Source organism: Paenibacillus sp. 05T425 (assembly GCF_056396205.1).
The window spans coordinates 230,687-346,029 of sequence record NZ_JBFTLA010000003.1; the positions used below are offsets into that span (position 1 = coordinate 230,687).

96 protein-coding genes, 1 tRNA gene and 1 pseudogene (2 of these 98 running past the window's edge) are annotated in these 115,343 nt (G+C 51.4%); 79 read left to right on the forward strand and 19 right to left on the reverse strand.

Features of this window, described 5'->3' with window-relative positions; translation table 11 throughout:
- Nucleotides 1–349, reverse strand: the 5' portion of a protein-coding gene (locus AC1DF0_RS07770; RefSeq protein ID WP_337098446.1) for a tellurite resistance TerB family protein. 98 nt of this gene lie to the left of the window's left edge; only the first 349 of its 447 coding nucleotides appear in the window; it begins with the start codon at nucleotides 347–349; the stop codon falls past the left edge of the window.
- A gap of 169 nt (nucleotides 350–518) precedes the next feature.
- Here AC1DF0_RS07770 and AC1DF0_RS07775 point away from each other — a divergent pair, with 169 nt between their 5' ends.
- The 6 genes from AC1DF0_RS07775 to AC1DF0_RS07800 all read left to right on the forward strand — a co-directional run bounded on the left by AC1DF0_RS07775 (nucleotide 519) and on the right by AC1DF0_RS07800 (nucleotide 5,036).
- A complete protein-coding gene (locus AC1DF0_RS07775) occupies nucleotides 519–935 on the forward strand; it encodes a BlaI/MecI/CopY family transcriptional regulator (protein ID WP_442049890.1) in 417 nt (138 codons plus the stop codon).
- Nucleotides 932–1,804: a M56 family metallopeptidase gene (locus AC1DF0_RS07780; RefSeq protein WP_442049889.1), complete on the forward strand. Its 873-nt coding sequence runs from the start codon at nucleotides 932–934 to the stop codon at nucleotides 1,802–1,804. The genes AC1DF0_RS07775 and AC1DF0_RS07780 overlap by 4 nt, the downstream gene beginning before the upstream one ends.
- A 50-nt stretch (nucleotides 1,805–1,854) precedes the next feature.
- Nucleotides 1,855–2,571 (forward strand): DUF3105 domain-containing protein, encoded by a 717-nt coding sequence (locus tag AC1DF0_RS07785; RefSeq protein WP_477573576.1) that lies wholly within the window; start codon nucleotides 1,855–1,857, stop codon nucleotides 2,569–2,571.
- Nucleotides 2,572–2,738: 167 nt separating this feature from the next.
- On the forward strand, nucleotides 2,739–3,353 hold the full coding sequence (locus AC1DF0_RS07790; protein WP_442049887.1) for a TetR/AcrR family transcriptional regulator: 615 nt from the start codon (nucleotides 2,739–2,741) through the stop codon (nucleotides 3,351–3,353).
- A gap of 112 nt (nucleotides 3,354–3,465) precedes the next feature.
- On the forward strand, nucleotides 3,466–4,650 hold the full coding sequence (locus AC1DF0_RS07795) for a YhgE/Pip domain-containing protein (RefSeq protein WP_442049886.1): 1,185 nt from the start codon (nucleotides 3,466–3,468) through the stop codon (nucleotides 4,648–4,650).
- Nucleotides 4,651–4,778: 128 nt separating this feature from the next.
- On the forward strand, nucleotides 4,779–5,036 hold the full coding sequence (locus AC1DF0_RS07800; protein ID WP_442049885.1) for a hypothetical protein: 258 nt from the start codon (nucleotides 4,779–4,781) through the stop codon (nucleotides 5,034–5,036).
- Nucleotides 5,037–5,705: 669 nt separating this feature from the next.
- Here AC1DF0_RS07800 and AC1DF0_RS07805 read toward each other — a convergent pair.
- Both AC1DF0_RS07805 and AC1DF0_RS07810 read right to left on the reverse strand, forming a co-directional pair.
- Nucleotides 5,706–7,625: an eCIS core domain-containing protein gene (locus AC1DF0_RS07805; RefSeq protein WP_442049884.1), complete on the reverse strand. Its 1,920-nt coding sequence runs from the start codon at nucleotides 7,623–7,625 to the stop codon at nucleotides 5,706–5,708.
- Nucleotides 7,626–8,017: 392 nt separating this feature from the next.
- Nucleotides 8,018–8,920 (reverse strand): AraC family transcriptional regulator, encoded by a 903-nt coding sequence (locus AC1DF0_RS07810; protein WP_442049883.1) that lies wholly within the window; start codon nucleotides 8,918–8,920, stop codon nucleotides 8,018–8,020.
- Between the two features lie 161 nt (nucleotides 8,921–9,081).
- Here AC1DF0_RS07810 and AC1DF0_RS07815 point away from each other — a divergent pair, with 161 nt between their 5' ends.
- Entirely contained in the window at nucleotides 9,082–10,158 is a 1,077-nt protein-coding gene (locus AC1DF0_RS07815; protein ID WP_477573577.1) for a Gfo/Idh/MocA family protein, read from the forward strand.
- A 31-nt stretch (nucleotides 10,159–10,189) separates the two neighbouring features.
- Nucleotides 10,190–11,026 carry a sugar phosphate isomerase/epimerase family protein gene (locus AC1DF0_RS07820; RefSeq protein ID WP_477573578.1) on the forward strand — a complete coding sequence of 279 codons (837 nt, stop codon included), beginning with the start codon at nucleotides 10,190–10,192 and terminating at the stop codon, nucleotides 11,024–11,026.
- 235 nt (nucleotides 11,027–11,261) lie between these two features.
- Here AC1DF0_RS07820 and pdxR read toward each other — a convergent pair whose 3' ends face one another.
- A complete protein-coding gene (gene pdxR / locus AC1DF0_RS07825) occupies nucleotides 11,262–12,707 on the reverse strand; it encodes a MocR-like pyridoxine biosynthesis transcription factor PdxR (protein ID WP_477573579.1) in 1,446 nt (481 codons plus the stop codon).
- A 143-nt stretch (nucleotides 12,708–12,850) separates the two neighbouring features.
- Between pdxR and purM the strand changes: the two genes are divergently transcribed.
- From purM to AC1DF0_RS07870, 9 genes are all read left to right on the forward strand, one after another.
- Nucleotides 12,851–13,909, forward strand: a complete 1,059-nt coding sequence (gene purM, locus AC1DF0_RS07830) for a phosphoribosylformylglycinamidine cyclo-ligase (protein ID WP_477573580.1) — start codon at nucleotides 12,851–12,853, stop codon at nucleotides 13,907–13,909.
- Nucleotides 13,910–14,151: 242 nt separating this feature from the next.
- Nucleotides 14,152–16,533, forward strand: coding sequence for a glycoside hydrolase family 95 protein (locus tag AC1DF0_RS07835; protein WP_477573581.1), 2,382 nt, complete (start codon nucleotides 14,152–14,154; stop codon nucleotides 16,531–16,533).
- Nucleotides 16,534–16,575: 42 nt separating this feature from the next.
- Complete coding sequence (locus tag AC1DF0_RS07840; RefSeq protein ID WP_477573582.1) at nucleotides 16,576–19,419, forward strand: glycoside hydrolase family 3 C-terminal domain-containing protein; 2,844 nt, start codon at nucleotides 16,576–16,578, stop codon at nucleotides 19,417–19,419.
- A gap of 250 nt (nucleotides 19,420–19,669) precedes the next feature.
- Nucleotides 19,670–21,466 carry a sensor histidine kinase gene (locus AC1DF0_RS07845; RefSeq protein ID WP_477573583.1) on the forward strand — a complete coding sequence of 599 codons (1,797 nt, stop codon included), beginning with the start codon at nucleotides 19,670–19,672 and terminating at the stop codon, nucleotides 21,464–21,466.
- Nucleotides 21,459–22,991, forward strand: coding sequence for a response regulator transcription factor (locus AC1DF0_RS07850; RefSeq protein ID WP_477573584.1), 1,533 nt, complete (start codon nucleotides 21,459–21,461; stop codon nucleotides 22,989–22,991). The genes AC1DF0_RS07845 and AC1DF0_RS07850 overlap by 8 nt, the downstream gene beginning before the upstream one ends.
- A gap of 243 nt (nucleotides 22,992–23,234) precedes the next feature.
- On the forward strand, nucleotides 23,235–24,194 hold the full coding sequence (locus AC1DF0_RS07855) for an ABC transporter permease (protein ID WP_477573585.1): 960 nt from the start codon (nucleotides 23,235–23,237) through the stop codon (nucleotides 24,192–24,194).
- A gap of 12 nt (nucleotides 24,195–24,206) precedes the next feature.
- Nucleotides 24,207–25,097 (forward strand): carbohydrate ABC transporter permease, encoded by an 891-nt coding sequence (locus AC1DF0_RS07860; protein WP_442049236.1) that lies wholly within the window; start codon nucleotides 24,207–24,209, stop codon nucleotides 25,095–25,097.
- A 70-nt stretch (nucleotides 25,098–25,167) separates the two neighbouring features.
- Entirely contained in the window at nucleotides 25,168–26,874 is a 1,707-nt protein-coding gene (locus tag AC1DF0_RS07865; protein ID WP_477573586.1) for an ABC transporter substrate-binding protein, read from the forward strand.
- Nucleotides 26,875–26,951: 77 nt separating this feature from the next.
- On the forward strand, nucleotides 26,952–28,976 hold the full coding sequence (locus AC1DF0_RS07870) for a beta-galactosidase (RefSeq protein ID WP_477573587.1): 2,025 nt from the start codon (nucleotides 26,952–26,954) through the stop codon (nucleotides 28,974–28,976).
- A gap of 534 nt (nucleotides 28,977–29,510) precedes the next feature.
- On the opposite strand, the gene AC1DF0_RS07875 is transcribed toward AC1DF0_RS07870, so the two are convergent.
- Entirely contained in the window at nucleotides 29,511–30,485 is a 975-nt protein-coding gene (locus tag AC1DF0_RS07875) for an IS1595 family transposase (RefSeq protein ID WP_477573588.1), read from the reverse strand.
- A gap of 340 nt (nucleotides 30,486–30,825) precedes the next feature.
- Here AC1DF0_RS07875 and spoVAC point away from each other — a divergent pair, with 340 nt between their 5' ends.
- The 16 genes from spoVAC to AC1DF0_RS07955 all read left to right on the forward strand — a co-directional run bounded on the left by spoVAC (nucleotide 30,826) and on the right by AC1DF0_RS07955 (nucleotide 44,653).
- A complete protein-coding gene (gene spoVAC / locus AC1DF0_RS07880; protein WP_475820253.1) occupies nucleotides 30,826–31,317 on the forward strand; it encodes a stage V sporulation protein AC in 492 nt (163 codons plus the stop codon).
- A gap of 1 nt (nucleotide 31,318) precedes the next feature.
- Nucleotides 31,319–32,332 (forward strand): stage V sporulation protein AD, encoded by a 1,014-nt coding sequence (gene spoVAD, locus AC1DF0_RS07885; protein WP_442049231.1) that lies wholly within the window; start codon nucleotides 31,319–31,321, stop codon nucleotides 32,330–32,332.
- Between the two features lie 5 nt (nucleotides 32,333–32,337).
- Nucleotides 32,338–32,688 (forward strand): stage V sporulation protein AE, encoded by a 351-nt coding sequence (gene spoVAE / locus AC1DF0_RS07890; protein WP_442049230.1) that lies wholly within the window; start codon nucleotides 32,338–32,340, stop codon nucleotides 32,686–32,688.
- Nucleotides 32,689–32,836: 148 nt separating this feature from the next.
- Nucleotides 32,837–33,793, forward strand: coding sequence for an AAA family ATPase (locus tag AC1DF0_RS07895; RefSeq protein ID WP_477573589.1), 957 nt, complete (start codon nucleotides 32,837–32,839; stop codon nucleotides 33,791–33,793).
- Between the two features lie 43 nt (nucleotides 33,794–33,836).
- Nucleotides 33,837–35,045 (forward strand): DUF58 domain-containing protein, encoded by a 1,209-nt coding sequence (locus AC1DF0_RS07900; RefSeq protein ID WP_442049228.1) that lies wholly within the window; start codon nucleotides 33,837–33,839, stop codon nucleotides 35,043–35,045.
- Nucleotides 35,042–37,282: a DUF4129 domain-containing transglutaminase family protein gene (locus AC1DF0_RS07905; protein ID WP_477573590.1), complete on the forward strand. Its 2,241-nt coding sequence runs from the start codon at nucleotides 35,042–35,044 to the stop codon at nucleotides 37,280–37,282. Before AC1DF0_RS07900 ends, AC1DF0_RS07905 begins: the two co-directional genes overlap by 4 nt.
- A 110-nt stretch (nucleotides 37,283–37,392) precedes the next feature.
- Nucleotides 37,393–37,917 carry a YqeG family HAD IIIA-type phosphatase gene (locus tag AC1DF0_RS07910; protein WP_477573591.1) on the forward strand — a complete coding sequence of 175 codons (525 nt, stop codon included), beginning with the start codon at nucleotides 37,393–37,395 and terminating at the stop codon, nucleotides 37,915–37,917.
- Nucleotides 37,893–39,041, forward strand: coding sequence for a ribosome biogenesis GTPase YqeH (gene yqeH / locus AC1DF0_RS07915; protein ID WP_475820258.1), 1,149 nt, complete (start codon nucleotides 37,893–37,895; stop codon nucleotides 39,039–39,041). Before AC1DF0_RS07910 ends, yqeH begins: the two co-directional genes overlap by 25 nt.
- 27 nt (nucleotides 39,042–39,068) lie before the next feature.
- Nucleotides 39,069–39,944, forward strand: a complete 876-nt coding sequence (locus tag AC1DF0_RS07920; protein WP_477573592.1) for a shikimate dehydrogenase — start codon at nucleotides 39,069–39,071, stop codon at nucleotides 39,942–39,944.
- 49 nt (nucleotides 39,945–39,993) lie between these two features.
- Nucleotides 39,994–40,299 carry a ribosome assembly RNA-binding protein YhbY gene (gene yhbY, locus AC1DF0_RS07925; protein WP_442049223.1) on the forward strand — a complete coding sequence of 102 codons (306 nt, stop codon included), beginning with the start codon at nucleotides 39,994–39,996 and terminating at the stop codon, nucleotides 40,297–40,299.
- A gap of 48 nt (nucleotides 40,300–40,347) precedes the next feature.
- A complete protein-coding gene (gene nadD / locus AC1DF0_RS07930) occupies nucleotides 40,348–40,938 on the forward strand; it encodes a nicotinate-nucleotide adenylyltransferase (RefSeq protein WP_477573593.1) in 591 nt (196 codons plus the stop codon).
- Entirely contained in the window at nucleotides 40,928–41,491 is a 564-nt protein-coding gene (yqeK, locus tag AC1DF0_RS07935; protein WP_477573594.1) for a bis(5'-nucleosyl)-tetraphosphatase (symmetrical) YqeK, read from the forward strand. The genes nadD and yqeK overlap by 11 nt, the downstream gene beginning before the upstream one ends.
- 13 nt (nucleotides 41,492–41,504) lie before the next feature.
- Nucleotides 41,505–41,852, forward strand: a complete 348-nt coding sequence (rsfS, locus tag AC1DF0_RS07940) for a ribosome silencing factor (RefSeq protein WP_337098481.1) — start codon at nucleotides 41,505–41,507, stop codon at nucleotides 41,850–41,852.
- On the forward strand, nucleotides 41,849–42,775 hold the full coding sequence (locus AC1DF0_RS07945; protein ID WP_337098482.1) for a CvfB family protein: 927 nt from the start codon (nucleotides 41,849–41,851) through the stop codon (nucleotides 42,773–42,775). Before rsfS ends, AC1DF0_RS07945 begins: the two co-directional genes overlap by 4 nt.
- A 44-nt stretch (nucleotides 42,776–42,819) precedes the next feature.
- A complete protein-coding gene (locus AC1DF0_RS07950) occupies nucleotides 42,820–43,545 on the forward strand; it encodes a class I SAM-dependent DNA methyltransferase (RefSeq protein WP_477573721.1) in 726 nt (241 codons plus the stop codon).
- A gap of 88 nt (nucleotides 43,546–43,633) precedes the next feature.
- A complete protein-coding gene (locus AC1DF0_RS07955) occupies nucleotides 43,634–44,653 on the forward strand; it encodes an NADH:flavin oxidoreductase/NADH oxidase (RefSeq protein ID WP_442049219.1) in 1,020 nt (339 codons plus the stop codon).
- 190 nt (nucleotides 44,654–44,843) lie between these two features.
- Here AC1DF0_RS07955 and AC1DF0_RS07960 read toward each other — a convergent pair whose 3' ends face one another.
- Nucleotides 44,844–45,065, reverse strand: a complete 222-nt coding sequence (locus AC1DF0_RS07960) for a hypothetical protein (RefSeq protein ID WP_475820265.1) — start codon at nucleotides 45,063–45,065, stop codon at nucleotides 44,844–44,846.
- A 277-nt stretch (nucleotides 45,066–45,342) separates the two neighbouring features.
- Here AC1DF0_RS07960 and nrdI point away from each other — a divergent pair, with 277 nt between their 5' ends.
- The 7 genes from nrdI to AC1DF0_RS07995 all read left to right on the forward strand — a co-directional run bounded on the left by nrdI (nucleotide 45,343) and on the right by AC1DF0_RS07995 (nucleotide 50,808).
- The gene (nrdI, locus tag AC1DF0_RS07965) at nucleotides 45,343–45,702 is read left to right on the forward strand and encodes a class Ib ribonucleoside-diphosphate reductase assembly flavoprotein NrdI (RefSeq protein ID WP_442049217.1); all 360 of its coding nucleotides are present in this window, start codon (nucleotides 45,343–45,345) and stop codon (nucleotides 45,700–45,702) included.
- Nucleotides 45,689–47,773: a class 1b ribonucleoside-diphosphate reductase subunit alpha gene (nrdE, locus tag AC1DF0_RS07970; RefSeq protein ID WP_477573595.1), complete on the forward strand. Its 2,085-nt coding sequence runs from the start codon at nucleotides 45,689–45,691 to the stop codon at nucleotides 47,771–47,773. Before nrdI ends, nrdE begins: the two co-directional genes overlap by 14 nt.
- A 45-nt stretch (nucleotides 47,774–47,818) precedes the next feature.
- Complete coding sequence (gene nrdF, locus AC1DF0_RS07975; protein ID WP_442049216.1) at nucleotides 47,819–48,775, forward strand: class 1b ribonucleoside-diphosphate reductase subunit beta; 957 nt, start codon at nucleotides 47,819–47,821, stop codon at nucleotides 48,773–48,775.
- Between the two features lie 114 nt (nucleotides 48,776–48,889).
- Nucleotides 48,890–49,099 carry a DUF6954 family protein gene (locus AC1DF0_RS07980; protein WP_442049215.1) on the forward strand — a complete coding sequence of 70 codons (210 nt, stop codon included), beginning with the start codon at nucleotides 48,890–48,892 and terminating at the stop codon, nucleotides 49,097–49,099.
- A gap of 96 nt (nucleotides 49,100–49,195) precedes the next feature.
- The gene (locus tag AC1DF0_RS07985) at nucleotides 49,196–49,648 is read left to right on the forward strand and encodes a GyrI-like domain-containing protein (RefSeq protein ID WP_442049214.1); all 453 of its coding nucleotides are present in this window, start codon (nucleotides 49,196–49,198) and stop codon (nucleotides 49,646–49,648) included.
- An 82-nt stretch (nucleotides 49,649–49,730) separates the two neighbouring features.
- Nucleotides 49,731–50,546 (forward strand): PhzF family phenazine biosynthesis protein, encoded by an 816-nt coding sequence (locus AC1DF0_RS07990; protein WP_477573596.1) that lies wholly within the window; start codon nucleotides 49,731–49,733, stop codon nucleotides 50,544–50,546.
- Nucleotides 50,547–50,550: 4 nt separating this feature from the next.
- Nucleotides 50,551–50,808 carry a DUF2164 domain-containing protein gene (locus AC1DF0_RS07995; RefSeq protein ID WP_442049212.1) on the forward strand — a complete coding sequence of 86 codons (258 nt, stop codon included), beginning with the start codon at nucleotides 50,551–50,553 and terminating at the stop codon, nucleotides 50,806–50,808.
- 15 nt (nucleotides 50,809–50,823) lie between these two features.
- Here the strand turns inward: AC1DF0_RS07995 and AC1DF0_RS08000 are convergent, their stop codons facing one another.
- On the reverse strand, nucleotides 50,824–52,821 hold the full coding sequence (locus tag AC1DF0_RS08000; RefSeq protein ID WP_477573597.1) for a beta-galactosidase: 1,998 nt from the start codon (nucleotides 52,819–52,821) through the stop codon (nucleotides 50,824–50,826).
- Nucleotides 52,822–53,076: 255 nt separating this feature from the next.
- Here AC1DF0_RS08000 and AC1DF0_RS08005 point away from each other — a divergent pair, with 255 nt between their 5' ends.
- The 7 genes from AC1DF0_RS08005 (at nucleotide 53,077) to AC1DF0_RS08035 (ending at nucleotide 63,423) form a co-directional block, all read left to right on the forward strand.
- Nucleotides 53,077–54,030: an ABC transporter permease gene (locus tag AC1DF0_RS08005; RefSeq protein WP_477573598.1), complete on the forward strand. Its 954-nt coding sequence runs from the start codon at nucleotides 53,077–53,079 to the stop codon at nucleotides 54,028–54,030.
- Nucleotides 54,031–54,062: 32 nt separating this feature from the next.
- On the forward strand, nucleotides 54,063–54,947 hold the full coding sequence (locus AC1DF0_RS08010) for a carbohydrate ABC transporter permease (RefSeq protein ID WP_477573599.1): 885 nt from the start codon (nucleotides 54,063–54,065) through the stop codon (nucleotides 54,945–54,947).
- An 85-nt stretch (nucleotides 54,948–55,032) separates the two neighbouring features.
- Nucleotides 55,033–56,631, forward strand: coding sequence for an extracellular solute-binding protein (locus AC1DF0_RS08015; RefSeq protein WP_477573600.1), 1,599 nt, complete (start codon nucleotides 55,033–55,035; stop codon nucleotides 56,629–56,631).
- A gap of 298 nt (nucleotides 56,632–56,929) precedes the next feature.
- Nucleotides 56,930–59,185 (forward strand): helix-turn-helix domain-containing protein, encoded by a 2,256-nt coding sequence (locus AC1DF0_RS08020; RefSeq protein WP_477573601.1) that lies wholly within the window; start codon nucleotides 56,930–56,932, stop codon nucleotides 59,183–59,185.
- 154 nt (nucleotides 59,186–59,339) lie between these two features.
- Nucleotides 59,340–61,928, forward strand: coding sequence for an exo-rhamnogalacturonan lyase family protein (locus tag AC1DF0_RS08025; RefSeq protein WP_477573602.1), 2,589 nt, complete (start codon nucleotides 59,340–59,342; stop codon nucleotides 61,926–61,928).
- Nucleotides 61,925–62,599 (forward strand): DUF1961 family protein, encoded by a 675-nt coding sequence (locus tag AC1DF0_RS08030; protein WP_477573603.1) that lies wholly within the window; start codon nucleotides 61,925–61,927, stop codon nucleotides 62,597–62,599. Before AC1DF0_RS08025 ends, AC1DF0_RS08030 begins: the two co-directional genes overlap by 4 nt.
- 23 nt (nucleotides 62,600–62,622) lie before the next feature.
- On the forward strand, nucleotides 62,623–63,423 hold the full coding sequence (locus tag AC1DF0_RS08035) for a polysaccharide deacetylase family protein (protein ID WP_477573604.1): 801 nt from the start codon (nucleotides 62,623–62,625) through the stop codon (nucleotides 63,421–63,423).
- A gap of 88 nt (nucleotides 63,424–63,511) precedes the next feature.
- Here AC1DF0_RS08035 and AC1DF0_RS08040 read toward each other — a convergent pair whose 3' ends face one another.
- Nucleotides 63,512–64,684, reverse strand: a complete 1,173-nt coding sequence (locus AC1DF0_RS08040; protein ID WP_477573605.1) for a GGDEF domain-containing protein — start codon at nucleotides 64,682–64,684, stop codon at nucleotides 63,512–63,514.
- Nucleotides 64,685–64,834: 150 nt separating this feature from the next.
- Here AC1DF0_RS08040 and AC1DF0_RS08045 point away from each other — a divergent pair, with 150 nt between their 5' ends.
- The 3 genes from AC1DF0_RS08045 to AC1DF0_RS08055 are packed head-to-tail and all read left to right on the forward strand — an operon-like array spanning nucleotide 64,835 to nucleotide 70,635.
- A complete protein-coding gene (locus tag AC1DF0_RS08045) occupies nucleotides 64,835–65,962 on the forward strand; it encodes a glycosyltransferase (protein WP_475820280.1) in 1,128 nt (375 codons plus the stop codon).
- Nucleotides 65,963–66,004: 42 nt separating this feature from the next.
- Nucleotides 66,005–67,291: a metallophosphoesterase family protein gene (locus AC1DF0_RS08050; protein ID WP_477573606.1), complete on the forward strand. Its 1,287-nt coding sequence runs from the start codon at nucleotides 66,005–66,007 to the stop codon at nucleotides 67,289–67,291.
- A 53-nt stretch (nucleotides 67,292–67,344) separates the two neighbouring features.
- Nucleotides 67,345–70,635: an AAA family ATPase gene (locus AC1DF0_RS08055; RefSeq protein WP_477573607.1), complete on the forward strand. Its 3,291-nt coding sequence runs from the start codon at nucleotides 67,345–67,347 to the stop codon at nucleotides 70,633–70,635.
- A gap of 22 nt (nucleotides 70,636–70,657) precedes the next feature.
- On the opposite strand, the gene AC1DF0_RS08060 is transcribed toward AC1DF0_RS08055, so the two are convergent.
- On the reverse strand, nucleotides 70,658–71,695 hold the full coding sequence (locus tag AC1DF0_RS08060) for a YkvI family membrane protein (protein ID WP_442049199.1): 1,038 nt from the start codon (nucleotides 71,693–71,695) through the stop codon (nucleotides 70,658–70,660).
- Between the two features lie 97 nt (nucleotides 71,696–71,792).
- On the opposite strand from AC1DF0_RS08060, the gene AC1DF0_RS08065 reads away from it, so the two are divergent.
- On the forward strand, nucleotides 71,793–73,082 hold the full coding sequence (locus AC1DF0_RS08065; RefSeq protein WP_477573608.1) for an ArsB/NhaD family transporter: 1,290 nt from the start codon (nucleotides 71,793–71,795) through the stop codon (nucleotides 73,080–73,082).
- Here the strand turns inward: AC1DF0_RS08065 and AC1DF0_RS08070 are convergent.
- Nucleotides 73,079–73,798: a hypothetical protein gene (locus tag AC1DF0_RS08070; protein ID WP_477573609.1), complete on the reverse strand. Its 720-nt coding sequence runs from the start codon at nucleotides 73,796–73,798 to the stop codon at nucleotides 73,079–73,081. The genes AC1DF0_RS08065 and AC1DF0_RS08070 overlap by 4 nt on opposite strands.
- 201 nt (nucleotides 73,799–73,999) lie before the next feature.
- Here AC1DF0_RS08070 and AC1DF0_RS08075 point away from each other — a divergent pair, with 201 nt between their 5' ends.
- The 7 genes and pseudogenes from AC1DF0_RS08075 to AC1DF0_RS08105 all read left to right on the forward strand — a co-directional run bounded on the left by AC1DF0_RS08075 (nucleotide 74,000) and on the right by AC1DF0_RS08105 (nucleotide 78,636).
- On the forward strand, nucleotides 74,000–74,569 hold the full coding sequence (locus tag AC1DF0_RS08075; protein ID WP_442049196.1) for a xanthine phosphoribosyltransferase: 570 nt from the start codon (nucleotides 74,000–74,002) through the stop codon (nucleotides 74,567–74,569).
- Between the two features lie 83 nt (nucleotides 74,570–74,652).
- A complete protein-coding gene (locus AC1DF0_RS08080) occupies nucleotides 74,653–74,973 on the forward strand; it encodes a hypothetical protein (RefSeq protein WP_337098500.1) in 321 nt (106 codons plus the stop codon).
- Between the two features lie 132 nt (nucleotides 74,974–75,105).
- A complete protein-coding gene (locus AC1DF0_RS08085) occupies nucleotides 75,106–75,327 on the forward strand; it encodes a hypothetical protein (protein WP_442049242.1) in 222 nt (73 codons plus the stop codon).
- 82 nt (nucleotides 75,328–75,409) lie between these two features.
- Nucleotides 75,410–75,559, forward strand: a pseudogene (locus tag AC1DF0_RS08090) (TFIIB-type zinc ribbon-containing protein); the annotation flags it as partial.
- A 670-nt stretch (nucleotides 75,560–76,229) separates the two neighbouring features.
- Entirely contained in the window at nucleotides 76,230–76,901 is a 672-nt protein-coding gene (locus AC1DF0_RS08095; protein WP_477573610.1) for a TetR/AcrR family transcriptional regulator, read from the forward strand.
- Nucleotides 76,902–76,963: 62 nt separating this feature from the next.
- Entirely contained in the window at nucleotides 76,964–77,890 is a 927-nt protein-coding gene (locus AC1DF0_RS08100) for an ABC transporter ATP-binding protein (protein ID WP_442049194.1), read from the forward strand.
- Nucleotides 77,887–78,636 (forward strand): ABC transporter permease, encoded by a 750-nt coding sequence (locus AC1DF0_RS08105; RefSeq protein WP_442049193.1) that lies wholly within the window; start codon nucleotides 77,887–77,889, stop codon nucleotides 78,634–78,636. Before AC1DF0_RS08100 ends, AC1DF0_RS08105 begins: the two co-directional genes overlap by 4 nt.
- 76 nt (nucleotides 78,637–78,712) lie before the next feature.
- Here AC1DF0_RS08105 and AC1DF0_RS08110 read toward each other — a convergent pair whose 3' ends face one another.
- Genes AC1DF0_RS08110 through AC1DF0_RS08120 form a run of 3 tightly spaced genes read right to left on the reverse strand, consistent with a single transcriptional unit; the run spans nucleotide 78,713 to nucleotide 83,876 of the window.
- Nucleotides 78,713–79,525: a creatininase family protein gene (locus tag AC1DF0_RS08110; RefSeq protein ID WP_442049192.1), complete on the reverse strand. Its 813-nt coding sequence runs from the start codon at nucleotides 79,523–79,525 to the stop codon at nucleotides 78,713–78,715.
- A gap of 18 nt (nucleotides 79,526–79,543) precedes the next feature.
- Nucleotides 79,544–82,276 (reverse strand): glycoside hydrolase family 10-like protein, encoded by a 2,733-nt coding sequence (locus tag AC1DF0_RS08115; protein WP_477573611.1) that lies wholly within the window; start codon nucleotides 82,274–82,276, stop codon nucleotides 79,544–79,546.
- Between the two features lie 16 nt (nucleotides 82,277–82,292).
- Nucleotides 82,293–83,876, reverse strand: a complete 1,584-nt coding sequence (locus AC1DF0_RS08120; RefSeq protein ID WP_477573612.1) for an FAD-dependent oxidoreductase — start codon at nucleotides 83,874–83,876, stop codon at nucleotides 82,293–82,295.
- Nucleotides 83,877–84,011: 135 nt separating this feature from the next.
- Between AC1DF0_RS08120 and AC1DF0_RS08125 the strand changes: the two genes are divergently transcribed.
- Complete coding sequence (locus AC1DF0_RS08125; RefSeq protein WP_477573613.1) at nucleotides 84,012–85,067, forward strand: phosphotransferase; 1,056 nt, start codon at nucleotides 84,012–84,014, stop codon at nucleotides 85,065–85,067.
- On the forward strand, nucleotides 85,067–85,933 hold the full coding sequence (locus AC1DF0_RS08130; RefSeq protein ID WP_442049241.1) for a MurR/RpiR family transcriptional regulator: 867 nt from the start codon (nucleotides 85,067–85,069) through the stop codon (nucleotides 85,931–85,933). The genes AC1DF0_RS08125 and AC1DF0_RS08130 overlap by 1 nt, the downstream gene beginning before the upstream one ends.
- 57 nt (nucleotides 85,934–85,990) lie before the next feature.
- Here the strand turns inward: AC1DF0_RS08130 and tlp are convergent, their stop codons facing one another.
- A complete protein-coding gene (gene tlp / locus AC1DF0_RS08135; protein WP_442049188.1) occupies nucleotides 85,991–86,206 on the reverse strand; it encodes a small acid-soluble spore protein Tlp in 216 nt (71 codons plus the stop codon).
- Between the two features lie 266 nt (nucleotides 86,207–86,472).
- On the opposite strand from tlp, the gene AC1DF0_RS08140 reads away from it, so the two are divergent.
- The 11 genes from AC1DF0_RS08140 (at nucleotide 86,473) to AC1DF0_RS08190 (ending at nucleotide 102,094) form a co-directional block, all read left to right on the forward strand.
- Nucleotides 86,473–87,870, forward strand: coding sequence for an ABC transporter substrate-binding protein (locus AC1DF0_RS08140; RefSeq protein ID WP_477573614.1), 1,398 nt, complete (start codon nucleotides 86,473–86,475; stop codon nucleotides 87,868–87,870).
- A 107-nt stretch (nucleotides 87,871–87,977) separates the two neighbouring features.
- The gene (locus AC1DF0_RS08145) at nucleotides 87,978–90,872 is read left to right on the forward strand and encodes an extracellular solute-binding protein (RefSeq protein WP_477573615.1); all 2,895 of its coding nucleotides are present in this window, start codon (nucleotides 87,978–87,980) and stop codon (nucleotides 90,870–90,872) included.
- Between the two features lie 14 nt (nucleotides 90,873–90,886).
- A complete protein-coding gene (locus AC1DF0_RS08150; protein WP_475820296.1) occupies nucleotides 90,887–91,840 on the forward strand; it encodes a carbohydrate ABC transporter permease in 954 nt (317 codons plus the stop codon).
- A gap of 4 nt (nucleotides 91,841–91,844) precedes the next feature.
- On the forward strand, nucleotides 91,845–92,714 hold the full coding sequence (locus AC1DF0_RS08155; protein WP_477573616.1) for a carbohydrate ABC transporter permease: 870 nt from the start codon (nucleotides 91,845–91,847) through the stop codon (nucleotides 92,712–92,714).
- 21 nt (nucleotides 92,715–92,735) lie between these two features.
- Nucleotides 92,736–94,799: a YIP1 family protein gene (locus tag AC1DF0_RS08160; RefSeq protein ID WP_477573617.1), complete on the forward strand. Its 2,064-nt coding sequence runs from the start codon at nucleotides 92,736–92,738 to the stop codon at nucleotides 94,797–94,799.
- Nucleotides 94,800–94,803: 4 nt separating this feature from the next.
- Nucleotides 94,804–97,383 carry a DUF5696 domain-containing protein gene (locus AC1DF0_RS08165; protein ID WP_477573618.1) on the forward strand — a complete coding sequence of 860 codons (2,580 nt, stop codon included), beginning with the start codon at nucleotides 94,804–94,806 and terminating at the stop codon, nucleotides 97,381–97,383.
- A complete protein-coding gene (locus AC1DF0_RS08170) occupies nucleotides 97,376–98,278 on the forward strand; it encodes an ABC transporter permease subunit (protein ID WP_475820300.1) in 903 nt (300 codons plus the stop codon). The genes AC1DF0_RS08165 and AC1DF0_RS08170 overlap by 8 nt, the downstream gene beginning before the upstream one ends.
- A 15-nt stretch (nucleotides 98,279–98,293) precedes the next feature.
- Nucleotides 98,294–99,295, forward strand: a complete 1,002-nt coding sequence (locus tag AC1DF0_RS08175) for a carbohydrate ABC transporter permease (protein WP_477573619.1) — start codon at nucleotides 98,294–98,296, stop codon at nucleotides 99,293–99,295.
- Nucleotides 99,296–99,335: 40 nt separating this feature from the next.
- Complete coding sequence (locus AC1DF0_RS08180) at nucleotides 99,336–100,292, forward strand: ROK family protein (RefSeq protein WP_477573620.1); 957 nt, start codon at nucleotides 99,336–99,338, stop codon at nucleotides 100,290–100,292.
- Complete coding sequence (locus tag AC1DF0_RS08185) at nucleotides 100,247–101,008, forward strand: N-acetylmannosamine-6-phosphate 2-epimerase (protein WP_442049179.1); 762 nt, start codon at nucleotides 100,247–100,249, stop codon at nucleotides 101,006–101,008. Before AC1DF0_RS08180 ends, AC1DF0_RS08185 begins: the two co-directional genes overlap by 46 nt.
- A gap of 21 nt (nucleotides 101,009–101,029) precedes the next feature.
- The gene (locus AC1DF0_RS08190) at nucleotides 101,030–102,094 is read left to right on the forward strand and encodes a Gfo/Idh/MocA family protein (protein ID WP_477573621.1); all 1,065 of its coding nucleotides are present in this window, start codon (nucleotides 101,030–101,032) and stop codon (nucleotides 102,092–102,094) included.
- A gap of 249 nt (nucleotides 102,095–102,343) precedes the next feature.
- Here the strand turns inward: AC1DF0_RS08190 and AC1DF0_RS08195 are convergent, their stop codons facing one another.
- Entirely contained in the window at nucleotides 102,344–103,882 is a 1,539-nt protein-coding gene (locus AC1DF0_RS08195) for a DUF4127 family protein (RefSeq protein ID WP_442049177.1), read from the reverse strand.
- 163 nt (nucleotides 103,883–104,045) lie between these two features.
- Between AC1DF0_RS08195 and AC1DF0_RS08200 the strand changes: the two genes are divergently transcribed.
- The 5 genes from AC1DF0_RS08200 to AC1DF0_RS08220 are packed head-to-tail and all read left to right on the forward strand — an operon-like array spanning nucleotide 104,046 to nucleotide 109,550.
- Nucleotides 104,046–105,419, forward strand: a complete 1,374-nt coding sequence (locus AC1DF0_RS08200; RefSeq protein ID WP_477573622.1) for an N-acyl-D-glucosamine 2-epimerase — start codon at nucleotides 104,046–104,048, stop codon at nucleotides 105,417–105,419.
- A gap of 34 nt (nucleotides 105,420–105,453) precedes the next feature.
- Nucleotides 105,454–106,428: a Gfo/Idh/MocA family protein gene (locus AC1DF0_RS08205; protein ID WP_477573623.1), complete on the forward strand. Its 975-nt coding sequence runs from the start codon at nucleotides 105,454–105,456 to the stop codon at nucleotides 106,426–106,428.
- Nucleotides 106,429–106,433: 5 nt separating this feature from the next.
- Complete coding sequence (locus AC1DF0_RS08210) at nucleotides 106,434–107,276, forward strand: sugar phosphate isomerase/epimerase family protein (protein WP_477573624.1); 843 nt, start codon at nucleotides 106,434–106,436, stop codon at nucleotides 107,274–107,276.
- 22 nt (nucleotides 107,277–107,298) lie between these two features.
- Complete coding sequence (locus tag AC1DF0_RS08215; protein ID WP_442049173.1) at nucleotides 107,299–108,111, forward strand: MBL fold metallo-hydrolase; 813 nt, start codon at nucleotides 107,299–107,301, stop codon at nucleotides 108,109–108,111.
- Nucleotides 108,112–108,155: 44 nt separating this feature from the next.
- Entirely contained in the window at nucleotides 108,156–109,550 is a 1,395-nt protein-coding gene (locus AC1DF0_RS08220) for an ADP-ribosylglycohydrolase family protein (RefSeq protein ID WP_442049239.1), read from the forward strand.
- 47 nt (nucleotides 109,551–109,597) lie between these two features.
- Here AC1DF0_RS08220 and AC1DF0_RS08225 read toward each other — a convergent pair.
- Nucleotides 109,598–109,684, reverse strand: a tRNA-Leu gene (locus tag AC1DF0_RS08225).
- 95 nt (nucleotides 109,685–109,779) lie between these two features.
- On the opposite strand from AC1DF0_RS08225, the gene AC1DF0_RS08230 reads away from it, so the two are divergent.
- Together AC1DF0_RS08230 and AC1DF0_RS08235 are read left to right on the forward strand one after the other, a co-directional pair.
- Nucleotides 109,780–110,355, forward strand: a complete 576-nt coding sequence (locus AC1DF0_RS08230) for a xanthine phosphoribosyltransferase (RefSeq protein WP_442049172.1) — start codon at nucleotides 109,780–109,782, stop codon at nucleotides 110,353–110,355.
- Between the two features lie 59 nt (nucleotides 110,356–110,414).
- Entirely contained in the window at nucleotides 110,415–110,846 is a 432-nt protein-coding gene (locus AC1DF0_RS08235; protein ID WP_442049171.1) for an Rrf2 family transcriptional regulator, read from the forward strand.
- 62 nt (nucleotides 110,847–110,908) lie between these two features.
- Here the strand turns inward: AC1DF0_RS08235 and AC1DF0_RS08240 are convergent, their stop codons facing one another.
- The 3 genes from AC1DF0_RS08240 to AC1DF0_RS08250 all read right to left on the reverse strand — a co-directional run bounded on the left by AC1DF0_RS08240 (nucleotide 110,909) and on the right by AC1DF0_RS08250 (nucleotide 114,439).
- Complete coding sequence (locus AC1DF0_RS08240) at nucleotides 110,909–111,742, reverse strand: sugar ABC transporter permease (protein WP_442049170.1); 834 nt, start codon at nucleotides 111,740–111,742, stop codon at nucleotides 110,909–110,911.
- The gene (locus AC1DF0_RS08245; protein ID WP_442049169.1) at nucleotides 111,739–113,046 is read right to left on the reverse strand and encodes a carbohydrate ABC transporter permease; all 1,308 of its coding nucleotides are present in this window, start codon (nucleotides 113,044–113,046) and stop codon (nucleotides 111,739–111,741) included. Before AC1DF0_RS08245 ends, AC1DF0_RS08240 begins: the two co-directional genes overlap by 4 nt.
- 88 nt (nucleotides 113,047–113,134) lie before the next feature.
- The gene (locus AC1DF0_RS08250) at nucleotides 113,135–114,439 is read right to left on the reverse strand and encodes a sugar ABC transporter substrate-binding protein (RefSeq protein WP_477573625.1); all 1,305 of its coding nucleotides are present in this window, start codon (nucleotides 114,437–114,439) and stop codon (nucleotides 113,135–113,137) included.
- Nucleotides 114,440–114,996: 557 nt separating this feature from the next.
- Between AC1DF0_RS08250 and AC1DF0_RS08255 the strand changes: the two genes are divergently transcribed.
- A protein-coding gene (locus tag AC1DF0_RS08255) for a catalase (RefSeq protein WP_477573626.1) crosses the window boundary here: on the forward strand, nucleotides 114,997–115,343 show its 5' end (the start). Its footprint extends 1,744 nt past the window's final position; 347 of the gene's 2,091 nt are visible here — the first part of the coding sequence; its start codon is at nucleotides 114,997–114,999; the stop codon falls past the right edge of the window.

Consider the following 115,343-nt stretch of genomic DNA (forward strand, 5'->3'; position numbering starts at 1 on the left):
TCGCGCTGCATACGCCAACGATGACGCGTGCGACATCAGGCTTGCTGCGGAATTTCGCAATCGCCTTAAGCGCTTCTTGTTTGCCGATCATGCCGTCAAATTCGATATTGCTGGCGAAATGGTTGAAACGGTTAATGACATCGCTCATATCGAATACTTTTAATTCTTCGCTGCGGCTTATGTAGCCGGTCATTTTTTGTTTCTCGGCGGAATCAATAGAGCCGTCAGCTCCAGCTACAATCGCGCATCCTGCCACGACTGCGTCCAGAAATTCTTTATTTTTAAACTTTTTAACTTGATCGGTCAGCCCTTGCTTGCTGCTCTGCAGCCAAGATTTAAATGTGCTCATAGTGGGAAGCCTCCTTAGATTTGTTAATTACTATTGTAGTAGTATTGGAGGACGTTTTGCAAATATGGCGATATTTTGTCGGATTATTAGAGGTGAGATGTTATTAAAAGGAAGCAGCTTGAACTGGCGCAGGTCGTTGCACTATAATGTGTAGTGGAGGGGGAGCGGAATGAAAATCAATCATTTTAAATATGATGAAATCGGTTTGAACCGGTTTTTTGGCTCCTTGGAAGCGAAAGTGATGGAGCTGCTGTGGGATGCGGAGGAGCTGTGCATCAAAGACGTTCAGCACAAGCTTGCACAAGACAAGCCCGTTAACTTCAATACGGTTATGACCGTGATGAATCGGTTAGTCGAGAAGGGCATACTGCAGAGGAGACTGCAAGGAAGGCTTTCCTTGTATCGTCCGACCCAGTCGAAGGAGATTTTCATCGAAGAGCAATCAAGGAAGCTGACCGAGAACTTGATTGACGAGTTCGGAGGCGTCGTCATTAACCACATGCTCGATGCGATTAAAGACGTTGACGAGTCGTTGATTCAGCAGCTGGAGGCCAAGTTAAGACAGCTTAAGAAGGACAGCCAATGACAAGTTGGAAAACGAAGTCGAATATCGTCCTGTCGTTAAGCGTACTTATCGCTCTGGTCGTGCTTGGACAGATCGGCATGTATGCGGCTCATCTTATGTTCGGAATGAATGTGCATCTGAATATTTTCAAGTTGTGTCTTAGCTTATTCAAGCAGCAATCGTGGTATTATAACCTGATTACTTACGCAATGAATGCGTTCATTATCCATATGCTGCTCATAGCACTCATTCGAATAATCCAGCAATACGTACGCTTAACACGCTTCAAAGCAGCAATGATTTCGCTTCACATGCACCAGTATACGGAGGAATTGAAGCATAGATTTCATGTTTCGTCGCGTGCATCAATGATCGTCATCGACCGAGCGGAGCCGCTTGCGTTCACAATGGGATTTCGTAAGCCGATGATCGTCTTATCGAGTGGACTTGTAGGACTGCTGGACGAGCAGGAGCTCGAGGCCGTCATTGCGCATGAGGCGTTCCATCGTCACAACTATGACGCATTGAAGCTATTTGTGCTCCAGCTTATCGCGCAGTCGCTTTGGTTCATTCCGTTAACGCGATGGTCGCATGCGAATTACAAAATCATGTGCGAGCTGCAAGCGGACGAGCATGCCATCAAGGCAACGGGTTCGGAGCTTGGGCTTGGAGGCGCGTTGTTGAAAATGGTGCAAAGCAGCGGCATCATCCGCAGCGCTTCGACTAGTCCCGTTCTCGCCTCGTTCTCTGATGAAGCTATCAACTATAGGCTGCGCCAGCTTATTGAACCGCAGCGAGCGATTCCGGTTAAGCTGGAGACGCCTGCAATCGTCATTTCCGTTTATGCGCTGCTGCTTCTTATGGCGCTGACCGTATTAGCAATGACATAATTATCGAAAGAAAGGTCGTGTTGTAACCGATTATGGAAACTCATATTAATATGCACAATCAAGGCTCGGAATCGGCAATTTGGTTATATGCTGCAGGACTTATCCTTATCATTGCCATCATAAGTTATATTTTGGCCGCCCGCAAAAATAAATTAAATGTCAACCGAATGAAGAAGGAAGAGCGGAATTTGTTGAAGCAGACCGTGAAGAAGTGGCGTCTATCAGGCCATTTGCTCATTGTCGTCGCGCTTATTCTCGTGTTTGTACATTACTTGCCAAAGTGGATGCAGACATATGATGTCGCAGAGTTGAATTACGATATGAAGATAGAGGTAAAAACCGACGAATATTTCGGTGCGGATCATACCGACAGCAAAGTCGATTACGAGATGAGCATCCCGACTTCGGGACCGCATAGCCCGCATGACATTAAATTCGGCTTCTATAGCGAACGGCCGGACTTCGAGCTGCTTGTTCACAATCTGGAGCATGGCGACATTATTATCCATTACCGTCCATCCGCTACTCACGATCAAGTAAACCTGCTGCAATATTTAGCGAAGTTCCGTGAGGCAGGGGCTGGCGTACTAGCCGTTCCTAACGATGAGCTGCCAGAAGGCACAGAGCTTGTCGTGACGGCATGGACGAAGACGATGGTGCTGGACGGCTTCAACGAACGGGCAGTCGCCCAGTTTATTTATGACAATATAAATCGTGGTCCTGAGCAGATTCCAGCTAATATCCGCCGAGGCGGAGGAACAATGTAAGCAGGAATCAGGTTCCGGGCAAAGCAATCTTGATTAAATTCAGACGTCCGCCAATGTGGCGGGCGTCTGTTGTCATAAATAAAGGATGGATTACGAGTTGACATTATAACTGGTTTGACGTAATATTTCGTTAAACGAACGTTGAATGAAAGGAGGACGTGATCAGCATGGCTCGTAACACACGCAAGGAACAGGCAGCCGAAACAAGAGAGAAGCTGCTTGAGACAGCTAAAGCGCTGTTCGCCGAGAAAGGCTATCACGGCACTCCCGTACGTGCAATTAATCGGAAGTTAAACATGGGGGATGGTATTCTTTATCATTATTTTCCTGGGGGCAAACGTGAAATATTATCGGTGCTGCTTCAAGAAAGCTTCGAACGGAGATTCACGGAAATATCGTTAGTCAATAAACATATCGAGCAATTACCGCTCCGTGAAGCACTTGTCGCGTTGATCAGACGTATGTACGAGCTGTTCATGGAAGATATGGATTCGGCTCGGATATTGATTCGCGAGAGCGATGTGCTCGAGAAGGAAGAGCGAGAGAAGCTAAGCGGATTTATACAAGTACAGAAGCAATTTTTCAGAGAGTTCCTGCAAGCGCGGCATGAGAAGGGCGAGATTCGAGAGCTTAATTACGATCTTGCTTCGAGGCAAGTTGTCGGCGCCGGCATGCAGCTTATCCTTAGCGAAATTATCGGTATCGAATTCGTGCAGGAGCAGGACAAAGGAAAGTATATTAAAGAGATGATCGATTTTACCGTCACCTTATGGGAGCAATAGAATCCTTGAACCGCCTAGCAACAACCGGCGTTCAAGGATTTATTTGGGCCATTTAATTGAACGTACGTTCAATCAATGAAAAGTTTTGAGATAAGAGAGGGAGAGGCTTACCATGAATTTATTCAAAAACAAACTGACATTATTACTGCCGATTATCGTTATTGCTGTATTATTTATATTTAGCCTGACGTCTATTCCTTCCATTAATCCGGCACCGAAGCAATTGCCGATCGCGATTGTGAACGAGGATGAAGGAGTCGACATCCCGAATCAAGGCAATGTGAACATGGGCGAGCTTATTATTCAGAATGCGCAAGCCGCGGCTAGCGCTACAGATGAAGAGGCGCCGATCAAGTGGGTAGCCGTTGGTAGTGACGAAGAGGTTCAAGCAGGCCTTAACGATCAGCAATATTACGCAGCGCTCGTTATTCCTGCCGACTTCAGCCGCAATCAAGCTTCACTGCGCTCACCTGACCCGACGCAAGCTCATATTAGCATATACGTCAATCAAGGGATGAGCACGATGGCTTCAACAATGGCAAGCCAAGCGCTGAATCAGATGGTAGACGGCGTTAATGCGAAGCTGCAAAGCGAGCTGATAGCGTTCTTCGATGAGCAGGGAGGAACGGTGTCAACGAAACAAGCAGCAGCGCTGGCAGCGCCGATTGTCAAAGACGTAACGAATGTGAACGTGACAGGTACGCATAGTGCGGGCGGCAACGCGCCTTTCGCATTGTTCCAGCCGCTATGGATGGCAAGTATTGTAGGCAGCATTATTTTCTTGTTCGTAAAACAAAGCTTGAAGCTCACATCCCCTATAGCGAAGCTAAAGGTAAATGCTATGCAAGTCATCTGCGGCATTGTACTCGCCTTAATAGCAGGCTATAGCTTCACATGGTTCGCTGACAGCTGGGGTCTTAACATTCCGCAGTTCAATGAAACGGCCATATTCCTTGCGATCAGCTACATTGCTTTCTTCCTAATGATTTCTGCCGTATTTTCGTTGATCGGCATCAAAGGGATGGCAATCTTCGTGATCTTTTTATTCTTCGGGGGACCGCTGCTTAATATGCCGGCTGAGTTCCTGCCTTCGTTCTATCAGGATTATGTGCTGACATGGCTTCCGATGCGTTTCATGATCGACGGATTGCGCGAAATCTTCTTCTTCGGCCAAGGCTTGTCGATGAACCATGCGACCACTGTGCTGGTATGGCTTGGCGCCGTGAGCATGCTTGTCCTGCTTGCATCGGCTTTCATTCCATCCCGTCAGCGGGGAACGGTTAGCGAATTGAAATAAATGACTTTTATTGGCAGAAAACCAACCAAACAAGTTGTTTTTCGACGTCGTTCTTCGACAGTGTTTTTGGCAGAGGATCGTTATACTGATTAATGTAAGCTTCATGACATTCATCGGAGGGCTGATCGTTGAAAAATTCTTCTTTAAAACAGCGTGTCGTATGGTTCATTAATGCCGAGACGGAGAAAGTTCTAAGTAATTTAAGGAATGGCGCAGTCAACAGGGACCACGCGCTAGGCTGTCTCCACACCTTGTATCAAGCCGCCTCGACCACGAGGGATGCCGATATGATGGGTAATCTGTGCCGGCTGATTCATCGGATTCGCGAGACCGATCAAAGGCTAGGCGTCTATCATTTTGCTGAAAGAAAAAGCGAGCCTATATAAGTAATAAAGGCTAAAAACTAGAGAAGGGCATTCCGATGAAACGATCGGTTGCCCTTTTTCTTCGTTTTCTAAAATATAAGAATTTTATAAGTTTCAGGCTTATAAACGGACTTATATTTCATCCGCGAAACGTTAGCTAACGCCGCCAAAGGACGGCACAGAACCGAGCTGCGTATAGACGCAGCTAACGGTTCGTGCGTAGCGATAGCCGTTTACGCTTGACCCGAATGGATTATCGTTTGGAACGTTTTTGTTTTTTTCTCGATTTCGTTCTGGAAATAGTAGATGTTCCGTTACTGCTATCTTCCCCACTTTGGGAGAGCCCTTCATCGTGGTAACAATATTCATAGATATGTTTTTCACACGGCACGCAGTGGTGACGGGTAACGACATTCACTTGATGAACGACTTCCACGATTTGTGGGTGAAATACGTCGTTTACAACCGTGACAGGAGGATCGAATACGCGAACAGTAGGGCAAAATGGTTTGCAACACATTATTCTGTCAGCTCCTTTCCTAGTAGTCTAATATAAGATATGCTCATCCCATTGGAATGGCTTGTGCGATAGCCTTACGAGACAAATGAGGATCATAGACAGCTGGTTGGTAGAGTAGAATGTACCCGTAAAAAAAGAAAACAAGCAGGACTGCCGCGCAGTCCTGCTTGTTATGTCTTGGAGAGCTTCCAATTGAAGGTGTTCAAATAGTTTGTTTTCTCTTCCAGCTGGTCGTCCGATGTCTGCTTGTTCCAGTCGCCGGCGTCGAGCAGCTTGCCATCGCTTTTCAGCTTCTTCAGATGCGCCTTCAGCAAGCTTAGCCGCGTAAGCAATGCCTTCACCTCGGCGGCAGACAGTAGATCAGCGACAATGAAGATGAGATCGTCGTCTTGAAGCGCGATGATGCGCTCCGCCAAGTCTTTGTCGACGAAACGACTCAGGCCCGGATATTCCTGTGAGCCCTTATGCACCTCAGTCCGCTCACCGAACGACATATCATTATCGATGCCGGTAATGCCAAGAACGTTGCCGCTATCGTCTGTCTGGACGAAAAAGTTGCCCGTATGGCGATCGACCTGCATACACAGCGCATCCATAAGCTGTAAGCGAGAGAGACTCCGCTGCAGCACCGGGTCGGCGAAGTCGATAGTCGTCGTCTCGAACTTGCCCGCTTGCTGCCCTTTGGCTTTCTCCATGAAAGACCCGGATTTGACTGTGCCGCCGCTCTCGTGTAGCGCGAATTCAGCGTGTGCGATGACCCCTGCTCCCAGCCATTTGTCTAGCCTTGAGGCCGCTACGTTACGCGCTGCCATATGAGCATCATTCGTATTGATCTTGGCCATCGTGCCCGCTACCCAATGCTCTGTATCCGCAGCGCGCTTCTCGTCTTCGGAAGCGCCCTGCAGCTCGCTTCCTTCCACGATCCTCTGCTTGTCGCCCTTAAATACGCCTTCGCGATCACCGAGATTGACGAAGTCAACGGAGTTGAGCGCTCCGCTGCCGCTCTCGCCGGTTTTGTTAATATCTTTAATTGTCGTCGGGTCCATGCCGCGCAGGCTGGTCATGACAATGAACCATTTTGGCGGGAGATCGGGAGGGGAGTCGACAAAGTTCTGCGCCTTCAAAAGCATAAGCGCTCGTTCTCGCTTCAATCGCTCAACGAATTGAGCCATCGCATCCTGCTTGCCGCCCTCCTCCTTGGTTTCTATATATTGAAGCGCGGATTGCTCGATGCTGCCGTACAGCGACTTGAGTACGACCATCTGTTTCTTGATCGCGTCGGCTGTTCGTCCAACATCCGTCCCGTCCACATAGTTATTGAACTTGTCGAGGAGGGAGAGGAATGACTTCACCCGCGTACTGTTCTTAATGAAAAGAAAGTTCGACTTAGGATTTAATTCCTTCTCCATTTGCCTGCGGGTAGGCAGCCGCTGAATAGGCGCCTTTGCATGCGAGCCTCCTCCTGAAGAAGCGGAGGCTGCGGCAGTCGGATCGGCAGAGCGCTGGACCGGGCTGCTGGCCGCGGCAGTGCGCCTGCCCATACTCTCTGCTTCGCGTTCGAGCTTCGGGTCGTCGTTGACGGGCATGCCGCCGATCTCCGTCGTCGGCTTCACTTTGCCAGCGCGCTGCTGTACGACATGGGTCATTTCGTGGCCGATCAGCTCTTGTCCTTGCGAGGATTCGGGATTATATTGACCCGGCGCGAAGTGGATATCGTTTCCTTGTGTATATGCAAGCGCGCCGACCTTCGAAGCTTCGGATGAATTCGCGTGAATGTTCACGCTGGATGCGTCGACATTGAATGCGGCTTGTATTTTGTCATACATAGGCAACGGAAGCTTGCCGCCCCCTAAACCGCCAGAGGCTGCACCGCCTTCGGCTGGGCCTCCGTCAGCTTTCCGCTGAGCGGCTTGTCCGCGCTGCAATTGCAATGCAGCCTGATTGCCGCCTGCTTGCTGTAATTGCAGCTGCTGCTGCTGTGAGGAGGACATGGAAGCTTGACTCGCCGCGCTCCCGGCTGATGCCGTCGTATCGCTGGATTTGGAAGCAGTATGCTTGCTCGCCGCCTTCTGTTGATGCTCGAATGACATATGCGTACCTCTCTTCGAATCAGTATTCAGCTTAAGCGATTCATGACGAATGATGTCGGTCTATTGATTACGTCTATTGTAATACAATTACTGGTAAGTGAGAACATGCAAATAGCCCCGGTTGCGGAAATAAAGAAATAGCACGGACAATCTCCGCATTTGTCACGGTCTGCATAGTATGGCATAGGAAAGAGGCATAGCCTATTATGACGCAGAAGGGAAGCGGAGCTGTGAGTAGGCGACAGTTGATGATTATTTCTTTTATCGTTTACGGCTGTCTCGTTGTGGCAGGGGTTGTAAGCGCCGTTATTCATTATACCAATTGAACGGGAAAAGCCGAGCCAGCTTAACAAGCGGGCCCGGCTTTCGTTCGATAATGATCATTACGAGATCTAATGAGCATCGGTTATTACAGTAGCTGCCGTGCTTGCGCTGAACCTTTTCAATTTGCGATAATCCTTCGGCACGACGCCTTTTTTCTCATGGAAAATACGCGAGAACGTCTTGTACGAGCCATAGCCGACCTCGAACGCGATCTCCGACACGCTCATCTCCGTCGATACAAGCAGGCTGCAAGCATGGCGAAGCCGCAAATCGTGCAGGAAGTGTACGAATGTCTGGCCTGTCGTCTCCTTAATAACCTCGCTAATGCGGGATATGCTCATTGAGAACTTGGCAGATAGGTCGGTTAGCGACAGATCCTCTTGGTAATGCAGATGGATATAGTGAATGATCGGCCATACCGAGTAACTCTTCTTACTGGCGGGCTGGGCATCCATATGCTGCGGAGCTGCAATACGCCGCTCGCGATCGAAGTGGATCAATATTTCCTTAAGCTTTAATTGAAGCAACGTTAATCTCCAAGGCTTTGCGCTCTTATATTCGGCGTACATTTCTTCTACGAGGGCGCGCATCTTCTCGCTTGCTTGCCCTTCTAGCTGGACGAAGGACGGAAGCGCGGATTGTTCGATGAAATCATTGAGCGATTCATCACGCCCTGGTCCCATCAGCAAGTCCATGCTGAAATTGCAATTATAAAGGACAAGCGTGCTGTCCTGCTCCGTGAATATTTCATGCACTTGATAAGGAAGCACGAAGGTGAACGTGCCGGGCTTCATAACATGAGTGACATCATTGATGGCTTCTGCGCCTGCGCCGTCGATCACATAGGAGAATTCCAAGAAATCATGCCGATGAGGGCGGAAGCCGCTATCCAAGCGATTCAAATTAATATGAAGCGGTGAAGAGGTGTCCATATTTGGAAACGATTTCAAGTAATCGGGAAAATAGGTCATCTTCTATAGCTACCTCCGAAAAACTGAGACTTTTATCGAAGAAAGAGCGCGCTTTCTTTATCTTTTTATTTTACCATAAAGTACGTAGGGTGAATGGATTTAAGTTAGCTGAAATGCAGCACAAATAACAATGACTGAAACTTTCGGGAGGACTAATTATTATGGCAAGCAACAATAAAATTAGAATTGGCATCATTGGCGCAGGCAATATCGGTCGTGTGCATGCGACGGAATTTACTAAACTAGCAGACCAGTGTGAGATTACAGCGATCACAGATGCTTACTTGCCGCTCGCGCAAGAGCGTGCGAAGGAATTCGGCATAGCGAACGTAGCTGCTTCCCCGGAGGAGCTTATCGCCCGCTCGGACGTGGACGCGGTTATTGTAGGCGTTCCGAATCAATTCCATGCTCCGCTTGCGCTTCAAGCGCTGGAAGCAGGCAAACATGTTCTGCTTGAGAAGCCGATGGGAATCAATAGCGACGCTGCCCGTCAAATATTGAAAGCAAGCCAGGCGTCTGATAAAGTCGTAATGGTCGGACACCAAATGCGCTGGGAATCGGTTCCGATGCAGATTAAGGAGCAGGTTGAGCGAGGCGAGTTAGGCAAGATCTATACGGCCAAAACAGGCTGGTTCCGTCGCAAGGGCATTCCGGGATGGGGCACTTGGTTCACGAAAATGGACGAGGCCGGCGGCGGCCCGTTGATCGATATCGGCGTACACATGCTCGACCTTGCCTTGTATCTAATGGGCAATCCAAAACCGGTATCGGTATACGGCGCAACGTATGCGGAGTTTGGTCCTAAGCGCAAGGGCATCGGTACATGGGGCAAGCCGAACTGGGATGGCAGCTACGACGTGGAAGACTTGGCAACGGCGCTTATCAAAATGGAAGACGGCAGCACGCTGTCGCTCGAAGTAAGCTGGGCGGTTCATATGGATACCGACAATACTCCGTTCATTCACTTGATGGGCTCCGAGGGCGGCGCAAGCTACCGCGGCGGGAAGGGCAAGCTGCTGACCGAGAAATTCGATCGTCCGATCGAAACCGAGCTGTCCAGAGCTGACAATGACGAAGGCGAGAGACAACGTCTAAGCCGTCACTTCCTCGAATGCATTCGCGAGGGCAAACAGCCGATCACTTCGGCGCTTACCGGCTTTACGAACAACCTGATTCTAGATGCGATTTACGAATCGTCCCGTACGGGCAACGAAGTAAAGCTGAACTGGGATATTTAATAACTTACTTAATGAGGGGAGAAGTGACAACATGTTAAGAGGATTGTCAGGCGCAGGTCTAGGCAAGCTGGACAGCGACGAGCAGCTCATTGAGCTTGCGGCGAAATACGGCTTCCAAGCCGTCGACATCGACGCTCGCGGCCTTATTGAGCGCCATGGATTGGAACAAGCTCGCGAATTGCTCGCATCGAACGGAGTCGTGATCGGCTCGATCGGACTTCCTGTGGAATGGCGCGGGACAGAAGAGGCATTTCGCGAGGGCTTGAAGGGTCTGGCTGCCACGGCTGCGGCTGCGGCATCGCTTGGCTGCACGAGCTGCTGCACATATATTTTGCCGTCTACGGATTTGCCTGCTGCGCACTTCATGGCGCTGGCAACTCGCCGCTTGCGCACTTGCGCGCAAGTGCTTGGCGCTTACGGCATCCGCCTCGGCCTGGAGTTCGTAGGCCCGCACCACTTGCGTACGCGCTGGGCGAATCCGTTCATTTGGACGTTGCAAGAAACGCTTGATTGGATCGATGCAATTGGTGAGAGCAACGTCGGCTTGCTGTTCGACGCTTACCACTGGTACACGAATGAGCTCGGCACAGCGGACATTGAGGCACTTCGTCCGGAGCAGATCGTTCATGTTCATATCAACGACGCGCCTAACGTACCGGTCGCGGAAGCGCTCGATAATGGCAGGGTATACCCTGGCGAAGGCGTTATCGACTTGGCCGGATTCCTTAGCTCGCTTCACAAAATCGGCTACAAAGGCGCGGTTGTGCAGGAAATATTGAGCGCAGAAGCGCCGCAAGGCACGGCGGAAAGCCTCGTCGAGCGCTCTAAAGCCGGCTTCGACAAAGTGTACGCAGCAGCTGGTTTATAATATTTAGTTAGTCCGTCGCTGCATATTATACAACAGAATTAGGTTTTCATGGTCAAAGCCGAAGCTATATTCAGTATTCTGTTGTATTTTCTGCAACGGCAATCAATGAAGAGCCGTTTAAAAGCCTTATCTGTTGCAAAGAGTGCAACGAAGCGAGTTTATGACAAGCATTAAGCGACCCAAATGAAAACGGGATGGAGCAGAATAAACCCTGCTCTATCCCGTTTTCATTTATTCAGCTTTCAAGCCAAACTTCGGCGAGCTTCTCCACGCCAAGCGTAATCTGCTCGGCAGTTAATCCGCCGTACCCGAGCACAAATTGTGAAGCTGTGGTTGTTTCTGAGGCAGCAGTGAAAACATTGCGTCCCGCAACATGATAGTAAGAGACCGGGTAGACCCTGATTCCTTGGCTCTCTGCAAGCTGGACAAGCTGTTCGGTGCTGTAGGTGCTATGGAACGCAAGAATGAGATGAAGGCCGGAAGCCGAACCAAGCACATTCGCATGATTGCCGAAGGCGGCATGTATGGCGCGAATGAGCTGATCCCTTTTATCCCGATACAATTTCCTCATTCTGCGTACATGTCTGCCAAGATGGCCTTGTTCCATGAACAGCTCCATCGTTTTCTGAGTCAGCCTCGACGCGGTTTGATCGTAATGGACATATTCGCTATCGAAGTGTTCCAGAAGCGTCTGCGGCAAGATGAGGTAGCTAAGCCGAATGGCGGGCGCAAGCGCCTTGGAGAACGTCCCCAAGTAGATAACGCGTCCATTATTGTCCATGCCCTGCAAGGCGGGCAGCGGGCTTCCTTCGTACAAAAATTCGTTGTCGTAATCGTCTTCGATAATATACCCGTCCGTGTGGATTGCCCAATTCAGCAGTTGAATTCTTTTCGCGGCTGGCAGCACCATTCCGTATGGGAACTGATGTGAAGGCGTTACGTAGATGCTTTTTAAAGGAATGGAATCCGAAGATGTTGCCTCGCTGCAGGAAAGGCCGTCTCTATCCAGCGGTAAGTGAACGGGGTTCAGCAGCTGCTTGAACATATAATAGATTCCGGGATGCATAGCGGCTTCCACGCCAATCGCACCTTCCTTGTTACGGAGCAGCGAGCTCAATATATACACGGATTGCTGTGTGCCTGAAGTGATGATGACTTGCCGAGGCTCGCAGACTACACCTCTGTTCTGACGCAAATATTCACTGATGAGGGAGCGAAGCTTGGGCTCTCCTTTGTTGTCTCCATAGTTGAACAAGTTAAGATCGGTTGAGCGTAAAATGTTCAGCGTCATCTTTTTCCATAAAGGAAGCGGGAAATGCTCCGTACTCATCTTGTCATGGCTGAAATCGATGTCAACGGCTGGCGTTGCAAGCCGAACAGGAGGAGTAATCGGAAGCGAGCGTGTAAACTTGCCGTTTTCGGCAGTAGTAAGCTGCTCAATGACGGCTGAGTAATAGCCGCTTTTTGCTTTGTTGACAATATAACCTTCAGCGACGAGGTGAGCATATGCGGTTTCTACGGGATTGCGGCTAATTCCCAAATGCTGTGCAAGCGCTCGTATCGAAGGGAGTCTCGAGTTCGGCGACAAAGAGCCTGTTAGAATGTTTTCTTTATAAAAACGGTAAATCCTAACATAGATCGGTTCCGAAGACGTATCGCTCCACTGCGGCGGTATGAGCATGGTCGGTTAGATTCCTTTCGTCCGGCATTGATCGAGATTGTAATCTGTCATCCATTTTATTATTTTTCTGTACATTTGGAAATGACAATTAATCTTTATAATGAGTTTCATGGACAGTATGAATACAGACTGGAGTGGACGTTATGAAGAAAAAGTTTACGTACAAGGACGCAGGTGTCAACATTGATCAAGCAGATGTCGCAAAAACGGAGATGGCTGATATCATGTCGCTTTCGCAAGAGGATCGCCGAGTAATAAATAAACCAGGTGCATTCGCATCGTTATTCGAAGCTGACTTTAAGGGAATTCAACATCCCATCCTCGTATTAAAGGCGGAAGAGCCGGGGTCGAAGCAGCAATTGGCGTTCAAGTATGGCAAAGTAGCGGGCATATGCTTCGATCTGATCAATCATCTAGTGAATGACATTGTTGTGATGGGGGCAAAACCGGAGGCGGTTCTGGATACGATATTATGCGGGAAGATCGAGAAGGACACTGTTGTCGAGCTGGTCAAACATTTAGCGCAAGCATGCCGTGAGCAGGATTGTACCTTAATCGGGGGAGAAACCTCGGAGCAGCCGGGCGTATTGCCCGAAGGTCAATATATGCTGAACGCTTCCGTGCTAGGCGTTGTCGATCGTGACAAAGTGATTGACGGCAGCCGCATTCAAATCGGAGATTCGGTGCTCGCGATCACCTCGAACGGCGTGCATACGAACGGCTATTCACTTATCCGCAAGCTGATCGACGATAAGCCGGATGTTCTTGACCTGACCATCGAAGGCTCAAGTTTCCTGGATGTGATTATGGAGCCGCACAAATGCTATTACCAGCCCCTCAAAGGATTGATATCTAGAAGCGTGAACGATGTAGAAATTCATGGTATGGCGCATATTACCGGCGGAGGGATCGCGGGAAATCTGAACAGAATACTCCCTGGGGGGACCAGCGCGCGAATCGACCTGAGCCGAATCGAGGTATTGCCCGTATTCAGAACGATTCAAGCGGAAGGTCAAGTGCCTATGGAGGATATGCTGCGGACGTTCAATATGGGCGTAGGTCTCACTTTGGTCGCTGATTCGGCATCGATACCTCATATAAAGGCTCATCTAAAGTCATTTGATTGCCATTCCTATGAGATAGGGGAAATCGTGAGCGGCTCGGAGCAGGTACAATTTATTAATCAAATAAAATTAGGATAAGTAGAAGAGCAGGGAGAGCATGAGCACTCCTTGCTCTTTCTTTGCCGCTTCGAAAAGTTTATTATCAAACAAAAATCGGACTGTAAATGTCATCCTGCAATGCTATGATGTGGACAGGGTCAACGCTAATTTTTATATGATTTTTCATGAGATCTTACGGGTGTTGCAGCAGATACATTGTAGCTATGATGAATAATAACCTTCTTTCACAGTTGATGAAAGCGGTAACAGGAGCGAAGCACATGGACAAACAAACAAATAACGAGCAACCGTGGTCGTTATGGTATAAGCAACCGGCCTCATGTTGGGAAGAGGCGCTTCCGGTCGGCAACGGCCGAATCGGCGGCATGGTGTTCGGAGATATCAATCAAGAGCGCATTCAATTGAACGAAGATACGTTATGGTCGGGGTTTCCCCGCGATACGAACAACTACGAGGCGCTTCGCTATTTGAAGCGTGTGCGAGAGCTGCTAGCAGACCATAAATATGTGGAAGCGGAGCAGCTCGTCCAGTCGAAGATGCAAGGGCGCAATACGGAATCATACCAGCCGCTGGGCGATCTGTGGCTGAAGCAAACGTTTGACGGCGGCGGTGAGCAAGAGGCCGCCGAATATATAAGGTCGCTTGATCTCGACCAAGCGATTCAGTCAGTTCGCTTCCGCATTGGCGATACGTTCTATCGCCGCGAGCTGTTCGTCAGCGCCGTCGATCAGGTGCTGTGCGTCAAGTATGAGGCGGAGGGTGAGGGCGGCTTAACGATCGAGGCATCGCTCACATCCCCGCAGCCGAATGAGCTAGGCAGCGAGAAGGACCGCTCGCTGACGCTTGACGGTCGTTGTCCGACGCATGTAGCGGACAACTACTGGGGCGATCATCCAAGAGCGGTGCAATACGAAAGCGACCGAGGCGTTATTTTTCAAGCGCGTCTTGCCGTCCTGCAGGGTGAGAGCGCGATATCGACTGATCAGCACAATCAGCATTGCATGAAGGTGTCGCATGCGAGTTCAATCACGCTGATCTTCTCAGCTTCAACGAGCTTCAAGCGGTTCGACAAGCAGCCGGAGGGCTCAGTGGACGAGCTGAGTGAAGAGAATGATCGAATCTTGGCGGCAGCAACTGCACTCGGTTACGAGAAACTTCGCGAGCGGCATATCGCGGAGCATCAGAAGATGTTCCGCCGCGTACAGCTTCATCTTGGCGAGACGGAGTATGGACAGCTGCCGACGGACGAGCGTCTTGCCGCTTATAAGCGAGGCGAGAGGGATCCAGGGCTGGAGGCACTTTATTTCCAATATGGCCGCTACTTGCTGATGGCAAGCTCAAGGCCGGGAACACAGCCTGCGAACTTGCAGGGGATATGGAATCATCGCATTCAACCGCCGTGGAACAGCGATTACACGACGAACATTAATACACAAATGAACTATTGGCCAGCCGAGCTAGCGAATTTAAGCGAATGCCATGAGCCGTTGCTGACGATGATCGAGGAGCTAAGCGAAAGCGGCTCGCGGACAGCGGCCATTCATTATGGCGCAGAGGGCTGGGTTGCGCACCACAACGTCGATCTATGGCGTGCTTCTACTCCGACCGAGGGTCATCCGAGCTGGGCGTTCTGGCCGTTGGGCGGCGTATGGCTGACGCAGCATTTGTGGGAGCATTATTTGTATAATCCAGAGCTGGCGTTTCTGCGTGACAAAGCGTACCCGATCATGCGCGGAGCGGCATTGTTCTGCCTCGATTGGCTGATTGAGACGGAAGACGGATACGTGATGACCTCGCCATCGACCTCGCCGGAGAACAAGTTCCTGACGGCCGAGGGCGAAGCATGCAGCGTAGCGGTTTCCTCCGCTATGGACATTACGCTGATCCGCGAGCTGTTCGAGCATATGCTTCAAGCGGCCAAGCTGCTTCGTACAGATGAGCAATTGAGTGTAAGAATTGAATCGGCTCTAGGCATGCTGCCGCCGCTTCAGATTGGTGCTAGCGGCATGTTGCAAGAATGGCATCATGCTCTCGAAGAGCAAGAGCCTGGTCATCGTCATGTTTCACATCTTTACGGGATTTATCCAGGGACGGCTATTAACCGCGAGCATACACCGGAGCTGTTAGAAGCAGGCAAACTGTCGCTGGCGAGCCGTATTTCGAATGGCGGCGGGCATACGGGCTGGAGCTGTGCTTGGCTTATTAATTTGTACGCACGCCTGGGCGAGCCGGAGCAAGCCTATCGGTTCATTCATACGCTGCTAGCCCGGTCAACGCATCCGAATCTGTTCGACGATCACCCGCCGTTCCAAATCGATGGCAACTTCGGCGGAACAGCGGGGATAGCTGAGCTGCTGCTCCAAAGTCACTTGGACAACATCGAGCTATTGCCTGCCTTGCCAGAGGCTTGGCCGACTGGTTATATTCGAGGATTGAAGGCAAGAGGCGGCTTCGAGATCGACCTTAACTGGGCAGACGGCAAGCTGATTGATGCGCTTGTTCGCTCAACGCATGGTCAGAATTGCGTGTTGTCTTATGGAGATATGGCTCTTGTCGTTCGCTCAGCGGACGGAGCAGTACTGGATACGAGCAAGCCTTTCCCTACTGTGGCAGGAGAGTCGTATACCGTTACATTGAAATAAAGAAACATCTAGTCACACGAAATAGACGAGGAGAGTGTCTTAATGACGAATCAAACACGTTACCCCTATGAGAATTCGGCTTTGCCCGCGCATGAGCGCGCGGTAGATCTTGTATCCCGCTTTACGCTGGAAGAGAAGGTCGAGTCCATGGTGCAATATCAGCCGGCGATTGAACGGCTTGGCGTGAAAGCGTACAAGCACGGCACGGAGGCCGCTCATGGCATGGCATGGTTAGGCGAAGCGACGACGTTCCCGCAGCCAATCGGACTCGGCTGCACATGGAATCCGGATATTATGAAGGAGATTGGTTCTGCTATAGGGGACGAAGCGCGCGTCTTTTATCAGCGCAATCCGGCAATTAACGGTCTCACGCTGTGGGCGCCGACTGTCGATATGGAGCGTGATCCGCGTTGGGGACGCACAGAGGAAGCATACGGTGAAGACCCGAAGCTGACGGGCGAGCTTACCGCTGGTCTTGTACAGGGCATTCAAGGCGATCATCCGAAATACTTCAAGGCCGTTGCGACGCTGAAGCATTTTATCGGCAACAATAATGAAATCAATCGCGGAAGCTGCTCGGCGAGCATCGACCCGCGCAATATGAAGGAATATTATCAAGCCGCATTCAAGCCTGCATTCGTTAAGGGCGGCGCTCATTCGATGATGACCTCCTACAATTCCGTCAACGGTACGCCGACGATTCTTCATGACGATGTAAACAAGGTCGTGAAGGAAGAGTGGGGCATGAACGGCTTTATCGTGAGCGACGCCGGCGATTTGCTGGGTATCGTGAACGATCACCACTATTATGACAACTACAAGGAAGCGGTCGCACACTCGATCAAAGCCGGCATCGACAGTATTACCGACGACAAGGACAAGTCGTGTGCAGCTATCCGCGAGGCGCTTGCAGATGGGTTGTTAGCGGAGAGTGATCTCGATAAGGCTCTCGTCAATACGTTTCGCGTTCGTTTCATGCTTGGCGAGTTCGATACAGAGGAAGAAGTACCGTATGCGAATACGCCAGAGTCGAAGCTATGCGCGCCAGAGCATGCCGAGCTGTCGCTGCGAGCGGCACGCGAGTCGATCGTATTGCTTAAGAACGAGAACAACGCGCTTCCGCTGAGCAAGGATAAACTTAGCAGTGTAGCCGTTATTGGACCGCTTGCGGATGTTGTGTACCGTGACTGGTATTCCGGCTCGCTCCCTTACAAAGTTACTCCGCTGCAAGGGATTGCAAGCAAGCTGGAAGGGAAGAGCGTCTCCTACAACAGCGGCAATGACCGTATCGTATTGCAATCGGCAGCAAGCGGTGAAGAGCTGCGAATTGCGGCGGACAACGAGAATCGTCTGCAAGGCGCAGGCAAGGGCAGCGCTGGTGATATCTTTGAACTGACCGATTGGGGCTGGGGCAGCTATACGCTGCAGAGCACCGAGAATGGCAAGCTGCTTACGAGCGCCGATGATACGAACATTGCAGCTAACGCGGACGAAGCGTTTGGCTGGTTCGTGAAGGAAGTATTCAAGCTGGATTCGCAAGAGCAAGAAAACGGGAAGTTCGCTCTCCGTACTTGGAATGGCAAAGCCGTCGTTGCTTCGGAAGACGGAACGGGCTCGCTCGTTGTATCTGAAAAGGACAGTGAAGGCGTGACCGGTCAAGCCGGATTGTTCACTAAAAAAATCGTAAGCGACGGCATTGCGGAAGCTGTCGCAGCTGCCAAAGCATCAGAAACGGCTATCGTCTTCGTCGGCAACAATCCGTTGATTAACGGTAAAGAAGAGATTGATCGACCGGGCCTTGAGCTTGCCGCATCGCAGAACGAGCTGATTAGCGCTGTGCATGCCGTGAACCCGAATACGATCGTTGTCGTTATCGGCAGTTATCCATTCGCGCTGAACGAAGTAAACAGCAGCATTCCGGCAGTCGTATACTTGTCCCATGCGGGGCAAGAGCTCGGCAACGCGGTTGCTGATGTGCTGTTCGGCGACTACTCGCCGGCAGGACGTCTGAACATGACTTGGTATAAGTCGGAGGAGCAGTTGACTGACTTAATGGACTACGACATTCGCAAAGGGAAGCGGACATACTTGTACTTTGACGGCGAGCCGCTCTACCCATTCGGTCATGGACTTAGCTACGCTCAATTCTCGTACAGCGGCTTAGAGGTTGCCGATCGCACGAAAGGGCTGGACGGCGAAGTTCAAGTACAGCTTACCGTAATGAATGAATCTTCAGTCCAAGCGGATGAAGTCGTTCAGCTGTATGTTCGCGTCCAAGGCTCGAGAGTGGAACGTCCGCTTAAGAAGCTTGTTGGTTTCACTCGAATTGCGCTGCAGCCGGGCGAATCGAAGCATGTCCAGCTAGCCGTACCGGCTGAAGAGCTAGCGGTTTGGGATGTCACGCGCGACGTATTCTGCCTGGAAACAGCTGAATATACGTTTGTAGCAGGCGGCTCGTCTTCCGACGTTAAGGCAACCACAACCGTTACCATTGCTGGCGAGAGCATTCCAGCCCGCAACGTGTCGCTAGCGACACGCGCGGACAACTATGACGAGTATGCAGGCGTGTACTTGGATGAGAGCAAGGAAGGCGGCTCTTGCGTTCGTCTATCCGGCGATGCAGGTTGGATCGCTTTCAATGACATCGATTGGAGCAATGGTGCAGCGGTAATCGAGGCAAGAGCATCAGGCGGTCAAGCAGGCGGTTCCATTACCGTTCGATCTGGCAGAGAGAACGGCGCCGTTGCGGCTATCCTCGAGGTACCAGCTGGTGAAGAGCAAGCTTGGATTACGGTTTCAGCGGAGCTTAGCGGAGTTGATGCATCGAACGACTTGTATCTGGAGCTAAGCGGCAGCTTAAAGCTGAGCAACTTTCGTATTTACTAAAACAGGAAATTAACCTAATCCTATTGTCAAAGAGATCCTATGGAGTGAACAGCGATACGGCTGCCAGCTCCGGCAGGTCTCTTTTTTTGCGTACATCTCTAATTTACATCTGATAAAATAACTAATAATGAAGGTATGCTCTGAGCAAACATTGTTATATTATATAGGATGCTTCATTTAATAAGCGATGTAACTTCTTGAAATGTGCAATTAAGTAAACGCTTTCCTTGCCGAGGAGGCAGTCCGAACGATGTTCAGCATGAAATCTTTAACAAAGAAAATGAATAATGTCCGCATCAAAAATAAACTCATCTTTTCCTTCGTCCTCGTTGTATTTGTGCCGGTGCTAATCGTTGGCGTGTGTCTTACCGTTGCGTTCAGGCAGAATGTGCTTGATCAGGCGACCCAGCAAATAACGAATAATGTGGAGCGTATTAAGAAGCAGACAACGGATGTTATTGGAATGCCGATTGAAATTTCTGATAAGCTGCTCGTTGACAGCCGTTTGACGAATGTCGTTAATACGCATTACGATTCTACCTTCGAGGTCGTGAAGGCGTTCTGGGATTACCGCGACTTCCGCGATTACATTAAGCTGTACAGCGAGGTTTACAATATTCGTTTCTATACGACCAATATGACGATACTAGACAATTGGGAGTTCTTGAAGGTAGATGACACGATTAAGGCGATGCCGTGGTACAATGCTGCGCTTGCGCAAGAAAACATCATTTGGGCGTATATTAAGGATGAGACAAAAAACAACAATAAATATTTAAGCCTTATTCGTAAAATATCATTCCCGACGTACCGCACGAGCGGCGTGCTCGTCATCGATGTCAATCAACAGGAATTAAATGGAATGATCAGTCAAGAACCGTTCGATACGATGATATTCGATGACAACGGATATATTATTGCTGCCAAAAACACCGATTGGGTCGGACTGAAAATATCCGATCTCGACTTCGCCAGCGAATTAACGGACAAGCCGGAGGGAACGTACGAGTTCAAGTTCGAAGGCAAGCCGTCCAAAGTCGTAATCGAGAATTTGATGCCGCCATCCAGCAGCAACGGACTTAAGATCGTATCGGTATTTACAATAGACAGCATTGTTAGCGGCGCTAACCGAATAAGCTTGCTCGGGTTTGGCGTTATTCTGATCAGTCTTGTTATCGCCTTCATCTTAATTTATTTCTTCTCTGCTATTCTTGCGAAGCGGATGCTTGCGCTGAACAAGGATTTGAACAAGGTGGCGCTTGGCGACTTCAATGTAATCTCCGACGTGAGCGGCAATGACGAGATTGGACTGTTATCAAGACAGTTTAATAACATGGTAGTCAGCATTAGGGGACTCATGGACGAGGTTACCGAATCGCATCAGCAGCAGGCGCAACTGCAATTAAGGCAGAAGGAAATTAAGCTGAAGATGATGGCCAGTCAGATCAATCCTCATTTCTTGTTTAATGCGCTCGAATCCATTCGGATGAAGGCCCATATTAAAGGCGAGAAGGAGATCTCGTACATTGTGCGGATGCTTGGCAAGATGATTAGGCGCAACCTCGAGATCGGAACGAAAAAGATCGCCCTAAAGGCCGAGATTGAGATCGTTCACAGCTATTTGGAAATTCAGAAGTTCAGGTATGGGGACGAACGCCTAACCTTCGTTCTAAATATTGCGCCTCAAAGCGAAGGGATCGAGATTCCTCCGCTCATTATTCAACCGCTTATTGAGAATGCGGTCGTACATGGACTTGAGGATCGAGCAGAAGGGGGCTTCATTTCCTTAATAACGAGCGTTGACGGCAACAAGCTGCGTGTGGAGGTTGCCGATAACGGCGTTGGGATAAGCGAGGAGAGAATGCGCCAAATTAACGAGTCCCTTCATGATATGGAGGAAGAAGATGAATACCGCATTGGACTTCGCAACGTTCATCAACGGCTGATTATGATTTATGGAGAGGCACACGGTCTTCAAATACAGAGCAGTGCTGAGGGTACGCGCATTGCGTTCGAAATACCACTGGGGGGTCATCATTTTGCATAAAGTCATGATCGTAGACGATGAACCGATGATTCGTGAAGGGCTTAAATCAATTATCGAATGGGACAAGTTTGGTTTCACCGTCGTAGGCGAAGCGTCGAACGGGCGTGATGCTTTAACTAAATATCGGGAACTGCAGCCCGATCTTATTCTCATTGATATTCGTATGCCTGGAATGGACGGACTGCAAGTCATTCAAGAAGTGAGGCAAGACGATACGACTACGAACTTCATTATATTGAGCGGTTATGCTGACTTTGACTATGCTAAGCAAGCGATCGGCTTTGGCGTTGACGGCTATATTTTGAAGCCGGTTGACGAGGATGAGCTCGAGACCTATGTAAAGCGAATCGCCGACAGCTTGAAGCGAAGAGGCGAGCAGCAGGCAAGCAGCGAACAGACGATGCTGCTGCGTCGGGATGAATTGCTCCAGAAGCTGGCTGGCAGCCAAAGTTTTGAGGAGACGACATTCGATGATGAAGCACAGGCTCTGCTAGGTACTCCGGCGAAATATTATCAACTTATGCTAATTGAGGTATATAGCCGAGAGCATTCTTTAACGAGAGGCGATACGTTTAAGAAAAAGCTGGCTGAGCTTATCGAGCAGAAAGAGATTGGTTTCGTATTCAGCGCTGAGCCATACATCGGCGTGTTGCTGAAAGATTATTTGTTGCAGAGCGGGTCGCGGGAGCAGATGAATGGCTGGTTGGCTGAGCTATGCGGACCGAATGCCAGGTTTGCGGCAGCGGTCAGCGAGCCTGTACGCGATTGGCGGGAGCTGCAGGACTGGGCCCCCTTTGTCAGCGGCTTGCTGAAGCGAAGGTTTATGCTGAAGGGCGGACAGATTCATACCGCATCGCAGACGCGAGAGGATCATCCAATAGAAAGCGATTTGACTCCAATTATGGAGTCGTTCGCTCAACGTTTCTTTTATATGATCGATATCGGCAGTGCCGAAGGAGTTGAGAAGGCGCTTCGTGAAGCGGAGGCACAGCTAGGAGAAGCTGGCGACATCACTGAACAGCAACTTAAGTCAACCTGGGCGGGTATCGTATCGATGGTCTTGAACAAAGTGTCAACAGCTAATCCGACGTTGCCGATTCAAGAGTATTTGCCGATGATTACCGCACTCTACCTGGAGCATCATTATAATGAGATGCTGGATAAGCTGAATGCCAAGCTTGTTGAGCTAGCTCAGAAGATAGGTAGCTCAGACGCATCTTCGGTGATGAAGCAAATTACCGATTTTATTGATCGTCATTATTATGAGAATCTTAAGCTGGAGACACTAGCCGATCTATTCAATTACAATAGCGGATACTTGGGGAAAATGTTCAAAAGCCATACCGGTCAGCATTTCAATACCTACTTGGACGAAGTCCGTATCCAGCACGCTATTGAGCTGCTGCAGGAGGGGATGAAGGTCCATCAAGTATCCGAGAGAGTTGGATACGCTAACGTTGACTACTTCCACAGTAAATTCAAGAAGTACAAAGGCGTATCTCCTTCTACGTATAAGAAAATATAAGACGGGCTTGCCGATCGTTCACACTCCGAACGAAAGAGGCAGCTCGTTTTTTTTGTTGTGCCTATTGTCCAAATGAAAGCGCTTGAAAGAGCGTATTTTTATATGATTTTCGCACGGATTTGTCGGGTGCAATGTAGTCCGGCCTGTCGGGTATCATTAGGACATAAGAGAGAGGGCAAGCTATAGAAGATAAAAACCAACGCTTGCCAAGCCGACTGTGTTCGTTAAATAGGAGGAGCATTCATGAAATCGCTAACAGCAAAAGACGTTCCGCAGAAAGGGACGAAGAAGTCTTCTTCCGTTTGGAAGAGAGCCCTTCAGCAGCGCTACTTGTATTTGATGTCGCTGCCATTCGTCATTTGGGTCATCGTATTCAGCTACGTACCGGTATGGGGCTGGATAACGGCATTCCAAAACTACAAGCCAAAAAACTCGTTCTTGGATCAAAAATGGGTAGGCTTAGACAACTTTATTGAATTGTTCGGGGATGAACGGTTTTATCTCGTCCTTAGAAATACGCTGGCAATGAGCTCGATGGGACTTATCGTCGGATTTACGATTCCTGTCATATTCGCTCTTTTACTTAACGAAATGAAAGGGCAGTTTTTCAAGCGCTCGATTCAAACGATTTCATATTTGCCCCATTTCGTATCATGGGTCGTTGTAGCCGGTCTCGTAACGAAGATGCTGTCAACGGACGGCGGCGCAATCAATCAACTGCTGATGTCGCTACATCTTATTGATGAGCCGATTCAATTCATGGCTAAAGGCGAATGGTTCTGGGGTATCGTAACCTTGTCGGATCTGTGGAAGGAGCTAGGCTGGAACTCGATCATCTTCTTAGCCGCAATGGCCGGTATTGATCCGGAACTGTACGAAGCTTCGACGGTGGACGGCGCAGGACGCTTCCGCAAAATGTGGCATATTACGCTGCCTGGCATTCGTACGACTTTCATGGTTCTATTCATTCTTTCGATCGGTCACTTGATCGGTATTGGCTTCGAGAAGCAGATGCTGTTAGGCAATCCTCTCGTTACGGATTATTCAGAAGTACTCGATTTGTATGCGCTCAAGTACGGGATACAGATGAGCCGCTATTCGTATGGTACGGCAATCGGCATATTCAACTCCGTCGTCAGCATTCTGCTCGTATTAATTGCGAACGGTATATACAAGCGAGTCACCAAAGAATCAATCATATAGGAGGAGCGGCATATGCAAGGGACTGTACAGAGAAGCAGCGACAAAATATTCGATATATTCATTTACGTAGTAATGGCGATCGTTGGGATCGTAACGTTATATCCTTTCCTTAACGTACTCGCAATCTCGTTCAACGATTCGGTTGATACCGTACGCGGCGGTATAACGATATTCCCGCGGGAGTTTACTTGGAAAAACTACGAGACGATTTTCGGCTTTGAGGGTCTTATCACCGGGTTCAGAAACTCGGTGATCCGGACGGTAGTCGGTACGCTCCTCGGCGTTATCGCCGCTTCCATGCTGGCGTACACGTTAAGCCGGCCCGACTTCCAGGGAAGAAGATGGATGTCCTTCTTGTTCGCCATGACGATGTATTTCTCGGGCGGACTAATTCCAGGCTTCTTGCTTATCAAAAACTTAGGTTTGATCGGTTCGTTCTACGTGTACATCATTCCGGCTCTTCTAAGCGTGTGGAACGTATTCGTAGTTCGTTCCTTCATAGACGGATTGCCTTACGCGCTGCAAGAGTCGGCTAAGATCGACGGCGCGAACGACTGGATCATCTTCTGGCGGATCATTCTTCCGCTTTGCCAGCCGGTACTTGCCACAATCGCGTTATTCATCGCCGTAGGACATTGGAATGCATGGTTTGATACGTATCTGTACAACGCCCGCGTTCCTGGAAATACGACGTTGCAATATGAATTAATGAAAGTACTTCAGTCGACGCAATCGGGCAACAATTATCGCGACCCGAACGCACAGCAAGCGATCGCATCCGTATCTCCGGAATCGATCAAGATGGCGATTACGATCGTCGTTACCGTACCTATTTTGCTCGTCTATCCGTTCCTCCAAAAATATTTCGTCAAAGGAATGACATTAGGCGCAGTGAAAAGCTAACATTGGTAATAGCAGGTTCCCTGTTATATACACAACAATCTTTATACAAGAAAAGGGAGGCTTTAAGGCAATGAAAAGAAAGACACAGTACGCTCTAACGTTGCTTTTGGCGCTTGTGTTCGTTTTCGTAACGGCATGCGGCTCCAACAACACTGGCAACAACAATGGCGAGAATGCCGGCAACGGCACGAATGCGCCGGCAGAATCCGAAAACCTTGAACCGATGACAATCCGTTTCGCTTCCGGTGACGTTAATGCGAACTGGGATGATAATCAAAGCGACATCGGCAAATTTCTGGTAGAAAAAACGGGCGTTTCGATTAAAGCTGAGTTTCCTGTAGGCGGCTCTGACGCTGATATGTTCGCTCTAATGGTAGCAAGCGACGATTATCCAGATCTTGTAATGCCAAAAGGCAATATCGGCAAGCTTGTTGACGCAGGCGCAATGGTCGATCTTCGTCCATTGATCGAAGAGTATGCTCCTAACATCAAAAAGATTTACGGCGAATACCTGGGCCGTCTTGTATGGAGTGCGGATGACGATGCCATTTATACTCTTCCTCTAGATCTTGTTGGCCACACGTATTTCGATGCGGGCGGCGGTTTCCAATTGCAGCACCAAGTGCTTGAAGCTGCTGGATATCCTGAGATCAAGACGGTTCAGGATTACGAGAACGCGATCAAAGCGTACCTCGAGAAAAATCCAAAAACTGAAGACGGCCAACCGCGTATCGGTATGTCCCTGAACGGCGGAGAATGGCAAATTCTGATTTCCGTTACAAACCCTGCGTTCTACGCTACTGGCGCACCGGATGACGGCGAATTCTATGTCAACCAAGATACGCATGAAGCAATCATGCACTACCAACGTCCTGAAGAAAGAGAATATTTCCGTTGGTTGAACCACATGAACGATGTAGGCTTGCTTGACAAAGAAAGCTTCGTTCAGAAATACGATCAATACAAAGCAAAAATCGCTTCCGGCCGCGTTATCGGCTTGATCGACCAAAACTGGGATTACGCAGATGCTGAGAACGCTTTGAAAGCTGAAGGCAAATTCGGTGCGACTTATGCACGTTTCCCAGTAACGCTTAACGATCAATATCAAGACCATTCCTTCCAAGGAACAGGCTACCTGTCCGGTTACGGTGTAGGTATTACGACTAGCGCGCAAGATCCAGTTCGTTTGATCAAATACCTTGACTACCTTGCTTCCGACGAAGGCCAAGTGCTTGTGAACTGGGGTATTGAAGGCAAGCACTACAACGTTGTTGATGGCAAACGCGTTATTCCTGAAGACGTACAAGCTATGAAAACGAACGATAACAACAATTTCAAGAAAACGACTGGTATCGGCAACTACTTCTTGTCCGCTCGCTATGGTGACGGCGTGCTGGATCCCACAGGCAACTACTATACAACGACGTTCCCTGAACAAATCCAGACTGCTTACACTGAAGCAGACAAAAAGACGCTTGCGGCTTACGGCGTAAAAGTGTACAAAGATTTCTGGCCGGCTGACGACGCGTTCCCTGAGCGCAAATACGGCGCTGCTTGGACATTGCCGTTCGAGACTGGCTCCAAAGCGAACGTTATCTTCCAGAAGACACAAGATATTATGAAGAAACGTATCCCTGAAGCAATTCTTGCGAAGCCAGCCGACTTCGACAAAGTATACGATGCATTCTTGAAAGATCTTGAAGATGCAGGCGCAGCTGAGTTGAATGCTGAGTTCACGAAAATGGTTAAAGACCGCGTTGAGCTTTGGTCCAAATAAGCATAAAATAATAAGAAAACGGAGAGCTCATGCAGATGAGCTCTTTCCGTTGTTTAATCGAGGGAGAGAGACAAACGATGATCAACAATAAACTTTCGAAAATTTGGTATGGCGGCGATTATAACCCAGAGCAATGGCCGGACGAAGTGATGGAAGACGATATCCGCATGCTGAAGCTTGCGGACATCGACGTAGCAACGGTTAACGTATTCTCTTGGGCGCGTATTCAGCCGAACGAGGATACATACAACTTTGAGTGGCTTGACCGCATTATGGACAGGCTCTACAAGGACAATATTTATATTACGCTGGCAACGAGCACAGGCGCGCATCCGGCATGGATGGCTAAGAAATACCCGGATGTGACTCGCGTTGATTACGATGGACGCAAGCGCAAATTCGGCGGACGCCATAACTCCTGTCCGAGCAGCCCGACTTATCGTAAGTATTCCGCACTCCTAGCAGAGAAAATTGCTGAGCGTTATAAAGATCACCCCGGACTTGTCGTTTGGCATATTTCTAACGAATACGGCGGCTATTGCTATTGCGACAATTGCGCAGAGCAATTCCGTGTATGGCTTCAGAAGCGGTACGGCAGTATCGAACAGCTGAATTCGGCTTGGTACACGGGCTTCTGGGGTCATACGTTCTATGATTGGGACGAAATCGTTCCTCCGAACGCGCTTAGCGAGGAGTGGAACGGCAACCGGACCAACTTCCAAAGCATTTCGCTCGACTACCGCCGTTTCCAATCGGACAGCCTGCTGGATTGCTACCTTCTTGAGCATGATGCCATCCGCAAGCATTCAAGCAATGTGCAGATTACTACGAACTTAATGGGCACTTACCCTGAGCTCGATTATTTCAAGTGGGCTAAGCATATGGACGTTGTCTCGTGGGATAACTATCCTTCCATTGATACGCCGGTCAGCTTCACCGCTATGACGCACTCGCTTATGCGCGGTCTGAAGAGCGGACAACCGTTCATGCTGATGGAGCAGACGCCAAGCCAGCAGAACTGGCAAGCATATAACTCGTTGAAGCGCCCTGGGGTCATGCGGCTATGGAGCTATCAAGCGGTAGCGCATGGCGCGGACACCGTGATGTTCTTCCAGCTTCGCCGCTCAATAGGCGCATGCGAGAAGTATCATGGCGCGGTCATCGAGCATGTTGGGCATGAGCATACGCGCGTATTCCGTGAATGCGCCGAGCTTGGACATGAGCTGCAGCAGCTTGGAGATACGCTTCTTGATTCACGTAACGACGCTAAAGCGGCGATCGTCTTTGATTGGGAGAACCGCTGGGCTGTCGAGCTGTCGAGCGGACCAAGCGTTGCGCTGAAATACGTGGACGAAGTGCATAAGTACTACGATGCGTTATTTGAATTGAACATTCAGGCCGATATGATCAGCGTAGAAGAAAACATGGATAAATACGATCTCGTTATCGCGCCGGTTATGTACATGGTTAAGCCAGGCTTTGCCGAGAAGGTTGAACAATTCGTTGCCCGTGGAGGTACGTTCATTACGACCTTCTTCAGCGGCATCGTGAACGAGAACGATCTCGTAACGATCGGCGGTTACCCAGGCAAGCTGCGTAACGTACTCGGTATCTGGGCAGAGGAGATCGACTCGCTGCTGCCAGGCCAGACGAATCAAATCGTTGTAACCAATGCGAGAGGCGAGCTGAGCGGCACCTATTCATGCAGTATTCTATGCGACCTTATCCATTCCGAAGGAGCAGAAGTCATCGCGGAATACGGCTCCGACTTCTACAAAGGCATGCCGGCATTGACGGTCAACAAATTCGGTGAAGGCGAGGCATGGTATGTCGCCTCCAGCCCGGATAAAGCTATGCTGCAATCGCTGCTTTCCACCATCTGCAAGGAGAAGGGCATCGAGCCTCTGCTAGCAGCGCCAAGCGGCGTGGAAGTGACTCGCCGTATCAAAGACGGCAAATCGTTTACCTTCGTGCTGAACCATAATTCCGAAGCTTCGGTTGTACAGCTTCAAGATGAGCCGCGCAAGGATTTGCTATCTGGCGAGCTTGTTAGTGGTGAATACAGCGTTGCTGCCAAAGGCGTTCTAATTATTGAGCAATAACACCGAATAATATCGATAACGACGAACCAGACAAGCTCCGTCCTCCAAGCAGCCGGCATATAGTAAGGGGAGAAGCCCACTGCGAGGGGGACGGCAAGATGTCAAGGAAACGGCGTACACCACTATCGTTATCCCTTATTGTACTCGTGCTGTACGTATTGCTCGTTATCCTATTAATCACTTCATGGCTATAAATAAAGGCTAAAATGTTCAGGAATCTCCCATTATTACTATTTAAAGCCGAGCCTACCTCCTATGGAGTTTGAGGCCCGGCTTTTTTATTCTAGTCCAGCAGCCTTCCTCCATTGGCCTCCATGGTTTTTCCTCTTTTACTTTATCTTTTACTTTATCTTTTACTTTTATCTTTTATTTTAGCTTTACACTTTTTAGTTCTCTCTTAGTTGTCTTAAGTTCTCTTTTGCTCCACTCTCCCATTAGCTCAGGAAGAAAACCAAATCAACAGACAGTCAGTCAGTCGACAGATTAATTACAGCAGCCCAGTGTATTCTTCAAATTTGGTCATGTAATAGAAGACTAGATCACTTGATCGATTGCACTGGCTGGATTGAACATGGAGAACCAGTCGATGCGCTGTCTCTCTAGATATCGTTTGTTAACTGCCGATAGCTCGGAATCCGTCCAGTTTGGCTTGTCAGTGTCAGCGCCTTTCTTGGAAAGGCAGAGGCTAAGCAAATGTACGAGTGGGGCACATGATTGGTCGTAAGAAATATTGCGGCGATAACAATACTCGTCCAAATAGGATTGAGCGTATTTCAGGGAAAGTCCGTGAAAATGGTCATTCATCCATTTGAAAGCTGATTGAGCTAGTTGGGGCAGCGTTGCTGTGGAATTAGGAACATTTACATACCAGCGATTAATGGTGAGTTGTTCAAGTTCGGGATGGACATGATCTTTTATGAAAGCATCTTCCATTGAAGAAGAAAGCCTGTTGCGCGCAATGCCTTTTTCTTTTGCCAGTTTTATTTTGAAATAGGAAGAAGATTGGTTCGGTAATGTCCCGCTTGCTGCGATTGCTGCATGCTCCTTATTCTCGCCCACATATGTAGGATGCAATTGCTTCATATATACTTCTAACTTTGCCTCGACAAAACCGTTAAGGAGCGTACGCTCATCATACTCCGATATGGCAGCACGGACTTTGTTAAGCATGGACCAAGCCGTCTTATATGTCACTTGAATCAATTGCGCAAGCTGGACAGCATGAATTCCCTCCTTGCTTGTGGATACAAGGTAGAGAACCAAAAGCCACTTGCGAAGCGCTGTGCGGCTTTTGTTGAACACTGTGTTAGCTGTCAGGGTAGTCTGGTGTTTGCACTTTCTGCATTCAAATAAAGGCTGGTTCCGTGTCGTGATTGTGTATGCGGCAGAATGGCTGCATCGCGGGCAGCAAAAACCGTTAGGCCACTTCCATTCATATATAAATGACAAGCACTGCTGTTCAGTTGCAAAGCTCTGATTGAATTGATCTATGTAAGCCGTTAATGCCATTGAGAGCAACCCTCCTACCAATACATGAGAACATGTGTTCTTATTTAATTATATCAAAAAAGGAATAAATAAACAATATCTGGTTTGCAATGAATATACGATTGATTCATTTAGATCACTCCTGAGTGAAGGGGAGAATGGACTAAAAGGAGAAAAACGAGGATGACGCACTGAACGGAAGAAAGGAAAGTGGAAGAGCTTGGCCGATGTTGACTAGATTGGAATTTGAAGCATAAGTAACGCCGTGGTGACAAATAATGAACGGGAAGACAGATTGTTCTGTCATGATGAACAGGCGGCGTTAATGAGGTAAGCCGCACGAGTGAAGGAGGATGAAGTATTGTCAACGAAAAGCGCGGGCGGTCAAAAGTACAAAAAAATGTCGATGTCGCCTAAGGAATATCAGACATTCGCCAAGACGCGCGAGCCTTCCAGGTCGGTGTTCGCCAATTGCATAAGAGCTTTCATCATCGGCGGCTTAATCTGTGTGCTCGGGCAAGTCATTACGGAGATGTTCGTACATTTGATGGGAATGGAAAGGGAGGCCGCGGGCAATCCGACGGTAGCTGTGCTTATATTGTTGTCTGTTATATTGACGAGCATCGGCGTTTACGACAAGATTGCGCAATGGGCTGGAGCCGGTTCGGCAGTTCCCGTTACAGGCTTTGCGAACTCCATGTGCTCTGCAGCGTTGGAGCATCGAAGCGAAGGCCTTGTGCTAGGCGTCGGAGCTAACATGTTCAAGCTGGCTGGCTCCGTTATTGTTTTTGGCGTTGTAGCCGCTTTTTTCGTCGGTATCGCACATCTCATTCTTGGAACTGGGGGGCAATAAGATGCTGCTCGGCAAACAATCCTGGAGGTTCGACAAACGCCCGGTCATTCTAGGCGCTGCTACTGTAGTCGGGCCCGATGAGGGCGACGGACCGCTTGCCGCCGACTTTGATTTAATACATCCCGAGCTTGATATGCAGCAAAAGAGCTGGGAGAAGGCGGAGCGCCTGCTGCTGGAGCAAGCGTCTGAATTCGCCATTCAGAACGCAGGCATCCAGCGTGACGATCTGCAGTATTACATCGGCGGCGATCTCATGAATCAAATTATTAGCAACAGCTTCGCGGCAAGATCGCTTGGCGTTCCTTATCTTGGCGTGTTCGGTGCTTGCTCGACATCGATGGAGTCGTTAGCGCTAACGGCGATGATTGTTAATGCAGGGGGAGCGCATTATGCGTTAGCAGGTACTTGCAGCCATAACTGTACGGCGGAGAAGCAGTTTCGGTATCCGACAGAATACGGGTCACAGAAGCCGCCAACAGCGCAGTACACCGTTACGGGGGCAGGCGCTGCGGTGATAGCCGCTAAGGGCGATGGCCCTGTTATCGAATGCGCGACGATTGGCAAAATCGTCGATCTCGGCATTAAGGATCCGTTCAATATGGGAGCAGCAATGGCACCGGCAGCGGTCGACACGATTCAGATGCATTTTAATGATACGGGACGAACGCCGAAGGACTATGATTTGATCGTAACCGGCGATCTTGCCGGAGTTGGTCATCCCATCGCGAAGGAACTGCTTATCAAGGACGGGGTGCCGATGGACGATACGGTTTTCAGTGATTGCGGCCTTATGGTTTATGACGTGAAGCGGCAGAAGGTGCAAGCAGGCGGAAGCGGCTGCGGCTGCTCAGCTGTCGTCACCTACGGTCATCTGCTTAAGCGTCTTCGGCAAGGAGAGCTTAATCGGATATTGGTTGTGGCAACGGGCGCTTTGCTCTCTCCCTTATCGTTCCAGCAAGGCGAGAGCATTCCATGCATTGCGCATGCTGTCGCAATCTCGAACGGAGGTGATTAAGCGGTATGATTTTTTTGTGGGCATTCTTAGTTGGCGGAGCAATTTGTGTTGTTGGCCAAATTATGTTTGATGTGTTCAAGCTTACGCCGGCGCATACGATGGCGACATTGGTCGTAATCGGGGCGATCGTGGACGGATTCGACTTGTACGAGCCGCTTATAGCATTCGCGGGGGCAGGCGCAACCGTTCCTATTACGAGCTTCGGCAATGCGCTCGTCCATGGCGCATTGACAGAGCTTCATGATCAAGGCTGGATCGGCGTCATTTCCGGCATATTCAAGGTTACAAGCGCTGGTGTATCCGCAGCGATAATATTTTCATTTCTGGCGTCGCTTGTCGTTAGGCCAAAAGGGTAACAATTGTAGACGAATAGATATAAATTGGAGAGTCCTGTGGGATTCTCCAATTTTTTTTGGAGTGAAAAAATTTGTGCTTTCTAAAGGAATTACTGTAAAATAGTACTAGTGCTATATTCATACTTGTAACTTTCCGGGAGGTAATGAAATGGATATTCGTCCTGCTGACATGCAATTATGCTCTACGATATTACGTAGCTTAGAATCTTGTATCCTGGGAAAACACGACGAGATTGAGAGATTGCTCATAGCCGTTATAGCTAGCGGACACGTATTACTGGAAGATGTACCTGGTACAGGAAAGACGCAATTAGTGAAAGCGTTAGCAAAAACAATCGGCGGTCAGTTTCGCAGAATTCAATGCAACCCCGATCTGCTGCCAACCGATATAACAGGCGTTTCCATCTATCATCCGAAGCAAGAAGCGTTTATATTCCGCCCAGGTCCCGTCATGGCGAATATTTTGCTAGCGGATGAAATAAATAGGGCAACGACCAAAACCCAATCCGCCTTGCTTGAAGCGATGGAGGAAGGTCATGTTACAGTTGACGGTGATACTTATGAGCTGCCTCAGCCATTCGTGCTGCTGGCTACACAAAATCCGATCGAGTTCGAAGGGACGTATTCGCTGCCGGAGGCGCAGCTTGACCGATTCATGATGAAGCTCTCGCTCGGTTACCCGAATCAGGAGGATGAACAGCGGATGGTGTTATCCGCAGAAGGCGTTCATCCTTCCGATCGTGTAGAGCAATTGATTAGCATGGAGGATATGATCCGGATTCAGAAGCAAGCGATGAGCGTTCATATTGACGATGCAGTCGGCAATTATTTAGTTCAACTCATTCGTAGTACGCGGGAGAATGCTAGCGTCATGTTAGGAGCTAGCCCGCGCGCGGCTATCGCCTTGGCGAGAGCGGCTAAAGCAAGCGCCTATATGAAGCAAAGACAATTCGTTACGCCTGACGATGTGAAGGAGCTTGCTCCTTATGTGCTTGCCCATCGAATATTGCTTCGCACGGAATCGCGGATGAACGGTCTTCGTCCGGAGGACGTTATATCACAGGTGCTGCAGACTACGAAAGTGCCGGTCCGGCTAGAGCGTTAAGCCGATGTCAAGCGCGAGAACCTCGAAGAGGCGTTGGCAGTTAGTGACCGTTATTTATACCGTCAGCCTTTTTTATTTTTTGTTTCAAGGCGGCAAAACCGCATTTATGCTTTTTGTCATTCTTAATTTGCTGCTGCTTTATTTGCTCTTAGGCAAATGGAGCGGTATTAATCGGGTCGACGGCAGCAGAGCTTACGCAAGCCAAGGCACAGTTGCTATGGATCAATCGCTTGCCGCCGGCAGTTCGCTTGAGGTTAGCCTGAATGTGAAAATTCCCGGCATATACCCGTTGCCCTATGTAATCGTGAGGGATCGACTGCATCGCCATAACGGTCAAGCGCTTTCGTTCGAAACGTCATTTGTCCCGAATTGGAAGCGAGTTGGCAAAGTTGCTTATCAGACGCCGCCGCTTCAGCGGGGGGAATATCGTTTTGCAGGTACGGAATGTTTGACCTATGACGTCTTTGGGTTATTCGAGCATGCGGGCCGTTTCGGCTCGGAGACGGTGTTCACGGTACTCCCGCAGACGGTTCAGCTGCGGCGCTGGCAAGGCGTCCAGCGCGGCATACGCGGACCTTACTCCCATGCGATCGCCTCTCGTTCGGCGAAGGAGACAACGCAAATTAACGGTGTTCGCGAATATCTGTACGGTGATCGGCTTTCTCGCGTGCATTGGAATGCTACAGCGAAGACGGGACAATGGAAGTCGAAAGCCTTCGAGCGCGAATCGCTGCCGCGTACGCTCGTCGTCCTTGATCGCAGTCCGGGTGCATATGGCGGAGAACTTCCTGATCGTTTCGAGCTTGCTGTCTCTACTGCCGCTTCGTTACTGGAGAACGGCCTGAAGGAGGATACGGCGATGGGCTTGCTGTCCATCGGAGCGAGCATTACCATGGTGCCGCCTAAGTCAGGTATGGAGCAGCGGAATATGCTGATGCGACATCTTACGTTCGTGGATGCTGACGCTACGTATTCGCTCTACACCTCGCTTATGATGGCCGATCAAGCTATTGAGCCGGGCAGCTTCGCGGTCGTCATCACGCCTGATACCGGCCCAGATGTAGTGAAAAGCATGGAATGGCTCGCGCGCAAAGGGGTTACTCCTTGTTTGCTTCATATTGCTTCCTCGGTGGACTTGCTCAGCCATAATACGGCTTGGAAGCGAGTAATGGGCGAGAAGGGCTGGCAGGTATACTCCATCCGTCAATTGCAGGAGCTTCCGGGCGTGTTGGAAGGAGGCGGAATTGCATGAGAAGACTATTCCGAGCAATCGGAGCTGGGCTTGCAGACCATTGGTACAGGAAACTGACTTTGTTATTCGTTACCTTAATGGTGTGGCAGACGATTTCGATATTCGAGGGCTTCTGGTGGGAAGAAACGTATACCATCGCTAGAGGAACGCTGCTAGCTAGCGCGATTGTCGGCATTATTATTCCTTATCGCTTCCATATTATTAAGCTAGTGCTGCAGATTGCAGCAGCTCTTATAATTACTGTACGATTCACGCCAATGGAGTGGCTTATCGCCAAGCCTGAGAACTTCGGAGACTGGCTCTGGTGGGCTCAAGCTCATGCGGTTCAGCTGCATCCATTCATCTGGATTAGCGGATCATTATTACTTATCCAGCTGCTCTTCGGTTTGTGGGTAACGACACGCACGCGCATGTTCGCTTTTCTTGGCGTAACGATAATGACATTAACGGTCGCTGATTCCTTCACACCGATCTGGTTGTGGGAAGAAGTTGGCATAGTCGTATTTGTAGGACTATTGTGGTTAGTAGCAGGTCATTTGCATCGATTGCAGAAGGAGCATCCGAGCAGCTGGAGCGAGTTGATCGAGTATCCGCTTCAATTAATATTACCGATTGCGCTTGTTCTTGCCGTGCTTATGACCGTAGGACTGAACATGCCTTCATTGTCTCCCATTCTTCAAGATCCGTATACGATTTGGAAGGAATCGAAAGGAGAGACCGTTCAAGTATTTCTCGGCGAGAAAGGTCTTGAGGCGGTTTCTCCGTTCGGCAAAGGTAATTCAAGCTCGGGTTATAGTCGAAATGACGAGCAGTTAGGCGGCGGATTCGACTTCGACTATTCGCCGATGATGACCGTTTCAACCTCGCATCGAAGCTATTGGCGTGGGGAAACCAAGTCCGTCTATACTGGGGAAGGTTGGATCTCGACGGGTGAGGCTGAAGACGATGTCCGCATGCAAGACATTCTCCGCAAACAGGAATTGCCGCTTCGATATGAACGGCCTCTCGCAAAGACGATAGAGGTTAATCAAATCGTCACGATGGTGCGCAATGACGTCTATCCTGTTTTGTTCGCAGCCACACCTGTTAATAAAGTAAATTGGGTAGGCAGCGAAGAAACGACATTTCCCCGCAGCCTTGAGTGGCTAACTAGTTCTTGGGAGCTGCACTGGAGTGAAATGTATGGGGAAGCTTATCCGGAGACGTATTCGATTACATCACAAGTGACTGTTCTAGACGAGGATGGGCTAAGGAAAACCCATTCCGGCTGGAGTAATACGAACAATCCGATGTATTTGATGCTGCCTGACACGGTGCCTCAGCGCGTGCGAGATCTGGCTCAGGAAGTGACCGCAACGGCAACAAACGATTATGATAAAGCGAAGCTTCTCGTTGAATATTTGAGGCTTAACTTCAATTATAATAATAAGCCTGATTTATCCAAGGCAACGGGCAAAAGCAATGACTTCGTCGATACGTTCCTATTCGAGATTAAGGAAGGTTACTGCGATTACTTCTCTTCCGCGATGGCGGTGCTTTCACGAAGTCTCGGTTTGCCTACACGATGGGTAAAAGGTTTCTCGCCGGGTTCGCTGCCGGCCAGCGCATTTGGCGGTCCTCCTGAGGAAATGATGGGGGAGGATGTAAATCCGAACGGTTCGGGTACTTACACGGTACGCAACTCGGATGCGCATTCTTGGGTCGAAATTTATTTTGAAGGTTATGGCTGGATTCCATTCGAAGCAACGGCTGGGTTCTCGTTCCCCTACACGCTTCCTGAGGAAGAAGTCGAAGCGTTGCCCGATATTAACATCGACGATTCCGGCAACGAGACGGTTACGAATGCGGATAACAACGGCATTCACCCTGCATGGCTATGGAGCTCGATTTCATTGATCGTCGTGGCAGCGGCATTGTGGATGATCGTTCGCCGCGATCGTTTGATGGGTGCATGGAGGAAGGTTCGTCATGGGGCATTCACGTCGAATGATCGTATTGTCCTAGAGACGCATAAGCTGCTTCGGATATGCAAGAAGCGGGGCATGGAACGCGAGGAGCATGAGACGATGCGCGAAGCGGTGCTGAGATGGTCGCAGAGCCAGAAACGGCTGCGCGACGACTTCAGATTCGTTCTGGACGGCTTCGAGCAAGCCAAATACAGCACGACGCTAGCATCGAATGATGAGGTCGAACGTTTCGTGAACAAGGTGAAATCGCTTATGGATCAGCTTAAATGACATATTACCGCTTGCCGACGCAATTCGGCGGCGGTTTTTTTTTGCAACAAATTTGTATTGTATGGTATAGTTTCGTAAGATAGCAGGCAGAAAGCAGAGGGATTGAATATATGTTTGAACGGCTGTTGCCGAACATGCGCGTCAATACGGTCTATGATATTGACTTAGATGTGCTGCACGCGCAGGGTATACGCGGCATCATTACGGATTTGGATAATACGCTCGTCGGCGCAAAGGAAGCTTTGGCGACGCCAGAGCTTGTCACATGGCTGGACTATGTGCGCTCACGCGGCTTTAAAGTAGTTATTGTTTCTAATAATAATGAATCGCGGGTTGGAAAGTTTGCAACGCCGTTGGAAATTAAGTTTATCCATGCGGCGCGTAAGCCCGCTGCGAAAGCGTTTCGCAGAGCGCTCGGCGTTCTGGAGCTGCCCGCTGATGAGACGGTCGTAATCGGCGACCAGATGATGACGGATGTGCTTGGCGGCAACCGCATGGGGCTATTCACAATATTGGTCGCGGCTATATCGCCTTCCGACGAAGGGATTATGACGCGAGTCAACCGATTAATGGAACGGATTGCGCTCAGACAACTGCGCAAAAAAGGGTTATGGTACGAGGGGGATACAAAGTGAACGAACAACAACATAGCGAGACTGCAAGGTCTTGTGCAGGCTGCGGCGTCCAATTGCAATCGGAGCGCTCGGACTTGCCTGGATTTTTGCCGGAATCAGCCTTGCTTAGAGATCCAGTAATATGCCAGCGATGCTTCCGCATCCGCAATTATAATGAAGCATCGTCTGTAGCCGTTGACCAAGACGATTTCCTTCGGCTGCTCAGCAGCATCGGTTCGACGGATAGTCTTGTCGTGCATATCGTCGATCTGTATGACTTCGAGGGCAGCTTAATTTCTGGCTTGCAGCGGTTTGTAGGCAACAATCCGGTATTGCTCGTCGTCAACAAGATCGACCTGCTGCCGAAAGCAATGAACGTGAACCGCCTGCGCAACTGGGTGCAGAAGCAAGCAAAGGCTGAAGGTCTGCGTACGGTCGATGTAGTGTTATGCAGCGCGAAGCGCAACATGGGCTTCGAGCATGTCATCGATGCGCTTGACCGCTATCGCGGGGATCGTGATGTTTACGTTGTCGGAGCGACGAATGTAGGCAAGTCGACCTTGATCAATAGGCTTATTCGCGATTACAGCGATATGGAGCGTGAGCTTACAACTTCCCGTTATCCGGGGACAACGCTCGATGCTGTGCATATTCCGCTTGATGACGGCAAATCGATTATTGATACGCCAGGAATTGTATACTCGACTCGGATGACCGAGGTAGTGCCGCGCAGCTTCCTAGGATCCCTGCTGCCGGACAAGCCGATCAAACCGCTCGTGTACCAATTGAATTCCGGGCAATCGCTGTTTATCGGCAGCCTTGTGCGGTTCGATTTTGTCGAAGGTGAACGCCAGTCGTTTACGCTGTATATATCGAACGCTTTGAATGTACATCGTACGAAGCTGGAGAGGGCTGACGCGCTCTATGAGGATCATCGCGGCGAGCTGCTTGGCGGTCCTACGCGTGAGGAGCTGGAGGAGATTCCAGCGTGGACAAGACATTCTCTTCGTGTGCCTCGGGGTTCGAATAAAGACCTATTCATTTCCGGTCTAGGCTGGATTCAAGTGAACGGGACTAATGGAGCGCTGCTTGATCTCTATGCGCCGAAGGGCGTTAAAGTCATGCTGCGCGATTCGATGATCTAGGGAAAAGCGACGGAGGAGGGAACGGCGTTGACGATTGCAGGAGAGGGCAACCGGATAAACAGCCATACGACGCTATACGGCGTAATTGGTGATCCGATTCATCACTCGAAATCGCCGATTATGATGAATCGGGCTTTTCGCGAGACGGGGATCAACGGCGCTTATATGGCTTTTCATGTAACGAATGATCAGTTGAGCGGTTTTATCGCCGGCGTAAAAGCGATGGGCATTCGCGGGGTGAATGTGACGATTCCGCATAAGCTTGACGTAATGGAATTATTGGACGAGATTGACGACGGCGCAAGAACGCTTGGCGCCGTTAACACGATCGTTAATAATAACGGCCGATTGATTGGTTATAATACGGACGGGATTGGTTATGTACGTTCATTGAAGGAAGAAGCGGTCAGCACGCTTGAAGGCAAACGAATCGTCGTGATTGGCGCAGGCGGAGCCTCGCGCGGTCTCGTCTATGCGTTGTCCGGCGAGAAGCCAGGACGAATGACGATTGTCAATCGATCGGTCTCTAAGGCAGCCGAACTCGCCGAAACGTTCAGCAGCCGCGCCGATATTGCAGCCATGCCGCTGGAAAGCTTGAAGGATGCGTGCCAGGATGCGGACATTGTCATTAATACGACGATGATCGGTATGTATCCGAACACGGACGCAAGCCCGCTTGATGCTTCATGGCTTAAGGAAGGTACGGTTGTAAGCGATATTGTATACAATCCGCTGAAGACAAAGCTGTTGCAAGAAGCAGAGGAGCGGGGCTGTATCATACACGGCGGGCTGGGCATGTTCATATATCAAGGAGCGTACGCTTTTGAATATTGGACAGGAAAGCCTGCACCGACCGCTGCAATGCGCGAAGTTGTTATGGATGCGCTGCTCGGTCAAGCCTAAGTTAGTTTTATCCAATACGATATAGATGAATGAAAGAAGGAAATAATAGATGCTTACAGGTAAACAAAAAAGGTATTTAAGATCATTGGCTCATCACTTGACGCCAATCTTCCAAGTGGGGAAGGGCGGTACAAACGATCATCTCGTTCGCCATATTGTAGAAGCGATTGAGTTTCGCGAACTAATTAAAGTATCTGTATTGAACAACTGTCTGGACGATCCGAAGGAAATCGGCGCCGAGATCGCGCAAGCGTCGGGGGCAGAGCTTGTGCAAGTGATCGGCAAAACGATCGTTCTATACAAAGAGTCGAAGGACAACAAACAAATCGAGCTTCCTAGAGCGACTTCGAAATAAATCGCATAAGCGCGATACAAAGTAAACCTATGCAAGGAGGTCGCTCTCGTGAGCAAGATCGGAATAATGGGCGGCACGTTCGATCCGATTCATACCGGCCACTTGCTTGCTGCGGAGAAGGCTCGCGAGCAATGCGGCCTTCAGGAAGTGTGGTTCATTCCTTCCTATATGCCTCCGCTCAAGGCCAATGAGCCCGGTGTGAGCAGCGAGCATCGCTACGGGATGGTCGAAGCCGCAGTTGCGACGAATGATTCATTCCGCGTGCTCGATATTGAGCTTAAGCGCGGAGGAGTAAGCTACTCCATCGATACGGTCAGCGATTTAATGAGTCGATATCCCGGTCATTCCTTCTCTTATATTATCGGCTCGGATCGAATTAATGATTTGTGCAAATGGTATCGGATCGAGGAGCTGGCAGAGCTCGTGACGTTCATTGGGCTGGAGCGGCCGAGCGAAGAGGTTCAGTTCGATCAACTGCCGTCCTTCTTGAAGCAAAGGCTGACGATCGTCGAAATGCCGCCGATCGGTATATCTTCTACAGATATCCGCAATCGGCTAAGCGCTGGACAATCGATCCAATATATGGTGCCGGATACGGTGTACGACTATATAAGGAGGCACGGCTTATATGAATCGTGAACAAATGATTGAGTCGGTCCGCGCTCAAATGCCTGAACGCAGATGGCTGCATACCGTCGGCGTCATGGAGACATCCATTATATTGGCGAACCGCTTCGGCGAAGATCCGGTACGAGCCGAGCTTGCCGCTATTTTGCATGATGTCGCCAAATATTGGGCGACGGATCGGATGGAGACGGTCATCCGTGAGCGGGGGCTGCCTTCTATTTTATTGGCCTATGACAAAGAGCTGTGGCATGCCCCGGTGGGCGCATGGGTTGCAGAGCATGAATATGGCATCGACGATGTGGAAGTGTTGGACGCTATTCGCTATCATACATCGGGACGCAGAGGCATGACGTTGATGGATAAGGTCGTATGTCTTGCTGATTATATGGAACCGGGAAGGGACTTCCCGGGCGTGGATAAAATACGCGAGATAAGCGAGCAGGACCTCGACAAAGCGTTAGTTGCAGGCTTCGACTCAACGATCTCCTTCCTGCTTCAGAAGAATAGGCGCATCTTTCCGCTAACGATTGAAGCGAGAAACGCATTATTGGAATCATATATTTAAAGGAGGCTGAGCAATGGCGGTACATTCAGATGAGTTGCTTCAAATTACGGTTGCGGCTGCAGAAGACAAAAAGGCGGTTAGAATCGTTGCTTTGAACTTGAAGGAAATTTCGTTAGTTGCCGATTATTTTGTAATATGCAGCGGCAATTCCGATACGCAGGTGCAAGCGATCACAACGGAAATTCGCAAACAAGCCGAGAAAAACGGCGTACGTGTGCGTGGTATTGAAGGTGCAGATTCGGCGAGATGGGTTTTGATTGACCTTGGCGACGTTGTCGTACACGTCTTCCATCGCGATGAGCGCGATTACTATAATATCGAGCGGTTATGGTCCGATGCGAAGGTTGTGGAATTTGCATGACCCTAACAGCCGGGACGATTGAAAAATTAAGGGTGGCACGCGAAGTGTCGCCCTACGGTTATTTTCTAACTAACGGAGAAGACGATGTGCTGCTCCATTACACCGAGCTCGTAGGCAAGAAGCCGAAGCTTGACGATGAGATCGATGCTTTCATCTATTATGATTCCGAGGATCGGCTGGCCGCAACGATGAAGCGCCCCTACATGTTGTTGGGCGAGCTGGCTCGTCTAAAGGTCGCCGATGTACATCCGAAGCTGGGCTGCTTCCTGGAGATGGGCCTTGGCAGGCAATTGCTGTTGCCATTGTCCGAGCTGCCGGAAAGCATTGATTACCGGCCGCTGCCGGGCGATGAAGTATTTGTCGTTATGAAGCATGATAAGATCGGAAGACTCGTTGCGAAGATCGCGTACGAGGAAGAATTGTCCAAGCTTGTATTTCCGGCTCCGACGACATGGAATAATCAATGGGTAGAGGGCTGGGTGTCCAAGACGCTGCAGCTTGGCTCCTTCGTCATCGTGGACGGCGGCGTCATTGGTTTCGGCGCCTATGGACTTATACCTAGTTCGGAGCGGACGAAGCCGCTTCGCCTTGGCGAGCGCGTGAGAGCGCGCGTGACCTTCATCCGCGAGGATGGACGGGTGAATCTGTCAATGGCTCAGCGCAAGGAGATTGGGCGTCTAGAGGATGCGGACCGCATACTTGCGTTCATGAAGGAACGTCCGAACGGCGGCATGCCGTACTCGGATGAGACGGAAGCCGATATTATTAAGCTGAAGTTCGGCATCAGCAAAGGGGCGTTCAAGCGCGCGATCGGCAAGCTAATGCGTGAAGGCTTAGTAACGCAGAAGGGAAGCTGGACCTATCTCGTGCCAACAGCTGAAGCTGCACCTGCTTCCGATGAAGCAGAAGGAGATGAAGGCTAGTGGCGCGTTCGTACGGGCAGTTCGCTACCGTATACGATCAATTGATGGAGGACATGCCGTATGCGGAATGGCTCGGATTCGCTAGAGCGAGCTGGGTGCGCTACGGAATGCCGTCGACGGTTGTCGATCTTGGCTGCGGAACTGGCAGCTTATCGATTCCGCTTGCTAGATCGGGGTTCCACGTCTACGGCATAGACTTATCCGCAGATATGCTCTCTGTTGCGCGCAGCAAGTGGGATGAGACTCCCCAGCAGGCCGTTAGGCCGCGTGCGGGAACGATTAGGTGGCTTCAACAGGATATGCGCGCCTGGGAGCTTCCGGAGCCCGTGGACGCGGTCATATCGTTCTGCGATTGCTTGAACTACATGACGGAAGAGAGCGACGTTGAGAAAGCGTTCCGTGCCACTTACGCCGGGCTGCGTCCAGGAGGCGTCTTCTTGTTCGATGTTCATCCGCCGAAGCAATTCATTCGTTATGCGGAGGAGCAGCCGTTCGTATTGGACGAGCGGGACGTGGCTTACATATGGACATGCGACTTCGAGGAGAAGCGATGCGAGATCGAGCATAACTTGACGATCTTCGCGCGCGATTCGGATTCGCGGTTCAATCGGTTCGAGGAAACGCATGTGCAGCGCGCGTACGAGCCGGACTGGATCGAGGCTGCTCTTCGCCGAGCGGGCTTTAAGACCGTGGATCGTTACGCCGACTTCCAGCTTCAGCCTGCGAGCAGCGAGTCTGAACGGCTCTTCTTCGCGGCAGTGAAATCATAAAACTTGAATAGTACAGAGGGATTGCAACGATGTGTCGTCACGGCGACATCATGGGGCGATCCCTTTTTTGAAAAAGGAGATGTAACTCATGTCTTACTTAAATGTTCCTTTCTCGATCAAAGGCTTGCAGCTTAACAATTCGATCGTTATGGCGCCGATGTGCCAATATTCCGTTACGGAGAAGGATGGCAAGCCGAATGACTGGCATTATGTTCATTACTTATCGCGGGCAGTCGGCGGTACGGGCTTGATCCTTATGGAGATGACCGATGTCGAGCCGGATGGCCGGATTACGGATCAAGATCTTGGCTTATGGTCGGATGAGCAAATACCGGCATTCAAACGAATCATCGATGGCGTTCATAGCCATGGCAGCAAGATCGGCATCCAAATTGCTCATGCAGGGCGCAAGGCGCTTGATGCAGAAGTGCCAGTCGGTCCATCCGAACTGCCGTACGATTCGAAATCGAAGAAGCCGCGTGCATTGACCACAGGCGAAGTGAAGGAAATGGTCGTGAAGTTCCGCGAGGCGGTTCGCCGGGCGATAGCTGCGGGTGTCGATACGATCGAGCTGCACGGGGCGCACGGTTACCTGATCCATCAATTTCATTCGCCGGGCATCAACAATCGCACCGATGAATATGGCAAGCAGTTGTCCCTATTCGGCGTCGAGGTCATTCGCGCGGTCAAGAGCGTAATGCCTTCCGATATGCCGCTCATCATGCGGATCTCCGCTGTCGAGTACATGGATGGGGGATACGAACTGGATCACAGCATTGCGATTGCCAAAGATTATATGTCCGCCGGCGTAGATGTATTTCATGTCTCATCGGGAGGCGACGGGCCGATCGGCGAGAGGAAGCCTGGTAACTTCCCAGGTTATCAACTGCCTCTCGCCAAAGCGTACAGAGAGGCGCTCTCCGTGCCCGTCATTGCTGTCGGCCAACTCGAAGACCCGATTGTTGCGGATGCCGCGATCGAAAGCGGAGACGCCGATCTGATCGCGGTAGCAAGGGGCATGCTAAGGGACCCGTATTGGGCGACTCATGCGATTCAGGCTGTCGGCCATAAACCGGAATTGCCCGAACAGTACAAGAGAGCTTACTGAAACACAAGTTGGAAAGATTATAATGGGAATCCCGGTCATGCGGCCGGGATTTTAGTTTGCGATGATTCTCATAGGGGCAACACAACATCTAGGGTGAGGGTCGTAGTTTCTTGTCGAATGCTGTCCGTGGAACGAGAAGGATATAGGAGCACTACATATTGAACGATTCATACCTCTTGGACGACGTTATTTACTCCCGAAGAGCATCCTTTAGCCGGCTGTTCATTCCTTGCGCCGATGGCGAGCGGCGGACGGCGTCAGCTTTCAATTTGCGATTTTCGAGCTTTAATTTTTCATTTTCGCGTTCCAAATTGTCTATATAAGCGAGCAATTCAGGCACCTCGTAACCGGCATCCCGGAATAATGCAGACACACAATCGCGTAGTGGCGCGGGTTCTCTTGATTCGTCCATATTGACCTCCAAAATAACTATAAAATGTCACTATCCCATCATATCCGCATCTGTTAAAATAGTCGAGTGCCTTAAAAATAGAGATTAATAGTTTCTCCATATTTTGCATTGACTCAACCTATATCTTGATGTAAAATCAAGAACATCAACTACATATTGATGTATATAGGTGCCTTCAAAGGACGAGCATTAGCAAATCTTGATTAAGCGCATCTGACGAAACCGCAGTCAGAGAGCGCTTTTTGATTGCTAAAATTCTAGTAGGGAGCGAGTCGCAATGCTAGTCGTATATGATTCAAAAACAGGCAATGTCAAGCGATTTATTAACAAATTGAATATGCGGGCAATGCCAATTGATGAGGAAAAACCGGTAGAAGAGCCCTTTGTTCTCGTCACGTATACGACAGGATTTGGACAAGTGCCCGAGAAGGTATCTTCTTTCTTAAAACGCAACTTCGAGCACCTTCGCGGTGTCTCGGCGAGCGGCAATCGAAATTGGGGTGCGGGCTTCGCTAAGAGCGCGGACACGATTTCACAGATGTACGATGTACCCGTTATATTGAAATTTGAATTATCCGGTACGAGTCAAGATACTGAGCATTTTGTCGAAAGGGTGCGAACTATTGAAGCATATTGAATTGAACAACGAATTGATGCAACGCGGCGCAGACGGTTTCTATCAGCTCGAGAAGGATAAAGAGGCAGTAGCCGCTTTTATGGCGGAGGTAGAAGAGAAGAGCGTGAAGTTTGATTCGCTTCGTCATAAGCTGGACTATTTAATCGAGAACGACTATTACGACAATGTGTTCGACAAATATACATACGATCAGGTGGAGGCCGTATTTACGCTGACAGCAAGCAGCGGCTTCGAATTCCAATCGTACATGGCAGCATCGAAGTTCTACAAGGACTACGCGATGAAGACGAACAACAAAGCGCAATATTTGGAGCAATACTCCGATCGTGTAGCGATCGTAGCTCTGCACCTTGGAGAAGGCGACGCAGCCCGAGCGCTTCGCATCGCTGAAGCGATGATCGAGCAGCGCTTGCAGCCGGCAACGCCGACGTTCCTGAACGCGGGCAAGAGCCGCCGCGGCGAAATGGTTTCCTGCTTCCTGCTGGAAATGGACGACTCGCTTAACTCGATCAACTACGTGCTTGGCACTTGTATGCAGCTCTCCAAAATCGGCGGCGGCGTTGCCGTCAACCTATCGAAGCTGCGCGGACGCGGCGAACCGATCAAAGGCGTAGAGGGCGCAGCGAAAGGCATTATGCCTGTGCTTAAGCTGATGGAGGATGCTTTCTCTTACGCGGACCAAATGGGCCAACGCAAAGGCTCCGGCGCCGGTTACTATAATATTTTCGGCTGGGACGTTATCGAATTCCTCGATTGCAAAAAAATTAACGCCGACGAGAAAACAAGGATCAAAACGTTGTCGATCGGCCTTATTATACCGAACAAGTTCTACGAGCTTGCAGCTACCAACAGACCGCTAGTCGTATTCGGACCGCATTCCGTACAGAAAGCGTACGGCAAGCACTTGGACGATCTCGATATGGACGAGATGTATGAAGAGCTTCTTGCGAATGACAAAGTAACGAAAAAAACCGTAATGAACGCACGCGACATGTTGACGAAAATTGCTTCGATTCAGCTTGAATCGGGTTACCCATACATCATGAACAAGTCGAACGCGAACAAAATCCACGCTTTGAAGGATATCGGTTCGATCAAAATGTCCAATCTTTGCACGGAAATTTTCCAGCTGCAGGAGACTTCGGAAATCAACGACTACGGCTATGACGATGTCATTCAGCGCGACATTAGCTGCAATCTGGCATCTCTCAATATTGTGAACGTAATGGAACGCAAGAAGCTGAAGGAATCGGTTCATGTGGGCATCGAAGCGTTGACGACGGTTAGCGACTTGTCCAAAATCGACAATGCGCCAGGCGTACGCAAAGCGAACGAAGAGCTGCACTCCGTCGGTCTCGGAGCGATGAACCTGAACGGCTACTTGGCGAAAAACAAAATTGCTTACGAGAGCGAAGAAGCGAAAGACTTCGCCGGCGTGTTCTTCATGATGATGAACTACTACTCGATCGAGCAAAGCATGCTGATCGCGAAGGAACGCAGCACGACTTTCAAAGACTTCGAACGTTCGGAATATGCGAAGGGCACTTACTTCACGCGTTATATCGAGAACGACTTCCGTCCGAAGACAGCGCGTGTAGCGGAACTGTTCGATGGTATGGAAATCCCGTCGCCGCAAGACTGGGCAGCGCTTAAGGAGCAAGTACAGAAGTTTGGTTTGTTCCATGCTTACCGCCTTGCAATTGCTCCTACACAAAGTATCTCGTATATTCAAAACGCGACTTCGAGCGTTATGCCGATCGTTGAGCATATCGAGACGCGTACGTATGCGAACTCGACTACGTATTATCCAATGCCTTATTTGGCGCAGGAGAACTACTTCTACTACAAATCGGCTTACAATATCGATCAGTTCAAGCTGATTGACCTGATTGCCGAAATCGGACAACACGTCGACCAAGGTATTTCGACTGTCCTGCATGTTAACAGCAACGTAACTACTCGTGAGCTGGCGCGCTTCTATGTATATGCTGCGCAGAAGGGGCTCAAATCGCTCTACTATACGAGAACGAAGCGTCTTTCCGTTGAGGAATGCACAAGCTGCGCCGTATAAGACCCATTATATCGTTGCTTACGTAGCAAAGAAGGAGCTCACCTAATGAAAGCAGTAAACTGGAACCGCCCGGACGACGATTTTACGCTGACGTTCTGGCAGCAAAATGTAATGCAATTTTGGACGGACGAAGAAATTCCGTTATCGGATGATAAAATGGACTGGATGGACATGACGGACGACGAGCGCATGCTGTATAAAAACGTGCTCGGCGGTCTGACGTTGCTCGATACGATTCAAGGCGGCGTAGGCATGCCGAAGATTCTTGAGCATGTGGAAGGATTGCAGCGCAAAGCGGTGCTGTCGTTCATGTCGATGATGGAGCAAATCCATGCAAAGTCATACAGCAGCATCTTCACGACGCTGGCATCCAACGAGGAGATCGACGGGATCTTCAAGTGGGTGGAATCGAATGAACAGCTTCAGAAAAAAGCGAATCTGATCGCTTCGTGGTACTCCAACATTACAGGCCCAAAAGAGTTATACAAAGCAATGGCCGCATCTGTATTTTTGGAAAGCTACTTGTTCTATAGCGGCTTCTTCTATCCGTTGTACCTCGCTGGTCAAGGCAAAATGACGAGCAGTGGCGAGATCATCGACTTGATCCTCCGCGACGAGAGTATCCACGGCTTGTACGTAGGCGTACTTGCACAAGAGCTGTACCAAACGTTCAGCGTAGAAGAGCAGAAGCAATTGCACACTGAACTAATTGCGCTTCTAGTTGAGCTGTATGAGAACGAGGTCGAATACACGAATCATCTGTACAGTCCGCTTGGGCTGCAGGACGAAGTGAATACCTACGTTCGCTACAATGCCAACAAAGCGCTTATGAACCTGGGCTTTGAGCCATATTTCCCAGAAGAGCCGGTCAACCCGATCGTGTTCAACGGAATTAGCACGCATACGAAGCAGCATGACTTTTTCTCCAAAAAAGGCAACGGCTATGTTCGTACGATCCATGTCGAGCCGCTTAACGACGACGACTTCGTATTCAACTTCTAAATACATGCAAGATAAGAGAGCATCAGGCCATTGCGGCCGGGTGTTCTCTTTGTTTTTGGACTTGTCCGCATAGATTGTGAGGCGTAGGGATAATCTCTAGTAGAGGAAGGCGGGATGATGATGCTAAAAGCGATAATTATTGCGTTGTTTGTCGTGCTATACGGGCTAGTTACTTTTTTTGGGTTAGGTCCGGTATTGCTGGCCGACGGTACGCCCGAGGAGAGGCGAACGACGTTCTTAATCGTGGTTGCCGTGTATATAGCAATAACGGCCGTTTTTGCAATGATACTTCGCAGGCTGAGATCGCGTGGTGCGAAAAGTTAAAATGACTACCCTTATAAAGGGAATACGTGTTACACTATGGGCAGAGAAAGCTCATCCTTGCGTACAAGTCCTGATGGAATCTAAGGAGGAAATCGCGTGGAAAACTGCTCAATCATCTCGAAGCCTGCACTCAATTTGGTTGGAATCAGCTATAGCGGTCCTTACTCGCAATTTCCCGACGAAGCGATTCGCTTGCAGACGGAATTTCTAGCAAGGAAACATGAATTGTACGGCGCGTCCAAGTCGCCGGTGCTCTACAGCCCGTATTACGGTAACGAAGTATTCGTAACGTATTGGGCATGCTACGAGGTTTCGCATATGGAAGAGCTCCCGCCTGGTATGGTCCAGATCACGATTCCGGCTATGCGATATGCAATGGCAGGCTGCTCCAACAAACGAATCGGGGAAGGGTATGAGCAGCTTAATACGTGGATGAACGAGATGCGCTTAGAGAAACATAACCATGCAGTGGCGCTTGAGCTGTTCTATATCGATGAACATCATGTAGAGGAAGAGCCTGTTGAGCTGCTTATCCCGCTTAAAGGCTAACATAACTATAATAAATGGGGCTTGCGGCGCAAAGTGGCAAGCTTTTTTTGTTGCCTGATGGCGGCAAGGAAGGAGAGCATAAATGAGTGAAGGAATAGAGCTGTATATTGTTGACGCATTTACGAATGAACCGTTCAGAGGAAATCCGGCAGCGGTGTGCTTGCTGGATCAAGAAAGAGATGAGAGCTGGATGCAGCTCGTGGCAGCCGAGATGAACTTATCGGAGACAGCGTTTGCAGTCGCTCCGACTGCTGGGCAAAGCGATTATGGGCTGCGCTGGTTCACGCCGAAAGCGGAAGTTGACCTATGCGGTCACGCTACGCTTGCCGCAGCGCATCAGCTTTGGCAGACGGGACGGCTCGCTGGAGATGCAGAGGCGCGCTTTCAGACGAAAAGCGGTTTATTGACAGCCAGACGCGAAGGAGAATGGATCGCGATGGACTTTCCGTCAGAGCCTCCGGCGGCGGAGGAAGTGCCGGAGGAGCTGATTCAGGCGCTTGGTCTTATCCCGAGGTTCGCTGGACGAAACCGCATGGATTATTTCATAGAGGTGGATTCCGAGGAAACCGTGCGGACATTGAAACCGGATTTTGCGATGATAGCGAGATTGCAAGCACGAGGCGTCATTGTGACAAGCCGGTCTGATGCGGATACCGGCAAGGATTATGACTTCGTGTCGCGAGCCTTCTATCCGGCGATCGGGGTTAACGAAGATCCGGTAACCGGATCGGCGCATTGCGCGCTGGCTCCTTACTGGGCGAAGCGTCTTAAGAAAGACGAGCTGGCGGGCTATCAGGCGTCGGAACGAGGCGGTATCGTGCGAGTGAAGCCGAGCGGCGACCGTGTTTATTTGTCGGGTCAAGCGGTTACGGTATTAAACGGACAGTTGGAGGGATGAATACATGCAAATCATAAAGCTGCCAAGAGAGCACATGGAACAAATGATCGGCAACATCCAGCAATTTTTTGAGCTGGAGCGTTCGGAGACGATCGGTGCGATCGCCGCCGAACAGCTGCTGGATATGATGCTGAAGGAGCTGGCTCCTTACGTCTATAACGGAGCAATTAACGACGCTCGCAAGGCCGTACTCGAGAAGATGCAGACCCTCGAGGACGAGCTGTATGCGCTTGAGAAGCCGACCATGACAAAGAGAAGCTAGTAGCTGGGATTGTCATTAACGCTCTTGAAAACGTATGATACGATATTCGTAGCTGCCGACGGTTAAAGGGCCGGCAGCTACACCCGTTTGCGTCAAAGCATCGATGCCGCCTTGCGGAAGCGTAACCGAGCCGCCGGCACCATTCATATTGACGATAACCCACAGGCGATAACCGTTGCCTTGCCTTGGCGCAACGACAGTGCCGGGCGTCACATCCGTCCTGAGCGTAAGGCCTGCCTCGCAAGCATAGTTGTTTATTAGCCTCTTCAGCATGTCATCCCCGTCTTCTCCCGCAGGCATGGAGCCGAGCAGCACAAGCTTGCCTTCACCGATTGCCCTTTCGGTAATGAACGAAAGCCCCGTCGCAGCGCCATGCCGTATCTTTCCTATCGATTTCGCGTTTGGCTCACGAGGTTCGAAGACAGCGCTCCACATGCCGAGCGAAGCAGAGAGACCGAACGCCTGTCCGATCGTCCCCGTCCCGTCCATTGGAAAGGTGTATACGGTCTCCACGCCTGCGAGCTTCTCCAACTGCCCAAGCGCTGCATCCGTATGAATCGTATGCTCCTCTGACCGCCCGCCAGTAAGTGGTCCGGCAATCCATATGCCGCCGTTCTTAACGAACGCAAGTGCACGCTCAAGGAAAACTGGCGATAGGGATGGCAGGAATGGCGTAAGCAACAGCTTGTAACCGTCTAGCTCCGCACCTTCCATAATAAGATCGCGATGAACACCCATCTCAAGCAAGCGTGAATAATAATCGGTAACCAAACCCCTGTAATTCAGCTTGCGCATCGGCTCCGTACGTATGAAAGCTTTCGCCGTGTCCGAATAGGTAATGGCTGCTTCAGCTTGCATTGGAACAGTTGCGAGCAGCAGCGGCTGAAGCTCCTCTTTGGCTAACGAAGCCTCCACCACGTTTTTAAAGCCGATCGTCGGTTTCCCCCATGCGCTTAATACGGAGCCATGCGGCTGCTCGCAGCCTGCCCGGTGCTGCCGCCAGTGCCAATAGCAGAATCCTCCCGCACCCAAAGCATAAGCAGCAACGGCCTCCGCTCTGACATACCCGTCCGGATGCGGAACGGAGCTGCTCTCCAGCGAGCCGCTATAGGAAGGGCTCGTCTCCATAATCCAGAACGGGGTTCCTCGCTTTACCGTTCTCCACAAGTCGCAATTGATTAGGTAAGCCGCATAGTTGCTGGCGGAAGCATACGTATCGTAAGCGGCAAAGTCGAGCCCACTGAACAGCTTTTCGTTGTCGATGTGAAAAGCGATGCTGCTATTGTGCGTTATTGGAGCGGTAGAGAAGCTTCTAATAATAACAGCTTGCTCAGATGCGAATTCCGCGATTTTCTCCATAGAAAACAGCTGGTACATCGTCTTGAGCGATGCGTTATGCAGGAAAGGTGTAAGTGCCGGCTGCGGTACTTGGTTAAAGGATTCGTAGCGCTGGCTCCAAATCTCCGTCCCCCAAGCTTCATTCAATCGCCCGATATGTCCATACCGTTCTTCCAGCCATTGATGCCATAATGATAGGCAGCCATCACAGTAACATTCCGCTACATGTGCTTTAAACTCGTTGTCGAGCTGCCAGCCGATTAAACCGGGCAAACGGCTTAACGATTGTGCGATATGCTTGGTAATCAAGGCGCTTCGCGTCCGGAAATAGCGGTTATTCGTGCAAAAATGCTGCCTAGAGCCATGCCCCATCACTTCGCCGCGCTCATTCACATGCAAGCGCTCCGGGTGGCCGTGGGACAGCCAGATCGGAGGCGTTGCCGTCGGCGTACACATAACGGTGTCTATCCCGTTGTTATGCAGCCTCTCGATGATTTGAGCAAAGAAGGTTACGTCTATAGCATCTTCCGAGGGTTCCATCTTGCTCCATGCAAATTCCCCGATTCGTACGACGTTAATGCCACACTCCTTCATCCAAGCGATATCTTGCGCAATCGATTCCTCCTCCCATAGCTCAGGGTACCAAGCAGCCCCGTAATACAGCTTTCGATTCATAATTCACGCCATCCCTCCTTAAATAGTCAGATTAACTTTAACGAATCAACTAAAGGCTTACAATTGGACTTTATTGTTTTGCTTCGAACTGCGGTTACGATACTTTTGCCGCGTTTGGACTTTCTTGGTAAAGGCGGAATATGAGGCAGAAAGCGACAGCTTCAAGAATGTCTAATTGCCGGAAATGAAAACCGGCTTGCATAATGGGGCTACACCGCTGACGAAGCGATGGATGACAACTGGAGGTGAACGAATATGAAGCAGTCTGCCGCACCCGTACTAGAGCGGCCATCTCCCGTATACCGGCCGAGCATGCTGCGCCGATTCAAGAAAGACAAGTGGCTCTATATTCTGCTGCTGCCGGGATTGCTGTATTTTCTCATTTTCAAATACGTTCCGATGTGGGGCGTGCTGCTCGCCTTCAAAAACTATCAGCCCTATACCGGCTTCTGGAAAAGCGAATGGGTCGGCACGATGCATTTCGAGCTGTTTTTCTCTAATCCCGAGTTTTTCATGTTATTGCGAAATACGCTCGTTTTATCGTTGTACAACCTTCTCTTTTTCTTTCCGGCGCCGATCATCCTGGCTATTCTGCTGAACGAGGTGCGGATCGCGCTGTTCAAACGGACGGTGCAGACGTTAATCTATGTGCCGCATTTTATATCAATGGTCATCGTGGCTAGCATGACTTACGTGTTCCTGACGACGCAGGGGGGGCCGGTCAATGAGCTGCTCTTCTCTTATACGGGACGAAAAATCGAGTTTCTCGCCAGTCCGGACTGGTTCCGTCCGATTATTATTTTGCAAACGATTTGGAAGGAATGCGGCTGGGGGACGATCATTTTCCTGGCGGCGCTGGCGGCGGTCGATGTGGAGCAATACGAAGCCGCGATCATGGACGGCGCCAATCGCTGGAAGCAAATATGGCATATTACGCTCCCGTCGATTAGAAGCACGATTGTGATCCTGCTCATCCTGCGGATGGGCAACGTGCTGGAGAATGGCTTCGAGCAAATATACTTGCTGCTTAATCCGCTTAATCGGGAGGCGGCCGAGGTGTTCGATACCTACGTGTACACGATGGGCATTACGCAGGGCGCATTCAGCTACAGCACGGCAGTAGGACTGTTCAAAGCAATCGTCGGCGTCATACTCGTGCTTGGCAGCAACTATTTGGCGAAGAGATTCGGACAATCGGGTCTTTATTAAGAAATAAAGAGCAACAGGAAAGGAGCTTGACCGTGGCCAAAACGTACCGATCCGCAGCCGGCACCGCATTCGACGTGTTCAATTATGTTTTCCTTGGCGTATTTGCCATCGCGGCGATCCTTCCGTTCATCTACGTCATTTCGGGTTCGTTCGCAACCGATGCGGAGCTGACGAAGAGAGCCGTATTTCTCATACCGGAAACGTTTTCCGTCGCAGCTTACAACTTTATTTTCTCGACCAACACGATAATGAAGAGCATCGGCGTCTCCATGTACGTCACCGTTATCGGTACGGTCGTTAATCTGTTTTTTACCGTTACGATGGCTTATCCGTTAGCGCGGCGCAGCCTGATGGGGCGAAATACGGTGCTGAATTTGGTTGTCTTCTCGATGCTGTTCGGTGGGGGCATGATTCCGACCTACCTCGTCATCCGCGAGCTTCAATTGATCGATTCGTATTGGGCGCTAATTCTGCCGGGCGCGATCAGCGCGTTTAACTTGATCATCGTCAAAAACTTTTTTCAAGAGCTGCCGCCGGGCCTTGAGGAAGCGGCCAAGATCGACGGCTGCACGGAGCTAGGACTTCTGTGGCGAATCGTTCTCCCGCTGTCCAAGCCGGTGCTCGCGACGTTTACGCTGTTTTATGCGGTAGGGCATTGGAACGATTTTTTCGCGGCATTACTTTATATCAACGATCCGATGAAATGGCCGCTGCAGGTGCTTCTTCGCCAAATCGTGCTGCTGTCGCAGGCTGCGGCAGGCGATATCAACGCGATGGACCCTAACTTCGTCAAGCCGCCGGACCAATCGATCAAGATGGCGGTCATCGTCGTCGGAACCGTCCCTATTCTGCTCGTATACCCGTTTTTGCAAAAGCATTTTGCCAAGGGAGTATTGATCGGATCGATTAAAGGCTAGGTCGTTACATCCTCTGCCGCCGCGAGCTTGAACCGCAGGCAGACGGTTTTACGATATAATACAACTAATTAAGGGAGGTACATGCATGAAAGGAAATCAAAAGAGAGCAAACAAATGGGCATCGATCGCGCTTGTGACGGCGCTTGCCGCCGGTACGCTAATCGGGTGCTCGGAGCAAAGTGAAGGAAACAAGGACGAAGCGCCGGGCAACAAATCGCCTGATGCGGTTCAGCCGGAAGGTGACCCAAAACCGGAGACGCCACTGAAATTGAACATCATGCTTCCGATATTCAAAACCAATTATCCGAAGGACGATAGTCCGGTAGCCGCCGAGCTGGAGAAGAGGACGAATACGGACATTCATTTCGAGTGGGTGCCGAACGCCTCCTACGTGGATAAGTTCAACATTACGCTCGCTTCGGGCAAGCTGCCTACGATCATGTATGTACCCGACGTGAAATCGCCAAGCTTCGTCAATGCGGCAAAATCCGGCGCGTTCTGGGAGCTTGGCGGTTATTTGAAGGATTATGACAACTTAAGCCAGGCGAATCCGGTCATCTTGAACAATTCCTCCATCGAAGGTAAAAATTACGGCATATACAGGGGCCGCGCGCTTGGACGGAACGGCGTTTATTACCGGAAAGATTGGCTCGACAACGTAGGGCTACCCGTCCCGCAAACGATCGACGATTTTTACAATATGCTGAAAGCGTTTAAAGAGAAGGACCCGGACAAGAACGGCCAAGACGATACGTACGGCCTCGTGCTCGTCAAGTGGACGGGCGGCTGGGCCAGCGGCTTCGACAACATCAAGCTGTGGTTCGGCGCGCCGAACAAATGGGGCGACAAGGACGGACAGCTTGTGCCCGAACATCTGACGCCGGAGTATATCGAAGCGTTGAAGTTTATGAAGAAGCTGTACGACGAGAAATTGATCAACCAGGATTTTGCCATCATGGATTCCGCAAAATGGACCGACCCGATCATTAATAACCAAGCCGGGGTCATCATTGACGTCATTGACGGCGCGGCCCGCGCCGACGATAAAATACACGCCGCGCTGGCGGCGGAAGGAAAAGACCAGCCGGACGTACACTTCATGGACGTGTTCGGCGGCGTCAAGGATGCGGCCGGCGAGCTGCATACGCTGCCGACCTCCGGTTTTGCCGGCATGCTGGCTATTCCGAAATCGGCGGTAAAAACCGAGGAGGAGCTGAAGCGCGTCCTGGCTTTCATTGAGCAATTGAATGCGCCGGAATTGCAGACGATGCTCGGATACGGCCTGGAAGGCGTACATCATACGATCGAGGACGATTCGGTTGTTGTAAGCAAGGATGCGGCTTTGATGGAATCCGAGGTAGAAGGCCTTAATCAAATGCTGACGTTCATTCCGGAGGATCGCGCGAAGAAGGTGAAGCAGACGCCTCTGCGTATCAAGCAAACCGAACTGCAGAAGGAGAACGAGCAGTACATCGTCTCGAATCCGGCCGAACCGTTCATCTCCCAGGTGTATACGGAGAAGGGCGCTCAGCTTGACAATATTTTGAACGATGCGCGGATCAAGTTCATCGTAGGACAGATCGACGAGGCCGGCTACCGCGCTGCGCTTGAACTGTGGAAGAAGAGCGGCGGCGATGACCTGATTAAAGAAATGAACGAGCTGTACGCGGCAAGTAAATCATAGGTTAACAATCGAATCATAGACAGAGTCCGGCGAGCAAGCATCCGGGGCTCTGTCTATTGCCGTAGTGCTTGGGAATCATTTCTTCGTCTTCAAGAATAAGGTCTTGTTCTCGAGGGCAACTGCGGTTTATTCTTGAACATAGAATTGAATGCGTTTACATATGGAAACATGCGCTGCGCGTAACACCATTTTGAAGTCGGTTGGTGAGAATATGCGATTTGAAAGGTTACGAAAGTTTTTTCAAAGAAACAGCGGTAAGGGGACAACGAAGGGAAGCTTTTATCGCAAAAGCTTGATTATGATCTTGATCGTGACGAGCATTCCAGGACTCATCACCGGCGCGCTCGTGTACGGGATGGCGGGAGGCAAGCTGAAGAGCGAGCTGCTGCAGATGCATAACAAGCAGATCGATCAGAGAGCTCGCAACATCGATGCGCAACTGACGAATTTGGAGCTCATGCTGTCGCATTGGGCGTTCGACACGAAATTCGATTACAGCCTTTCCAGCCGCAATTTTATCCAGGATTTCGAGAAGGCGCGCGACATCACCAAGACGCTGCTCGTTATGCAAGGCTCGAATACGATGAATAAGCTGGTCGGTCTATATCTGGGCGGAGAGGGGCAGCCCGTCCTGTTCGATCCCGAATACGGCATGATTTCCTCCGAGCAAGAGAAAACGACATACGACAGCTTGCTTCAATCAGGCAAAGTGGCGTATTGGACGGACATGTCCTTTAATGCCCAGCGTCCCCAGTCGAAAGAGCTGACGCTCGTTCATCAGATTCCGGGCGGAAGTCTAAAGCCGTTTGGCGCGCTGTATATTAGGTTGGACAACGAAAAAGTAGGCGATATGCTTCGCACGATGACGCCGTATGACGGTGGTAAAACCTTTCTCCTGCAGGATAACGGCAGTTTGTTTGCGTCTACCGGCGAAAGTGACTCCGAATCGGCGTTCGTCGAGCAGCTGAAAGAAGCAATCGCTGAGCGAGGCAAGACGGAGGATTCGTTTCTGCTCCAATGGAACGGAGCTACGTTCACGGTGACCTACGGCAAGTTCTCGCGCATTGCAGACAGCTGGACCTATGTGTCCGCTTCGCCGATATCGAGCATCACCGCGCCGGTCGTCTTTATTTCGAAGCTTATCTTCACGGTTAGCTTAAGCGCGTTGCTGATCGCGGCAATCCTTGCCTGGTTTGCGTCGCGCACCATCTATTCGCCGGTCAAGCGGCTTATGAACGTCCTGCTTGGAGAGAAAACTCTTGCGGATGACCCTGGGGACGAATTTTCGCTAATCGAGCGGCAATGGAACCATTTGAACCGCGAAAGCACGGAGCTCCATACGAGGTTGTCCGAACAGCTTCCATACGTGAAGGAGAGCTTTCTTCATCAACTGCTGCAAGGCTACCTGTACGCGTATTCGGAGGAGGACCTGCTCGAGCGGATGGGAAGGTACAAATGGGACGTAAGCAACCATCGTTTTATCGTCATATACGTGCAGTTGACCGGCATTGCGAGCTTGGAAGGGAAATTCAAATACGGGGACGAAGGTCTCGTGACGTTCGCCGCGGTAAATATGATCGAGGAGTTTGCCGCCAAACATTTCGAGCAAAGCAAAGCGATTAATTTCCATGATCTTGCCGCGGGGCTTCTCGTCATTGCGCCAAAGGATGATAGCTGCGAGGAGGAGCTGGCCCTGTTCGGCGAAGAGCTCACCCATGCGGTCAATTCCATCCTGAATATGCGGCTGACGATTGCGATCAGCGAGCCGTCGGATGCCGTTGCTCAAATTCCTCTGGCGTTCGAAGAGGTCAAGCATGCCGCCAATCAGCGTTATTTCAATAACGAAAATCAAATGATCGCGATGAGCCGGCTGCATGCGGTCGGAGAAGGAGCGGCCGAGCAGGCATATCCTTTTGCGCTCGAGCGGGAGTTCATTCAGGCGCTGCGCACAGGCCAGGAAAGCGATGCTTATGAGCTGCTGAGCGCTTTTCTAGCCGCTTTGTCGCAGGCGGGTGCGAAGGCGGTCGACGTTCAGCAGGGCATGCTGCATTTGCTCGGCAGCGTGCAGCATGCCATCATGGTATCCGGCATTCAGCCGAACCGCTTGTTCAGATGCGTCAATATGTACGAGCAGCTGTCGCAAATCAGGGAGCCGCAGCTCATTCTCGCCTGGTTCCAAAACAAAGTATGCGCGCCTTTTCTAGGAGAGCTCGGCAACCGATCGGATTATCAGGTGAAACGATTGATCGAGCAAGCGATGGTGTATTTGCAGCAAAATTACATGAAGGACGTGTCGCTCGACCACTGCGCGGATCATATCGGGATGAACCCGTTTTTCTTAAGCAAATCGTTCAAGCAGGTAACGGGCAAAAACTTCATCGATTATTTGACGGGGCTGCGAATGGAAAAGGCGAAAGAGCTGCTGCGGGAATCGGGACTCAAAATCAATGACGTCGCCGAGCAGGTTGGCTATCAGCATAGCTACTTCAATCGCATATTCAAGAAGCTGGAGGGCATGACGCCAAGCCGCTACCGCGAGCTTAGCCAATCATAGGTACTGGCGGACAATATAGTGCAAACGGGGACAAAATGTGCAAGTGCCGATTCGTTCTGCAAGCAATAATGTCTAATTGCCGGTAAGCGAGAGCCTCTATATGATGACCGTAGGTTGTACACATATGCTTAGGGGAACGAGGAGGCTGATTCGATTGTCATCGCCATTGTCTATCAAGCTTCGTTGGCTTAACGAGCCGGCGGCTTTAGCTGCCGGAGTTACGTGGGGAATTCCATGGAAGGAGGGCGAGCTGCGCCGGGACGAACAGCTTGTCCTGCACGCCGCGGACGGTAGCGGTCCGGTCGCGATGCAAAGCTGGCCGGCCGCCTATTGGCCGGACGGCAGCGTTAAGTGGTCCGCCCATGCGGCAGCGCTGCCGAGGGCGCATGAGGACGGCTATCGGGTTACAAAGGGGGTAGGAGCTTCCGGACCAGCGAGCGTCAAAGTGCGTGAGACGGAGGAATCGATTCTGCTTGATACGGGAGCGATGAGCTGTACGATACGCAAGCAAGGAAACAAGCTTATCGAAAGCATCGTACGAGGCGGGAGCGAAATCTGCAGCGGCGCAACGCTTGTATCGATTATGGAGAACCGAAACGGCGTTTCGGGCGCGACAACGATCCGCCAAGAACCTTTCCAAGGGCGCATCCGCAGCGTGACGGTTGAGCAAAACGGTCCGGTCAGGGCGGTCGTGAAGCTGGAAGGAAAGCACCGCGGCGGAAACTCCGGCAGAGAGTGGCTGCCGTTCTCCCTGCGTTTATATTTCTATGCCGGACTCGGGACGATCCGTGTCGTTCATACGTTTCAATATGACTGCAATCCAAACGAGGATTTTATTAAAGCGCTTGGCATTTCGTTCGCGGTTCCGATGAGAGGACCTTTGTACAACCGCCACGTCAGACTCGCGGGAGACAGCGGCTTCTTCAGCGAATCGCCGAAGACGCTGCATACGAGGCGCACGAAGGGAAAATACCGCGAGCTGTTCGAACGGCAGACGCAAGGTGCGCCAGTCGAGTTCGACGTCGAGGAGGATCGTTATTTCCTCGGCCTGCTTGACGACTCGGCTGTATGGGACGATTACAAGCTGGTGCAGCGATCGGCCGATCATTACGGCATCTGGAAGCGCACGCAGGCGCAATGCTGCTGGGTGAAATCAGCCGAAGGCAAGCGGGCAGGCGGCCTTGCATTCGCAGGCGGCGAAGGCGGGGGGCTTGCAGTCGGCGTTCGGGACTTCTGGCGGAAGCATCCGTCGGGCTTGGACATTCACGGTACGGCGGGAAGCGAAGCGTCCCTTACCGCATGGTTCTGGTCGCCGGACGGAGAGGCGATGGATCTGCGTCATTACGATACGAAGACGCATGTAGAGTCATCGTACGAAGGCGCGGAGGAGCTGCGGGCAACGCCTTACGGTATCGCTAATACGAGCGAGTTGACGGTATGGTGCGAAGAGGAAACGCCTTTGCCGGATCGGCTAAGGGCGATGCAGGAGCATGCGGATGCCGAGCCGCTCCTCGTATGCGAGCCGGAGTACTTCCATGAAGTGCGCGCATTCGGCCTGTGGAGCATGCAGGACAGAAGCACGCCGGCCAAAGCGATGCTGGAGGAGCGGCTGGACGGCATCGCGTCCTTCTACATGTCCGAAGTGGAGCAGCGCAAATGGTATGGCTTCTGGGATTACGGCGATTTCATGCATAGCTACGATCCGGTCAGACATGTATGGAACTACGATCTCGGGGGCTGCGCTTGGCAAAACACCGAGCTTGTCCCGAATATGTGGTTATGGGTCATGTTCCTGCGTTCTGGACGAGGCGACTTGTTCAGGCTTGCGGAAGCGATGACCAGACATACAAGCGAAGTGGACGTCTATCATTTCGGGGAATATGCCGGTCTAGGCTCCCGACATAACGTCGTCCACTGGGGCTGCGGCTGCAAGGAGGCGCGAATCGCGATGGCCGGCCTTCACCGCTACTATTATTATTTGACCGCTGATGAGCGGATAGGCGATTTGATGGACGAGGTGAAGGATGCCGATTTCTCGACGGTCAATCTCGATCCGATGCGCGCTTATTTTCCGAAGGACGAACACCCTACGCATATCCGAATCGGTCCGGACTGGGCCGCATTCAGCTCGAATTGGATGACGAGATGGGAGCGGTTCGAGGATACGGCCTATCGGGACAAAATTGTAACGGGAATCGATAACGTCAAGGATGCGAATTACGGATTGATCTCAGGACCGACATACGGTTACGATCCTCGCACGAGCAAGCTTACGCCGCTTGGCGACGATAACTGGGGCCGCCATCTCGCGATCTGCATGGGCGCGCCGCAAATATGGTTCGAGCTGGCCGCAATGCTTAAGGATCCCCAATGGGAAGCGATGATGGCCGACTTCGGCATCTATTACAACCTGCCGCAGGAGCGGAAAGACCTCATAACGGGCGGAGCGATCAGCCATGACAGCTTCCATCATCCGGTGCTGAGCATTGCGATTGCGGCATTCGGCGCTTATTACAGACAGGACGAATGGACGGCGCAGCATGCGTGGTCCGTACTGCTGGACAATCCGTTCGCCAAGACAGATTTGCGGAAGGAGGCGGAAACGGTGACGTATGTCGACTCCATAAGCGAGATCGATTGGATCAATACGAACGAAGCGGCGCAATGGTCGCTTAATACGATAATCAGCCTTGAGCTGATTCCGGAATGGCTGCCTGCCTCAGAAGCGGAGACGGTCCGATGATCCCGCCGGAGTGGAAGCTGCTCTATCATAATCCGCTTGCCGCTCCGGCAGACTTGGCCGACTTCCGGATGGAAGGGGAAGCAGCTATGTCGTTTCCGCTGGGGCAGCTGCGGCTGGAAAGCGCAAGGGACGCGGAAGATGGGCAAAAGGCGAATTTCGCCCTTTGGTGCCCGCACGACTTTCCGGCGGATATGGCCGTCGAATGGCAATTTCGGCCGATTCGGGAGCCGGGGCTGGCGATTCTGTTTTTTGCCGCTAGCGGCGCGGGCGGTATCGACCTGTTCGATCCGGCGTTAATGCCTCGCTCTGGCATATACGATCAATATCACAGCGGCGACATTAATGCGTTTCACATATCGTATTATCGCAGACGATGGGCCGAGGAAAGACAACTTCACACCTGCAATCTGCGCAAAAGCCGGGGGTTTCATCTGGCGGCGCAAGGAGCTGACCCATTGCCCTCCGTCTTGGATTGCCATTCCTCTTACGGGATGCTGCTCCTGAAGCGGGGACCGCGCATCGATTTTACGATTAACGGTCTGCCTATTCTCGCATGGGAGGACGACGGCGCGACCTTCGGTCCGCTGCTCGGAGCGGGCAAGATCGGCTTTCGTCAAATGGCGCCTTTTATAGCGGATTATGCGAATTTGAAAGTATTCGGCCCTAAGTAAGGAAAAATAGGAGGATTTAACGCATGACCAACGTATTGTTATGCTACCCGGGAGGGAAGCACAAGGCGCTAACGATGAGCTACGACGACGGTACGACGGCGGACCGCAGGCTTGTATCGCTTTTTAACCGTTACGGAATCAAAGGCTCGTTTCACTTGAACGGCGGGTTGTTCGGGAATGGAAACCGGATTTCCGAAGAGGAAGCAGCGAAGCTGTATGAAGGTCATGAGGTGTCCGCCCATACGCTGACCCATCCGACGATCGCGCGTATTCCAAGAGAGCAGCTTGTGCATGAAATCATGGAAGACAGGAAAAAGCTGGAGCGGCTCGCCGGCTATACCGTCAGAGGAATGTCTTACCCAAACGGCTCTTTTAACCAAGAGATCAAAGGGATGCTGCCTTATTTGGGAATCGAATATGCGAGAACGGTTCAGACGACGGGCGGATTCGGCATACCCGACGACTGGCATGAGTGGCAGCCGACCTGCCATCATAACGACCGCTTGCTGGAGAGGACCGATGCATTCATTGGTCTTCATAAATCCCAATATTTATATTTGATGTACGTTTGGGGACATAGTTATGAATTCGATAACGATAACAATTGGGAGCTGATTGAGAGCTTCTGCGAGCGAATATCGGGGCAAGGCGACATCTGGTACGCTACGAATATGGAAATCGTCGATTATATGAAGTCGTATCGCTTATTGAAATTTTCAGCGGATATGAGCTTTGTTTACAATGCGTCGGCAATGAACGTATGGTTAAGCGTAGACGGGCAGATCGTCGAAGTTAAGAGCGGCAGCCAGTTACAGTTAGTTTGATTGGATCCATTCCACTCTAATCCCAATTTAGAAGAAATAAAAAATCCCCGCTGTCGCCTAATCGCGATAGCGGGGGTTTTGTACTGCATTACATTGATTTTTTGGAAGCGGATGAGATGGCTTTGAACATCGTTACTTTGTTTTTGCCGGTCGTCTTGGAGTGGTACATCGCTTCGTCGGCTTGCTTGACAAGCTCTTGCACTTCCTTGCCTTCTTTATTCGTGCTTACGCCAACGCTGATGGTAACCATCGTCTCCTGCTCGACGCGTCTGCGTATCGCTTCCGCAACGATCTCTGGTTTGACTTTGTCTGCGGTCATGCAAGCCAGCAACTCTTCGCCGCCGTAACGTCCGGCTGAGCCGATGCCGCTCGTTTCTTCCTTAAGGATCTCGGCTACCTGCTTCAGTACGCCGTCTGCCTTGTGATGGCCATGCGTATCATTCAGCTTCTTGAAATTGTCGATATCGCAGAAGATAATAGCCATTGGCCGGTTCTGAGCGAGCAGCTTCTGCGCCCTGGCCGAGAAGTGGCGCCGGTTGTAAAGCCCGGTCAGGCCGTCTACAACAGAGGATTGATAGGTCGAGATAAGCCGATCAATAACCCAATCAAAGAGCAATAAAAATAATATCGTATAATAGATAATCGGCAGAAGATGGCGGAGCAGAATGAGCCATGACAGCGAGCCTTGGAACAAATAATTGTCAGCAAGCCGAGAAAGCTCGTAGATAAAGAAAACAATAAGGCTTGCGTTATACTTCGCATTCATCTCGGCTCCGCGCGTATCAAGCAGAATGATGAACGTCACGATAACGGCATAGAAATCAAGCGCCGGAAAGGTCAGTATCGAGCCGGCCGGAACTGCCCCTGGCGTGAACGGATTAATTGCGTACTGAACGCCTGCTATGACGATCGTTAACATAATCATAATAATGAAAGGAATTACTTTAAGCTGAGCGGAACGATGAGTATATAATTTCATGAAAACAAAGTTTATAATAATAAATGAAATGATTTGCAGCACTGTCGCGGTTAGATAGACCCATGGCGATAACGACCAACCGGGATACGCGAGCAGAATGAGCAATACTTGCTCGGCTATGATGAGCGGAATTGCGCTTGTGAGCCACTTATAGATCCCTTTGTTGCGATAGCTGACGTAAAGCTTAATGGACATAAAGAGCATAAGAATAAGAATAATGATGACAGCCGCCGAAGAGAATAGCTGTCCGTTAGGTCCCGTAAGCCATTGAATAATTGTCATGTCTAAACCTCGTTATCAAGTAGTTATGTACTAGCTTTACAGAAACATATGTTCTAATATATCATGTTTTACGGTGACGGAAAAGCTTTTTGGGCACATTGTCTGTCGAGCATAAACGGGTACGAAGCAGGAAGAAGGAGTGTGGGACACATGAATATATTGCAAGCTTTGTTTTTCCCCCCGGAACAGCCGGGCGGGGTGTCATCGATGGTCCCTTATATACAGGAAAGATTCATTAAGCTGGGTTGGCAGATGGAGTTGTTCTCGCTGCCTAAGCGGGTAAGAGGCAAGGGGCAAGAGGATGTTGTTTTCCAAACGTTCGATTGGACGGAATTCAGCGGTAATGCAATGGTCGACAAATACATTCAAACGTATCGCGATTACGTATGGTGGACACGGCTTCGTCTTAATCGCTCGTTTGATATTATACATGCGCATCATCCGATCGCAGCTCTCGTCATGAAGCAGGTGTTCCCGGATACGCCGGTAGCGATGACGATTCACTCGAGTTATGAGCGCGAGCTTATTTTGAACGGGAGAATCGAAGAGGGTGGACCGGAGCATCAATTTTTAATGAAAATATATGGGGAGCTGGAAGCGAAGACGGATCAGCTGTTGACCGTATCGGAGTCGTTCCGTTCCTATATTGCGCCGCAGGTTAAACACCCTGAGGCTATAAAGGTGATACCGAACGGCTTCGATGAGAAACGATTCAGGCCGAGCGCGCATGAAAATGAAGTGACGCAGCTTATTACGGTCTGCAGGCTCGTGCCGGCAAAGGGACTCGATATTTTGTTGAAGGCTTGCGCCGAGCTAAAGCGCAGGGGAAATCCGTTCGTGCTTCATATTATCGGCGACGGACCGATTCGCGAGGAGTTGGAGGCGCTCGCGGTGGAGCTGGACTTGTACGACGATATTATTTTTTACGGCTATATGCTTCATCCGGAGGAGTTCATGCCGTTCTTTGATGTATTCGTTCTGCCGTCACGGGCGGAGGCGTTCGGCTCCGTGTTCGCAGAAGCAGCGTTATGCTGGCTGGCACTAGTCGGAACGAATGTCGGAGGTATCGCTGAACAGATCGATGACGGCGTCAACGGGCTGCTCGTACCGCCGGAAGATCCGCTCGCACTCGCCGATGCGCTGGAGAAGGTCGTAACAGATCCTACTTACCGCTATAACCTAGCGCGTGCAGGCTGGGACAAAGCCAAAAAAGTATACTCCTTGCAACGGGTCATTTCACAGCTCAAAAAAGTGTATACCAACCTTAAGCCGGAGTAGCGCTACTCGGCTAATATAGAGACAGAGGCGGGGATTGAGTTCATGGCAGTACCGTTTCGATTCATTCATGCAGCGGATTTGCACTTGGACAGTCCGTTCAAAGGTTTGGCCAAGGCGCCGGAAGCGCTTCGGGAAAGGCTAAGCGAATCGACCTTCGCAGCTATGCGCCAGTTAACGGATACGGCAGTTGCCGAGAAGGTCGATTTTATCGTGCTGGCAGGCGATTTGTTCGATGCAGCCGATCGCTCACTTCGCGCACAGCTGCGGCTTGTACGCGAATGGGAGCGACTTGCCGCTCATGGCATCGCCGTTTTCGTTATTCATGGCAATCATGATCCGCTTAGCGGGGCAAGGGCAGAGCTTAAGCTGCCCTCGAATGTACATATATTTGGCGCAGATCATATCGAGCATAAGCCGGCTTACCGCAGAGATGGTGAGCTGGCTGCTTTTGTTTACGGCATTTCGTACGGATCGCGAAGCATAACGGAAAACTTAGCGATTCGTTACCGGTCAATGCCAGGAGCTGCGTTCCACATCGCCATGCTGCACGGCAACGTAGGCGGAGATAACGGACATGATCCCTACGCGCCTTGTACTTTGGACGAGCTTACGAGTAATGCAGGCTTCCATTATTGGGCGCTGGGACATATTCATCACCGCAAAGTGCTTCATGAGTACCCGCATGTCGTCTATCCGGGCAACACGCAGGGCAGAAACCCGCGTGAGACCGGGCAGAAGGGCTGCTACATCGTGGATGTGACGGCAGCGGGAGCGGTAGAGCTTAGGTTCACGCCGCTGGACGATGTGCGTTGGCTGGACGAGCAAGTGTCAATTGCAGGCATCCAATCGGAGCATGAGCTGCTGCAGCAGCTTGAAGCGTCGATGGTTAGGCTTGGTCTGGATGCGGAAGGGCGCTCTGCAATGATTCGATTGGAGCTCGCAGGGCGAGGTCCGCTTCATAGGCAACTATCAGATCCGCAGGCTACCGCTGCGCTGCTGGGGCAGCTTCAGGAGCTAAGCGAGGAGAGCGGCGATCGATTGATATGGGTATATGAACTCGACAATAGGACTGCCTCCGAGCTCGATTGGATGAAGATAGCAGAGGAGGACAGCTTCGCCGGCGAGCTGTGCCGATTAAGCACCGAGCTTGCCTCCAGCGACGAGAGCTGGCGGTCATTCGCGAAAGAGGCTGTCCAGGTGATGGCAGGAAATCAGAAGCTGGGCAAGCTGCTGCGAAGCAAGTGGGAAGAGCTGCCTGAGCGATGGCTGGAGCGATCGCGAGAGCATGTAATTGGACTTATTGCGGAAGAGGAGCGCGGAAATGGATAGGAGCTGGGTTCTTCGACCGGGCTGAAGGCAGATCAGCTAGAGGGGGAATAACAATGAGGCTTGTGGAGGCTGAGATCGACGGGTTCGGCCAATTGCATGACGCAAAGGTCGATCTAGATGCTCCCGTTACCATTTTATATGGACCGAACGAAGCCGGCAAAAGCACCGTATTCGGCTTTATTCGGACGATGCTGTACGGCTTCGCGAACCGAGGCTCGGCACAGGCTCCCGAGCGGCAGGAGCCGGTGAACGGCGGCCGACATGGCGGCCGTCTGTTCTGGCGTGACGGGATGGGCAGCTCGTATGTCATTCAGCGCTATGCAACGGACGGTTCAGGGAAGCTGTCGCTGCGCGAGCTTGATGCGGAGGCTGGCAGCAATAGTGGGCTGGCAGAAGGCGTACAGTTGCTGCAAGCGGAGCTGGAGAGGCGTTATTTGGGCGGTATCGGCGATCGAATGTATCGACAAATGTTCGCCGTGACCTTATCGGAGCTGCAGCAGGTTGGAGCTTTGTCCGGCGAGGAGCTTGGTCAATATTTGTATCAAGCGGGCTGGGATAACGGCAAGTCTATCGCTGCGGCCGAGAAAAAGCTGCGGGATGAGATGGAGGAGCTGTTCAAGCCTAAGGGATCGACGAAATCGATGAACAAGCAACTTAAGGAGCTGGATCAGATCGAAGCCGCGCTGCGCAAGCATGAGGATTCCATCGATGCCTACAATTCGCTCGTTCACCAGTCGGAGAGGTTGGAGGAAGAGATCGCGGAGCGGGATCAAGCGCTTCCACAGCTGGCTTCCAAGCAGCAATTGCTTGCGAAAGCTTGCTCTTCGAGGGCGGGTTGGCTGCAGAAGCAGCAACTGCTCATGGAGCGCGAGCGGTTCGCTTACGCAGCGCGGATAAACACCGAGTCGGAGCGCAGCTGGCGTGAGCTGTCGCGTCTGAGGACGGAGCGCTTATCCGAATTGGAGCGCTATAAGCAGCAATTGTATTTGACGGAAAAGCAGCTTGAAGCGATCGAATACGATCAAGCGTTGATTGATACCGCCGATGAAACGGAAGCGATGGTGCAGTCGGCGGAAGGCTATCGACTGCTTAAGCTGGAGCTGGCCGAGCTGCGAGCCGAGCTGCAATCGCATGATGAAGCGATAGGCGGGCTGCTGGGCAGCATCGCGCCGGAGTGGACGGAACGTCAGCTGCGCGAGCTCCGCGTGACGGTTGCCGACCGCGATTATATTCGCGGCCTGCGTCAGCAGGAGGAAGAGCGTATGCGCGGCGAAGAGCGGATCGCCGCGGAGCAAGAAGCGCTGAAGCGGCAAGAGCGCGAGGTGGAGAGCGTGCGCGGCGAAGCGGAGGCGGCGCTCGAACGAGCGGCCGCGGATGGCGAGCAGGCGGCCGGCGGCTTTGCGCTTTTGCCGCGGACGCGGGAAGCGCTTCGTGGGGCGTGGAACGCCCTGGACTTGGCTTTCCGCGAGTGGGAGCTCGAGCGGACGCGTCTTGCCGCAGCCGCTGCGGCCGACGGGATAGACCCGTCGGCTTTGCGCGGCGCGGCAGCGGGCCGAGGCGGAGCTGGGCCCGTATGGGCTGGAGCGGCAGGAGCGGGCGGAGCTGCGGTGGCGCTTGGCATTGTCGCCGCAGGTAGCGGTGCGGAAGGCGGCAGCGGGTTAGGCTGGATTGCCGCAATCGTGCTGGCAATCGTCGCACTCGTCCTCATGGTTCTGGCATTCGGAAGAAGTCAGAAGCCTAATGACAGGCGTTCACGCAGCGGCGGTCGCAGCGCAGGATCATCCGGTCGATACCCGAATGACTCATTTCTTCGGGATCGGGAGCAGCAGCTCGTAACTGCGCTTGCCGCTGTGGTGCGCGAACCTGAGCACGCGGCGGCAGCTTTGTTATCCTCCGCGAGCCAAGCAGAGGGTCGATCGGCAGAGCAGACATTGGCTGCAGAACGGCTGCGCAGCGGGTTGCATGCCGCTGTTGAAGCAAGGCTGGAGAAGCTTCAGGCAACGGAGCGGCTAGAAAGCAATAAGGGCGAACAAGAGCGTAAGCTCGCCCGCTTGCGCGAGCAATTGAACGAACGCAGCAAGGCAGCCGCCTCAGCTGCATTATCGAAGCAAGCAGCCGTTGCCGAGTGGCGCGGCTGGCTGGAGGTGCGGGCGCTGCCGCCGCATATGTCGCAGACGGCGGCGCTCGAAGCAATCGAGCTTGCCGAGCAAGCGATGCAGCGGCTGCGCCAATATGACAAGCTGACGGCGAAGCAAGCCGCCGTCACGCAGCAGCTCGCCGCTTTCGAGGCGCAAGCGGCCAAGCTTTGCGCAGCGTTCGCTGACGCAGCAGGGCAACTGCCGGCAGATCCGGCGCTCGGCCTGAGACTGCTGCAGGCCGAGACGCGCCGTCATGCCGCCGCCAAGGAACAGGCGCTTCGCGCCCGGCAGCAGCAAGAAGAGCTGCTGCATAACATAGCTCGCATCGAATCCTCGCTCGCGGAGCTTCGTCCGCTCATGCAAGCTTTGCTGCATGAAGCGGACCTGCCAAGCGAAGCAGCGTACGAAGAGGCGCTGCTTCATCTCAGTACGCTCGCCGACCTCGAGCTCGCGCTGAACAAGCTGCAGCTCGAGCTGACAGCCGGTCTCAGCGAGCAGCGGCTGGCAGAGCTTGAAGAGCTGCTGTACAGCTATGACGAGGAGCAGCTGCGCGCGCTCCATGACGAAGCGGTGCATGAGCTTGCGCAGCTCGAATCGCAGCAGAAGGACCAGCTGGAGCAAAAAGGGCGGCTGCGTCAATCGATCGATCAGCTTCTGCAAACGAAGGAGCGTCAGCGGCTGGTGGCCGACAGAGAGCAGCTCTTAGCGCAGTTGGATGGCGATGCCGAGCGGTATGCGATGCTTGCCGTAAGCGCGGCCTTGATTAGCCGGACGAAACGCATCTATGAGGAGGAGCGTCAGCCTGTCGTGCTGCGTCATGCCTCAAGCCTGATCGAGACACTCACGGACGGTAAATATATAAGGGTGCTGAGTCATCCTGGAGCGACGGGGATAAGGCTGGAGACGGCCGATCGCCGTATTATTGACAGCAACCTGCTGAGCCGCGGCACGGCTGAGCTAGTCTACTTAGCGATGCGCTTCGCTTTAGCGGAGGAAGCCTCGCATAACGTGAAGCTGCCGCTGCTGCTTGACGATGTGTTCGTCAACTTCGATAAGGATCGGCTGCGTGCCGCAGCGAAGCTTATTGCCGAACTGTCACAGCAAAGGCAGGTCATCGTAATGACCTGCCATGAGCATGTGCGCGATGCGCTGCTAGAATACGGCAGCGAAACTTCGCTTGTTGAGCTTAGTTCTGTTGCTAATTAATCGCCAACACCGACTCCCAATGTCACGCTTGCGCTTGCCTGCGAATGATGAGAAACAGCCAACCAAGACTGATTAAGCCGAAAATCGGATACAGCGTCGATAGGAGCGTGCCGAAGCCGATCTGGCTGGCGACATAGCAGATGGCGAGGACGACTATCGTTAGCGCGCCGCGAGTCCATTTCATCCGTTCCTGCAGTTGAAGCGTCAGACCATATATATCCGCGATAAGCGTCGTGAAGATCTCGGCAAAAATAAGAAAAACATAAATAAATTGTACGCTGCTTCCGAGCTGCCTTGCTATGCCGCCCATCGGTATAGCGAATTGCTGGATGCCGGGCATATGGACCGATAAGGCGATATGTCCGGCCAGCAGCATGAAGCCGATCCCGATCCCGCCGACCCAAGAACCGGCAATAATCGTCTTCCGATCCTTTACTTCTGCCCCCAGCGGCACGAGAACGGCTTGGGACATCGTCAGATTGAACGCGGCATACAAGAATGGCGCCGACCATGCCGCCAACGGTGAATAATCGCTTGCCAGCGTAAGGAACTTGTCCGCACCGGGAGAGCGGAACGTATCGAACATAACGAATACCGTGAAGATGAGCATTAGCGGAACGACGATGGAATTAACCGTCAGTATCGCTTTCATCCCTTTGCGCAGCAGGAAATAACAAGCGACGGCCGTAATGAGCAGGCCTGACTGGTAGGAAATGTTCCAATGCTCATAAAAGATGGTGCCGGCTCCAGCGAGCATGACGGCGGTTACGCCCATGAGGACGACGAGCATGAAGTGGCTGATCCATCGACCGTATTTGTCGCCGAACAGCGCCTTATTGAGATCCTCATACGATTTGGCGTTTATTTCGCTTGCGATCAGCATCATTTTCGCGCCGAGCCAGATGAACAGCATCGTCGCAATCGCAATCGTAAACGTGCCGTAATAGCCGAAGCGGGTGAAAAACTGCAAAATTTCTTGACCGGATGCAAAGCCTGCTCCTACAATCGTACCTACATAGGTTGAAGCGATCTGCAGTACTTTGCCTGTACGCTTCCACATCGTCTACCTTCCTCCAATCGGCAACAAACTTCTCTATTAAGAAGTTATGTCGCAAGGAGGACAGGCATGACATATTTGCTAGAAAGGAACCGCAATCATGACCATGGCAATTGCTATAGCCGTATTTATAGCGGCACTCATCCTCATTTTGATTAAGCCAAAAGGAATTAACGAAGCATTTTTCGCGCTTGCGGGAGCTATCCTGCTCTTCGTTGCAGGCTTATTGAAGCTAGAGGATGCTTCTTATATTTGGGGTTTCGTATGGAATGCGACGTTCTCGTTAATCGGTATTATGATTTTCACGGCATTGCTTGATCAGAACGGCTTCTTCCGATGGGCTGCGCTTCATATCGTTCACCGTCTTCATCATCGCAAAATTGTATTATTTATTTGCCTGTCACTATTGGCTGCGATGATTACGATTTTCTTCAACAACGACGGTACGATCCTTATTATGGTGCCGATCGTACTCGAAGTGACGGCGCTGCTGCGTCTTACGCGCGGAGGCAGGCTTGCTTATTTGCTCGGAATCGGGTTAATGGCCGATACGGCAAGCGCTCCGCTCATGATGAGCAATCTAACGAATATATTAACGGCGGATTTCTTCAATATTCCTTTTGGGGAGTATGCATCGAGAATGCTGCTGCCGGGTGCGCTTGCTATAGCGGCTACCATAGGCGTCACGGCGTTCATCCTGCGTAAGGGAATCGTAGGGGGTGAAGGAGATCATCTGACACCGGATACATTTCCGAAGCCAGCGTCTGCTATTGGAGATAAAAGAGTGTTTCGTCTGTCTTGGGTCATCATCGTTCTCATGATGATCGGTTATTTAGGCTCGGAGAGACTAGGAGTTCCTGTTGCGGCTATTGCGCTTGGCTGCGCAGCGGTCCAATGGGCTGCCTCGGCCGGAGCGGGACGAGCTCCATTCAAGCAAACGGTGCTGCAAGCGCCTTGGCTTATTATTGTATTTGCCTTGTCGATGAATTTGGTCGTATACAGTCTTCATGTGCACAGGGCAGTCGCTTGGTTTCCTTCGTTGCTGACGCTGGCGGCGGAACAGCATGAATGGGTCGGCATTTACGGTTCCGGGCTCATATTCGCCTTGCTGGCTTCTGCGATTAACAATCTGCCGGCAGTGCTCATCTCGTCGCTTGCGATAGAAGGCGTGAACGGACCCGACTACTTGCCTTATGCAAGCTTGATCGGCACGTCCGTCGGCGCTAAGCTGACGCCAATTGGCTCACTCGCCACATTGCTCTGGATGCAGTTAGTGAGACGGGGAGGCGTCGAAGTGGGGTGGAAGGAATATACGAAATACGGTATCGTCCTGACGCTGCCTATTTTGCTTATATCATTGATTGGATTATGTATTCAAAGCTGGTCCTAGTCGTCTGCAGCAGCAAGCAGCTTTATGGAAACGATGCCGTTCAGCACGGGATCGATGTCAATCTTCAGCATTGCGCCATCCGCTTCGTATGTAAGCAAGTATTCGGTCTGGGTGGAGGGCTTGCCAAGATAAGAAATAGCTGTGTCCGGCTTGTCGCCAACCGCAAGTCCGCTAAGCCCAGCTGGTATGTGGCTGTTGAATACTTCAATATACTGCACAGAATGCGATCCGTTAATACCTACAGCGAACCCTTCATACTCATTGACGGTGACGGATTCTTCTCCTTCTTCAAGGATGTAGCTGTCCATCGGCTCTCCGAATAAATGGGTCATCTCGGCATCGGAATCATCTATGCCAATTCCGACAAGCTTCGGAATTGATGGATTCCAGTGCTGCCCCTCGCTCTCCGTCTTCACGATAGCCTTATCAGGCTCGTCACTATGGAGCGCAGATGCCTCGCCGGGAGTATGGTTTTCTTTACCTGCGCTGCCTGGGCTCGGCACATCGGACGTAACCTGATTATGTTCATCCTCCAGATACGTCTTCTGGGGGCTGTTCGCGTTATTATCTTCTTGAAGCGGCTGCACATCCGCTGATTCAGAGACAGGTGGTGTTGAAGGTTCAGCCTGGCTTTGACAACCAGCCACAAGGAATGCGAATACGGCTGCTGCAGCTAGTTTCGCAAGTACAGGTGTTTCTACTCTAGGTGGTTTCATGGCATTCAGTCCTTTCTATCTACATGAATAAGACGCTCGAAAATAGGAAAAAGTTTCTCTTTTTGCCCACCTTTTTGGAATATATTCCTCATGTAGATCGTAAAATCGATAGGTTTACTATGTAACCTGCCATGAAGGTTGCACTATCCGCCTGACCTATGTTACGTTATCGAAAAGGGATTTTTGGCGGAGGGAAATAAGATGGAACGATTGAAACAACGTATATTGGAAGAGTCGTCGGTGTTGTCGAACGATGTGCTGCGGATGGACGCGCTCATTAATCATCAGGTTGATCCGGCGCTTACGATGGAGATGGGACAAGAATTCGCAAGAAGATTTGCGGAAGAGGAGATCACGAAGGTCATTACTATTGAATCATCCGGCATTCCGGCCGCTTTCGCTACGGCGCATGTGCTCGGCGTTCCGCTCGTATTCGCTAGGCGCAAGAAGACGCTGATCGCCGATCCGGATGCATATACCGAACGTGTTCCTTCATTCACGAAAGGCATCGTTACCGATATCATGGTGTCGAAGCAGTTTCTGACCAAAGAGGATAAAGTGCTGTTCATCGATGATATTATAGCGAACGGCGATGCGGCACGCGGTCTTATCAAAATTATCGAACGCTCGGGAGCGACGTTGGTCGGCTTCGGAATCGTAGTCGAGAAATCGTTCCAATCAGGCGGAAAAACGCTTAGAGAGCAAGGCATCAGAGTCGAGCCGCTCGTTCAAATCTCATCGCTGGACAACGGTGAAATTAGGTTCGAGTAAGATGTTCCAGCGAATGCGCACTTTCGCGATAAAGCAAAATGGCTTATAATGATACAGAAGCGACCTGAGGGGAGGCACATGCTATGGGGGAAATGTCTACTGATTTTATGAATGCGAAGTTGAACGACGCAAAAATTCATTTTGAGCGTGCTTTGGATTGCAAACATACCGAATTTGACGATTTATATCCTTATATGATTGAGCATCCGCAATTTTTCTGGTACAAAAGATACGTGGCTTGGTCGGAGCTGCTGACGATCGTTAAGCTGTCCGATGAGCTGTCTATTGAATGGCGCGGTCAATTCACTGACAAACAGGCAGAATATATTGCCAAGCGTGTCATGTCCTCGCGCGTGCTCGACGAATGGTATGAAACGAATGATTCCAAGGAGCATGTTGGTTAAAGCTTAATGAGACTCGCATACAATAACTCGCAACAACAAAAGAACCTCAAGGAGTGCTGCGCGCATTCGTTGAGGTTTTTCCAAATAAACGGAAGCCTGCCTATGAAGGCCAATCGAATCGGAGGAATTACCTTGATTAGCGAAGAACAGCTTAATCAATATCGTCTTAGCGGCGAGAAAGTTCGCGTCGTACGCGATGAGCTTGAGATGAATGACGTCATTGGAATTGTTGTGGCTTGGGATGACTCATCCGTTGTCGTGCGCCGTCCGAATCGGCGTGTCGTGAAGCTGAGCCGTATTTACAGCATCGCCCTTGCGACGGAAGAGAGACCTGCGCCATATACGGCTACATAGATGAAACGTTGTAAATGGCTGTGCGTATGCTGAGTATGAGTCATAGCAAGTTCTGATCGATTGTTAAAGGAGAGAGTGACGGATGAAATGTCCCGTTTGTAATGATGTAAGAATGCGCGAGGTTGTGAAGGACAATGTGTTGATCGATGTATGTCCAGACTGCAAAGGCGTATGGCTTGACCGCGGCGAGCTCGATAAGCTCATGCAGGGCGTCAAGGATATGAAGCAGGAGGTTGAGCGGCTCGAGCAATATTCAGCGGGCGCAGGTGCTTTCGGCGGACCATCCGCAATTCCTGCACAACCGACAAGCGGTCCTGCTCCAGGTTCATGGGCAGCCAATAACCCGAGCCCCAATCAGCCCATTACCAATAATCAGCCGCAAGGGCAAGGAACGCCAAATTTCCCTCAAGTAAGCAGCGGCAATCCTTTCGTAACGCCGTCTCAACAGGGCCAGCCTATACCTCCTCAGCAAGGCGGATATAACAATCAGCCTAACTATGGCCATCCAGGCAACCCGCAGGTGACACCAATGAACAATTACGGCAGTTCCCAACCTCAAGTGTTCGGCGGCGGACAACAGCCTCCGTTCGGGCAGCAAGGCTACAATAACCATAATCACAACCATAATCATAATCATGGCGGCTATGACAAGCATGGCTATGATAAATACGGTTACAATCAGCATGGCTATAACAAATACGGGCATTCCAAAAAGCGCCAAAAAACGGTGCTCGACATCTTCGGCGATTTGTTTGATTAAATGGTTTACAGTCCATTCGATGCGCCCTTCCTGTTTCTTATAGCAGGCAAGGGCGTTTTTGATTTTTGGAGTAACTTGACGTTTATATCAGGCATGATTATAATCTAACTAGTTGGTTATAAATGAGGCGGTGAAAATCGAAATGACAACTGAGAATAAGAGAAGCAGTACGCGTACTTACGATGCGGCCCGAACGAGAGGAATCATATTGGATGCGGCGGAGGCGATGTTTGCCGAGCTCGGATATTCCGCGGCCCGTATCGATGGCATTGCGAAGGCGTCAGGTTACAACAAAAGCCTGATCTATCAGTATTTTGGCGACAAGCTGGGTTTGTATACGGAGGTTGTCAAACGTGCGGACCAGATTGGCGATCAGGTGACGGGGGAGGCAATGGCTCATTTTTTGCAAAACGAAAACATCGTATCTGATCCTGTACTATTCAGGCAGTTTATTGAATCGATGAGCGGGCAATTGTTTCACTTCCTGTTGGAGAACCCGCGATACTTGAAAATTATGCTTTGGGAGTCGGCGGAGGATTGGAAGACTTGGAATCAAATCACGTATCGTCCGGATGATATGACTGAGCTGCATGAGCTTGCCATAGCCGCGAAGCAGAATGGACTTCTCCGAAAGGACTTTGAACCGGCGATGTTCCCGATTATGATCATGCATGTGACAACGGCGATCATTCAGTCGTTTTCCCGGTATCAAAATCTGCTCGGCTCGCTGGACACGCCGCAATCGAGAGAGAAGACGATCGATCAAATCGCCAAAATGATTATACATGGCATTATGGAGCCATCTGTTTTGTAGGGATGGCTTTTATTTTTAATAAAATATAAATAACTAGTTAGTTTAATAGAGGGGGAGAAGCAATGAGTGCTATTATCCAAACAGAACGTTTAACGAAACATTTTGGCAGATTTCATGCAGTAGATGACCTATCTTTGCATGTGGACAAAGGTGAAATTTATGGATTTTTGGGACTGAACGGCGCAGGCAAGACAACGACGATTCGTATGCTGCTTGGTATGATTAAGCCTGATTCCGGCGCTTCCCATCTGTTTGGGCAGCGGGTAGATGCAGGCAGTCATAAATTATGGTCAAATGTCGGCTATATGGTGGAAACGCCATATTCTTATCCGGAGCTTACCGTTCGCGAAAATCTTGATATTATTCGGAGGCTGCGGGGCATACAAGGAAGCGGCGCTGTTGATGCCGTCATGGATAAACTGCAATTAACCGCCTATCGCGACCGCAAAGCCGGCAAGTTGTCGCTCGGCAACGGGCAGCGGCTAGGCTTGGCCAAAGCCATGCTCCATAATCCAAAGTTGCTTATATTGGATGAGCCGACGAACGGACTTGATCCTGCCGGCATCGTAGAAGTAAGGGAACTGCTGCGCGATCTAGCTCTTAATCACGGGGTCACGATATTTATTTCCAGTCATATTCTAAGCGAGGTCGCGAGGCTAACGACTAGAATCGGCATCGTCAATCAAGGCAAGCTGCTTCAGGAAACGAATGTCAGGGATTTGCAGCAATTGCTTCGGAAGCGTCTTCTCGTTGGCGCACGCAACATGGAGGCTGCACGGATGAAGCTGATGAATGCCGGTTACTCGGTGAAGGGGGCTGAAGGTGGGTTGCTACAGCTTTCCGAGCCGTTTGCGATCGACAATCCGGATGAAATCGCGAAACAATTAATGGAAGGGCACATGCCGCCGACCCATCTTCAAGTGGAGGAAGAGGAGCTGGAGGCTTATTTTCTCAGACGGATTGGAGCAGAGGGGGAGAACGATCGATGAATCGACTATTAACGGCTATCGGTACAGAAAGAATGAAAATCCGCCGATCCAAGCTGATGAGGATTTCATTGCTTACAAGCATCATCCTGCCGGTCATCTTTGCACTTATATTTTCCGGGGAGATTGGAACGCAGAAGGCTTTCGAAGGGGCTGTCGATTTCCCAGGCCTTCTTGATCAGCTTGGCATTGTCATGTCGATGGGCGGTTTGATCGGGTTCGGCTTTGTATTCAGTTGGATATTCGGCAGAGAATACTCCGACCGCACGGTTAAGGATCTGCTGGCACTTCCTCTATCCCGGTACGGGGTGGCAGGCGCCAAATTAATCGTTGCAGCCGTTTGGTGTGCGGTGCTTGCCCTCATGCTGTACGTTGTTGGAAGCTTGGCAGGCGCGCTCCTCCAATTGGATGGCTGGAGCATTGCTGTCGTCGTTCAAAGCTTCGACGAGTTCGCAAGGATAACCATCATGGTTATTTGTTTATGTATTCCTGTTGGCTGGATCGCTAGCGTCGGTCGCGGATATTTGACTCCGCTTGGGTTCGTTGTGCTTACGATTATCATCGCTCAGCTCGGGGGCGGCCTCGGCATTACCGAGTATATGCCATGGGCTATTCCGGGTCTGCTAAGCGGCGCATCGGGGGAAACGGATCTGCATCTGCAAGCCGTAAGTCTTATGCTGCCTTATGTAACCGGTGCAATTGGCATTGCGGGCACGCTCGCCTGGTGGCGGTATGCCGATCAAACTTAAACGCTGGGCAAATTCAAAAAAGGTTCGTAAATCGCATGCTGCGAAATTACGAACCTCTTTTTAATCATAGATCTGCTTATATTTTGGAAACGTCGTCGCACCGATCGAAAAATTGCGTCTGCAGCGTTAGTACGGATTCATCGTGCTTGATGGCATGGACGGCTTTGGCGAAGTTGTCGGCGCAGTAGGCGATATAATCTTTGCCGTATTCGGCGGAAGCAAGAGATGGGTCGCCTGCGATTTGGTTCGGGTATTCCATATACCAATGAATGCCGGCAGCTGTTTTGTTGTCAGCTAGCAATTGTCCTCGTCCCGTGCAATGCCATTCTCCATCGTTAAGCCGATCCATATAGACAAGCTCTGGCGCAATATGCATAATCTCTGATGTCTCCATATGATCCGCATGGCCGTATTCGCCGGGCGTAACATAGGTGCTTTCGAGTTGCCGGTGCTGCTCGGGTGACAATCCCCACAAATCATAGCTATAGACGGCATAATCCTTCCGCTCGTCGAGCATCGTTTGGACAAAATAGTTCAGCATATGATTGTTGCCGCCATGGCCGTTGGCCAATATAATTTTGTTGAATCCGTTGCGGCGTATTTCCTTGCATACTTCCAGCAAGAGCCGCATTTGCATTTCTCCGCTTAACGCCACTGTTCCCGCGAAATGCTTAACCTCGGAAACCTGACCGAATATATAGTAGGGGAAAATAACGAAAGGTTCGGTTTCGGCGGTTTGTTCCACAATCGCTCTAGCAATCATCATATCGGTGCCTAGCGGCAGATGGTCGCCATGTTTCTCTAAGCATCCGATGGGGACGACGCAAACCCGTTTTGTCGACAAGACGGCGTCTTCGAATTGCTTAACCGTCAAATTTTCCCACAGCATAGGCGTTCCTACCTCGCTTTATGATACGGATATTTTAGAAAGATGCACGGTCAAGATGGCATTTAAGTCATCTAAATCCGCTCTCATTCTATTTTTCACTTCATCATGCAATTTGTTGTCTTCATCGATCTTCTTGACCAGTTTGTTTGTTTTATCGATGATTTCCTTCACCATTTTCGTTTCATCTTTTTTATCTTTCTTTTCTTTCTTTTCTTTCCAAGCTTTCTCGATCTGCTCAAGCTCCTTACCGTATTTTTTGCCGTCAGACATACCTTTGTTCGGCACATAGATAGTATTGATTTTGCGCTTCATTTCGGAAATGATCGTTTTTAACGATACGGCGACATCTTTATCCGGAACGATCGCTTGCTTGCTGAACATGCCGGCCAGCAGCGCCTTGTCATAACCGTTCGCGAATAAAGACTCGAATTCAAACAGGGCGGTGCCGGAAGCGCCGACATCGACGGATTGTTTGATTTGCTGCAGCAGCATTTCGTTCGATAATCCGAGATTCGTTCCTACGCCGATCACGATCAGAGCTTTGCCGCCCGCGAGCGTTACGGAGTTTAAGGCATCGCCTGCAACGGACGAAGCGTCGGGGTGATAAGACATTGGGAACAGCTGATCCATTTCATTTTTTGCCATCCAATCCTTCGGTTCCTGGTGCATGAATACCGGTCCATCCGTGTAATTCGGCCAAACGGCTGCGGAAACGCGGATGTCGGGTCTTATTTCTCTAGCTTCGTCAGAAATGCGGTAAACGAACTCATTGATCGTTTTTGTTCTCAGCAAGACCCAGGCGCTCCAAAGTTCGTCGTCCGGATGCAGATCGAGCGGATCGACGCCGTGCTTTTGCTTAAACAGGTTTCGGGTATAAGGATCATAGCCAAAATCGTTCGTGTAGTCGCCGGCATCGGGATAACGGATATAATCCAAATGCAAGCCGTCCACGTTATACGACTGAAGCAGTTCCTTGTAGATGGCGGATACGAAGTCCCTGACTTCCGGCTGCACGGGATTCAGGAAATAATATTGCGTGTTATAAAGCGGCACATCCTGGTAGTCGTTGCCTTGCCTGCTGATCATCGACCATTCCGGCTTCATCGAACGAATGGGACCTGCCATGTCGCCGACGCCGACCAGGAAGTTTTCGACCCAAGCGTGCACCTCGATGCCGGATTTTTTCGCTTCGTCCAGATAGGCTTGCAGCACATCGAACCCGGCGTATATCGGATTTTGGGCGGCTAGCGGATGCTCCGTCGGATATATCGTGTAGCCATTCCACCAGGTTTCCAGATAGATCGCGTTAATATTTAGATTGCGCAGCTTAGCTACATGCTCTTTAACCTGCGCAAGGCTCGTTTCTTTCGGTCGAATCCAGACCGCCCGGTGCTCGACGGCTCGCGACTCATAGACCATAGAGGATGCTTGATCGATTATTCCGTTTAGCTCCGCGAAGTTTTCCGTAAAACCGGTAAAATCGCCTTGTTCCGTTTGTCCTCTTAAATCCGCTAATTTAGCTTTGGCCAATGCGAGTTGCTGCCCGATGAGATCGTAGGATACATCGAGAAATTGTTGTTTCGCGTTCTGCAGGCTAAGCTCCGCCGATCCGATGCCGATCTCGGCTTTATCCAAATACGATTCGGGCGTGAACAGAAAGAGCACCTGTTTCTTGTTGGGGAGCAGTTTTAAGGTGCTTCCTACGGACACATTTGCGCTAAGCCAATCGGACATGACCCCATGGCCCGAGATTACGTATCCGCCGATCGGTATCGCGGAATTGTTTCCTCCCGTATGAACGACTTTGCCGTCTGCATTCACAACGACCTCGTAGCCCCATGGATTCGTGCCGGTCGACGATCCGTAGCTTTCATCGTAAATGATGAGCTGATCGGTTCCGCGATGACCGGGATACGGCGAGTGGCTACCGTCATCCCAACCGCCCGGATTATCTTCTCTCGTCCGCGGGTTAAAGGCATCGTATTCCGTCTTGTACGCTTGAATTAATGATTCATTGCTCGTATTCAATTCGATCGCATCTCCTTCCTGAACGATGCCGTACAACATGCCGTAATATGGACTGTCAGCCTGGATGGAGAGGACGTATCCGCCAGCCGGAATCGGGGAGTCGTTGTCCAGCCAGTTGCCCCCTGTATCCTGCGATATGGCGACAAAACGAGTGACAATGCCTTGCTCCACCGTCAGCTCCAGCCCCCACGGATTCGTTCTCGTCGAGGCGCCGTAAGCTGGGTCATACAGTACGATATCTGCCGAGCTTCGGACGTTATTGATCTGCGTTATCGGCACGACCTCACCGTCTAAGACAAAGTATTTACTTGGGAGGACCGGAATGGAGAAGTCGGGCGTTAATGTATCGCCGATACTCAGAGCGTCTACTAAACCTGCCGCGCTGCCCTTGCCTGACAGGACGTATCCGTTCGAAGGGATGTAGGTGCCTTGAGAGCTTCCTTCATACTTTGCGGCGACAATGCCGTTCGTAATGATTGCTTCAGTCGTATTGTTTTGCGATGGTGGTGTCGCATTACCTGATTTCCTTGTGAAAATAGAGAGCTTGCCATCCTCGCTGCCTTGATCGATCAAGTCGATGAAGTATACGGAGCCGTCTTCCAGAGTAACAGCCGGCGGTGACGCAGACGCCGGGGCGGAAGACTGGGAATAAACCGTTGTCGATGCGCTGAACAGCAACAGAGAGAAGCAAAGGAGAAGATTGCAATAATGTTTTGTCTTCATAACATTCACCTCTTATCTAAATGTTTTGTATAGGCTCAGGCCAATGCGTTTCTACGCCTTGCTCCTGAATGACGGCCAAGAAAGCTTCCAAATGCTCCTGATTATCGCGAACCTCATGCGGCGAAATGCGGTTTGCAATCGCGTATGCGGCAAGATACCCGGCAGATTCGCCGATATTCCATTCTGTCGGGTGCAGCCGATAGCAGCCGTTCGCGATTTGCGTGGTGCCGATATTTTTGCAGGCTGGAAGCATGTTTTTGATCCGGATCGGCAGCAGTGCTCCAAGCGGAATTTCATAGGGCAGACTCGGGATGAATAAGCCGCGGTTTGACTGGGTCGTCGTATGGAGATCGAGATGGTAACTGCCTACGCCGACGCTGTCCTCGTACCGCCGAATGCCTTGCTTGCCTCTGACTTCTACGCTGACATCATTCTCCGAAACGGTATACTTCGCCTTAATTCTGCGGGATTCTCGAATATAGGGAGCCTTTGCTATACCGTCTTCCGTCCCTAACACATCGCCTCGCAGCCGAAGTCCCGGATAGCCGTTGCCTCCCTCCGGACGCGGAGCTTCGGTTTGCAGCCAATAGACGAGCGATAAGCTTTGCTGCCTTGCACCTGCCAAGTGGAGCTCTCTTTCTTCTTCGGATACTTCGTAGATCGGACCTAAATAATAATCGTTTTGCGCCCAGTTAATTAAAGTGATATCGCTTGCAAATAAATCAGGTGCGAATAACGACCGATCGATGATTCGCCTGTACGTCCAGAACGGCATCGGTTCTTTCCCGTCGGGGAAAAAGGTAATCGCCTTGTCCTTGCTAGGATCAGCGATATCGCCCATCTTCCAGCCAAACAGAGGGAAGCGGGAGAACGGAGGGATGAGCGCTCGCCAAAACTCATATTGCTGAGGCTTATCGATCGTAAAATTTCCGTTCTCGGTATAGTCGAGGGCAAATACGAAAGTAAAGGATTGCATATCCAGCGGATCTGCTTCAACCAGCGCATGCGGCTCGCCCGTATCGCGCCTGGACTCGGCGCCCGTCACATATTCGACTCCGGCCAGCGGCAGGAGATCGCCGCATTCCGTTGCGTCCATATAAATGAAGCCGCGCAGCGTTCGGAGCGACCCGTCTGCGGTACGCTTGACGGTGACGGACTCGATGAGATCGTTCTGGGCGGAAGAGGATGCAACTTTCCAGCCCAGCCAGACGGATATGCGGCCGCTGCTCGTATAAGGTGCGAGCATCGATTCCAGCACGTGCAGCGCAACCTTCGGTTCATGGCATAATCGGCTGACCCAGCCGTTGCCGGGGTTTAGACGTTCATCGCTTTGCGCGGAGGCGCGCAGCGGATAGTTATCCTTGTAATAGCGTCTTACGCGTTCACGGAACTCGCGGTACGTCTTCGTACAGCCGAAGCTTTCAATCCATTGATGCTCATCCGGAGGAACGGCTTGGCTCGTTAGTTGGCCGCCGATCCAGTCCGTCTCCTCCGTCAAAATGACTGTCATCCCTAGTTTGGCGGCAGCTAATGCCGCCATGCATCCGCCGAGACCGCCTCCAAGCACGATAATGTCTGCTTTACTGTCATGCTCCGCCATCTCATTCCCGCCTTTCTAGCATAAATTTCGCGCAAAAGTTATATCGTAGTAGAGGATAGAGATAATATCCACTTTATGAATTCGAATTGAAAAAAATATCTTTTTTTTAACGGTGACGGAAGGGAGCGCATAAGCATGGACCAGGCATATGAGGAAGTCGATTATCTGAAAATCGGGGAGATTTGCCGGTATTACGGAATCGGCACCCCATTGGCTGAAGCCGAGCCAATATCAGGCGGTTATTTGCATCAAATGCGGCTTATACATACGACAACCGGCCGATATGCGCTCAAGGTACTGAATCCGGAAATTATAGCGCGTCCCGAGGCAAGGCCCAACTATTTGCGGTCAGAGCAAGTTGCCCGGGCAGCAGCAGCGGCGGGTATACCCGCCGTATTGGCAATAGCCGTACAGGGCAATCCGTTAGCCGATATTGCAGGATCGACTTATATGCTGTTCGAGTGGAATGCGGGGAGTATGCTGTCTCCATCCGAACGGGATAACCGGCATGCGCGGACTATCGGAGAGCTGCTTTATCGCCTCCATGAGCTTGAGCTCCCGGATATGCCCAGCCCATCGTGGAAGGTATATCCGCAGAGCCATTGGGAAAGTTTGCTTGAACGGGGAATACGCAGCCATATGTCTTGGGCTCAGTCCATCGAAGCGAGAGGTCAAGCTTTGCTTGAATGGAACAAGCTGTACGAAGACGCATGCGTACAGCTCCGGCAAAAGGCGGTTGTCAGCCATTGCGACTTGAATCCGCGTAACGTGCTGTGGGAGAACGGCAGCGAGCCCTATTTGATTGATTGGGAATCGGCTGGACCGACCCATCCGACAATGGAATTAATCGATGCGGCTATAAGCTGGAGCGAGCAGGAGGACGGGAATATCGACCGCTCCGCTTTCATGGCCGTAATCGAAGCGTATGCGAAAGCGGGCGGCATGGCGCATACCCGGATCGAAGACGCCATCTACGGACGCATGGGCAGCATGCTCGATTGGCTGGAGTACAATATGCGGCGTTCGATTGACACGGCTGTTTTCGGTGAGGATGAACGGAAGCTTGGCGCGGAGCAAGCGGACTTAACGTTTGCTTCCTTGCAAACGTTGACGGCTGACGTCCAAATATGGTCAGAATGGGCGAACGAGGCATTTCGGCTAGGCATATTATCGAGAAGCGAGTGGATATGATGAAGATCGCGGGACAAAAAATGATTCAATCGAACACGTTGCTGCTCATATCGAGCATTTATAGCTCCTTGACGAAAGCGGAGAAAAAAGTCGCCGATTTCGTCAGAAACAATCCCGAGGAAGCCGTGATGGCAACGGTGACCGATTTGTCAGAGCAAGCAGGCGTAGGCGAGACGTCCGTCATCCGTTTTTGCCGCAAGCTGGGCTTCCGGGGTTATCATGAATTCAAGCTTTCGATCGCGCAGGATCTCGTTAATCTTCCGTCGGTCTCGAACGTCGAGATCGAAGTAGAGGACGATACGATGACGAAGGCGCGCAAATTGACGGCCCGCAACGAAATGATGCTCAAAAATACGCTTGACCTTATTAATCCGGGAGATCTTGACCGTGCGGTCAATCGAATGATTGCGGCTAACAAAATTTATATATACGGCGTAGGCTCTTCAGGCATTACGGCGCTTGATCTCCATTATCGGCTGATGCGGATCGGCATGAACGCGGAGGCTCACAGAGATTCGCATATTATCGCCATGTCGGCATCGCTCGTGAAGGAGGGGGATGTCGTGTTCGGCATATCGACGTCCGGCAGCACGCGCGACTTGGTTGATCCCATGCGTCAAGCGAAGGTGAACGGAGCGGAGGTTATTTGTCTGACCAGCCATATGCGTTCCCCGATTACGGCGCATGCCGGCACGATATTGCTCGTGCCCTCGCGGGAAATGCCGACCGAGGGCGGCTCTCTCTCTACGAAAATCATGCAAATCCATCTGTTGGACATTTTGTGCACGCTGCTGTCCCATAAGAAAACCAATGCGGCTGAGGCACTGGAGAAAACGGCCCGTTCCGTCGCTGATAAACTGTATTGAAGCAGCGCAAAAAAACAGCCAAGCGATAATGAGATCGCTTGGCTGTTTGTCACGGCCTTATTGGCCGGCTTCATCTTCTTTTTCCTCTTCAAACCCACTCATGCTCTGCTTGCGGCGTTCGTTCTTTGCTTCGATGTCTTGCTTCTCGGATACGGAAATCTCACTTGCATGCTCGTCCAAATAATCTTCGGCTTCTTGCAAATTCTCGGCGGTATTATTGATATGCTGCTGAAGATGGACCTCGTTATCAGCGCGGTTATCCGGTTTTGACATGTAAAACCCTCCTTTCCCAACAAAATACTTATATATAATGAGCATGTTCGAGAGATATTATGCGACCGCTTAATATTCTGTCAAAAGAGAATAAAGGTTTTTTTCTCTAATATATAAGTAATAAGTGGAGAAAAAATCCTGCATGTCGGCGACGCAAATTGGAGCTTACTGCGCATCGGGGGGGATGACCGGACTGCCGGAAGGGCCGCCGCTAAGAGGGGTTAGAAAGGGAAGGCGTACATTTCGACCAATGGAGGGGTAAAGCTATGCGCAAAATGAAATGGTTTGCTACGGTTTTATTGACGGTCGTTCTCGTTGTTGTCTCGGCATGCAGCCAAAACAGTGGCGGAAATGAAGAACCGGATAATAACAAAGCAACGGATGCTCCAGTCACGGAGACGGCGGCGCCTACCGAAGCGCCGCCGGTCGTCGAAGAGCCCGCCATCGACATGAACGGCGAAACGCTCAAAATTATTCACTGGATCGATGGTCCCTCCGAGGAAACGCCTGAAGGAGCGCTTACGCTTGCGAAATGGAAAGAGGCAGAGGAAAAGTACAATGTAAAAATCGTCTGGGAAAAGGTTCCGTGGGGCGAAAACATTAAAATGGTAACCAATGCCGCGCTCTCCGGCGAGTCCGTAGCCGACATCGTACCTCTTGATTACTATTTCGCGATACCGGCCATCAATCAAGGGTTATTCATGCCGGTGGACGATTTCTTCGACTTTAATGATCCGAAATGGCCTGCAGGCTTGAAGCAGCACGGCATGGTGAACGGCAAAATGTACGGCTTTACCTCCAATATCAACAACGCGTCGGGCATTTATTACAATAAAACGCTATTCGAGCGCGAGGGCCTGCCCGATCCGCATGAATTGATCGCGCAGGATAAATGGAACTGGGAATCGTTCCTCGACATCGCGAAGCGGGCAACGAAGGATACGAACGGCGACGGCGTTATCGATCAATGGGGCATTACGAACATTGCCAGCAACCTGTCTAGAATATTGATCCATTCCAATGGATCAGCCATCATCCAGCAAAAAGACGGTAAGCATGTGTATGCCTACGACGATCCGAACTTGCTTGAGGCGCTCCACTTCTACAGCGATTTGTTCAACGTGCATAAGGTTGTAGCACCGAACAAAAACGAAAATTTCGAGGATTATAACGAATCGCAAACGTTGTTCAACTCGGGCAAAGCCGCGATGGTTACCGGCGAGCTGTGGGAAGGTGCGACCCGTACGACGATGACCGACGAACAAGGCTTTGTGTTCTTCCCTAAAGGACCAAAAGCGACGAAATGGCAAGGAAGCATCGAAAACTACGTGCAATTCTATATCCCTGCCAACGTCAAGCGGGCCAAAGAAAAAGCGTATATCTGGGAGCAAATTCAAATGTGGGACCGCGTTGAGCCGAACAACCGCGAGGAATCGGAGAAGCAGCTGCTCGCGGACGAACAGGATATCGAAGTGATGCTGGAGGCCATGAAATACGCGGAGCCTATCTTCCTGCCGCTCGGCGGAGCGCTCGGCGATATATCCTACGCGATCGCCAATCGCGGCGAATCGCCGGAAACGGCGCTGGAAAGAACGAAGCAAGTCGCGCAGGATGCGATTGACGCGGATCTGAATAACCCGGCTGCCGCTGCCGCGACGCAATAGCCGATCGGGGCAGAACAGCTTAATTAGGACATGAGGGGAATCCCTTTGGGGATTCCCTGCTTTCCACATCATCTCATCAACATCGTAAACAGGAATGAGGGGTTCGCATGCTGAAGGCAACCAGGAGAACCAAGAGATCGGCTTATGTCCTGCTGGCCCTAATCATCGTTCTGATACTCGTCTTCATCGTTCCCGCGAACCGGTCGTCAGGAAGCGAATACGTGCTTGCGCCAATTACGGAGATGACGGAGCTGATCGGCGAACCGATCAAAGGGCAAATCTTAGCGGGTAACCGATATGAAGCGTATCTATCCGAACATGCGGATGCGGCTAAGCCGGCCGTAGAACAGACTATCGAAGGCGAATCTTATGCGGCTGTCGACGGCATGGATGCCATTACGATTGAAAGTTATGAAGAAGCTGCTACGCCTGTCGTCTCTACGAAAGAATCGGGCGCTATTCATTGGGATATCGATGTGCCTGAGGACGGCCTGTATCATTTGGGTTTGCGTTATTTTCCGATAGAGGGCAACACCTCGCCGATTGAAAGAGAGCTGCTAATAGACGGAAGCGCGCCTTTCGAGGAGGCATCCAGACTCGTATTCTCGCGGGTATGGCGCAATGAAACGTCCGGATTTACGCAGGACGCGAGGGGCAATGATTTGAGACCGAGACAGGTAGAAAGCCCGCAGTGGCAGGAAAGCGTCTTAAGAGATGCGGAAGGCTATTATCGGGATCCGTTCTCGTTTTATTTGACCAAAGGCCAACATCGACTGACACTCGTTTCTCTAAGAGAACCGATGATCATAGACTATTTGAAGCTTTATCAGCAACAAGAGATTCCATCCTACGAACAGGTAGCGACTGACTATAAGAACCGCGGTTATGAACCGACCAGCGGCTTGTTTATTAAGTTTCAAGGCGAGAGTGCCGCATTCAAATCCAATCCGTCCCTTTACCCGCTGAACGATCGGTCGAGCCCGGGGACGGAGCCGTACCATGTGTCCAAAATCAGAATGAATACGATCGGCGGCGTCAATTGGAAAATACCCGGTCAATGGATTTCCTGGGATGTGGATATTCCGGAGGACGGACTTTATGAATTCGGTCTTCGCTATAAGCAAAATACGGTCAGAGGCGTCAATGTCGTCAGAGAGCTAACGATTGACGGGGTTATTCCCTTCAAGGAGTCGGAGGCAATCCCTTTCCCTTATGACGGCGCTTGGCAGATGGGCTCGCCCGGGGAAGACTTCGTTCCTTATCTTTACCATCTCACGAAAGGCAAACATCAGATCAAGCTGGAGCTGACGATGGGCGAGCTGGCGGAAATTATCCGCATGGTGCGCACAAGCATTCAGCAGCTTAACGCCTTGTATCTCAAGATCATTATGATCACTTCGGCTGCGCCTGACCCGCTAAGGGATTACGAGCTTGAGAAAAAAATTCCCGAGCTGCAGGCCGTCTTCGAGGAGCAGAGCAAGCTGCTGGCAAATGCCGCCGACCGCATGGACGAAATGGTTGGAGGAACGAGCGCGAGCACGACGATCCTGCGGACGACGTCTTATCAGCTGGGCGATTTGGGCAGCCGGACGGAGACGCTGACCTCGCGGCTTAAGAGCTTTAAGGATAATGTGACGGCGCTGGGCACTTGGCTGCTAACCGTGAACGAGCAGCCGCTCGAAATCGATTATTTATATTTCAAATCGCCTGATGTGTCCTCTCCTAAGGTCAGCACGGGAATAGTCGGCAAATCGGTGCATGAAGTGATGTCCTTCGCAAGATCGTTCTCGGAGGATTACAGCCATATTAGCAACGGGAAACAGGATGGAAAGAGCATTAATGTCTGGATTGCCGCAGGCAGGGATCAGGCGCAGCTGCTTCGCTCTATGATCGATAACTCGTTCACGCCGCAGACCGGGATCGAGGTGAACTTGCAGCTTGTCAGTCCGGCGGTCGTCCTGCCGGCGACGCTTGCGGGCAAAGGCCCGGATATCGCGCTCACGCAAGGCGATGTCATCAACTTCGCGCTGCGCGGCGCGCTGCAGGATTTGAAGGTGTTCCCCGACTTCGAGGAGGTGCAAAGCCGCTTCAAGGACAGCGCCTTTGCCGGCTTCAAATATCGGAACGGCGTATATGCGGTGCCGGAGACGCAATCCTTCCCGATGCTTTTTTATCGGAAGGACATTTTGGAAGAGCTGAAGCTGGGCGTTCCGAAGACATGGGAAGATATGTACCGAATCATTCCGGAGCTGCAGAAGCACAACATGGATCTTGCGCTGCCGCAAAATATCGTGTTCGAGTCGATGCTCTACCAGAACGGCGGCCAGTATTATCAGGAGGACGGCATCGCAACGGATTTGGATTCGGAGATCGGAATCGAAACGTTCCGCAAGTGGACGGAGCTGTATACGAACTACAAGCTCCCGATCGAGTTCGATTTCATTAATCGTTTCCGGACAGGGGAGATGCCGATTGGCATCGCCGACTACACGACTTACAATTTCTTGACCATATTCGCGCCCGAAATTAGAGGACAGTGGAGTTTTGTTGCGGTTCCCGGAACGATATCGGAGGACGGAACGGTCCGTCACGATACGATGAGCTCGGCAACGGGCACGGTCATGTTCGACAACGCCAAAAACAAGGAAGCGGGCTGGGCGTTCATGAAATGGTGGACCGATACGGAAGCGCAGGTGACGTTTGGACGCGAGATGGAAGCCATTCTCGGCGAATCTGCACGTTATGCCGCCGCCAATCTGGAGGCGCTTGCGCGGCTGCCTTGGTCGGCCAAGGAAATGAAGCAGCTGACGGATGAGCTCGAATGGGCTGTCGGACGGCCTGCCGTTCCCGGCGGCTACTCGCTGGACCGCCACCTGTACAATGCGTTCTACGAGGTGTACACCGAAGGAAGCGAGCCGCGCGAGACGCTGGAAAACTATGTGCGGACGATCAATCAAGAGATTACGATCAAGCGTCAGGAGTTCGACTTGCCGACGAGATAGAAGGGAGAGTCCGCATGAACCAGCTTGTCAAGAAAGCCAAACTTTCGTTAGGAAACAAGCCGATGCGCATTCGGGCCCATCAAATGTGGAAGGAAGTCAGGCGCAACAAAATGATTTATGCGATGCTGGCGCCTTTCTTCCTTATTTTCTTCACGTTTACCGTCCTTCCCGTCTGCTTGTCGCTGCTTGTCAGCTTCACGAACTTCAATATGCTTGAATTCCCGCAATGGGTCGGCTGGAGAAATTACGCGCAGTTGTTCGTTAGGGACGACGTTTTCCTGATCGCGCTCAAGAACACGCTCATATTCGCCGCGATTACCGGCCCGGTCAGCTATATCGCCTGCTTCGTGCTCGCTTGGATCATCAATGAATTTCCGCCTAAGCTTAGAGCTTTCGCGACGCTCGTATTCTACGCGCCGGCATTGTCCGGCAGCGCGTTTATCGTATGGACGCTGCTGTTCAGCAGCGATTCCTACGGCTATATTAATGCCTTCCTGCTCAAATGGCATCTGATCCTGGAGCCGATTTTATGGTTGAAGACGCCTAAATACATTTTGGCGATCATCATTATCGTCCAGCTTTGGCTTAGTCTCGGTACGAGCTTTCTGGCGTTTATCGCCGGTCTGCAAAGTTTGGACAAAAATTTATTCGAGGCCGGAGCGATCGATGGCATCCGCAACCGCTGGCAGGAGCTATGGTTCATCACCCTTCCTTCGATGAGACCGATGCTGATGTTCGGCGCGGTCATTCAAATAACGGCTTCGTTCGGCGTTGCCGAGGTGGCGACGGCGCTCGCCGGATTCCCCAGCGTCAAATACGCCGGCCATACGATCGTTACGCATCTGATGGATTACGGCTCGATCCGTTTCGAGATGGGCTACGCATCGGCCATTGCAACCGTCTTATTCGCTATGATGCTAGGCTCCAACCTGATCGTACGAAGGCTGCTTGCGAAGGTAGGTGAGTGAGGCGATGCTGGCTATTTTAAGAAGAAAGAGAGTAAACCGGTCGTGGACGGGCGACATTTTCCTGTTCCTCATTTTGGCGGCGGTCGGTTATTTCATGGCGATGCCGCTTGTGTTCGTTATTAGCAACGCCTTTAAGCCGATTAACGAAATACTGAAGTTTCCGCCCGATTTTTTCGTTCATCAGCCTACGCTAACGAACTTCACGGATCTCTATCATTTGCTGTCCGGCTCTTGGGTCCCTTTCACTAGATATATTTTCAATACCTTTTTTATCGCTATTGCAGGCACGGTAGGGCATGTTATTTTCGCTTCGCTCGCGGCGTACCCGTTGGCCAAACGTAAATTTCCGGGCAGAGGGGCGCTGTTCGGAATCGTCGTTCTATCGCTGATGTTCTCCGCCACGGTCACGCAAATTACGAACTATATGACGATGTCGTGGCTAGGCTTTCTCGATACGCACTGGGCGGTCATCGTGCCGGCGATCGGCTCCTCGCTCGGGCTCTATTTAATGAAGCAATTCATGGAGCAGATTCCCGATTCGCTGCTCGAAGCGGCGCAAATCGACGGCTGCAGCGAGCTTCGTATTTTCTGGAACGTCGTTATGCCGGTCGTCAAGCCGGCTTGGCTTACGCTTATCATCTTCTCGTTCCAAGGCTTGTGGGGAGCGGGCGGAGCCGCCGGCTCGATGTACATCTACAGCGAGCAGCTCAAAACGATCGATTACGCGCTCGGGCAAATATTGGCGGGCGGTATTATTCGGATAGGACCGTCCATGGCGGCTACGTTACTTCTGCTGACCGTTCCGATCCTCATCTTCCTATTATCGCAAAGCAGCGTGATCCAAACGATGTCCACCTCCGGCATGAAAGATTAACGGGGAAAGGGGAGGCTTACGTTGAACCGATTCATAAAAATGATGCTGCTCTTCCCGCTAATGCTCGTGATGGTTAGCACGGCTGTTCCGGTATCCGCCGCACCGTACGACGGCTACAACTATTCCTGGTTGGGAGAGCCCGAGCCTGCGCCTAACCCCTATTTGCCGTTCAAGCAAATCTCCGGACAGTCGCTGTCTACGGGGCCATTCCGATCACCGGAAGATCTATTCATCACAACAGATAGCCAAATATACGTTGCGGACACGGGCAATAACCGGATCGTGGTTTTGGATGAAGAAGCTGTCACGGCACGTACGATCGAAACATTCATGAACGACGGCCAGAGTGATCATTTCCTCGCGCCGCAAGGCTTGTTCGTCCGTACGAACGGCAATCTGCTCGTTGCGGACACGGGCAATAAGCGGATCGTCGAACTGACGAAGGACGGCGATCTGGTAAAGGTCATCGGAGCGCCTCAAAGCGACGTGCTTGGAGCCGGTTTCGTTTACGAGCCGATTAAGCTCGTCGGCGACTCGGCCGGCCGGCTGTACGTGGTAGGCAAAGGCGTCTTCAACGGCATTATGCAGTTCGATTCCGGCGGTCAATTTTCCGGCTTTATCGGCGTCAACAACGTACGGGTCAACGTCGCCGACCTTTTCTGGAAACGGATCATGACGAAGGAGCAGCGCTCGAAGATGGCGTTGTTCATTCCGGTCGAGTTCAACAACGTGGATATCGACGGCGAAGGCTTCATCTATACGACGACGAGCGAAGCGTTCTCGAATGCGCCGGTGAAACGGTTAAACCCATCGGGAGCTGATGTATTGAAGCGTTCGGGCTATCATCCTCCCAAAGGGGATATTCGGTTCCGCACCGGCGGCACGAGACCCGGTACATCCGCGATCCAAAGCGTCGCGCTTGACCAAAACGGCATTTACAGCATTCTCGACAGCACGCGCGGCCGAATATTTACGTATGACCGGGAAGGCAAGTTGATGTATATATACGGATTGCTCGGCGAACAGATCGGAACGTTCAAGACGCCGGCCGATATCGATATGCTCGGCGACAAAATGGTCGTGCTGGACAAAGGACTGAACCAGCTTGTCGTCTTCGAGCCTACAAGGTACGGCAAGGTCATTCGCCAAGCTGTCATCTACAATGACACGGGGGAGGAGCAAAAGTCGGTCGAGAAATGGCGCGAGGCGCTTGGCTTGAATTCGAATTTGGAGATCGCCTATTTGGGCATCGGCAAAGCGGAGCTTAGGCAAGGCAATAACAAAGAAGCGATGAACAATTTCAAGTTAGGCATGCACCGCGAGTATTATTCCAGAGCTTTCGAAAGGTACCGCAAAGACTTCATGTGGGAGCATTTCGGCAAAATCGCAGCGATTGCGATTGCTGCAGCTATACTGCTTATCGCAGCGCGGGTTGCGATCAAGCGGAATAAAGCCGAGCCTGGGATAGCGGGTTTTGCCTGGTATACGATATTTCATCCGTTCAACGGCTTCTGGGAACTCAAGTTCGAGCGAAAAGGGAAGGTTTGGTTTGCGGTTCTGCTGCTTCTGCTGCTGTCGCTTCTCTATGTGCTCAAGCGGCAATATACCGGCTTTATCTTTAATCCAAGCGTAAGCGCCGATAACGTGAGCGTCATCGACGAGGTCAAGTTCGTCCTTCTGCCTTTTATGTTATGGTGCATCGCGAATTGGTCGACGACGACTCTGATGGACGGCGAAGGCAAGTTCAAGGAAATCGTCACGGCAAGCGCCTATGCATTGGTTCCCGTCATCCTTATGCAAATTCCGCTCATCCTATTGTCAAATATCATCACTATGCAAGTAGGCTCTTTCTATCGTCTGCTAGGATCGGCCGGATTTATATGGTTTATCGGGCTGCTCTTTGTAGCGATGCTTACTGTGCACCAATACACGGTCACCAAAACCGTAATGACGATGCTGCTGACGATGATCGTAATGGGAATCATTATATTTTTGGGTCTGCTCTTCTTCAGTCTGGCTCAGCAGATGATATCGTTCGTGACCACGATTTACAAAGAGGCGATGTTCAGGATAGGGGAGGGATAATGACGTGACCAAACATCGAATCCGAAGCTTGGCCGTTGTGTTCCTGACGTCCATGATGATTGCGGCCTCGGCCTGCTCCTCTGCGTCTAGCGGCAACGAACACCAAGACAGCGCTGCACCCAGCGCTAGCAAAATCGATAACAGTACGCCGGACGAGACGCTGAAGGCTCTTGATCCGTCCGCGAGCATTGAACCTCAAATCGCAGGCCTCGAGCCCATTTTGGAAAATAGCGCTCTTCGTTTGTATATTAGCAGGACGACGGCGGAGATAGCGGTGCTCGACCTTGAAAGCGGACAGATATGGCGTTCGAACCCGGACAGCTCGGGCGATAAGCTGGCTTCGCCTTATCTTAAAGGAAAGTTATCGGCGCAGCTGTCGTTCGTTTATTTGACCAAAAACGGGCAGAACAAAGACTATGACAGCTATAACAACAGCGTAAAGTTTAATCAATTTGAAATTAAAGGATCCGATAGCGGCGTTTCGGTCACCTATCATTTTGGAAACCCCGAGAAAGGGCTGGAGTCGATCCCGCAGAAGGTGAGCAAGGAACGGTTCGAGGAACGGCTGCTCGCGCGGCTGGAAGACCCGGCCGACCAAGAGCAGCTTAAGATCCGCTATAAATTCAATGAAGCAGCGGGCGAGTATGAACGGCGAGAAATACCGAAGGCGGTCGTGAAGAGGCTGCTCGCGCTCTTCGAGAAGATGGAATATTCGGAAGAGGATTTAGCCATCGACAATGGCGGCGGCAGCGGACAGGGCGAGGCAGATGCCGAGGCGAATGCCAATCCGAAATTTTCGGTGACGCTTGACTATACGCTCGATGGGAAGCAACTGATCGCATCGGTTGATACAAACACGATGACGGAAGATACGCCGCCTTACCGGATCCATACGATTAATGTGCTCGAAAATTTCGGCGCGGCGGGAACGGGGGACGACGGCTATATTTTATTGCCTGACGGCTCAGGTACGCTCGTTCGCTTCAACAGCGGCAAAAGCTTGGCGCAGCCGATCTTGATTCCGGTCTACGGCGAAGATTCGACGATTTATGTGCGGGAGAAGTTCAACACGCTGGAGCCGAGCCGATTGCCGGTATTCGGGATGAAAAAAAACGACGCGGCTTTCCTTGCGGTCATCGAGGAAGGCGATGCGCTCGCCAAGCTGTCCGCGGACATCAGCGGCAGACTGCATGAATTTAATACGGTAGCGACGCAATTTACGATATTGCCTAAGGACGAGGTGCGATTAAGCGCTAACGAAATAATGCACAAGACGCCGGTGCAAACCTATCGCGGCCAGCTCAAAATCCGTTACTCGTTTCTAATCGGGGAGCAAGCCGATTATGCCGGCATGGCGGCCAGCTACCGTTCCTACCTAGAGGAAACTTACGGGATGCAGAAGTTAAAGCAGGGAGGCGAAGCGCCTTTTTATCTGGAGCTGACGGGCAGCATTCCGAAGACAAAAAACTGGCTTGGCTTCCCATACGAAGCGATTGTACCGTTAACTGATCTTGAGCAGGCGGAGATGATCGTAGAGAAGCTGAATTCGAAGCATATCGGCAACATTCGCCTTAGCTACAAGGGCTGGTTCAACGAAGGGCTGAACCATGAACGGGCGTCGTCAATCGATATGGATGGCGTCATCGGCAGCCAGAGCGAGTGGAAGCAATTGGCGGCGATGCTTCAGGCAGGCGGTGGCGGCTTTTATCCAGATACGGCGTTGCTGCGCGTATACCGCGATTCCGGAAGCTTCAGTAAGGGCGAGGACGCTGCGCAATACATCTCGCGCCGCTACGCGAAGATATACGATTTCGACCGGGCTGCTTATTTCCGCAGCGATCGGTTTTCGCATTATTTGCTGTCGCCGGCAAAGCTCGAAGCAACGGTAAAAGGGTTTTTATCCGACTACGGGAAGCTGAATCCAGGCTCCATTTCTTTGCGCGACCTGGGCTCCGAGCTCTATTCGGACTTCCGCAGAAGGGGAGAAGTGACGAGAGAGAACGCCAAACGGAAAGTAATCGCGGCATTCGAACGAATCCGGGAACAATCGCCCGACATTATGGTGAACGGTGGCAATGCATACGCGCTGCCATTCGTATCGCATATCGTGAACCTGCCGCAGAAGAGCAATGAATACCAGCTTGCCGGCGAATCCGTTCCTTTCATCCAATTGGCGCTGCACGGCTATGTGGAATACGCGGGCAAGGCGTACAATACGGCAGATGAGCAGGATGTGCGGGAAAACGTGCTGCGCTCGCTCGAAACAGGCTCGAACGTGTACTTCAGCTGGTTTTATGAAGAGCCCTCGATTCTGAAGGATACGAGGTTCAGCTACCTCTATTCCAATCATTACGAGCAATGGTTGGACGAAGCGGTGGATGCTTATGCCGAGGTGGCAGCCGTGCTTAACAAGGTACAAGGGCAGAGCATGACGGACCACGAGCGGTTAGCCGAGCAGGTGTACAAAACCGAATACGAGAACGGTATAGGCGTCATCGTCAATTACGGCGACGAGCCGTTTGAATATGAGGGAACAACGGTCTCAGCCAACGATTATTGGGTCAGGGGGGATACGGATGGCTAAGAAACGAACCAATAGCCTGCAGCGAAAGAAGGCTATATACGGCATGCTGTTCGTTACTCCTTGGCTGCTTGGATTTCTGCTGCTTATGCTGATCCCGTTTGTCCAATCGCTGTTGTTCAGCTTCAATAAGCTGTCGCTGAATGCTGAAGGTTATTCGCTCCAGTTCGTCGGGCTGCAAAACTATCACAACATTTTTTTCGTTGACGCTTGGTACGTGAGGACGTTAACCGATGCCGTAACCAGAATGCTGCTCGACGTGCCGCTCATTACGTTTTTCAGCTTATTCACGGCGACGCTGCTGGCGCAGAAGTTCAGAGGGAGAATGTTAGCTAGGGCAATCATATTTCTGCCCGTCGTACTCGCCTCGGGGGTAATCGCCAAGCTGGACAATGGCAACTTCTTGGCGCAAATGATCGGCTCCGCATCTGCGGATATGGAGGGCAACTACTCCGGATTGCGCAGCATCGAGCTGCGGCCGCTGCTGCTGCAAGCGGGACTGAGCATGGATATCGTCAGCTATTTGACGGGAGCCGTAGACCGAATATATCAGATTATCAGCTCGTCGGGCGTGCAGATTCTTATATTTCTTGCCGGCCTGCAATCCATATCGCCTTCGTTGTACGAGGCGGCGAAGATCGAAGGAGCGACGGGCTACGAATCCTTTTGGAAAATAACGTTTCCGATGATTTCGCCGCTTATTTTGACGAATGTGGTGTATTCCATTATCGACTCCTTCTACGACAACAGCCTCACGCAAATGATTCAGGATTCGGCCTTCGGCAGATTGGATTTCGGCGTAAGCTCCGCGATGTCTTGGATTTATTTTCTCGTCATATCGCTCCTATTGGCGGTCTCAACGTATGCGATCTCAAAGCGCGTCTTTTATTACGATTAAGGGAGGGGCAGAACGATGGAGTCGAATAAATCACAGCGAAACCGCCTGTCAGAAGCAGCTGCCTCTGCTGCCTTGACGGCTGCAAGATGGAATGACCGCCATAGCCCAGTCGAGAAAGCGAAGCACTCTCTTTGGGTCATCGTCCGTTCCGTGCTCGTCACCGGCATATGCTTCATTATTATGTATCCGATTCTTACGAAGATATCGATCGCGCTGCGCGATAAGCAGGATATGTTCGATGCAACCGTTGTCTGGCTGCCGCGGCATTTTACGCTGGAGAACATCCAAACCGTCATGGACTATCTTCGTTATCCGGAGGCGGTTACGAATACGCTGCTGCTCAGCATCGGGACATCGGTGCTCCAGCTCGTATCCTGCGCGCTTGCGGGTTACGGCTTTGCCAGATTAAGGTTTCGCGGCAGCTCGATCTTGTTCGGCATCGTTATCTTCACAATCGTCGTTCCGCCGCAAACGATTATGGTACCGACGTATTTGCATTACCGTTTCTTCGACATATTCGGGCTGTATGGGCTGTTCACCGGCAGCAAGGGCGTGAACCTGCTCGAAAGTTTCTGGCCGTTCTTCATCTCGTCGGGTCTTGCCATGGGTTTGAAAAACGGCTTGTACATCTTTATCTTCCGACAGTTTTTCCGATCGCTGCCGAAGGATTTGGAGGAAGCCGCCTACGTGGACGGGGCGGGCATTCCAGGTACGTTCGTCCGGGTGATGCTCCCCAACGCGGTGCCAGGCATCGCCACGGTGCTGCTGTTCTCCTTCATCTGGCAATGGAACGACAGCTACTTCGTTAATTTGTTCGCTCCGAACTACACGCTGCTGGCCAGAATGCTCGATCTGCTGCCTGGCGCCGTACGGCCTGAATATGTAGGGGGTATTTCGCATACATCGCTCTATTTGAACACAGGTATTTTGCTCGGCATCTTGCCGATCTTCATTCTCTATCTATTCGCGCAAAAGTATTTTGTCGAGAGCGTGGAGCGCACGGGCCTGGTAGGCTAGCGGGAACAATCCAGACGGCATATGACGGAGGAGTGCTGCTATGAGCTATGCAGTTGGTGTAGATATAGGCGGGACCAAGATCCATTTTGCGATCGTTGACGAGGAAGGTACGATTGCCGAACTGCAAACAGAAGCAACAGGCGCCGCGTTAGGACCTGAGCATGTGATGCAAAAGGTATTGGGCGGCATAAGCCGGTTGATGAGTTCCGGCGGCGGCTCGATAGACGGGATTGGGATTGGCAGCGCGGGTCAAATCGATTTTCGCTCCGGCTCCGTTTCGTTCGCGGTCGATACGCTACCGGGCTGGACGGGTACGCCGATTAAGCGAATCGTGGAGAACAGCTTCGGGCTGCCAGTCTTCGTCGATAATGATGTGAACGTCATCGCCGTCGCGGAGAAATGCTTTGGCTCAGCTAAAGGGCTCGATCATTTCGTTTGTTTGGCACTGGGCACCGGCGTAGGCGGCGCTGTTGTGGAATCCGGGAAGCTGCTGCGGGGCATCTCCGGAGGAGCAGGGGAGCTGGGTCATATATCCGTTGATTTCAACGGTTCTCGCTGCAGCTGCGGCAATTATGGTTGTCTTGAGCTTTATGCTTCGGGTCCGAGCTTGGCGAGGCTGGCGAAAGAGGGCGGGCATGCCTTCGGCAAGTACGGAGACGAGATCACCGCCAAGGAGGTGATCGCAAGCTGGATGGAAGGCGACGCGGTTGCAGTAAAAGCGATGGATACGGCCGTTCGCGCGCTTGCCTCAGCCATTGGCGGCATCATTCATGCGTTTAATCCGCAGGCGATTATAATTGGCGGAGGGGTAGCCGAAGCGGGCGAACCTTTTTTTGCGGCTTTGACGAAGCAGGCTGAAGATAGAACATCGCCGAGCATGTGGAACGATTGCCGCATCATGTCGGCTTCCGCAGGCGCGAATGCCGGCGTCATTGGAGCGGCGGCGCAGGTATGGCTGTACAATACGGGGTCGATCGGCAAGCAGGTGTCTCTATGATCCATCCGACAATCGCGGGACTCAAAGACGGATTCATCGTATCATGCCAAGCGCTTGCGAACGAGCCTTTATTCGGATCGGATATGATGGCTGCGATGGCTGTCGCGGCGGAGGCGGGCGGAGCGGCTGCCATCCGGGCGAATACGCCTCTGGATATAGCCGCTATTAAGATGAGGTGCACAGTTCCGGTAATCGGTCTCTACAAAAAACATTACCCGGACAGCGAGGTATACATTACCCCTACGTTTCGGGAGGTGCAGGAAATCGTCCGCGCCGGGGCTGATGTTGTTGCGATCGACAGCACCGCGATGACGAGGCCGGGCAACGACACGCTCGAAAGGCTTATCGCGGACATTCGCAAGAGCTTTCCCGAAACCCCTATAATGGCCGATGTGTCCACCTTCGAGGAAGGCATTGCCGCGATGCAGCTCGGCGTTGACGTCGTCTCGACAACGATGTCGGGGTATACGCCGCATAGTCCGCAGCAGTCTGTCCCCGATATTGCATTGGTAGCGAGGCTGGCCGTGCTCGGAAAGGTGCCGGTATTCGCAGAGGGGCGAATATGGACGATCGACGAGTGCGTACGCTGCTTTGAAGCCGGTGCGCATGCCGTCGTCGTCGGTACGGCTATTACGCGGCCTCAAGAAATCGTAAGGCGGTTCGTAACGCGCATCAACGAACAGTTGCAAGTCTTCGAGGACGGATTCGATTTATAGAAGAGGGAGCGATGTTGACCTATGAAAAAAGTAAATATCGGTGTCATTGGCGCGGGAAGCATCTCGGAATTTCATCTGGGATCCTATTCCCGCAACCCTGAAGTAACGATCTATGCCATTTGCGATTTGAACGAAGAACGCGCTAAGAAGAAGGCGGCCGCATACGGCGCGGAACATGTATTCACCGACTACCGCGAGCTGTTGGCCGATCCGGCAATCGACGCCGTCAGCATCTGCACATGGAACAATTCGCATGCCGAAATAAGCATCGCCGCGGTGGCAGCCGGTAAGCATGTGCTCGTGGAGAAGCCGCTTTGCAAGACGGTTGAAGAAGCGCTGCGCGTGGAGGAGGCGGTGAAGAAGAGCGGCAAAGTGCTCCAGGTCGGCTTCGTCCGTCGATACGGCTCGAACACCGATATTTTGAACCAATTCATTAAGGCGGGAGAGCTCGGCGAAATCTACTATGCCAAAGCGACTTGCTTGCGCAGGTTAGGCAATCCGGGAGGCTGGTTCGCGGACAAAGAGCGGTCCGGCGGCGGACCGCTTATCGACCTCGGCGTCCATATCATCGATATTTGCTGGTATTTAATGGGCAAGCCGAAGGTGAAAGCGATTAGCGGCAATACCTATTCCCAGCTTGGCAACCGAGCCCATATCAACAATCTCTCTTTCTATCAAGCATCGGATTACGATTCCAGCAAAAATACGGTGGAAGACTTGGCTAACGCGATCATCCGCTTCGAGAACGGCGCATCTCTGATGGTCGACGTAAGCTTCACGCTCCATGCGAAGCAGGATGAAATTACGGTCAAACTGTACGGCGACAAAGGCGGCGCGGAGATCGAGCCAGGCTTGTTCATCGTTGCGGAGAAACATGACACGATCCTTAACGTCACGCCGCAGGTCGACCAGCTGGCTTTCGATTTTACGGGCGGCTTCCAAAACGAAATCAACCACTTCATTGACAGCTGTCTCGGCAGAAAGGAAACGCGCAGCCCCGTGGAGGACGGTGTGGAGGTTATGAAAATGCTGTGCGGCATCTACGAATCGGCGGCGCTGGGCAAAGAAATTCAGTTTGACTATTGAGGTTATTTGTTGCCTGTATTTCATACAGTCTTATTGGTTTCAATCACCAGTTAAGTGAATTTAGAGTGGATAACATACAGTCAAAACTGGCATTTTAGCTCTCAATAGCCCTTCCCTGTCCATATGCCTGCACTAAATCCAATCAAATGCTTATTTGTTCTCGTTTCTAGCCTTTTGATTGTATGAAATCCATGCAAAAGGCTAGAGCAAGGCGGTGCAGGCATATTCACCTGCACCGCCTTTTTACATTTACAGCGTTAGATCCACTTCGAACATCCGATTCCAAGGGAGGTCGGCTTTGAGACCGTCTATAGCGCCGCTGGCTGTCTCTCCTAAATATTCGGCACAAAAATCGTGAAGCCTCTGCGTGATAAGCTGCGATACTTGTTCGCGGATATGGCCGACCTGAAAGTACGTTCCGCCTAATTCGCCCAGACGGCTGGCGGTTTCTTGGCGGACGATGGATTGGTATCCCCAGTCTTCGATAAGCCGGTATAGGTAAAAGTATCTGTTCATGCGGTCGGTATGTTCAGGGCGGGAATCTTGGTTGCGGTAGTAAGAGGCGATAATAGCGTGCGAAACGACGGTTCCAAGCGTGTTGCCGGACGTATTCCAGCCGGCGTAAGCCGTTATTAGGGGTAATAGCTCCTTCTTGGACAGTAAGCGCATCAACGTATGGTCAGCGCCGTTGCAGGAGGCAACATCGGCCAGGGCGATCAGCTTGCCTTTGCCGGCGAGCGCTTCAATCGCCGAGACGAATTCCGGGATATGCACTTCCGAGAAGTAGGAGCGATGGCGATCATTGTAGGGATTCGGCGATTCGGCGACCTCATGCTGCGAGACGGGAGGAGAATGGACCATAAGCACAAAATCCGCCGTCGCTGCGGAATCGCCCATGTAAGCGCCTCCGGAATGAAGATGGGATTTGACGCTTTCGTTCAAGCTGCGGTCCTCGTATTTGGGGATAATGGTCGGTCCTAGCGTGGAGGAATAGCGTACCGCCGCCTCCGGCATATAGTTTTTGATCCGACAGAACACTCTCGCGAAAAGGATGCAGCCGATCTCGTCCGCTCCGGGATAGAGCAGCACCCGATCCATGAGATTATGTCGCTCGGCCGTTAAGAGCAGCTTTCGCTGTTCCATCGGGCTGAAGCCGAATTGAGCATTATCGTCGAGCGGAATAACGAGATGCTCGATGATCCCTTCGTTTACCAGATTGATCGCGAGCTCGTTCACCTCGGCATTCGTAGCTCTGCGCCGCAAAAAATCGGCAAGCACGTCAGCCGGAACTTCGATCTGAAGCGATTCCCATTCTGCTAGCTCCTCTTCCGCCAGCGGCTCTGAGGACTGCTTGTCGCTCAACCAGCCGTACCGGAAGAGGGAGTAACCGTGCTGCTCGTAATAATCCGGTTCCTCATCGCTGCTGTTGTATGCAGGCGCCCGCATAATCAAATTAAAGGCGTATATTCTTAGAGCGGGATTAGAACGCTTTAAATCGCGGAGAAAGCCAAGCCTGGCGGCGCATTCCGCAAGCGGCAGCTGATGAAGGCGGGAAGGGACGATTCCGCCGTAGACGAGCAGATCCGCGGATACGATCAAATAGTCGGCATCCGACGTTTCCTTCAGCAGCCAATGACGGATGCCTTCGACATCCGCGGGCTGTTTCTTAATGCCAAGCAGCGTTCGCGGCGGCGAAGAAAGCCTGAGATCTGTGATAGCAGCTAGCATGATGGGAAACTTCGCATTGCAAGGACGTTCGTCGAGCGGTACGTACACGACTTTACTCATACAATGACCTCCCTAAATGAACAGATAAGATGAAGTTTGCCCTTATTATACATCAGGTTTGGTCATTGGAATTATTTTTTTAAATCGCGGCGGATAACGGATATATTCTTCCGAAGTGCAGTCATACCTATTTAAGAGGAGAGGAAAAAGGAGGCGCAGTTGATTGTCTATTTTGATGGATGAGGGTTTGAGAAGACGGGCTCTTGCCGGTCCAAGCATTCAGATCGATCCCTCCTTTGCTTATTATCGGCAACGTTCGGCAGAAAGCATCGTCGATGAAATCGAGCTGGCCGGTTTTTGTTGCGTTCACTATTTTGTAGTCAACGAACATGTCGTGGATGCGAAGCTGATCGAGGCGTTCCGCCAAAGAGGCATTCCGGTATGGGCAATGGTCATTGGCAACGGCACCTTCTCGGTGGAACGGTTTCCCGATGAATGGTCTTCCTGGCAAATGAAGCTGTTAACGGAGGTCGATGACGGCTTCAAACGGTTATCTCCTTTCAGCGAAGGCTACGTCAAATGGAAGAAGGCTGCGATGGCAAGGCTGGTGTCCGACTACCCGTTCGACGGCATCGAGATCGCAGAGCCGTATTTTCCGGAATGGGGAGGCATCGCGCGAGGCGTCTATGGGGATGTCGGCCCGCATGCGGAGGCGGCCTTTATTTCCCGATACGGCATCCGAATGCCCGATTTCACGAATCCCGATTCGGATCGCTACTATGCCAACGATCCTATGACTTACAGTAAGTGGGTCAGCTTTCGCGTCGAAGCGGTGAACGGATTTATCGACGAAATGATTAATGGCAAGGACGGCGTTCGAGAGGCGAGGCCTGATATCTTAGTTGCAACCTGGTCGCTGGCCATAAACGCTGGACTAGGCAGCGTAGAGCAGCTTCGGGAGGATCAAGGTCTCGACGCGCCGTCGATGATCGAGAAGGTACGGCCGGACATTCATTATTTGCAAACGCATTGGCCGGATTGGACTCGAGGCGATCTGCCAGCCGATTACGTGAAGGATTACATGCCTTTCATCGAACAAGTCCGAAAAAGGCATCCGCTCCTTCCGCTTGCCGTTCAAGCAGATATTGGGTCGGCTAGGCATATGATCAAAGGCGGAAGCTGGCTTGGGGAGTTCAGCAGAACGGCGTTCGCGCTCGGCTTCTCGGCGTGGACGGCATACGAGTATCATACAGGGGGCTACATGTACGATGACAAGCCAGCACCGATGCGAATCGAACGGTTAGGTGATAATGAAGTCCGGTTAACGTTCAACAAGCGAATTGAAGCATGGAAGGCGCTTCCGGAAGGCGGCGGTACGATCTGGATTAACGGCCGCGCCAGCAGGGTCGTATGGGAATCTTCCGTTGTAGACGGCAATCGGATTACATTACGGTCCATCCGTTTACCCGAAGGCGCTTTCGAGCTGGAGCTTAGCGGCATTCAGGATACGCCGGACCGGTGGTTGTTCTCGGAAAAACCACCCAATTCGGTTGCGATAGGAACAAAAGTAACCGTACCGAGAGCGAGACGCGGATGAAATGGGACGGACAAGAGAAGGAGTGAGTCCATATATGGAAACGATCAAACTTGGTTTTATCGGAACAGGCGGCATCGCCCATCTTCATGCCGGACAGATGCTTGCTCTGCCGCAAGTGGAAATTGCCGCCGTCGCCGATCCGAGCGAGGAAGCATCTTCCCATTTTATTTCGGCATTTGGACTTGCGAGAACCGAACGGTATGCCGATCATCGGGAAATGCTCGGCAAGGGCGGCTTGGACGCGGTCATCGTTTGTTCGCCGCATACGCAGCATTTCGAGCAGGCCAGGGATGCGTTGATCGCTGGCTGTCACGTACTGATCGAGAAGCCGATGACCTGCTCTTCTGCGGAGGCGGAGCAACTGATACAAGTTGCAACTGAGCGTGACAGAATGCTGCAGGTGTCTTACCAGAGACATTTTCAACCGGAGTTTCTGTACATCCGCCAAGCGATCACAGGCGGTGTCATTGGCAAGCTCACGTCGATTAACGCTACTTTATACCAGGATTGGAAGCTCAGTCAGACCGGTACATGGAGGCAGAACGCGGCGCTGTCGGGCGGCGGTATGCTGATGGATTCAGGCAGCCATATTATCGACGTTCTATTATGGACGACCGGACTGACGCCTCTGGAGGTCAAGTCGACCGTAAGCACGCAGGGGGCGCCTGTCGAGATAGATTCCTTCACCAGCATCCGCTTCAAGGAGGGGGCGGTCGCGGGGCTAAATATTATCGGATATGTGCCGGGATATCGGGAGTATTATTCATTCTGCGGCGAACTTGGCGTCATTTATCTCGACAATGGCAGGCTTGAGTTGATGACCTACAAGGATGGAGCGATTGAAGTACAGCTGCCCGAACGAACGACGAATCAGGATAAAAGCTTCGTTGACGCCATTCGCGGCGAGCATGAAGTACTTGTATCCGGCGAATACGCGTGCAAGGTTATCGGATTGACGGAAGCGATTTATCGCAGTGCAAACTATCCAGCATCGGACACGGGAGAGTGAATGAATTGAAAATAGCTCTTAGTATGTGGAGCGTGCATAAATATTGGTACGAGCAAAAATGGGACACCGTCGATTTTCTCGAATTCGCATCCGAGGTCGGCGTCCAAGGCGTCGAGCTTCTTAGCTGTTTTTGGAAAGACAAGGAAAAGGATATCCCATTGATTGATGCAGCGCTGCAAGAATACAGCTTGCAGGTTGCCTGCTTCAGCGCCTGCAACAATTTCGTTGTAGCAGACGAGGAGCAGCGAAGGGGTCAGGTGAAAGAGGTTACGGATGCAGTGGATGCCGCGGTCCATTTCGGAGCAAAGGTCGTACGCGTGTTTTCGGGCGACCTGCCGAATGATTCGATTACGTATGAGCAGGGCTTGGAATATGTCGTCGAAGGGCTGAGCAAGGCAGCCGAGTATGCGGAACAGAGTGGCGTGACGCTGTGCCTCGAAAATCATGGATTGTTTGCCGGGCGAAGCGACCAGGTGATGGATATCATACGCAAAGTGAACTCGGATGCGCTGCGCAGCACGTTCGATACGGGCAACTTTTTGCTTGTTGGGCAAAGCACGAGCGAAGCGGTCGATGAGCTGAAGGACTATGTCGGCCATGTGCATGTCAAGGATTTCGTTCCCGTGCCGGAGGGAACGACAGGGGCGGTTATTCGAGCGCTAACAGGGGAGCTTTACTTGGGCAAAGTTGCGGGCGAAGGCGCTGTCGATTTGAAATACGTATTCGGGGCTCTGCGGAATGCAGGTTATGACGGCTGGCTGTCCGTCGAATTCGAGGGAGACGAGGAGCCTCAGCGCGGTTCGATCGATGCGGTGGGCAACGTGACGAGAATCGCAGCGACGCTTTAAAAAAACGGAATGGAGGCAAGACGTGAATATTCATTTTCTTGGAACGGCAGCAGCGGAGGGTTATCCCGCGATGTTCTGCCGGTGCGGACATTGCGCCGAGGCTCGGAGACTCGGCGGGCCTAACATACGAACGAGGAGCTCTGTCATTATAGATGGCGTGCTGAAGATCGATTTTCCGCCCGACACGCTGCATCACGTGCTGCGTGACGGAATCGATCTCGGCCTCGTGAAGGATATGTTCGTGACGCATACGCATCTGGATCATTTGCGCGCGGAGGATTTGGAAATGCGTCTGCCCGTATATGCGCATGGCCTGGATTATCCGCTGCGGATATACGGCCACGATGCCGTCATTCGAAAATGCCGCGACGCCGTAGGCAGGCCGGATACGGATCGCCTCATTCTTCAACGAATCGTTCCATTCGAGACGGTGGATACGGGAACCGCTAAAGTGACGGCACTGCCAGCCAACCATGATCCCGACGAGACCTGCCTGCTTTTTCTCATCGAGAAGGATGGGAAGCGTGTATTTTACGGTCACGATACCGGTCTTCTTCCCGATGCGACTTGGGAATGGCTTGAGCGAACGACCGTGGATGCAGCGATCTTGGATTGCACGAACGGCAATTTGCCATTCACAGGCGGCCATCTCAATATCGAATCGGTTATCGCGATCCGCGACAGGCTTAGGAAAAGCGGCGTCTTGCATGACGGCAGCCGAGTGGTCGCTACCCATTTCTCGCATAATATCGGGCTGCAGCACGAGCATTTAAAGGCTATATTTGATCCTGAACAAATTATCGTTGCCTATGACGGCTTCATATTGCCAATCTAGTTTATCGTTTGTAGTGCCAATGGGAAGCGGGGTGATTGATTCCTATGAATGCTTCGGTGCTTTATTACTTGCAATACGGGCATCATATCGAAATCGAATGGCGGCAAGGGATAGATGAAGGCAAGGCGATCAGCGAGCAACTGGAGGAGCAGTTCACCGCAATGTCCAGCTTGGATCCGAATGATCCGCTGCGCGAGCAAATGGCGGCCGAATATTTGGACGAAATGGGCAGACTGCCGCTTATCGAAGGTTATCCGTATTCAGAACCGTCGGATTTGGACGGCATTCGCGCGCTGAGGCGGGAGCGAGGTAGTCACGCTTGGACGCAGGTCGCTTCATTGGAAGGCATCGATATGGAAGATCGGGTATATGGGGCATGGCTCGGCCGTTCGGCGGGATGTCTGCTCGGCCATCCGATCGAGGGTTGGCGAAGAGACCGGATTGCCGGTTTGCTCAGGGAAACAGACAATTCGCCGATTCGATACTATATCTCGTCAGATATCGATCCGTCGATTGCCGCTAAATATGGCGTCATCAATGAAGGCGGATCCTACGGAAACCGTTGCGTGAGCTGGATCAATAACGTGGAGCATATGGTAGAGGACGATGATCTGAATTATACGATCGTAGGCCTTGCCATCGTGGAGAAGTACGGCTGCGATTTCACGCCGGATGACGTTGCGGAAGCTTGGCTCAATCTGCTGCCGGCGCTGCGTACGTGCACGGCTGAAAGAATCGCTTACCGCAATATACTTAATCTAGTCGGCCCGCCTGCCTCCGCCTCCTATCGGAATGCGTACCGGGAGTGGATCGGCGCTCAAATAAGGGCCGACTTCTATGGTTATATATATCCCGGAAATCCGGAGAAGGCCGCCGAATCGGCGTGGCGCGACGCTTCTATTTCCCATGTGAAAAACGGCATATACGGCGCGATGTGGGTCGCAGCCATGCTGGCGGCAGCAGCGGTAACGGATAAGATGGAAGACATCATCATGGCAGGACTCGAGCAAATTCCGGCGACCAGCAGGCTGGCTGCAGAGCTGGAGGAGGTGCTGCAATGGCATAGCGACGGCCTGTCTTATGAAGAAGCTATTGAGAGGATTCACGGCAAATACGATGAATCCCATCCCTACCATTGGTGTCATACGATTTCGAATGCGATGGTTGTGACCGTCGCTTTGCTGTACGGCGAAGGAGAGCTGGAGTCTACGATCGGAAAGGCCGTTGCAGCCGGGTTCGATACGGATTGCAACGGGGCTACGGCGGGCTCTGTCATCGGCATGCGAAACGGGGCTTCACGTCTTCCCGAGAAGTGGATCGAACCCCTTCGGGACCAAATCCGTTCCGGTGTCGACGGGTTCGGGATCGTGCCGATATCGAAGCTAGCGGAACGTACGGTGGCGGTTATACGCGCCAATGAGGCATATCGGAGTCTATAATAAACGAACAAAGGCTACAGCTCATGAGCTGTAGCCTTTGATGATTATGGTGCGGTCGAGAGGACTCGAACCTCCACGGCTGTTACACCACTAGAACCTGAATCTAGCGCGTCTGCCAATTCCGCCACGACCGCAAAATAATGTGTCAACGGGATTTATCTTATCATGTATAATAGAACATAGTCAAGTATTGGATTAGAAAAATAGAGGATAGGTGGAGGAGCAGGCGTTGAACAAGCTGGAGCAAAAAATTATGCAGGACGGCATCGTCCTAAATGAAAATGTATTGAAGGTGGATTCTTTCCTGAATCATCAGGTTGATCCGCAATTGATGTGGGAAGTCGGCAAGCTGTTCGTCGAACGTTTCGAAGGCAGCCGCATTACCAAAATATTGACGCTGGAGTCGTCCGGCATCGCGCCTGCAGTAATGGCTGCTTTGCAGCTGGATGTACCGCTGATCTTCGCGCGCAAACGCAAATCGTTAACGCTAAAGGACGATTTGTATACGGAGAGCGTCTATTCGTTCACGAAACAGGAAGTGAGCGAGGTGTCCGTCTCCCGCAAGTTTCTCTCGGCAGGGGAGCGCGTGCTTATTATTGATGACTTCCTAGCAAATGGCGACGCTGCCCTCGGCTTGGCTGGTATTGTGAAGCAAGCGGAGGCAGAGGTCGTTGGGATTGGCATCGTCATCGAGAAGACATTCCAGCCAGGCAGACAGAAGCTGATCGATCTTGGCTATCAGGTGGAGTCGCTTGCTAGAATTCAGTCGCTCGAAGGCGGTCAAGTTACGTTCGCGGATCATTGACAATCGCTGTCTCGTGTAACTATAATGCTTACATATTGTAACGACGAGAGGGTGAGGACGTGACTAGTAATCGATTCGCGGTAGCGGTTCATATTATGACTTTATTGGACGTTAGCGAAGGCGAGCGAATGACCTCGGAGCTGATTGCCGGAAGCGTCAATACGAATCCGGTCGTTATCCGCCGGATTATCGGGATGTTAAGCAAGGCAGGGCTCGTCACGACGAACGCAGGCGTAGCCGGCGCCGTCATTACGAGGCCAACCGATCAGATTACGCTGCTCGATATATATCAGGCCGTAACAAGTCCCATGCAGGATGAGCTGTTCGCGATTCACGAGAAGCCGAATCCGAATTGCGGCGTCGGGCGCAACATTCAATCCTCGCTGGAAAGAGCCTTCAACGAAGCTCAGCAAGCGATGGAAAATAAGCTTGGCCATATTACGCTAGCTGAGATCGCAGGCGATGTCGCTGAGAAAATAGGCAATGAGTAAGAGTACAAAAGGAGGTGCCCAAAGCTGTATGCTTTAGGGGCACCTCCTTTTTTCGTCCATATTCAGCCTTTCGAAGCGCCTGCCGTTAACCCTTCAATTAAGAAACGCTGCAAGAATAGGAACAGCATCGTCACGGGCACGGCGACAAGGACGGCGCCGGCAGCGAACATCGTGAACTCCGTCGAGTTGCGCTGGCTGACCATACGATACAACCCGACAGCAAGCGTGCGCTGCTCCTCCGTGCGGAGGATGAGATCGGCGAAGATGAAGTCGACGAAGGCGCCGTTGAAGATCATAAGGCTGGCATAGGTCAGCATCGGTGTTGATAAGGGAACAATGATGCCCATGAACACTCTCAGATGGCTTGCGCCGTCGATGCGGGCCGCATCCTCAAGGCTCTTCGGAATCGTGTCGAAAAAACCTTTGGCCACGAAAACGTTCGTAATGATCGCGCCTGTACTGTAGACGAGAATGAGCGCCCAGTGGGAGTCCAGCAAGCCGATCGAATTCAATAGGACGAAGATCGCAATCATCGCCATGAAGCCGGGAAACATCTGCAGCACAAGAAATACTTTAAGCGTCGTTTTGCGACCGGCGAACCGGAAGCGAGAGATGGCATAAGAGGTGATGAGCAGAAGAAAGGTTCCAATCATGGTCGAGAAGACGGCAACCTTAAGCGTATTAAGAAACCAAGTGCCGTACTTCGTTTTTTCGAACAAATCGTAATAATGCTGGAGCGTCATTTCGCTAGGGATAAAGGACTCGCTGTACAGACTGTTGCCAGTCTTCAGCGAGGATAACAATATCCATAATGCCGGATAAATACTGATGACCGTAAGTATCGTTAATAGGAGGTAGGTAGCGCCTAGTTTCCATTTGGCCGATGAGAGTCTCAATGGATCATATCCTCCTCTTTGTAGGATCGCGTCCGCGTATAACTCCAGATGGAGAAGGAGGCGATGAACATAAAGATGAAAATGCCGATAACGGACGCAAAGCTGAATTGCGACTGGTTAAGCGCCAGCTTATAAAGCCATGTAACGAGCAGATCGGTATGGCCCGCGAATTGATAACCGACGTTAACGGGATCGCCGCCCGTGAGCAAATAGATGACGTTGAAGTTGTTAATATTGCCCGCAAAATTCATGATGAGCACCGGAGCGGTGGCGAACAGCACCATCGGCATCGTAATGTAGCGGAACTTCTGCAGCGACCCCGCTCCGTCGACATCCGAGGCTTCGTAAAGATCGCGGGGAATCGTCGTTAGAACGCCGAACGCCAATATCATTGTGATCGGAATGCCCATCCACATATTGACGAGCACGACGGTTACTTTCGCCATGAACGGATCGGTCAGCCAAGGGAGGCCATTCAGTCCAATCGCCCGCAAGTAATCGTTCACAGGACCAAATTGATTGTTGAACATATTGCGCATAACGAGCAGCGAGATCATATTCGGAATAGCGAACGGTATGATAAGCGCGGTCCGCCAAAATTTCTTGAACTTCACGCCCGGCTGATGGATGAGCACCGCAACGACGACGCCGCCTAGATAGGTCGTGAACGTAGCAAGGATTGCCCATACGATCGTCCACTGGAGTACGCCAACGAACGTTTTGCTCCATACCTTCATATTGATCATTTTCATAAAATTATCGAACCCGACCCAGTCAACGAGATTCGCTGGCGGAAGGATTGGATCCGCGTAATTCGTGAATGCGAGCAGAATCGAGAAGATAAGCGGCAGAACGGTCAAGAAAGCGATGGCGATAAACGGGGGAAGCAGCACTAGATAAGCAAAATGCTTCTGTCCAAGCATCGCCAGCGATTCCGTGAAGCGGTTCGGCTTGCCGCCGTTGTCCCGGTGCTTGCCGACGATATAAGCGTCGCGAATGTTCAATACGTAGTAGCAAAGAATGAGCAAAGCCGCAATCAATGCGACAAGTCCTTTGATCAGCATGAAGATCGAATGGTCGCCTTCGACAAGGCGCGTCATTTTGCCGACTTTCATGAAGCCGCTCGGACGGTCGCCAAGCGTAATTAATCCACGTAGAAGGTCGAATAGCTCGAAGATGAAGAAGTAAATGCTCGTCAGGCCTAAAGCCGCAAACAATAAGCCTTTCAGCCATTGCCTGTTGTAGAGCTGGCCAGAGCCTATCAGCAGAGCCGATAATATCGCGCCCGCGCGTCGGTTGGTCATGGGGCAGCAGCCTCTTTTCTCGCAGGATACGGCCCCTCGTCCGCACCTATTGCAGGAGCGGGCGAATGGGCCGTTTTTTTAATACTCGTTACCTTGCGCTCATACCGTCCTTAATCGTTTGGACCATGTTATCGAGCGTTGTCTTAATATCAAGACTCGTATCGTCCCACAGTGCGATGAAGGTTGCCTTCAGTGCTTCCCATACAAGGTCTACGCCAGGTACAGAAGACATCGGCACCGAATTGGCGAATTGCAGGAAGAAACCGCTCGTAATCGGATCGTCCTTAATGAGTGGATCTTCGCCTGCTTCCAGGTTCGTAGGAATCGCACCGGTCATTTGATAGTTTTTGAGCTGGTTTTCTTTGCTGCTGGCGAAGTTCGCGAATAGATGAGCAGCGACTGGATACGGCGTATAGGAGTTGACGTAATAGGATTTCACGCCCGAGAACGAGATCGAGTCGTTGCCATTCGGGAACTTCGGAAGCGGAGCGACGCCCAAATTCACTTTATCCTTGAACGCTGCGACCGACCAAGGACCGTCGATGTTCAGCGCCAGCTTGCCTTCTTGGAACAGCTGTGTTTTGACGTCATACGTTATATCTCCGGCATTCATCGGCAAGATCGACTTTAACTTGCGTAGAAACTCGAAGCCCTGAACGACGTCGCCTTTGTTCAAGCCGATATCGTCCGCGTTCGTATTGTTGTCGCCGAACATGTAGCCGCCGTAGCTGCCGATAAACGGATACGTATAGTAGCCGACGAATTCCCACATAATCGCGTATTTCTTCTGCGCGGGATCGTTGAAGGTGTCGGCGAATGCGATGATTTCATCCCATGTTTTCGGAGGCTCGGGCAGGATGTCCTTGTTGTAAAACATCGCATACGTCTCAACCGACTTCGGATAGCCGTACAGCACGTTGTCGAAGGAAGATGCGGTAACGGCAGTCTCTACATTGTTCGTCCGCGTCTCTTCCTCGAACACTTCGTTCGGCAGGAGCAAGCCTGCTTTCACGGCAAGACCGATCTGATCATGCGGCAGTGTCAATACGTCTGCAGCCGTCTTGGACGGGCCATCCGTCGTCAATCTAGCGCCTTGATCGCCGCCTGTCACAACTTCGACAGAAACAGGCACGCCGTATTTCTCTTCGAACGCTTTGCCGACTTCCTGCATATAGGCTTGCTGCTCCTGTGCTTCCCACACGACCAGCTTTGCGCCTTTCTCCGGCACTAGCTCATCCGTGTTGCCTTCCTCGGCCGTTTCATTGGTTGGCGCATTGGTGGCAGGAGCGGGATTGCCTTCATTGCCATTGTTGCCGGCTGAGTTACATGCGGCGAGGGCGAAGACGAGCATAATGCTGACAAACAGGGAAAACCATTTTGATCTTTTTAACATAAGAACACCCCTTCGATATGATTGGCAAACAGGTAATGCGAATCAATCCGGCGGCAGGGAAGGTTGATTCGTTGCTTGTCGTAGGCCGGAGCGATACTTACGGGCGCACCTCGCTTTCTTTGGTGGACAACACAAAAAGGCACAGCCTCGATTACACATAGCGTGCACGAGGTTGTACCTTAACAGGTAACATCGCCTTCATATTGTCTTATAACATGTTCCTGATGTCCTAACTATTTACTATTACGCCCCCATTATATAATGCTGTTTAAAGCGCTTGCAAACGTCGTTATCACCCAAATTCGTTCAATTTGTCAATATTATAGGCCATTCTCTTGGATTTCATGGGTTAAAATGGCTATTTCTCAGTTTCTTGCATGTTTTGCTTGCTCCTTGGAACGAGAACCTCATCAATAGGCAAAACGATGCTCTCGTATAATAGTTCGCTAGCGAGCTTTATCGGAATTATTGAGAGAGAGCTTCATATGGGAATAACAGGATAAATGATCCTGATGTGGCGGATACTATGCCTATTCTTGAAGAGGGGGAATGTGCAAATGAATGAGAAGGACAACGCCAAGCAAAAGCAACTAAATGCCTATCGCGTTACGGATCAAGGCGAGGCTTTAACGACGAATCAAGGCTTGCGGATCGAGGATGATGAGCATTCTTTGAAGGTTGGTCCGCGCGGCCCGACAATTATGGAGGACTTCCACTTCCGGGAAAAAATGACGCACTTCGATCATGAGCGGATTCCTGAGCGTGTCGTGCATGCTAGAGGGTTCGGCGCGCACGGAGAATTCGAGCTGTACGAATCGCTTGCGGAGTTCACGAAAGCGAAGTTCTTGACGGATACGTCGCTTCGCACGCCGTTGTTCGTCCGATTCTCTACCGTAGCAGGATC

Bases quoted from the DNA above. Each gene is read 5' to 3' on its own strand.
- spoVAD (WP_442049231.1), top strand. From the start codon at position 31,319: ATGCTGCTCGGCAAACAATCCTGGAGGTTCGACAAACGCCCGGTCATT.
- AC1DF0_RS08220 (WP_442049239.1), top strand. From the start codon at position 108,156: ATGAATGCTTCGGTGCTTTATTACTTGCAATACGGGCATCATATCGAA.
- AC1DF0_RS08065 (WP_477573608.1), top strand. From the start codon at position 71,793: ATGACCATGGCAATTGCTATAGCCGTATTTATAGCGGCACTCATCCTC.
- AC1DF0_RS07855 (WP_477573585.1), top strand. From the start codon at position 23,235: ATGAAATCGCTAACAGCAAAAGACGTTCCGCAGAAAGGGACGAAGAAG.
- AC1DF0_RS07795 (WP_442049886.1), top strand. From the start codon at position 3,466: ATGAATTTATTCAAAAACAAACTGACATTATTACTGCCGATTATCGTT.
- AC1DF0_RS08030 (WP_477573603.1), top strand. From the start codon at position 61,925: ATGATCCCGCCGGAGTGGAAGCTGCTCTATCATAATCCGCTTGCCGCT.
- AC1DF0_RS07810 (WP_442049883.1), bottom strand. From the start codon at position 8,920: ATGACCTATTTTCCCGATTACTTGAAATCGTTTCCAAATATGGACACC.
- AC1DF0_RS08060 (WP_442049199.1), bottom strand. From the start codon at position 71,695: ATGTGGAAGCGTACAGGCAAAGTACTGCAGATCGCTTCAACCTATGTA.
- spoVAE (WP_442049230.1), top strand. From the start codon at position 32,338: ATGATTTTTTTGTGGGCATTCTTAGTTGGCGGAGCAATTTGTGTTGTT.
- AC1DF0_RS08120 (WP_477573612.1), bottom strand. From the start codon at position 83,876: ATGGCGGAGCATGACAGTAAAGCAGACATTATCGTGCTTGGAGGCGGT.
- AC1DF0_RS08070 (WP_477573609.1), bottom strand. From the start codon at position 73,798: ATGAAACCACCTAGAGTAGAAACACCTGTACTTGCGAAACTAGCTGCA.
- AC1DF0_RS08035 (WP_477573604.1), top strand. From the start codon at position 62,623: ATGACCAACGTATTGTTATGCTACCCGGGAGGGAAGCACAAGGCGCTA.
- AC1DF0_RS08155 (WP_477573616.1), top strand. From the start codon at position 91,845: ATGCTGGCTATTTTAAGAAGAAAGAGAGTAAACCGGTCGTGGACGGGC.
- AC1DF0_RS08105 (WP_442049193.1), top strand. From the start codon at position 77,887: ATGAATCGACTATTAACGGCTATCGGTACAGAAAGAATGAAAATCCGC.
- nrdF (WP_442049216.1), top strand. From the start codon at position 47,819: ATGAAAGCAGTAAACTGGAACCGCCCGGACGACGATTTTACGCTGACG.
- AC1DF0_RS08015 (WP_477573600.1), top strand. From the start codon at position 55,033: ATGAAAGGAAATCAAAAGAGAGCAAACAAATGGGCATCGATCGCGCTT.
- AC1DF0_RS07875 (WP_477573588.1), bottom strand. From the start codon at position 30,485: ATGGCATTAACGGCTTACATAGATCAATTCAATCAGAGCTTTGCAACT.
- AC1DF0_RS07945 (WP_337098482.1), top strand. From the start codon at position 41,849: ATGACCCTAACAGCCGGGACGATTGAAAAATTAAGGGTGGCACGCGAA.
- AC1DF0_RS08125 (WP_477573613.1), top strand. From the start codon at position 84,012: ATGGACCAGGCATATGAGGAAGTCGATTATCTGAAAATCGGGGAGATT.
- AC1DF0_RS08245 (WP_442049169.1), bottom strand. From the start codon at position 113,046: ATGACCAACCGACGCGCGGGCGCGATATTATCGGCTCTGCTGATAGGC.
- AC1DF0_RS08080 (WP_337098500.1), top strand. From the start codon at position 74,653: ATGGGGGAAATGTCTACTGATTTTATGAATGCGAAGTTGAACGACGCA.
- AC1DF0_RS08150 (WP_475820296.1), top strand. From the start codon at position 90,887: ATGAACCAGCTTGTCAAGAAAGCCAAACTTTCGTTAGGAAACAAGCCG.
- AC1DF0_RS08100 (WP_442049194.1), top strand. From the start codon at position 76,964: ATGAGTGCTATTATCCAAACAGAACGTTTAACGAAACATTTTGGCAGA.
- AC1DF0_RS07790 (WP_442049887.1), top strand. From the start codon at position 2,739: ATGGCTCGTAACACACGCAAGGAACAGGCAGCCGAAACAAGAGAGAAG.
- AC1DF0_RS08075 (WP_442049196.1), top strand. From the start codon at position 74,000: ATGGAACGATTGAAACAACGTATATTGGAAGAGTCGTCGGTGTTGTCG.
- AC1DF0_RS07835 (WP_477573581.1), top strand. From the start codon at position 14,152: ATGGACAAACAAACAAATAACGAGCAACCGTGGTCGTTATGGTATAAG.
- AC1DF0_RS08005 (WP_477573598.1), top strand. From the start codon at position 53,077: ATGAAGCAGTCTGCCGCACCCGTACTAGAGCGGCCATCTCCCGTATAC.
- AC1DF0_RS07955 (WP_442049219.1), top strand. From the start codon at position 43,634: ATGTCTTACTTAAATGTTCCTTTCTCGATCAAAGGCTTGCAGCTTAAC.
- purM (WP_477573580.1), top strand. From the start codon at position 12,851: ATGAAGAAAAAGTTTACGTACAAGGACGCAGGTGTCAACATTGATCAA.
- AC1DF0_RS07905 (WP_477573590.1), top strand. From the start codon at position 35,042: ATGAGAAGACTATTCCGAGCAATCGGAGCTGGGCTTGCAGACCATTGG.
- pdxR (WP_477573579.1), bottom strand. From the start codon at position 12,707: ATGCTCATACCGCCGCAGTGGAGCGATACGTCTTCGGAACCGATCTAT.
- AC1DF0_RS07995 (WP_442049212.1), top strand. From the start codon at position 50,551: ATGCAAATCATAAAGCTGCCAAGAGAGCACATGGAACAAATGATCGGC.
- AC1DF0_RS08175 (WP_477573619.1), top strand. From the start codon at position 98,294: ATGGAGTCGAATAAATCACAGCGAAACCGCCTGTCAGAAGCAGCTGCC.
- AC1DF0_RS07845 (WP_477573583.1), top strand. From the start codon at position 19,670: ATGTTCAGCATGAAATCTTTAACAAAGAAAATGAATAATGTCCGCATC.
- AC1DF0_RS08195 (WP_442049177.1), bottom strand. From the start codon at position 103,882: ATGAGTAAAGTCGTGTACGTACCGCTCGACGAACGTCCTTGCAATGCG.
- AC1DF0_RS08045 (WP_475820280.1), top strand. From the start codon at position 64,835: ATGAATATATTGCAAGCTTTGTTTTTCCCCCCGGAACAGCCGGGCGGG.
- AC1DF0_RS08095 (WP_477573610.1), top strand. From the start codon at position 76,230: ATGACAACTGAGAATAAGAGAAGCAGTACGCGTACTTACGATGCGGCC.
- AC1DF0_RS07980 (WP_442049215.1), top strand. From the start codon at position 48,890: ATGATGATGCTAAAAGCGATAATTATTGCGTTGTTTGTCGTGCTATAC.
- AC1DF0_RS08110 (WP_442049192.1), bottom strand. From the start codon at position 79,525: ATGCTGTGGGAAAATTTGACGGTTAAGCAATTCGAAGACGCCGTCTTG.
- AC1DF0_RS08250 (WP_477573625.1), bottom strand. From the start codon at position 114,439: ATGTTAAAAAGATCAAAATGGTTTTCCCTGTTTGTCAGCATTATGCTC.
- AC1DF0_RS07815 (WP_477573577.1), top strand. From the start codon at position 9,082: ATGGCAAGCAACAATAAAATTAGAATTGGCATCATTGGCGCAGGCAAT.
- AC1DF0_RS07960 (WP_475820265.1), bottom strand. From the start codon at position 45,065: ATGGACGAATCAAGAGAACCCGCGCCACTACGCGATTGTGTGTCTGCA.
- AC1DF0_RS07805 (WP_442049884.1), bottom strand. From the start codon at position 7,625: ATGTCATTCGAGCATCAACAGAAGGCGGCGAGCAAGCATACTGCTTCC.
- AC1DF0_RS07950 (WP_477573721.1), top strand. From the start codon at position 42,820: ATGGAGGACATGCCGTATGCGGAATGGCTCGGATTCGCTAGAGCGAGC.
- AC1DF0_RS07910 (WP_477573591.1), top strand. From the start codon at position 37,393: ATGTTTGAACGGCTGTTGCCGAACATGCGCGTCAATACGGTCTATGAT.
- yqeH (WP_475820258.1), top strand. From the start codon at position 37,893: ATGGTACGAGGGGGATACAAAGTGAACGAACAACAACATAGCGAGACT.
- tlp (WP_442049188.1), bottom strand. From the start codon at position 86,206: ATGTCAAAACCGGATAACCGCGCTGATAACGAGGTCCATCTTCAGCAG.
- AC1DF0_RS07785 (WP_477573576.1), top strand. From the start codon at position 1,855: ATGCACAATCAAGGCTCGGAATCGGCAATTTGGTTATATGCTGCAGGA.
- AC1DF0_RS08000 (WP_477573597.1), bottom strand. From the start codon at position 52,821: ATGAATCGAAAGCTGTATTACGGGGCTGCTTGGTACCCTGAGCTATGG.
- AC1DF0_RS08050 (WP_477573606.1), top strand. From the start codon at position 66,005: ATGGCAGTACCGTTTCGATTCATTCATGCAGCGGATTTGCACTTGGAC.
- AC1DF0_RS08055 (WP_477573607.1), top strand. From the start codon at position 67,345: ATGAGGCTTGTGGAGGCTGAGATCGACGGGTTCGGCCAATTGCATGAC.
- AC1DF0_RS07780 (WP_442049889.1), top strand. From the start codon at position 932: ATGACAAGTTGGAAAACGAAGTCGAATATCGTCCTGTCGTTAAGCGTA.
- AC1DF0_RS08020 (WP_477573601.1), top strand. From the start codon at position 56,930: ATGATCTTGATCGTGACGAGCATTCCAGGACTCATCACCGGCGCGCTC.
- AC1DF0_RS07865 (WP_477573586.1), top strand. From the start codon at position 25,168: ATGAAAAGAAAGACACAGTACGCTCTAACGTTGCTTTTGGCGCTTGTG.
- AC1DF0_RS07775 (WP_442049890.1), top strand. From the start codon at position 519: ATGAAAATCAATCATTTTAAATATGATGAAATCGGTTTGAACCGGTTT.
- yhbY (WP_442049223.1), top strand. From the start codon at position 39,994: ATGCTTACAGGTAAACAAAAAAGGTATTTAAGATCATTGGCTCATCAC.
- AC1DF0_RS08185 (WP_442049179.1), top strand. From the start codon at position 100,247: ATGGCTGTACAATACGGGGTCGATCGGCAAGCAGGTGTCTCTATGATC.
- AC1DF0_RS07895 (WP_477573589.1), top strand. From the start codon at position 32,837: ATGGATATTCGTCCTGCTGACATGCAATTATGCTCTACGATATTACGT.
- AC1DF0_RS08145 (WP_477573615.1), top strand. From the start codon at position 87,978: ATGCTGAAGGCAACCAGGAGAACCAAGAGATCGGCTTATGTCCTGCTG.
- AC1DF0_RS07820 (WP_477573578.1), top strand. From the start codon at position 10,190: ATGTTAAGAGGATTGTCAGGCGCAGGTCTAGGCAAGCTGGACAGCGAC.
- AC1DF0_RS08170 (WP_475820300.1), top strand. From the start codon at position 97,376: ATGGCTAAGAAACGAACCAATAGCCTGCAGCGAAAGAAGGCTATATAC.
- AC1DF0_RS08040 (WP_477573605.1), bottom strand. From the start codon at position 64,684: ATGACAATTATTCAATGGCTTACGGGACCTAACGGACAGCTATTCTCT.
- AC1DF0_RS08205 (WP_477573623.1), top strand. From the start codon at position 105,454: ATGGAAACGATCAAACTTGGTTTTATCGGAACAGGCGGCATCGCCCAT.
- AC1DF0_RS08115 (WP_477573611.1), bottom strand. From the start codon at position 82,276: ATGAAGACAAAACATTATTGCAATCTTCTCCTTTGCTTCTCTCTGTTG.
- AC1DF0_RS07860 (WP_442049236.1), top strand. From the start codon at position 24,207: ATGCAAGGGACTGTACAGAGAAGCAGCGACAAAATATTCGATATATTC.
- AC1DF0_RS07840 (WP_477573582.1), top strand. From the start codon at position 16,576: ATGACGAATCAAACACGTTACCCCTATGAGAATTCGGCTTTGCCCGCG.
- AC1DF0_RS08130 (WP_442049241.1), top strand. From the start codon at position 85,067: ATGAAGATCGCGGGACAAAAAATGATTCAATCGAACACGTTGCTGCTC.
- AC1DF0_RS08190 (WP_477573621.1), top strand. From the start codon at position 101,030: ATGAAAAAAGTAAATATCGGTGTCATTGGCGCGGGAAGCATCTCGGAA.
- AC1DF0_RS07990 (WP_477573596.1), top strand. From the start codon at position 49,731: ATGAGTGAAGGAATAGAGCTGTATATTGTTGACGCATTTACGAATGAA.
- rsfS (WP_337098481.1), top strand. From the start codon at position 41,505: ATGGCGGTACATTCAGATGAGTTGCTTCAAATTACGGTTGCGGCTGCA.
- nrdI (WP_442049217.1), top strand. From the start codon at position 45,343: ATGCTAGTCGTATATGATTCAAAAACAGGCAATGTCAAGCGATTTATT.
- AC1DF0_RS08140 (WP_477573614.1), top strand. From the start codon at position 86,473: ATGCGCAAAATGAAATGGTTTGCTACGGTTTTATTGACGGTCGTTCTC.
- AC1DF0_RS08180 (WP_477573620.1), top strand. From the start codon at position 99,336: ATGAGCTATGCAGTTGGTGTAGATATAGGCGGGACCAAGATCCATTTT.
- yqeK (WP_477573594.1), top strand. From the start codon at position 40,928: ATGAATCGTGAACAAATGATTGAGTCGGTCCGCGCTCAAATGCCTGAA.
- AC1DF0_RS07870 (WP_477573587.1), top strand. From the start codon at position 26,952: ATGATCAACAATAAACTTTCGAAAATTTGGTATGGCGGCGATTATAAC.